Origin of the sequence: Paenibacillus sp. FSL M7-0656 (genome assembly GCF_038003225.1) — a bacterium.
Taxonomy (GTDB): domain Bacteria; phylum Bacillota; class Bacilli; order Paenibacillales; family Paenibacillaceae; genus Paenibacillus; species Paenibacillus amylolyticus.
Genome location: NZ_JBBOOT010000001.1, coordinates 2,076,171 through 2,191,513 on the forward strand (window position 1 = coordinate 2,076,171; position 115,343 = coordinate 2,191,513).

A 115,343-nucleotide genomic window follows, 5' to 3' on the forward strand; every position below is an offset into this window, starting at 1 on the left:
AAAGAAAACCTCCGGGTTTACCGGAGGTTTTCTTTTAGCTTCTGTTCAAAAAGTTTTCAAACTTACAGGTTTACTACCGAAATGACGTTGCGAACCGAATCAGCCGATTTATCCAACCCTGCTTTTTCTTCCGCAGTCAGGTCAAGTTCGAATATTTTCTCAATGCCGTTCCCACCCAAAATGGTTGGTACACCGAGGAACAGATCATTATAGCCATATTCACCTTCAAGATAAGCGATCACTGGAATGATACGTTTCTTGTCCTTCAAAATCGCTTCGGTCATCTGAACAAGCGAAGCTGCTGGTGCATAATAGGCACTGCCGTTACCCAGCAAATTCACAATCTCGCCTCCGCCAACACGTGTGCGTTGAACAATGGACTCAATGCGGTCTGCCGGAATCAACGTATCGATCGGAATACCACCTACACTCGAATAACGAACGAGTGGCACCATGTCGTCTCCGTGGCCGCCAAGAACGAATCCACGAACATCTTCAACAGATACATTCAACTCTTGCGCAATGAAGGTACAATAACGTGCTGTATCCAGAACACCTGACTGACCGATAACACGGTTTTTAGGAAAACCAAGGGTCTGATAAGCTGCATAAGTCATCGCATCCACCGGGTTGCTTAGAATAATGACGATGGAATCAGGGCAATATTTTTTCACATTTTCACAAACGGACTTCACGATACCCGCATTCGTATTGACCAGATCGTCGCGGCTCATACCCGGTTTACGGGCGATACCAGCGGTGATGATTACAATCTCAGAACCTGCAGTATCTTCGTAGTTGGAAGTACCGACGATATGACTGTCAAATCCTTGAACAGGACTTGCTTCCATCATATCGAGTGCTTTCCCCTTCGTCGGGTTCTCCAGTTGAGGAATATCAACCAGCACAACATCCCCGAGTTCTTTTTGGGCAAGCATTAATGCGGTCGTAGCACCGGTAAAACCGGCGCCGACTACTGTGATTTTTTTGCGCTGAATAGTCAAGATTCACATCTCCCCTTACAGGTTTTTAATGATTTGATCCGCGAATTCAGAACATTTCACTTCAGTAGCGCCGTCCATCAGACGTGCAAAGTCATACGTTACTGTTTTATTGTTAATGGATGTTTCCATACCTTTGTAGATCAGGTTAGCTGCTTCTTGCCATCCCAAGTGCTCAAGCAACATTACTCCGGACAGAATAACGGAACCAGGGTTCACGACATCTTTGTCCGCGTATTTAGGTGCAGTACCGTGAGTTGCTTCGAAGATAGCATGTCCTGTTACGTAGTTGATGTTCGCTCCAGGAGCGATACCAATTCCGCCAACTTGCGCTGCAAGTGCATCGGACAGATAGTCACCGTTCAGGTTCAATGTTGCGATAACATCAAATTCGCCTGGACGAGTCAATACTTGTTGCAGAGCGATATCGGCAATCGCATCTTTTACGATGATTTTACCAGCATCTTCAGCAGCTTTTTGTGCTGCATTCGCTGCATCTGTACCTTCGTTTTCTTTGATGATGTCATATTGTGCCCATGTGAATACTTTGTCAGCGAACTCTTCTTCAGCCACTTCATATCCCCAGTTTTTGAAGGCACCTTCTGTGAATTTCATGATATTACCTTTGTGTACCAATGTAACCGTCTTACGGTTATGGTCAATTGCGTACTGCACTGCTGCACGTACCAGACGTTTCGAACCTTCGGAAGAAACTGGTTTGATACCAATACCGGAAGTCTCAGGGAAACGGATTTTGTTAGCACCCATCTCCTGTTGCAGGAACTGGATCACTTTTTTCACTTCTTCAGAACCTTCAGCATACTCGATTCCTGCATAGATATCTTCCGTATTCTCACGGAAAATGACCATGTCTACCAACTCAGGACGTTTAACCGGAGAAGGTACACCGTCGAAATAACGAACAGGACGCAAGCAAGTGTACAGGTCAAGCTCTTGACGCAGGGCAACGTTCAGGGAACGGATACCGCCACCGATTGGCGTAGTCAATGGTCCTTTGATCGCTACGATATACTCACGAATGGCTTCCAGTGTATCATTCGGCAACCACTCACCGTATGTATCGAATGCTTTTTGTCCAGCAAACACTTCATACCATGCGATTTTTTTGTTGCCATCATAAGCTTTTTCAACAGCTGCATCCAATACACGTTTGGAAGCTTTCCAGATATCACGGCCTGTACCGTCACCTTCGATAAATGGAATGATTGGATTACTAGGTACTTGAAGTGTACCGTTATCAATTTGGATTTTTTCGCCTTCAGTTGGGTGAGCAAATTTTTCTAATTTCATAGTTAAAATTCCTCCTAGGTTTCGTATATGCAGTATTCATCATACCACTAGTCTTGTTGAGAGAAGGGTCCTGAGAGCTTAAGCCAGTAAAGCCTCTGCTTTCCAACCCTTCACCTCGTCCATATTATTATACTGTTTTTGCGGCTATTAGCGAAGTTCAATAGAAACGTATTTCTGTTCTGTAGGACCAGTGTACTCCGCACGTGGACGAATGATGCGATTGTCCGCAAGCTGTTCCAAAATATGCGCAGTCCATCCAGACACCCGGCTGATGGCAAAGATCGGAGTGAACAATTCCTGTTCGATCTCCAGTTGGGTATATACAGAAGCAGAATAGAAGTCTACGTTAGGCTTCAGTCCTTTTTGTCCTGTTACCAGTTCCTCGATCTTCACAGACATATCATACAAACGCGTATCATTGTTCATCTCGCCAAGTTCCTTGGACATCTTCTGTAGATGTTTGGCGCGTGGATCACCGTTTTTGTACACCCGATGTCCAAAACCCATGATCTTTTCACGATTATTCAGTTTTTCCTGAATTGCCGCTTCAAGACGATCAGGCGTACCGATCTCATTCAACATTTTCATAACGGCTTCATTAGCACCGCCATGCAGTGGTCCCTTCAGTGCGCCAATGGCGGAAGTTACACCGGAATAGATATCCGACAGCGTAGCAACCGTTACACGGGCTGCAAATGTCGAAGCGTTTAACTCGTGATCCGCATGCAGGACAAGGGCTTGATCCAATGCTTTCACTGCGGTCTCGGATGGTTCTTCACCAGTCATCATATATAAAAAGTTCTCTGCGATGGAAGCGCCTTCTTTTGGTGCCACAGGTTCTTTGCCCTGACGGATACGGGCGATGGCTGACACAATCGTTGGCAACTGTGCTTGCAACTTAACCGCTTTGTTCTCATTCGCTTCCGTTGTCATCTCATCCGCTTGCTCGTCGTACAGTGCAAGTGCAGAGACAGCGGAACGAAGTGCTGCCATGGTACTGACGTTTTTCGGATACAATTGGATTTGTGCAATCAACTCGCTCGGAATCGGCGCGTAATCGCTCAGGCTTTTACGAAGGGATTTCAGTTCATCCGTTGTTGGCAATTTACCAAACCACAACAAATAGGCAACTTCTTCAAAGCTGGCATGTTCAGCCAAATCGTCGATATCGTAACCACGGTATGTGAGCACACCGTCTACAATAGAACTGATCGAAGAGGTTGTCGCAACGATGCCTTCCAGACCTTTGGTAGCTGTCATATTACATCTCTCCTTTAATAAGCGAAATCAGGAACCATTCCAGAGTGTCATATAAGTGCCAAAATGCACCTATTCTCTTTTTGTAAACATTTTCATTTTAAAATTAACAAATATTTCAAACTACGGTTTTCCTATCTGTCAATCGGTATTTACTTATAACATCATACTGGATTTTGTCGTTTATGTGAACATGATGAGAGTTCATTCGCACATCAAACTTCTTTATCGGTCCGATAAAGCATTTTTGAAAGCCTTTACAAAAACAAGGTTGACATTTAATGTTTTTTAACCAATCCTGTCGTATGAGAACTTTCTATTGCTATATTCTGTAATACTAAGGCATACTCTAGGCAAAAGAAAGAATCCCGTAGATCTTGTTCAAAAATCCGCTTTTGAACAAGATCTGGTAACATCCCGGCGTTTCAAAACCTTGTAAATGCTCTATATTAATTAAGATAGCCATCTATTTCTAATACTGCTTCATGGATCATACATAGGTCGGCTTAATTGAAATAAGGAGAGTTGATGCTTGGATAGAATAATAATGAAACGCCTGCTCCGTGGCTTATGGGTTATCATTGCGGCCGTTCTGATCGCCGTTGCCATATACTTGCTGTTCCCGCTTTTGTACCCTTTTGCGATTGCTTGGATTATCGCCTATGCCATGAATCCTTTAGTGAAACTGCTTCAGCATCGAGCACGATTCCCGCGCTGGCTGGCTGTGACTCTTTCATTGATCCTTTATTTTGGAGCCATTGCGGTGGTGCTGTCTGCGGCGATTACCCGCATGGTAAAAGAAGTCATTTCACTTACGACAAGCTTTGATCTTCATGTTGATGAAATCAAGGACACGTTTGTGCGCTGGACCCAGAATGACACCATTCAAAGTTTGACTGCGCAGATCAATGAATTTTACAAGGAAAATCCCAACTACCAGGAAACCATCAACAGCAATATTAGTAAAACAACTGAAACGGTAGGTACAGCCGTCACAGATCTGGTCACCGGATTTTTCAACATGATTCTGAGTCTGCTGACTTCCCTGCCGAACATGGGCGCGGTATTAATCGTTGTTCTGTTGTCTACATTCTTCATTAGCAAAAGCTGGACCAGGCACAACATCACCGTATCGGGATGGGTACCCTCTTCCATTCGCAAGCCGATATCCGACATCTGGACCGACCTTAAGAAGGCACTGTTCGGATACGCAAGAGCACAATTGATCATGATCTCGATTACAGCACTATTCGTCATGATTGGACTGCTTATATTGCAAGTCAATTCAGCCTTCACCATCGCTCTGATGATTGGTTTGGTCGATCTGCTTCCTTATCTGGGTGTTGGCCTTATCATGGTGCCTTGGGCAGCGTACCTCTTTATGAATGGGGATCTGTATCTGGGCATTGGGATTAGTATTATCTATTTGATCTTATTGATCGCCCGTCAGATTATTGAACCGAAGGTACTTGCAAGCAGTGTAGGGCTCGACCCACTCGCCACGCTGGTTGGCATGTTTGTGGGTTTGAAGTTGTTCGGTGTTCTGGGCTTGATTATTGGCCCTGTCAGTCTCGTGATTCTCGATGCGTTCAATCGGGCTAACGTATTACGCGACCTCAGAACGTATATCATCAACGGACGTGTCCGATGAGGCATGACCTTATGAGCACCCAGGAAAATAGAAAAAGGCTTCGTTCAACAGAAATCATCTGCTGAGCGGAGCCTTTTCCATTTTGCATAACAACTGGTGTTTCATTTCGGACGACGATAAAACGTAATTTTGCCACTTTTCATTTTTTTCTCCAGCCACCCCAGGAAGAACAGACGGTACACCGGACGTGTTAATGGAAATACCAGTGTGAACCCGATCAGATCCGTCACAAAGCCTGGAATCAAAAGCAAGAAACCACCGACAAAAATAAAAAGACCATCGACCATTTTTCTTCCAGGTACCTTGCCACGCTCCATCTCGGATTTGGCGTCCACAAGTACTTTTCGCCCTTCAAACTGCAACATTGCTATACCAATCAAGGACGTGAGAATCATGAGAAGCAATGTCTTTCCGGCTCCGATCCAGTCACTCATCAGAACAAAACCAAATAATTCAATCACCGGAATGATTAAGAGTAAAGCCCACATCCATTTTCGCATTGACGTATTACCCCTTTCCCGAAAGCCACACCTTTTCAAGCGCGCTGTATAACTCAGAGGCTGCCTTATCCAGCCGAACTGGCTTCCAGTCCCCATTCACCCATACATGCTGTGTAGAACCTGTAACTAGCCGTTCACCGGGGAGTGATTCATCAGTTGACCATACCCGTTCTCCAATCGCCATATGCTCATCAGGTTCTTCAGACATGCGTCTTACGTCATACTCATAATTCAGTCGCAGACCACTAAATGCAGCAATACGGGTGAAAATGATAATCTCATTATCATATCGGGCAGGCTTGTGATACTTCACATCCAGTCCGGTTACGGGAAGCAGTAACCCCTGTTCCTCCATTTTACGATATGTATACCCCATTTGGCGAATCATCTCAGTTCGACCGATTTCAAACCAATTCAAATAGTTCGCGTGGTAGACCACGCCCATCTGGTCACTTTCTTGATAGCGTACACGAAGACGTGCCGCATACCAGTTACCATTGCTCTGTTCTCGCACGTTATCGGCCTCCTTCGCTCTATCATTCATACGTGTTACCTCGTTGTAAAGTGTCAATAAGATGGAAAAAAAGCAACGGGACAATAAAGCCCCATTGCTTCTTTCCTGTTGCTTCTCCATCCAAGACGCTATTAAGCGTTGTTTGGAATTTGGCTTACTTTAATCAGGTTGGTAGAACCGGAACGACCCAAAGGTACACCTGCTGTGATCACAACCAGGTCTCCTTCTTTAACAAGTCCGGATTTTACGCCGCCTTCAATTGCATTCTCGAACAAAGCATCCGTGGAATCAACCAGTCTTCCTTTGACAGGAGTTACACCCCAAGCCAGAGCCAAACGACGGGAAGTTCTGTCTTCCGTTGTCACAGCGATGATTGGAGATTCTGGACGATACTTGGAAATCATGCGTGCAGTATGTCCTGATTCAGTCGAAGTAATGATCGCTTTTGCGTTCAAATCTTGAGCTTGAAGAGCAACCGATTGGCTGATTGCTTCTGTAACTGTTGTTTGTTGAGCAACACGTTGTTTCAGGTACAACTCTTGGTATGGCAGAGCAGATTCTGCTTTTTCAGCAATACGGGACATGGTCAGAACAGATTCAACTGGGTATTTACCCGCAGCTGTCTCACCGGACAACATGATTGCGTCCGTACCGTCGAAGATCGCATTCGCCACGTCACTTGCTTCCGCACGTGTTGGACGCGGGTTACGCTGCATGGAATCCAGCATTTGTGTAGCTGTGATAACCGGTTTACCTGCAACGTTACATTTTTGGATCATGCGTTTTTGTACCAATGGTACTTCTTCCGCAGGAATCTCAACACCCAGGTCTCCACGAGCAACCATCAGGCCGTCAGACACTTCAAGGATTTCGTCGAGGTTATCGACACCTTGTTGGTTTTCGATTTTGGAGATGATTTGGATATGTCCAGCATTGTGTTTTTCAAGCAATTCACGAATCTCAAGTACGTCACTTGCTTTACGTACAAAAGAAGCCGCGATGAAATCGACACCTTGTTCGATACCAAATACGATATCGTTAGCGTCTTTTTCGGTGATACCCGGTAGAGAAATGGCAACGCCCGGAACGTTAACACCTTTTTTGCTTTTGATCGATCCGCCGTTAACGATACGGCATTTGATCTCGGTGCCTTGCACTTCCACCACAGTCAGTCCGATCAGACCGTCGTCGATCAGAATTGTAGATCCCGGTTCAACATCATTCGGAAGATCTGTATACGTAATGGAAAGACGTTCTTTGGTTCCCAGAATTTCTTCTGTTGTCAAAGTGATGTACTCGTCTTGAACCAATTCGATCGGTTCAACTTCGAGTTTACCTGTCCGAATTTCCGGTCCTTTGGTGTCCAGCAGGATCGCTACTGTTTTGTTCAATTCTTCGCATGCTTGGCGAATCGCAATGATCCGTCCGCCGTGCTCATCGAAATCACCGTGGGAGAAGTTCAGACGGGCCACATTCATACCGGCCATAATCAATTTTTTGGTGTTCTCCAGAGATTCACTGGATGGACCGATGGTACATACAATTTTCGTTTTACGCATTTTGGGTTTCCTCCGATTTTAAAGGTATTACTCTTTATCTATTTTTCTTTTTCCAACTATTAAATTTACTATACTTTTGCTCATTTGTATAGGAAATTCGTCACATTATTCAGCATTTCCCGACAAATTACTCGCAACATCGACTTTTACAAGCTCTTGAGGGGCTTCAATGGATGCTTGAGGTTCAAACGTGACCGATCCAATTTTACGGAATTTCTCATAACGATCCTGTTTCAGTTGATCCCCGCTCCAACCCTTCATATCGTCGAGATGACGGACCAACGCTTCACTGATGAAAGCAGCAGACGCTTCATAATCCCGATGAGCACCGCCGCGTGGCTCAGGGACAATCTCTTCAATGACTTCCATCTCCAGCAGGTCTTTGGCTGTTATTTTCATTGCTTCAGCCGCCTGATCTGCCTTGGATGCATCCTTCCAGAGAATCGAAGCAGCGCCGTTCGGAGAGATTGCAGAATAGATCGCATGTTCCAGCATCAACACACGATTACCCACAGCCATAGCGAGGGCACCGCCGCTTCCACCTTCGCCGATGACCACAACAATAACAGGAACCGATAGCTTCGCCATTTCCATCAGGTTGCGAGCAATCGCTTCCGATTGACCTCTCTCTTCTGCAGTATTACCCGGATACGCCCCTTTAGTATCAATAAACGTAATAATAGGACGGCCAAATTTGTTCGCTTGTTTCATCAGACGCAGTCCTTTTCGGAAACCTTCTGGATGAGCGCTACCGAAAAAGCGGGCGATATTATCCTTCGTGTCTTTCCCCCGCTGTTGTCCGATTACCGTTACTGTCTTTCCATTCAACTTGGCAAGTCCGCCAACAACCGCAAGATCGTCTCCGAACATGCGATCACCGTGCAGCTCAATGAAGTCTGTAAATATCAGCTGGATCAGATCCAGCGCCGTTGGGCGCTGCTGATGACGGGCCAGATGCATCTTCTGAGCTGCTGTTATGCCAGTGTAGATCTCTTCTTCAAGTCTATGGTAACGTTCTTCCAGGCGGGCAATCTCGTCCGTGAAGTCGATCCCTTTTTCCTGTCCAAACTGTACGAGTTCATCAATCTTTTTGCGCATCTCAACCAGAGGCGCTTCATATGGCAACTCACCCGCCATTTAGACCCCTCCTTTTTCACTATGCATATCCAGAAGCTTGCCAAGAGTGGCCCGAAGCTCTTTCCGGTGCACAACCATGTCCAACTGACCATGTTGCATATTAAATTCAGCCGTCTGGAAATCATCAGGTAACTTCTGACGGATCGTCTGTTCGATAACGATTCTGCCGGCAAAACCAAATACAGCGCCAGGTTCGGCAATGTTAATATCGCCCAAGCTCGCAAAACTTGCCGAGACTCCACCTGTCGTTGGGTCCGTAATGACCGAAATGTACAGCCCGCCCTGTTCATCTAAACGGGATAAAGCTGCGCTTGTTTTAGCCATTTGCATGAGGCTAAGAATACTCTCTTGCATCCGGGCACCACCTGATGTTGAGAAAATAATCAATGGTAACCGTTTCTCTGTGGCATGCTCAATGGCACGGGTAATTTTCTCCCCTACAACAGAACCCATGCTGCCTGTGAAGAAATCAAAGCTCATGACAGCAACAACTACAGGCAGGCCATCAATGGTTCCTTCCCCTGTAATTACCGCTTCCTTCAGGCCCGATTTCAGACGCTGTTGTTCCAATTTGTTGCTATATCCAGGAAAGCCAAGTGGATCAACCGATATCATATCAGCATCAAACTCAACAAATCCTTGATCATCAAGTACCATAGCAATGCGCTCCATAGCGTTAAGACGCATATGGTAACCGCAGGCAGGACATACTTTCAGATTTTTCTCCAATTCCTTGCTATATTGAATGGTGCCGCATTTGCTGCACTTGTTCATAAGCCCTTCAGGTATTTCACGTTTTGGGCGTTCTAGGACTTCCTGGCCTTCGCCGGGAAGTGCACGCTCGGAAGGTATGGTAGCGTACTTCCGTTTCTTCTGGAATATATCTTTGAACACAACTACACCTCTCCAGCCGTTGATTTGATGGCCGCAACCTGCAGAGCGCTGCTTGTGGCAGCTTCATCCGCGTGTTACGGTAAACCGCTTACGACCCACACGCTGCCATGGGCCTTGTCCAGCATTCACAACAAAAAAATCCGCCGGTACAGGGCAAGGATCACCGGCTTCTGTCAGCACGATTGATGTTACCTGCAAAAACCGAAAGATTGTTGCGCCGATGTTTGAATCTATCTTGGTAGGGTCTCCGGGAGCAACCAGGTCGGTCCTTGTCCTAACAAAAAAAGAAGGAAGGACAGCAGCATACAATACATGCAAGTCGATTCCTCTCTCCGCTTACGCGATTAGTCCCTTATGTACCGATGGTACTTCTTCATCTGCCAAGGCACGTTGATGTCGAACAAATCAGGAATGCAGAATGGAATTCAACACTTCCTGGACCTCTTCCAATTCCCCAGAAGGGACGCGAATCTCAAATTGCTGCTTGGATAAACTGATGGGACGGGTCTGTACCAGAAAACCTTCTTCCGAAAGCTTGGTCTTGATCTTGTCCGCAACCTTTGCTGTCGGTGCAATGTAAATCACCGTCCACATGCCTTGTCCGCCCCCTAAGCTAATGTTCAGAGCCCGTATATTGGACTAATGATAACATACCTCACTTTTTTTCTGCAAGAAAGGGTTCGGGACCTTTGGGGAGAATTTGGGATCATGAGGGACATTAGTCCCCCACGAATAACTCATATGGTTGACGAAATCTTCTTGTTCATACCTCTTCCATAAGCAGCCGCAAGCTTATCAGGGCAGCGTCAGCCGCCCTTGAAGACCTTCATATGAGCCATTAGATTGACCATAACACACAAGCATGGGAATACAGGGGGTTAAAGGTCTGAGGGGTATTTTTTGGCTTTAATATTTTTGTGTGCAATCCGGGCAGAAGCCGCAGCAGCCACCCCTGCGACCAGATCATCCAAAAAGACATGAATGGCTGTTGTGTGTTCGTTCAAATCATGAATTACACCTATTTTTTCTTTATCCAGGTAACCAAAGCTGGTTAAACCAATCATACCATACACATGAGTAATGCCGAGGGCCAGAGTCTCGTCCACTCCATACAGGGATTCATCCGCTTCCATAATAGCCTGTAACGGTTGGGGCAAGAGTTTTTTCTCCGCAAGTTCGTCGAGAGCAATACCCGTATAGAGCGTATATTGCACCTCTCGTTTCTGCAGAACGGATTTCACGCTGGTTACACAGTCGTCCAAGGTCAGTTCGGGGTGGTACCCTTTTTGCAGACGGTATACAATTGCTGCGATTGCATCAATCCGTACACCCCGCCGGGCCAGCATGGCTTCTACGATTTCATATGACATATCTCGACCTCCCGCATCAATCCCCCGAGGACCACGAGGTCCTTCGGTGTTCTCAAGTGTATGCAGCAACCTGTTAAAATGTTCATAAAATGTGCGGATGGTTAAGACCAGTCGCAGCCTAAACCTGTTTCAGGATTGTACATTCCGCTCTGGTCTGTAGCTGGCCTATAACAAGTCTGCAATTTGTTTGTTTAAACCCTGTCGTCAGGGAACCGAGCTCGCACCAAAATAATCAAAAAAAACCTGTTCAGCATTGAGCCAAACAGGTTTCATACTATGGATAAGTGCTATCACTTACGGGACAGCCTCTTATTTAATTTTGACCGTGCCTTCACCCAGCATTTTCTCCATCTCGGAGAACAAGGTTGGTGATGGCTTAATCCGGTAGGCATCACTCAGCGCAAGCAGCTTCTGCTGTTGCTCATAGAAGAGCACTGTCGCCACAGGTCCGGGATGCTCCTGAAGCAACTGCTTCAGACGTGCCAGAAGCTCCGGCTTCTCCGCATGCGGGGCAATCTTCACGAACACCCGCTGCTCCACAGCCCGCGGTTCACGGCTCTGCTCCGGGCTGCCTGCCGCCTCAGCGGCACCGCCAGGCCGGGAAGCCGCCGCATCGCTGCGCGTCGCTGCCGAGCCTTGGCTCCCGCTGCTACGCACAGCGGAAGCATCCCCGCCTGCGCTACTGCGCTGCGCTTCGGCTCCTGCGCCCGCTGGTCGCCGCGGCGAAGCCGCCTGCGCCGGACGCGAAGAGCTGCCGCTGCCGGGCTTGACGCGCCGGTCACGGTTGCGCAGCTGCTGCTCCAGTGCCGCCGGTGACAACGGCACCACTTCCTCAGCCAGCAGCTTAAACCCTTCGTCCTGTTGCTGCACTTTGGCACGCACGACGAGCAGTTCACCTTTCCCGACATGTTGCTGGCTACGCCGCCATACCTCTGGAAAGAGAACCACTTCACAGCGTTCAATCTGGTCTTCCAGCTCCATGAACGCCATAGCCTTGCCCTGTTTCGTCGTGATCGACTTCACAGACACAACCATACCCGCGGCGACGGTCATCGTGTCGTCTGCCGCCTCGGTCAGCTCCATGATCCGGTCAGCCCCACTCGATTCCAGCACATCTTCATAGTCATCCAGAGGATGCCCAGAGAGATACAAACCTAACAACTCTCGCTCTAGCTCCAGTTGCTGCCCTGAGGAATACGGAGGAATTTCCGGATATTCAATCTCCCAGTTTGGCGTCTCAACAAAGTCGAACAATTGAATCTGCAGATCCTCACGTTCCTTGCGCCATTTCAACGCTGCTTCAACAGTCTCATCCAGCATCGCCAGCAATTGGGCCCGGTGCCCAGGTAATGTGTCAAAAGCTCCGGCCTGGATCAGCGATTCAATCACACGTTTGTTGCATACACGCAAATCCACACGACGACAAAAATCGAGCAAACTGTCGAACGGTCTCTCCTGCCTTACGATCATAATGCTTTCCATTGCCTGGGTACCGACATTTTTCACAGCGGCCAGACCAAATCGTATTGCACCCGTTAATTTTTCCTCATCCGAATTATCATTAGACACTGCAACGTTCTTCTCCACAGAGGACAGCTCCTCTTGCTCCGCGCGCGAGGAAGACGCCTCTTGTCCTTCGTCATTACCATTATCCATTGAAGAAACCGTCACCAATCCCGGTTCCTTCCGGTTGTCGGATGCCTCAGGCATGGTTGTCGCTGCCTGCCACTCATATCCACCACCGTCCTCTTCCGGTCCAGGACCGGGATCATCCGGTAGAGGTGCTTCACCATATTCGGTTTGTCCCGAATGCCCATCATGCTCATGAACTCGATCTTCCCTGAAGGAACTCCCGTTACCATTCGTGGCATGTTCTTCGGCAGGGCTTCCGGGGTTACTCTCTGCATCTGCTCCCGCAGTCTGCTGTGATGCATTGCTCTGATCCCCGGCTCCTGCGCTGCCGGACGGCACAAATACAGGTGTAAACAGAATACCGCTCTCATTCACATCCGGCGGAAGCACCTCCATGTCCATACGCCGACATTCCACCACGTACTCTGCCACTTTCCGATGACTGCCCATTACGGCTGTTAACATGGATGCCATAAAATGAACCGGATAATGCGCCTTCAGATAAGCCGTCTGGAACGCAAGCACACCATATGCCGCGGCATGAGCACGCGGGAAGCCATAGTTTGCAAACTTGACGATCATATCATAGACCAGGTCTGCCTCTTCTTCGCTATACCCTTGTTTCAGGCTGCCTTGTACAAAGTGTCCACGCTCCAGATCCAGCACTTCCCGTTTCTTCTTGGAGACCGCTCTGCGGAGCAAATCTGCCTCACCCAGCGAGAAACCCGCCATCCGGGAGGCTATCTGCATGATCTGTTCCTGATACACGATGATCCCGTACGTATCTTTCAGGATAGGCTCCAGATCCACATGGGGGTAACCCACTTCAATCTGTCCATGCTTGCCCTGAATGTATTTGGATATGAACTCCATCGGACCCGGACGGTACAAGGCAAGTACAGAGATTACATCTTCAAAACTACTTGGCTTCATCTCTTTCAGCACACGGCGTACCCCGGCAGATTCCAGTTGGAATATGCCCATCGTGTCCCCTCGCCCAAGCATCTCGTACGTTAACGGATCATCATCGGGGATAAGGCGGAAATCCGGAATTTCTCCATGTTCCCCAATCCAGCGTACACACCGCTCAATGATTGAGAGGGTACGCAAACCAAGAAAGTCCATCTTAAGCAGCCCAATAGACTCCAGGTTTTCCATGGAATACTGGGTTAACGCTGTCCCTTCACTGCCCTCCTGAAGTGGCACCGCATCGGTCAGCGGGTCACGGGAGATAACCACTCCCGCAGCATGGGTCGAAGCATGACGTGGCATGCCCTCGACCTTCATCGCCATATCCAACAGCTCACGTGTCTTAGGCTTCGTTTCATACAGCGCCTTCAGCTCAGGTGTAGCTTCCATAGCCCGCTCGATGTTAATACCAAGTTGCGCCGGAATCAGCTTTGCAGCCTTGTCCACTTCGCCATAAGGCACATTCAGGGCCCGCCCAACATCACGTACGGCTGCACGGGCAGCCATCGTTCCAAACGTAATGATCTGGGCGACATGGGCTTTGCCATATTTATGCGCGACATAATCAATGACCTCATCCCGCCGCTCATCGCTGAAGTCAATATCAATATCCGGCATAGAGATCCGCTCGGGATTTAGGAATCGTTCGAAGAGCAGGTTGTATTTCATCGGATCAACATCGGTAATATGCAAAGTGTACGCTACCAGACTACCTGCCGAGGAGCCCCGGCCCGGTCCAGTAACAATGCCTTGTTTATGCGCATAGGCGATAAAATCCCAAACAATCAGGAAATAATCCGAGAATCCCATGCTGTCGATTATACCCAGCTCATACGCCAATCGTTGTTCGAGTTCGGATCGAAGCTCTGCATCTGTCCAACGTGTGGACTGCGCATAACGCTCCTTCATTCCTTCTTCGCACAGCTGACGCAGATACACCGAAGGGCTGAGTCCTTCAGGAAGCGGTCTGTATTCCGGCAAAATCGATTTGCCGAATTCCAGCTTCAACTCACAGGAATCCGCAATGCGGACGGTGTTTGCCAGAGCTTCCGGTACATGAGGAAACAAACGAGCCATCTCTTCTTCACTTTTCAGATAGAGCTGATTGGTTCCAATTCGGAGCCGAGCCTCATCATCCACGGTCTTGCCTGTTCCGATACAGATCAGTACATCCTGAAGCTCCGCGTCCTCTTCGGACAGATAATGTGCATCATTGGTGGCTACAAGCGGAATCTCCAGCTCGGCAGCCAGTTTGATCAACTGCGGATTCACCCTTTTTTGCTCCGACAGCCCGTGATCCTGAAGTTCCAGATAGAAGTCGTCACCAAAAATATTTTTGTAGCGTAACGCCGCACGTCTCGCCTCTTCTTCTCGTCCATGCAGTAAATGTTGTGGTACTTCACCACCAAGACACGCACTTAGACAGATAATGCCCTCGTGATGGGCAGCCAGACTTTCCATATCTACACGGGGTTTGTAATGAAAGCCTTCGAGATGTCCAATCGAGCACAATTTCATCAGATTACGGTAACCCGTCATATTTTTGGCTAACAAAATCAAATGATGAATCGGTTGATCCTTGCGGCTTCCCCGCTCTTTGCGGGACCCTGCTGTCATGTATGCCTCGCACCCTATAATTGGCTTGATGCCTCGTTCAACGCAGGCTTTATAGAAAGGAATTGCACCATACATCACGCCATGGTCGGTCAGCGCAAGTGTCGTCATTCCCAGATCTGCAGCCTTATTCACGAGATCCGGAATACGCGCAGCGCCGTCCAGCAAACTGTATTCGCTGTGAACGTGCAAATGCACAAAAGAACTCATGTTTTTTTCTTCCTTTCCCCACTAAAGACATTCCATTGAAAATCTATAAATAAAAGACGTATGCTAAACTTTGCAAAAACGTGTGACTGGGAACAAAAAAAAGAGAGGTAACAGATATATCATAATATCTGTACGTCTCTTTTTACAAGTCTGTGTAACCTTCTTATCCCTCTTCATGACGAATCCAGGTAATGAGTTGCTCTGCCGGTTTTCTGCTTACAGGTCGTGAAACAGCATCTTCTCGAAGGTACCCAAGATGAAGTGTCCCCACCAACCGTTCGCCGGAATTCAGGCCTATTTTCGCGGCAAACGTATCCTCCCGGTTGTATTCGTTTGTTTTCCATACCAGTCCGATGCGTTCTTCCCAGGCGAGCAATTGCAAATTCTGAATCAGCCCAGCAGCTGCGAGCAAAGCCTCTTCATTTTTCCAACGATCCGTACCCTGTCGAACCACAACGCACACATGCACTGGCGTGTCTTCACAATAGTCCTTCGCTGCACTCTGCCCAAACTGTTCGAGTTCTTGTGGTGTATATGTCGATAGCACAGCATTGCTGAACATTTTACGACCCTCGTTCATAAAAACGATAAAGCGCCATGGTTCTTGTTTGGAATGATACGGAGCCCACACCGCAGCCTCAAGCAATTCAAGCAGCTTATCCTCAGATACGGGTCTGTTGCTGAATGACCGTACTGTTCTTCGCTCACGAATAACGCGCTCCACCGAATTAGATTGTGTATTCTTCATCTTAGTGATTTCTCTCCCTAATTACAGAAACAATATCCTCGACTGCATTCAAAGTAGCGACGGATGAGTACCCAAAGTTCATCCACTCCTTGTCCCCAACCAGATATACCTGATCTTCCTTGACTGCCTTCATTCCTTTCCAGATGTTACTCTCTTTCATTTCATCGTATAATTTCTGGGCATTCGTGTTGTCATCGCCACCATCAATTTGGAGAATGATGTGATCAGCCTGATATTCGGTAAGCAGTTCCAGCGAGACCGGCACACTCCCTTCATTTTTAGGATAGGCTGCTACCGTTTTCAATCCAAGCTCTTTATGAATCACCATACCTCTGTTGGACAGTTCACCCATAACATAGCTTTCTTTGGGCATGATTCTTAAGTAAATAAACGTCTCGTCTCCTACAAGAGCTTTTAGCTCATCGCGAGCAGTCGCAATTTTCTTATCATAATCCTGTATAGCCTGCTCCGCTTCCTTCTGCTTGCCCAGCGCCTCACCCATATCCTTCAATTCATCCCGCCAATTGTCCCTATCGGGAAGAAGAACTGTTTTGGCAATCTTGGCGTACTGGTCATATAATTTCTCATCCCGCCATTTCGGCGCGATAATGATATCCGGATCGGTTGCGAGAATGCCCTCCATGTTGGAACCATTACCTAACTTAGGCACGCTGTCGAATTTGCCTTCCAAATAATCCGGATAATCCGAATGATAGTTCTCTGCAGCCACAGGAGTCACACCAAGAACATACAAAAAATCAGGATATGTCACCGAAGTCGCAACCACGCGCTGTGCTTGTGTCTGAGGTTCGGTTCCCGCATTGGGTTCCGCCTTCTCTCCATTCGTCCCCGCGCAAGCTGTAGCCAGTAGCAAGGTAAGGATCATTCCTAATCCAAACCATTTGTTCGAATGTTTCATCTGTTTATCCCCTTCGGTGTTTAAATAATAACGATTCTCATTCTCATTATATACACACCCAGATATTAATGAATGGATATTTGGGCGTCCCGATTTGGATTTTTGCGAAGTCGGCAAGTTCAGGTCATACGTCTTATCAGTCTCTTCCTCTTCAAAAGATCTAACATCTCATGAATGGCATATTGAGTGGCAAGTGGGGAAAACGAGAAATTATACCACTCCGTATTGCTAAGCACATACACCTGATGATTCTGCACAGCCAGAAGCCGATCCCACATCGGGTGATCATAAAGATGAAGCCGGGCATCTACCCCATCCTCCATCTGAAGCAGAATATGATCAGGCTGAATTTCAGCGAGATGTTCAACGGCAACCAGCGTTCCCTCCCCAGAAAAAAGAGATGCCTTGGGCATGTTCAAATCCAGCTCCCGGTACAGCATACTCCCCCTTGAAGACTGTTCCCCATAAAGCGTTATTCCCTCACGGGTCAGACGAATGTAGACGATAGTCTCATCAGGAATAAGCGTCTGTAACTGTTCTCTTGCCTGGTACAGCCCCTCATCAAAATTGCTGATCACTTGCAGCGCCTGTTTGCTTTTTCCTAATAATTCTCCCAGATCTCTTAGTTCCTCTCTCCAGTTGCTGCGCTCAGGCAGAAGCACCGTTGTTGCAATTCGGTTAAGTTGCTCATAATTCATGCTGTCCTGCCATGCGGACGCAATGATCAGATCGGGTTTCATCCTCCGAATCTCTTCCAGGTTGAGTACATGACTTCTCTCCCACTTGCGAACTTGCTTGAACGATTCTTTCAGGTAATGCGGAAATTCACAAAACGGCGCTTGGGCAGCTATTGGAGTCATCCCAAGTGTATATAACAGCTCAGGTGCAGTCATCGTGGTTCCTAAATATCGACGATTATGCAGATACAGACGGGGGGAACGTCCTACTTTTTGCTTGAATCTTCGGCTGAAATAATGCTCATCTTCATAACCGACCTTACGGGCAATCTCATAGACACTGTCTCCAGTAAGATTCAATAACTCCTTGGCCCGTTTCATGCGTAATTCGGTGATATAATCACTTGGATTTTGATTCGTGATTTCCCTGAACCTTACGGTGTACCATTTGCGGCTGACATTAGCCATCTGCGCCAGTTGCTGGACAGTGACAGGTTCGTCGTAATGTTCATCTAGGTAGTCAATCGTTCTTTGTACAGCCTGATCGGGCTGTTGCGAGTGAACTTCGGGTTCAGCATCCCTTCTTATATGCTCGACCAATTTACATATCCATTGTTGAAAAAGAAGATGACACCACATCGGATCATGCAAGTCAGTATGTTGAAATGCCTCCACGATCTTCTTAATATCCTCCACAGCAGCATGTTGAAGAGCAACGAAGCTGCTTGGCTCAAGCTCGTGATCGTCCTCATCATTCTGCTTGTCCCATGGGTCTTCCGTGGGCGCCAGCTCCTGCGTCAGCCGAACCCTATGACATTGAATGATATAACAGACCAGTGGAGTTGAACCCCGGTTGACCAGAAAGGTCGACTGCCCTTTTTCGATTAGAAACAAGTCATGGGGACGAATGGAGTGGATGCCCTCTTCCAGTTCAACCTCTCCATCGCCGCTAACTCCAAGAACCAACTCCACGCCAGACACGGCAGCAGACCTCACAGCTACACCTGTGCCGAAGTTATACTTTTCCCCTGCGAGCAAGCTGACCTGCACGGCATCTTTCAGCACCATGGTCCAGTCTCTGAATAACAATCCGTATTTCGTCTCCAAGTTCATATCTTTATCTCCCCTGCCAGACTGTGAGTAACTTTAATCGCTCGATACATTTTTATCGACATTCTATCATAACGTTTGGGGGCACGCCCATACAATAGAAGTACAAGCCGCTCCCCCTGTGACAGACCGAAGACAGGAGGTGTGCTGCTAGGTCTGAAAGGGGTGTTGCCAGTGAGCACATTTTTGTCCAAAGCCATTCTTGATTTCTTTATTGCGTTTGGAATCGTGCTGGGCGGCGCGATGATCGGAGGTATTGGAGCAGTGATCTCTCTTCAGCCTCCGACACAGACGATGCTCGATATTTCTGGAAAAATAAAGATATGGGCACTCGCAGCCGCTGTTGGCGGCACAATAGATCCCATGCGTGTCATCGAGAGCAATTTTCTGGATGGTAACCTGTCTCCGGCGGTCAAACAAATCCTGTATCTGATCTCTGCTTTTATGGGCGCGCATATGGGAACCGAGTTAGTGAAATGGGTGTGCGGCGGAGGCCGGAGCTAATATGAGACAGGAACAGCGTTCATGAGAGTTCCGCCATTTTCTCGTTACCGCCCGCTGATGCGAATGACCGCTGTGTTTGTTCTGGGAATGATCGCTGGATGTGTCGTCTACAACGGCGTATTTCACCTGAGTTACAATGCGTTGTGGCTGAACAATCAGGAGCTGCAGCTTCAGCTGCATCAGAATGAGGAGGATATCAAAACGCTGAAAAAATACAGTAAACGCCAAACCGTTATCAAGGAAATCAAAGTCCGTGCAGAAGAATCGGATAAGGGGCCAGACGAGGCTTCTCTGAAAGTGATGTTACAGAAGCTCGGAGACGAACTTGAGGTGCTTCGGGGCAGAGATGTATTCAACATCGATGAGTATAGCAAAATGACGCGAATCATGCTGAATCAGAAAGTGTACTCAGTCAGGGAAAAGGAATACACCGTTCAGGTCAAAACGATGCTGGTTATGGAAGGCGTACTGCAAGTTTGGGTACAGATTCGCATGCACGTTCCTGCGTAACAGCAAAAAACTGCCCTTGTCTGCATCTCTCCATGGTACAATAAGGGCAGTAAATGCTTTCCAGAAAAGGAGCTGCGTCTTTGTGTTCATTGATGTACTCAAATATGCTCTAATCGCCATCTTTGCTGTTGCCATGGTTTTTGCAGCGTTGAACAGTATTCGTTCACACAGAAGTTCGGATGCTGCCAGCGCCGGTCTGTACCGTTCGTGGACAAATATCTGGATGGGTGGCATGCTTGTTGTTCTTGCCCTGATCCTGATGTTTGTCTTCACGGGCTCCACTTTATCTGTGATTGTGGAAGCGCTATTTCTGATTATGGGTGCGTACAATGTATTTGCCGGAATACGTAACCGCAGTTATTATGCGCGGCTTCAACAACGGTCCAGTAATGGATCAGGTAAAACCTCCGGACAATCTGCATGATTCGTTGAAGCTCTATCGTTGTGACTGCAAAAAGAGAGTACTTCCCCTTCATTAAGCGAAGCCAGAACCGCGCGACAGCGCAACCCGGCAGAGCTTCTTGATCAGGGAGTACTCTCTTTGTCTATACCCGAGGCAACGTACCCTGCTAGGCATGGTCAATCGACTGCAATGTCATTACCGCTTTGCATACCACACTGCCTTCACGGGTAACCACAATGTCCATTTTGCACGTTCGACGACTGGTTTCCAGAATTAACGGTCGAACCAGGATCTGATCCTCAATCTGTACCGGTCGAACAAAATAAGTTGTTACATTATCCACCACATGGTCGTTCCCTGTAACATCCCACGCTGCCCGCCGGCCAGCCTGTGTCATCACATTCAACAGAACACCTTCGGAGATCGTACCCAGATCCGTTGCCATCTGAGGAATGATGAATCCGTGAAATAACAATTCGTTCTGTTCACCACGCTCCTCGGCAAACCCGTTCCAGATCAGATGATCAAACGTCTCTCCCAGTTGTGGCTGCTTCTGTGCATCCCGCATGGCCTGAAGCACTTCCTTGCGTGTGACGGACGCAATCAGTTTGCGATTCCGATCCACGATTGGCAGAAAATCGATGCCTTCCCAGGTCATAATCTGGGCAGCAGAAGCAAGAGATGTCTGCAATGAAGCCGTAATCGGGCGGCGTATCACACATTTCTCAATACTTTGATCTTCTTTCAGCTCACTGACATCCTTCAGACTCACAATCCCGATGACCCGGTTCCATTCATCCACGACCGGGAAGCGATGTTCACCCGTCTCTGAAACCAACATATGAAAATCTGCGGCTGAACTGGTCACCTTCAGCACCTGCAAGCGAGGTTTCTGACCAATGATATCCTCAACAAGCATAATTTTTTTCTTAATCAGCCGGTCGAAGATCGCACGGTTAATCATTGAAGCTACCGTGAATGTATCATGTCTGGATGAAATAATCGGTAGCCCAAGCTCGTCAGCCATAATTCTTACTTCACGACTTGTCCCAAAACCACCCGTAATCAACACGCCCGCTCCCTGTTCGAGGGCAAGCGAGTGAGCATCTTCACGGTTACCTACAATCAGCAGACTCCCAGCGTCAATATAACGGGCCATTGCCTGTTCCTTCATCGCGCCAATCACATACTTGTGCAGCGGTTTGGCGAGACCTTCGTTACCCCCCAGCACATGGCCCTCCACAATGGTCACAACATCAGCAAAGGTCAACTGTTCCGACATGCCCCGAGGTCTCTTCTCGATCCGCACCGTTCCAATTCGTTCCTTGGTCACGACCAGCCCGAAGTTCTCCGCCTCTTTCACCGCACGATACGCTGTCCCTTCACTTACACCCAGCTCCCGCGCAAGTCCACGTACTGATATTTTGCTGCCAACCTTCAGTTGTTCAATATGTTGAAGTAACTGTTCATGCTTCGTGACGTTCTCTTCCTGTCCGTCCAACTGTACCACCCCCGAAGATGCATCTGTACTATACTGTATCTATTATAACACGGCTTTAGGAAAATAACCCCACCCCTACCCATTCTCACAGGCAAGTTCGCCATCTGAATTTAATCATCCCATTAACCTCTAATTCTGTATGTACCAAAAAAGACCGGGGCCCCTTTGTACCAAGGGATTCCGGTCTTCCATGTTGGATCTCATACTGTACCTTATACAGACTCGCTCCGCTCCTGCTTGTCCAGCAGTTTCATCTCCCACTGCCGCAGCTTCGCCCGGCGAACGGCTTCCAGTGCACGCTTCTTCTCTTCATCCACACCGAGAATAAAATGCAGATGTGCACCAACGATTAATAAGGAGAACAGCACCCATACGATGCCAAAAATATTAACCCAGTCCATTCCTCCAGCAAAGGAAATCCGCGGCAGTGCAATGACCAGCATCGACAACGCAATAAGCAGATAGATCACATGTTTTGCTTTTTTCAACCTCTTCACCATTCACAGCTCCTTCGTTCTTGATCGACTCTATATGTCTAGTCTATGAACGATAAGGAGCTAATATGAAAGGTTCAGATAAAAAAACAAGACAACCTTTTAGTACGTGTTCAAAAAGATCAGTTTTCAGTACCGAGAAGATGGAATGAAGCTAGGCATCCTTCGTAATCAAAAGTGGACTTTTTGAACTACCTTTTTACGCTTCAGCGCCACCGTACAGATGACCCAGGCTGTCAGCAATAATTTTATTCACGTCTTCAATGATGACACTGAGGCGACGCTCCGCATCAAACAAACGACGGATGTTCAGATTCAAACTCAGTACTTCAAACAGCTTCTCCATTTTCTCCATCTCATCCGGAGCTGGCATATCCCCGCTCATCATACGTTGTTGCAATTCCATTTGTTGATCACGGAAGTTATCCAGCATTGCTTTTGCATCCGGATCAGCTTCAATCAGCTTCATCGCGGAAGTAATCTCTTCCACCTCGCTGCTTTCTCTCAGTGCTTTGGCCAAATCATTGGCTTTGTCATAAATGTTCACTATTATTCCTCCTCAGATTGGTTTGTTCATCCGTGTTAATACACGCTTTTCTCTCCTGTCAAACAAGGGCGCTCTGAAACAGGCCATCCATAACCTGCCTCGAAATCAAATGCATTTAATCCATATGGGTCAATCACCAAGGGTTATATGTCCTCATATGATGAAGCACATGCCATGTTCAGATGCCGTTCAACTTCGAGATCAGACATCAAGTTGCCGCCCGGAAGGAGATCCGTGATGTCCACTAAAAAAGTAACGATTCAGGTTACCGGCTCGGGCATCCTGCAGGACGACGTCATCATGCTGGGCGAAGGGGTGCTTAAGGCGCTTAAAATCCCTTCAGGAAGGCCGCTTCAGTTGCAATTTGGCTCTTTCCGCCGCGAAGTCACTGTTATTCCGGTACCAAGGTATGACGGGCTGCGCATCAATCAGACAGTTGCCAGCAAGACCGGTCTCGTTCCACGTTCGGTCCTGAGGGTATCCTATCGTTCAGCCAGCCGTACGCTTCGCCTTGGACCCTACATCAGTGTACTGGTTAGCCAGGATTATCCCGATCAGCCCGATCGGCCCTTTGGCTCCATCACGATGTTCTGTCAAGAACTGGTGAACGCCTGCCGTAAGCAAGGCGCCTATGTATCCTTTTTCACACCGGAGGATATTGGAGCGGTAACGGGTTATATGAAAGGCTGGGTGTATGATGACGGCTGGAAAAAGACTGTTCTGCCTGTAGCAGACGTCGTCAATAACCGGCTAACGTCCCGCAAGCTTGAGAACAAACCTAGCGTACAGCATTTTATGAAAGAAGTAAAATCGCTCTACGGCACGCAAACCTTCAATGAAAAGTTTCTGGACAAAAACGAAGTGTTTGACGCACTCAAGTCCATTTCAACGCTTAAACGAGTTCTTCCCGAGTCTCATTTGCTCAAGACGTCTGCCATGCTCAAGACGATGTGCAACCGACATCCGGTTGTATTTCTGAAGCCCGTACGCGGTTCTTTGGGTAAAGGGATCATCCGGGTCTCACGTCAGATTGACGGAAGCTTCCTGACTCTGGCGACTGGCGTCGGGGGCACCCGGAAACAAACGTATACTTCTCTGGATAAACTGTATGCCAGTATGTCGGGGAAAATGAAAACAACGCGTTATCAGATCCAACAAGGGCTGACTCTCATTGACAACAGTGGCAGACCCGTGGATTTCCGTGCGCTCGTGCAAAAGAACCGTACAGGTAAATGGAGTGTAACCTCCATCGTCGCCCGGATTGCGGGCGGGAGTCACTACGTATCCAATCTGGCACGGGGTGGAAGTCTCAGCACCGTCAAGGATGCTGTTGCCAAAACACAGTTGTCTGGATCAGCCAAAGCTTCCGCATATGCAGGATTGCACACCGCAGCACTGGATATCGCTAAAGGGATCGAGAGTGCCATCCCTGCTCATTTTGGTGAACTTGGTATTGATCTGGCCTTGGACACCACTGGGCGCGTATGGCTGCTCGAAGTCAACTCCAAACCATCCAAGAATGATAATACACCACTGAGTGAGAGCAAGATCCGCCCTTCCGTCAAAGCCATGCTTGAATATTCTACGTACCTGGCGGGTTTTTGAAAAGTTATTCCCTATTGGAAACAAATCTGATAGAGGAGAGGTGTAGCGTAATGTTTCCAACATCTCAGACCAAGACACTGGCCATTCTGGTACGTGCAACCGAAGGCTCACCTCCCTTTACGGATGAACTTTTCTGCCGTCGTCTCAGTTTGGGGAGCATGAAATACGCCCTTCAGATTATTGTGATCCCGATATCGAATGATGCAGTCCATCTCCCTCTTCAATGGGGATATGTCTATCATCAAGGGAAGTGGAATTCGGTACCTGTTCCTGCAGTCGATCTCATTATGGATCGTTGTCTTCGCCCTATCTCCAGGTACGTCAGACAACAGCTTAAGGAATGGATACCAACCAACGGCACAGATCAACACCGTTATTGGTCTGCTTCCCTTCCAGGAAAATGGGAGGTACATCGTGTGTTGTCCCGAAATCCTGAATTGAGGTCACAACTTGCTCCCACAACCCGGATCGGATCGCATATTCCTTGGGAAACATGGCTGGACCGTTGGCCCAAAGGACTGTTCTTCAAACCGGTATCCGGGACTCATGGCAAAAATACCTTTCGCCTGTCTCGGGGAACGACTCCATCAACATGGATCGTGGAGGGGCGTAACGAGGACAATGAAACCTTTTTTCTTACATTCAACCATACCCAGGCTGTTTCTTCCTGGCTAGCATTACATCAGGCTGAACGTAAGATGATCGTGCAGCCATATCTGGAGCTTAGCCATCATGGAAGAGCATTCGACATACGGGCTCTAATGCAAAAGAATGGGCAAGGTCGCTGGACGCTTACCGGATGTATGGTACGGGAAGGACCCGAAGGTTCACTCACGTCCAATCTTCACGGTGGGGGGAAAGCATATCCTGCCCACGCATATCTGCTCCAGCGATATGGAACGAACCGCACGGAAACTCTGCTGAAGAGCATCCGGCAGACTGCTACGCTTATCCCCACCCTGCTGGAAAGCCGTTTCGGCAGGTTAGCCGAATTGGGGCTTGATTTCGGAGCAGATGCAGAGGGCCAACTCTGGCTAATTGAAGTCAACTCCAAACCAGGCCGCACCTCATTTGCAGAAGCGGGCGACCGACGCATGCATACCCTGACTTATACCCGGCCGCTTGCCTATGCCCGTTATCTGTTGCAACAACATGTTCTCACGGACGTCTTTCGTCCAATGAAATTGCCGAATACATCCAGCAAAGCTGGCCTGAAACCCATCCCGATTCACGGCGGCTGAGGCCCGCAGCGCCCGCTTGCCATGGAGCCCAAGGATCTTTTCAGGATAGGAGGATAAATCATGAGTTTGACCTTTTGCAATCTGCATTTCACCAAGCAACCGGATAAAGTGGTTTATGTATCCAACGCTTTAATGAAGAGCCTCAACCTGTCCGGCAAAAAAACGGTGCACCTTCGCTTCGGGCGTGACCGGGTACCTGCAACGATCAAACCAATCAAAAAAGCAGGTAAACATCTGTATCTCGCTTCAGGTATCCGTAATATGATGAACGTTCCCAAACGGGGCAGTATTTATCTCCGGAATTTGCAAAATGATGAGGTCCAGTTAGGTCCACTGATCGGCGTACTCTCTGATGGGCCTGCGACGAGCACGAATCCATTCGGTTCCCGTACTGGTTTCATCAAACAGTTACTCCGTGAAGGCAGCCGTAAATCCTACATTTACGCTTTTACTCCTCGGGATATCAATTGGCAGAATGAGACGGTATCGGGTTTTTTCCTGAATGATAACGGAAGCTTTACCCGCAGAACCGTACCTCTGCCCGATGTTGTCTACAACCGGTTACCAAGCCGTCGTTCAGACTTCTCACCAGCCATCAACCAGCTGCGGGAACGATTTGTTCGCCGAAAAATTCCGTTCTTCAACTGGAGCTTCTTCAACAAATCGGATATCTATACGTTGCTGGAGAACGAGCCGGCAGCAGGACGGTATATCCCTGAATCGATTACCAATCCTTCCGTTGAACAGATGAAGGAAATGTTGGAACGCCATCAGTTCGTCTACTATAAGCCTACTGCAGGAAGTCTGGGGAACGGGATCTACCGCCTGACTTATTCGCCCAAACGTGGATATTTCGCACGTTATCGCAAAAAAGGCGGTAATGCACTCCTGCGTTTTGGGTCCTTCAACAGTCTGATGCGCATGCTTCAGGGAAGACATGGTAAACAGTTACGCGGATATGTAGTTCAGCAGGGAATACGCCTAATTGAGATTGATGAATGTCCAATTGATTTCCGTTTTCACATGCACAAAAATGGTAACAATCAATGGGTTGTTGTCGGAATTGGAGCCAAAAAGGCAGGACGTGGCAGCGTCACAACACACATCAAAAATGGCGGCTCCCTAATGACTCCTGAGCAGGCGCTCAGTCGCAACTTCGGCGATCGTGCGGGAGAAGTTCTTCAGCATGCCAAATCCGTCGCTATTACACTGGCCCAGGCGATTGAAACCCAGCACCAGCATCTGATTGGTGAGATTGGCTTTGATCTGGGCATTGATCAGGAGGAACATGTATGGATGTTCGAAGCGAACGCCAAACCCGGGCGCTCCATTTTCCGTCACCCTTCACTCCGGGTGGAGGGCAAATCGTCGGTGGAGCACATCTTGGAACACTGCCTGTATTTGAGCAAGTTCCGGAAGAAGGAAGAGATTTGATGACCCTTCATGATGATTTCAAACCTGTCATTGCTGTTTTGACCATGCATGATAAACAGCGTATGTTCAGGGGAAATCATCAAAATTTTCAGGATATCTTACAGACAGGCGAGAGCATGGGATACGTGGTGTACATTGTAACTGTACGGGACCTGAACGTGAGTGGCCCCACCGTGAAAGGATATACGTACAACAAGGGGAGTGGAAAGTGGGTTTCACAACCTTTCCCCCTTCCCCATGTTCTGTACAATCGTATTCCCAACCGGGAAGACGAAGGAAAACCTTCCGTGCAGCGTAAAATTGACGAATGCATGCAATCAGGAATCGAACTGTATAACCCATTCTTTTTCAACAAATGGGATCTGTTCGAATGGCTCAGGAAATCCAAATCGACTCAGCAACTGATCCCTTATACTCGGCGGATGAGAAGTGCTTCTTCTCTGGGTGCCGTTCTACGGGCGTATCCCTATCTGTACCTTAAGCCCGAGAGCGGCAAAGCTGGCAAAGGAATCATGATGCTTAAATTTCAGGAAAAAGAACGGCTTCCCTATCGTCTCAAAATACAAACCACACGTAGAAGCACGACCTATAAAGCATCTACACTTGCCAAGTTATGGGCACGAATTCGCAAAGAAACCGGACATACGCCCTATATCATGCAACAAGGCATTGAACTGGCATCCTCTCGTAAACGCCCCTTCGATTTGCGTGTTCTTGTACAAAAGAACACCAAGGGCCAATGGAGCGTAACCGGTGTAGGAGCGAGACTTGCTGGCTCCCGTAGCATTACAACTCATGTGCCGCGCGGTGGGAGCGTAGAAGACCCTGAGAAGCTGCTGACCGAGCTTTTTGGCGAAGAAATGTCAACAACCCTGATGAAACGTGTGAAATCCACTTCATTAATGATCGCAAGACAGGTAGAACGGGGATCAGGTTACACGCTCGGAGAAATGTCCATGGATCTGGGCATTGATGACCTGGGGGAACTCTGGTTCTTCGAAGCCAATGCAAAGCCCATGAAGTTTGATGAACCACAGATCAGACGGCGGTCATTGGAACGTATTTTTCACTACAGCGCTTATCTTGCCCGTCAGTCCAAACGATGATAGACAGGAATACTGCAAAAAGAAGGTGATTGTTTGTGTCCTCACCTGTTCTGGGCATTATGACGTTGTACTTAAATGAACATCGCGCTCTTGAAGAACGAAGCGTTTATCGCAGAATGATTCTTGAAGGGCGCAAGCGGGGACTCGATATCTATGTATTCACACCAGCCGACGTACACCCCGGCGGCAAACAAATTGAAGCCATGGTTTTTCATGAAGGAAAAGGCTGGTCCAGGGAGTGGCGATCATTCCCGGACCTGATCTTTGATCGTTGCCGGATTCAGCGTAACCGAAGGTTCCAGCAATTGCTTGCTTTTCGTGAGAAATATGGGCATCTGCTCTTTCTGAACAGGCCACTGCGCAATAAATGGACCATCCACCAGACCCTTTTGCAAAAAGCCAACTTTCGTGAACACCTGCCGGAAACCGCTCTATTTCAGGATATGTCCGATGTAAACCGGATGCTTAAAGTTTCTTCTCTGGTCTATCTCAAACCCATTAATGGCACAGGCGGACGTGGTATTCTGCGCATTGAACGCAGCAGTAGCGAGGCTAATACAGTGCTTGTTCAAGGGCGAGATCAGAAGCGTCGTATCATCACTCCACGTAAAGTTCATTTATCACGACTTGGCGCGTTGCTCCAGCACTGGAACATGAAAGACAAGTATCTTGTACAAAAGGGCATTCAACTTCAGCTTCCGAATGGACGTGTGCATGATTATCGCATGCTCGTTCAGAAGAACGGAGAAGGACAATGGGAGCTTACTGGATGTGCTGGACGCATGGGTGCAGAAAAAAGCGTAACCTCCAATCTGCATGGCGGCGGTCAGGCAATAGCGATGGACCGACTCATGAAGCAATGGATCGAAGATGACGACCTCCGGTCAGAAATTAACACAACTGCAGAGAAATTCGGCATTGATGTTGCTTCGTTTCTGGAAGATACGTATGGGGACCTGTGTGAGTTGGCACTGGATTTGGCGATTGACAGAAGCGGGCGTATCTACCTGCTTGAAGTTAATCCCAAACCTGCACGTGAAGTATTCGCTCGCATCGGGGAGCGGGATATCTATTATAAAGCCATCACTCAGCCGCTGGAGTATGCCTTATGGGTATATCGCAACCGACCTCCCGGAACGGCCAGAAAGCCAGCCATTCCCAGGCCCGTTACGCAAAAATCACCCAGAGTAAAAAGAAAAAGGAAAGTCAAGTGAGTGAAGAAAAAGCAGGAGTCTATGTTCGCCAAGTGCGAGCATCTGCTCCTGCTTCACTGTTTTTATTTCTGTTCTTTCGACCATTGCAGCGTGTCGTTGTCAATCACAATATACCCTTTTTCCTCACCTTGCACATAAGATAATGCCAATCTCATCAGGTCAGGTTCCAGTTGGCATGTGGTTACACGTGTAACTTGGTCTGTATGATCCGCGGGGAGGCACAACGTCAGAATACCCACTTTACCCGAGAAATCAGTCTTGCCCTGGATGACCGATGTTTCCGACTTGGAACCATACACCTCAGATACCCAGCCGGGCTGCTCCGTCAACGCGAAGGCTCCCTTCCCGATGCCTGCCGTAACCCATTGCATCGTCAGCGTTATGGAAGATGCCTCATAGCTCATATCCGCCGTCATTTCTCCAGCTTCATTCATTCTCAACGCAATATCCGCTTGCGGATGCAGGTGAAAACGTTGCTCCAGAGTATGCTCTGCTTCTGCCTCCAGCCAATCCACAATTAATAGTATAGGGATCTCCACCCCTGCCAGCATCCACCGACGATGTGTAACTGGATCTGGCAAATGTGTATATCCATCCTGTGAAGCATCAATGAAGTGATAGCTGTCATTGCTCTCCCAACGTAGCGTTGTGGCCTGAGCCTCCGGTTCACCCCATTGCTGTGTGGAGAGATAAGGTGTCTGATCCAGACCATCCACCGTGACGGTATTGTGCGCCCGCGTACTTTTGAAATACCGACGCCATTTCCCTTCTTCATACGTATAACGTCCGGTGTCCGTGAAGAAAAGCTGGTTCTTCCACATCCACTCCACATTCAGCGCATCCGCATGTCCGTGTGCTCCGCCCATGGCAGCCGCATCAAAAAAAAGATATTGATACTTGTCCCTCATGACATAATATCCTGTCTGCGGAAAGGCTCGGCTCGACAACACCGGAGAAGAAGAAGCCTGTAGTCTGAGGCATCGCTCATATTTTTCTACACCCAGCAACCAGAGACACTCCGAGCTATCCGTTCCGCGAGCCATCAAATCATCATCGTCCAGGATCGCTCCAAGCAGGGTCAGTCGTTGTCGTCCATCGCCAACCCAATCCGAATCACCAATACCGGTAGACTGATGATCTGGTCGGATCAGCGCCTCAGTAAATGCGGCCATTTGGCGTAGACAGCGGGCATACCATGCCGAGAAAGGATGTCCTGAAATCTCACCCAATCGATAAGGGGTGCCAAACATTTCGATGCTGGCATTGTGGTAATGTGTTGTCAGTTCAACCTGTATCCCTTCTTCACCCAACTGATGCAACAAACACAGCTCAAGACGTTCCATCGCCACTTGACGCCAGTATGGACTTCGCGGGTGCTGGTGGTAGAACGTAGCGATCATGAACAACCCTTGCATATGCATAATGGCATGATTTATTTCCGTGCTGCCGAGGTAACGGGTCAAAAACTCGGCGTGCTCGTCCAGACCTTGTCGAAACTCCGCCTGAAAGCCTTCGTCTATCAGTGAACTCGCTTCCATATATTTATATGCCGATATCCAGGACTGCACACGTAGTCCCGTCTCCAGCAGGCGCCACGGACCGGGTTTTTGAAAGAACACAGCCTCGTCGTAAAACAGATTTACAGGTACCGGGTTTTGCTGTCTCCAGCTACGGAAGTGGTCAATAAATGCTGTTACATATAGCGGATTGCCCTTCATCAGATACGCCTTGCCCAGATCGAGCATATGCCAGTGTCGATTGATGCCCCATGTGAACTCCAGATCATTGGTCGGGTTGTGAAGCCAGTCCACGGGTGTCCCCATCGGAATCCAGCGATTCAGATCGTTGGTATAAGGAACGATAAATTCATTCAGGATGGCACGATTGGCAATCGTGAGCGAATTTCGGGCTTCTTCCGGAAAATGTTTTTCATAATATTGGGCAGCCCGTTGCAGGTCTGTTGCCGAAAGGTAAAAATCGCTCATTGGGACGCCTCAAGAAAATCCTGACGGAACGGCGTAAACACATCCAGAATGACGGAGTCCTCCAGTGCCTTAACCCCATGCGGGACGTTAAAACCGGCATAAAAGCTGTCCCCTGCTTTTAAGATGCGAGTTTCTTCACCGACCTGAACCTCAAAGCTACCTTTGACGATATAGCTGACCTGCTCGTGCGCATCATGGGAGTGAACTTCTCCAATACCACCTTTAGCAAAGGTAACCTCCACCATCATTAATGTACCGCCCATACCCAAGATCTTGCGGGAACTCGTTTCGTTCACGATATGTGCATCAATAGACGCATGATTAATAATCATATTGCTTTTCCCCTTTCCTTGTGAATAAGCGACCGAAGTAGTTAAACCACGGCCGCTATGAACGTTTATTAGTCTTCTGTGGACAATTTACCCTGAAGCTTGGAAGAATCAAACGAAGGATCAGCAGTTATGTTGGTCAGCCCTGCCGCTTTGGTTTTCTCCAGAGCTGCATTGTACCTTGTATCCAGATCCTTGATCACAGCATCGAGATCGCCACCCGTGAATACAAAGATTGAAAAAGCCTCACCCCATTTGTTGCCTTCCAGTGAACTCTCGGTCACCACACTTGGATTTGCCGGGAAAATGGCATCATATCGTTTGGGCAGGAAACCTTCAATGCCCGGAATGCTTGGTTTTTTGTCAGAGCTTAGTACAGCAGGAATCAGTGAGATTCCGTATCCCTTTTCGTAATACTCACTCTGAAGATCTGTGCTGTACACATACTCCATAAACTTCCATGCCGCTTCCTTGTTGGCAGAATCTGCATTGATGCCGATGTAGGAGCCCCCGATGACTTGTGAAGCGCCCTTAATCGTTCCATCATTTGTTGGCACAGGAGCCGCTGCCCAATTTTCTTTTGTAGGAAACTGATCTTTATATACACCTGGTTCACCGGAGTGGTTAATGTACATTCCGATTTTGCCTTGAGCAAACTGGGCTCTGAGTGGATCGATATCCAGACTTTCAACCCCTGGCAGCATGCTGCCATCCTGATTCATCTGACGAAGCGCCATTGCGATATCCTTGTACATCCCAAAATCAAATTGACCAGTCTTGTAGTTGTAACCATCAATACCAACATTATTGCTTGCACCTGCAATCGTATTGGCTGCTCTCCAGAAACCGCTGCTGCTCTTGAATGGGCTGGCAAAGCCATAGATGCCTTCACTTTTACCAACTTCGGTAATTTTTTTGGCATCCGCAACCATCTCAGCCAACGTTTTTGGTGGACTCTCGATCCCTGCCTTTTTGAAAATATCTTTGTTATACACAAGCCGCCAGACCTGCCCTGTATTGGGGAGGGAATATATTTTTCCATCAATCGTGTTTTTATTTTCAATCAAGCTGTCTTTAAATACAGCCTTCATCTCATCACTCATGTATCCATCGATCGGGGCGAGATACCCCTTCTGATAATACGTCTGAAAATCATTAACTTGTAGCACATCGGGTGCCTGCTTGCTGGCAAAAGCAATATCGACCGCCTGTGGATAGTTGTCCCCCATCACGGTCATCTCCACTTCAATGTTGTCCTTGTTCGTCTGGTTGAACTCATCGATCTTCGATTTCATAAAATCAGCATCATGGCGGTCCGGTGTCCAATATATGATTTTGGTTTTCCCTCCGGCATTCTCCCCGCTGGTCCCCGATTCGCTATTTGCCGAAGTACCACTGTCAGCAGAACAACCTGCCAAACTTAGCGCCAGCAATGCACTTAGCGTAGTCACCATCCACTTTTTAACCATTGATATGCCCCCTTATGCTTGTCTGGACAACCTGTTTGAGTTATCCGTTAACGTAATGATAATCGCTACGCTTTCATGGAGGTGAGGGACATTCTAACTTTGCATGGTGGGAAAAATGACGATCCGTATCTGTTTTCAGTTCTCATACATTTGCCGGAAGCAGGTTGGCGTCATGCCGCAATATTTCTTGAACAAACCGCTGAAATAAGGCCTGTCCTCATAACCCAGCCTCTGGCAGATCTCTTGCACCTGTACACCTGCAACCAGCAACTCTTTTGCCTTTTCCATCCTCATCTTAGTAATATATTGAATCGGCGTTATTCCCGTTTCCTTTTTGAAGGCATTGGCAAAGTAACTCGGACTTAAATGTACGGATTGGGCACAGGCATGCAACGTCAGATTTTCTGCAAGATTCAAACTGATATATTCCTGCGCCTTGCTAATCGCCTGTTTGACATCGGTGAGTCGTTTTTTGTCCATAATCTCGCAACCCATACTGCTAAAATGTTTGATATATCCCCTCCAGCCCTCAAACGTCAAGGAACGCATCGCCTCAAGCACTGTCAGGTCGGCCTCCAGACGCAAGCGTTCCTCTGCTGTAATCTCATCACAAAAGGCACGGTAGATGGCAAAAGCCAGTCCAGACAGCAAACGAATCATCGTGAGTGGCTCGGGAAAACCTTCGGAAACCTGCCATTCTTCGAGAATTTCATCAATGATGCGGTGACAGGTGCTCTCATTACCACATTTCAGGGCATAAAAAAGCTCTTTCTCCTTCTCCAGAGGATATATCGGAGCCACACATGCCTGATTCTCCAGTTCAGCATACTGGAGGATGCAATTTCCTTCACTGTAAAAACGATAGGATATCGCCTGATCTGCATGTGCGTAGGACGTCCAGATTTCCTGTGGTCTGTGGGCAATCGTACCAACACCAATCGAGACTGTTTTTTTGCTGAATCGCTCCACATTTTGGCGGCATTGCTCCAGTAGCTCGGAGACGTAGATCTGGCTTGGTGTGTTAAATATGGCTGCAAGCCGGTATCGGTTTTCCCGCAAAACAACGCCCTTGGTATAACGATTTATGGTTTCCCCCACAATATTTTGGACCGCAAAAGGAACGATTTCGGCATCCAGATGCATCGTGTATCCATATCGCGTATAACCATCCACCTCGATGACCATGACGAGAAGATTGGAGGAATCGAGATCAATATGCAGCTCGTTCCAGCGACTTTCATTCAGGAAACCCCCGATTTCATGACGCAACAAGCCCAGGAGATAACTGTGACGCTCGTACTGGTTGCTGCTCTCCACCTTCTGCTCCAACTGTTCCAACTGTTTGCACTGTGCCTGTTCTTCCTTAATCACCTGTCTTACCTTCAACACCGCACCGAGTATTTCTTCAGGGGTAAACGGTTTGAGTAAATAATCGGATGCACCCATCTTGATGGCTTCCTGTGCATATTGGAAATCCGAATAACCACTGATGAAAATAAATCTGGCTCGCAGTCCGGCATCCAATGCCCGCTTCATTAGCTCCAGCCCGCTCAACTTGGGCATCCTGATATCACTAATCACGATGTCGGGTTGCTGCTCCAGCAACAAGGACCAACCGCGCTCTCCATTACTCGCCGTGCCTACAATCCGAACCTGATGATCTTCCCACGGAATAGTTGAAGATATGCCCTTTACAACTGCCTGGATATCATCCATAACACACATCGTCAATTGGCCCATACTGCCCCTCCTCAGGTGATCGGAATCGTGATAACAACCGTTGTTCCCACATCTGTACTGCTATGAAATACAATTGAGGCCACATCCCCATAGTGCAGGCTTAATCTGCCCTGGAGATTGGATAGGGCATAACCTTTGCGTCCCCCGTCAGGAACATCCTCAGCATAGATGCTGGCTACATCCATCCCACATCCATTGTCAGCCACCTCCAGCCGTAGTGTGTCACCCTGACGATCAATGCGGATCAGGATAACGCCCAAATCTTCTTTGTCCTTGAATCCATGCAGGATGGAATTCTCCACCAAGGGCTGGAGTAATATTTTTAAAATATCAACAGCGTAACAAGAGGGGTCCCCCACTTCAATCCGATAAACGAACAGATCCTCGTAACATTTTTGCTGAAGCTGCATGTATTGTTCGACATGTTTGATCTCCTGCTCCACACTGGTGATGTCTTTCCCATCATTCAGTCCCAGACGGAATAATAAGGATAAGGAGACAATCATCTCACTTACATCCTTCTTCTCTCCGCTCTCACTTTTCCAGAACATCGTATTAAGCGTATTGTAGAGGAAATGAGGATCAACCTGCGCCTGAAGCGCCTTGACTTCAAACCGCCGTTTGTCTTGCTCCGTTGTCCGTATTTCTTCAAACAGAATCTGAATCTGATCCAACATCCGATTGAAACGATGCCCTACAGCGCTAACTTCATCGTCATACTTGCTGCGAAACCGTACATCCAGGTCATTGGACTCCACCTCAACCATCAGGCGTCGCAGTTTGTTAAGTGGCTTCAGCAGAGCGGAGGCCACCAGGCTGGACAACCCGAGTGCAAGCAAAATGCAAAACAACATGATCAGGATAATCAGCCAGCGTATCTTTTGGAGGGGGGACAACAAGTCAGCCTTGGACTGTACACTTACCATGACCCAATCCTCGTTCATCGACAATGCCGAATAGTTAACAAGCATGTCCTCCCCCTGATCGTTCCTGTAGGTAAAATCCCCAGCATCGCCACGGCTAAACTGTTGGGTAAAGTCAGGCTCCATAATGAAATCGTAATTTCGGGACCTGGGCCGAATGACTTCATTTCCGTTTTTGTGCAACAAAAACAGTTGAATCTGGTTATTCATGAGATCCTGCGTCAGAATGTCTCGCATCGCCTCTTCCTTCATATTGACGACCATGTATACATTCGAATAGGTATGATTATCGATCACAATGGGTTTGAGCAACAGAGATAACACATTTCCTTGGGACTGGAATAACTGACTCTGATGTGAACCAAACCACATCGTATTCCAGCCTTGCAGCTTCACGTAGCGTCCGTATTCCTTGTTGAATGAGTTATTGTGATTCGGAAAATCTTTGGTCGAGAAAAAATCACCGATGGGTGTTGTCAGATATGCGGTATCAATCAGCGGCTCTACGAGCTTCAATTGAGCAAACGATGTTTGCAGCAGCGAGAGATTCTGATAATAATGAGATGTGTTATTTTTTCCCACGTCCTTCATGACCTGGGTGAACGTTTCATTGAGCATAAAAGAAAAAGAGGATACAACAATGTGCCTCAGATGTTCATCCATAACCTGCACTGATTTGTTCAGAATGCTTTGTTTCAGTTCAAGTGCATTCTGCTCAATGCTTCGTGCAGCAAAGAGATAAGAGCATATCCCGGTCACACTGATGCACAAGACAACGAGAAAAATGTACAGCAGCTGTATTCTTTTTTTCAGGGACATTTTATAAAAGTTGAATATCATCGGCGCTCGCTCCTTGAACACGGCTTGGCCCGTCCGCTGTGAATTAAAATGAGTATAGCACAGTGGAATAACCCGTAAAACCGTTTCCATGATTGTGCTCACGCCTATCCTTTCACAGCTCCCAAGGTCACCTGCATGAATGATTTGTTGGCAAAAATATAAACGATGAGCAGCGGCAAAATGGACAGACAGGCTCCGGCCATCATCAGTTGGACCTCAGCCGCAGCTCCGATGCCATATCGCAGATTAGCCAACCCAACCGGCAAAGTCTGCAAGTCCGGATTGCTCATAGTGAACACAAAAGGAAGAATATATTCATTCCATGAACTCTGAAATACACCCAGACCTGCAACGGCGAGTCCGGGGCGCAGGAGTGGAAGAATAATTCGCCAGTATATGGTGAAGAAATTACAGCCATCAATCATCGCCGCTTCATCCAGTTCGCGCGGAATGCTCTTGAAGAAACCAATCAGAATAAAGTATGTGGCAGCGTGTGCGCTGATCAGTATAATAATAACGCCCCACAACGTGGTATTCAGCCCCAGCTTGACCATGAGGTCAAATTGCGGACGCAGCACAACCGCGCCTATGGAAATAAACAGAGTAGATGCCATGAGCAGGGTGTACCCCTTTTTCCCTTTGAAATTCACTCGATCCACAGCGTAGGCAGACATCGAAGCTACCAGCAGTGTGCCAACTGTTGTACTGATGCTAACAAACACGCTGTTCATCGTAAAACCCGAAAAATTGGCGCTTTTCCAAGCCTGAGCATAGTTGGAGAACTGCCAAATCTTCGGCCAGATGGTAGCTCCTCCGGTCAATTCCTGGTTTGTTTTGAAGGAACCGAGCAATACAAGTATGATGGGGAACAGCGACAGCAGAGCGATTGCGATCAAAAACAACCAAAGTACCGTTCGTTTGGTCCAGCGAATGAGTTGGGGAGACCCTGAGGGCGCAAGTACGTTTTGAGTCATCATCGTTTCCTCCTGATTCATTTTATACGTGTTCAAAAAGTTTGTTTTCAGTTTAATAGACATCATTGAGCTTTTTGGATATACGGAAATAAATGAGCGTCACAGCCCCTACGATGAGAGCCGTTGTGAAACCAACTGCACTGCCATAACCGAGCTGCTGGAGTGATTGTGTGTCAGCCGACACGGGAAACAACAGTTTGAACAAATACAGATACATCACCTCTGTTTTGCCATACGGCCCCCCTTCGGTCAGCACCATAATACTCTCGTAACCTTTCAGCGCCGTGGTAATTGCCAGCATGATGATCATCTGCAAGACAGGACCCAGCAACGGAATCGTTACATTTCGCAGTTTCTGAAACTCACTCGCTCCATCCAGCGATGCCGCCTCATATAGCTCTTCAGGAATGCTCTGAAGACCCGCAATGAACAACAACATATAGTTGCCCACAGCCCCCCAGATGGCGATGATGATGGTTGTTAACATGGCATGTTCAGCCCCCAGCCAGCTAATGGATTCGGAGATCACATGATACTTAAGCAACAATTGATTCAATATTCCGTTATAAGAGTTGAAAATAATAAAAAATACAATCGCCATGACCGAAGCGCTAAAAATAGTGGGAAGATAATAGATCGCCCTAAAGAGGGATCGCCCTCTCCATTTGCGATTCAGAATAATCGCCAAAGTTAACGACAGTGGAATCGTAACGACGAGTTTGCCCAGGGCATACACACCCGTGTTGCCTACTGAATCCCAGAATTGGCCGTCACGCAAAATTCGTCCAAAATTATCAAGTCCGATGAAGACAGGCGTCCCGATGCCTTGATAATCATAGAACATGTAACGCAGCGCCCATAACAGCGGATAGATCCCGAATACAACAGTTAAAAAAAGACTTGGAAAGATGAACATATAGGCATGTATTTTGGATGGTTTCACCAGAATCGGACCCCCTATAGCTTTTGAATGAAGTATAGAGGGAATATGGAGGAAAGCGGGATAGGGAAATCAACTTTCTACAGGGGAGAATGTGACTGCATGATCATACAAAAAAACCTGTATTCAACGAATTTCCGTTGAGTCTACAGGTTCATATCATGTGGTTCGTAATCTTAAATCTCAGGATACGTATACGGCGTAGAGGCTACTCTGCTTCATCATACAGACGCAGCAGTTCTGTAAAATCAGAGATGAGCACATCTGAGCCTGCAAGCTCCTCATCACGACCAAACCCGGCATAGGCACAGCCGATGACCGCCTGACCGTTCATTTTACCCGCTTCCACATCAGAAGAGCGATCCCCTACCATCCATGCGTCCTGAATACGATGTTTCTCAAGCAGGATCTGCACCAGATTAATCTTGGAAGGAGTCTTGTACTGGCCTGCACTGTATACCCCTTCAAAGAAAGGCATAATCTCGTGTGCAAACGCCACACCCTTCACATAGTCCTCCAGCCCGTTACTTGCGACAAAAAGACGCACTCCTTGTTGTTTTAATGATTGCAGTGTTTCTTTCACCCCAGGATACAATTGAGAACTTCCTTGATCAAGCCCCTCAATCTCCAGTTGAAGCAACAGTTCGTCTGCACGGCGATGTGCCGCTTCCGACGCCTCAGGCATAACCACTTTCCATATATCTTCGAGCAACATGCCCAAACTTCCCAGCATCCGTTCCTCGGGTGGAGTTTCTCCTTCAAAGTGCCCTTCGGCACGCAATGTATCAAATAGTTGCTGGTAAGCTGGCAACAACAGGGTCTCTGTCTGGAACAGCGTACCATCCATGTCAAAAATCATCGCTTCCGGTTTGAGCAATACCTTCTCTTTATTCATGTCCAATGTTCCTTTCGGATTGGGATATTGTATATGTAATTGGAATCGTTCCCTTCCCATGATAAACATAACGTTTGAACGTGTAAACCAACGATTGTAAAACATCATCAACCCCAACCTTATACAGCATTAACCAAACGTTATATTATAGTTAAACAAACTATATACAAAAGAAGTTTCTTTACGTATAATACTAAAAAATAGTTCTTTAGACACCTAATCTAAAGACCTACAATTATCACATTTCCGGTTTTTTCGACAACTACATATACCCCATAGAGAGGAATAACAAACATGAAAAAGCGAAAGACCTTTAAGATTTTTTATAAGATCGGATTAGGATATTTACTCGTACTGGCTGTACTGGCTGGTTGCATCCTGCTGATTCAGAACAGAACAAGTCAGCTCCAACGGGAACTGGATTTTCTGGTCGATCACGATATGAGGGTACATGCCCTCACCTATGAACTCGAAAGAAACATGGTAGATATGGAAACAGGTCAACGCGGATACATCATCACGGGTCAGGACAACTATCTCGATCCCTACACCCAAGGAAAAGAGCAACTTATTACACTCAGAGATGAACTTGCTTCTTTAATTTCGGATAATCCGGCTCAACTTGCACTTTTGGAAGACATACATACTAATATGGAGAACTGGGTCCAGGTCGCTGGTGAACCTATGGTCGCCCTTCGCCAAGCCAATAATACACAGGCCATTCGAGATTTTTTCGCAGATGATCCAGGTAAAAGAGACATGGACCAGATTCGGACTGCTCTCGATACGTTTCGAACCAACGAGCATACGTTAACCGATAACCGTGCAAAAGCACTGAAGCAAAAAAACACAATACTGAACTTGGAACTGTATGGGGCACTTATCGTTGTGGCCATTATCTCGTTCATCACTGCTTTGGTCCTGTCACGTGCCATTGTTAGAAACATTCGTACCGTAAAGCAGGCATTAAATGACATCGGTTCTTCCAATGGCGACCTGACACTGAGAATCGCTACGCCAATGAAAGACGAAACTCGTGAACTCGCGGAGGCGGCCAATACAATGCTCACTGGTTTGCAGCAAATGATGCTGGACGTTCAGAGCAATGCCATGATTCTGAGCACAGCTTCGGATCGATTGGATAAAGGGGTGGCCGATAGCCATCTTGCAGGAAAAGAAGTTGCCACTGCCATGGAACGTGTCGCTGAAGGCGCTGATGAACAGGTTGCTCTTACGCAAACCATGGTAGCTGCGATGCAGCAATCCCTCAACGGGCTTAATCGTGTCGCCTCCTCGGCAAGTGATGTGGCAGGCCGTGCAGTTCGTACCGAATCCATTGCTGTGGATGGGCAACAGCGCATTGATAATGCTGTAGGTAAAATGAGTTCCATTGAGCAATCCTTCCTCTCTGTACAGGAAGCCATTAATGAAATTTCGAAGATGTCTGATCAAGTGATCAACATTGCAGATTCAATGTCGGGTATTGCGAGACAAACCAATCTGCTTGCACTTAACGCCGGAATCGAAGCTGCCCGCGCTGGGGATAATGGACGTGGCTTCGCTGTCGTTGCCGCGGAAATCCGTAATCTTGCAGACCAAAGTGCAACATCAGCCAAAGAGATTACAAGTATATTGGAAACCGTGGTAGCAGGTGTTCAAAGTACGGTGCAAGTGGTTGATGAGAGCACTCTACATGTGAATGAAGGATTGCGGACCATTGAGGATGCAGGTAATGCTTTTTCAACCATTACTCAGCATATTCATAACCTCAGTGGTGAAGTTCTAGAGGTATCTGCTGTTGTCGAGGAGTTAACTTCCGGTAGTGAGGCTGTGATGAAGTCCATTAATGAAGTATCGGCTGTTGTGGAAGACACTGCATCAGCCACGGAAGAAGTATCTGCGATGACGGAGGAACAACTTGCTTCTCTGCAGGAAATGTCTGACACGTCCAAGCAGTTGAATGAAATGTCCGATGCACTTGATCAGCTGGTTAAGCGATTCAAGCTTAAGTAAAACTCTTGCTGATACGGCTGAGTTGAAAGAAAAAGATGATTTCTGTATTTACAGAAATCATCTTTTTTCATTCCATTTCAGAAGCATATAGAAACACCCTCAGAGTGAACGCTCCTCAACTCCAAGGGCGTATTTGAAGAGGAATGCTCGTTATTTTTATTTTTGCAAAACAAGAAAATCATTAAGCTTGTTATTCGTGGCTGAATCTGCAGGCTTCGTAATCCACTCGGATAACAACCCCTGTAAAGTTTCTACCTCTGACACAGTCAACTTATGCTGGTAGCGTGGATAATCTCTAAAAAATCGTTCAAGATTCATAGAAACATTGCGTACTAACGGCTGCTCACGGTAATAGGTTGTACCTGTAGCTACCGCATTTAATTTGGAAGCTTCCGCTTGATACTGGTATATTTCTTCCTCCAAACCCCGTTCAGCATTTTTTCGCAATTGATCCTGAATATTCTCCGCATACGTTGTGAAAGATTGATTCATTTTGTCCTGAAGTCGATCATATTGAGTGTTCGAATTCCAGAGCATATAGGTTACAGCCAGATTGGAGAGAATGAGTAGGATGATGATATAGAAAGGCCATTTTTTTGCCCCCATCTGCTTCACTCCCTTGAAAGTATATTATTTATATTGTAGTTGAGCGAAACTATCCACTTCTGAAAACTTATCTTGTTGATTTAATGACAAAGAACCTCCTATTGGAATGGAAACGCTAATGGAGTTAGTCACATTATTTAGTTTCGCAACGCTTCCAGTACCAATTGTGCCTGATACCCATCGTTAAAATCATATATCTTAGCTGGTTTGCCTTGTATACGGGCAATGACATGTTTAAGAACCGGCAATTCACTGGCGGATTCAAGCACTTCCACTGGAGAAAGTGGCTGTCCCACCAGGCCCGTCTTCAATTCTTCCCAATTTTCCAAGGCAATCGTGCCCTTCGCACCGTACACCACCATGGATACACGTTCTTCCCCGGCAAATTGAGAGATGCCGTTCAGCTGAATTCGAGTCCCGTCTTCCAGTTCCATTGCAGCCTGTACTTCTAGTTCACAGTCACCATTCTCAGGATATTGAACCTGAGTGCTAACAACCCGGATGGCACCAAACACTTTTTGAATCATATGAATCCAGTGAATCCCCACTTCAAGAATAAATCCACCCTGTTCCCGGCTCATAATCCATGCATTCTGTTGCCATGATCGTGGCCACTGCGGGAATTGCAAAATGAGATCTATTTTGCGAATTGTCCCCACTGTACCCTGCTCAATCATCTCTTGCAACTTCAGCACGGAAGGTTCATGCGGCATCGAGAAATGGATGGCATGAACAACGCCCGCCTGCTCTGCTGCATCCAGCATCTTTTTGGCTTCTTCTACACTATTGGCAAGTGGTTTCTCACAGAATACATGAATTTTGCGCTCCAGCGCTTCCATGACAACCGGATAATGAAATTTCGGAGGAACTGCAATATACAGCAGATCAATCTGATGTTCATTCATCAATTGCTTGTAATCCGTATATGTCCTAACTCCCCGATGAGAAGCTGCAAAAGACGCCAAACCTTCCTCATTCGCATCACACACCGCTACAATCTCAATCTCCGTGTCCATCTTGGTATTCTCGATTAGATGAACCATATGTAGTCCCATTTTACCCAGCCCAATCAGAGCCATCTTGATGACTGTCATTCCATCCCCTCCCAATTCCTTTCCAGTATAGCAGAAAGCAAAGAATTGCGAATGCGATGCATTGATACGAAAAAAAATAAACCTCTAGCTTTCAAGTCGCTATTAGAGGCTGAAATTCATCATTTACAGTCATTTTTTTACATTATTTGTAACTTCGTTGTGATTGGGTAATTCGTTGCAGGGATATATAACCAATTATTTTTACTTTATCCAGCAATACTTAAAGCGTTACCAACTTAAGAATCAGGAATTTAGACTCACAAAAACAGGTTGACAAAAAACCACAAAAAAAGATACTCTTCCTAATAACAATGAATATTTCCTCTTACAACCTTAGACTGTAACTTGCATTCAATAAATGGAATATGCGTATGGTTCTAATAACCTATTTCATGAAGCGAGGTGTCCCGCATGAGAACAGTTGCGGACTATTTGGCAGAAACTCTGCGTAATCTAGGCGTTACTCATGTCTTTGGTATTATTGGTAAATCCATCTGTCCTGCTGTACTGAAAATGGTGGATTACGGATTAGAGTTCATTCCAGGCCGTCATGAATCCAGCTCAGGTTTTGCCGCATCCGGTTATGCATTACAGACAGGTAAACTCGGCGTTGCCTTTGCCACATCCGGTCCAGGCGGAACCAATTTGCTTACTGCAGCAGCCCATGCAAAGGCCAACAATCTGCCTGTACTGTTTATTACGGGTCATCAATCCATTCAGGAACTGGGGCTACCCCAGTGTCAGGATTCCTCTTCCTATCTGGCTGATCTGGCTGAAATGTTCAGGCCTGCTACGCTATTCAGCAAACTGGTTGAGCGTGGAGATCACTTCGGAACACTGTTGAATCATGCCCTTTCCATTGCACTCGGCCCTAATAAAGGCCCTGTTCACCTCTGTATTCCTTTTGACGTACAGACCGAATTGTTATCCCAATGCCGGATTGTCATTCCCGAACCGGAACCTCTGCTTAGCGTATCTAATCTGAATCGCATTTTTCCTCTCATTCAACAATCCAATCGCCCTTTAATTATTGCTGGTAAAGGTGTAAGTCGCGCCAGAGCCCATGATGAATTGCTTCAATTGGCCGAATCGTTCAACATTCCCGTCATTACTACTCCTGGTGGAAAAGGAGCGATTGCGTGGGACCATCCCCTGTACCATGGACCTTGTGGTGTTGGAGGTTTCCCACATGCAGACGACATGTTGAACCAAAGTGACCTTTATATCGTACTCGGTTCACGTCTAAGTGACATGACCCTCTGCAATCTGAAGCCTGAACATCACCCGGCACACCTCATTCAATTTGACGCTGATCCTACATTTGTAGGCAAGATTCTGAGCGCTCAAACCTTACATATCACCGGTGATTTGAAGGACAACCTGCAATATTTGCTGGGCACATTAGAAGACCTCCCTACTCCTGTGAGAACCACGGCACCGATGGATTACACTGTCCCTTTACCAGATCTCCCCCAACTGTCTCTGGCTTCTGTACTAGACGGAATGAGCGATCTGCTTCCGTACGATCACAAGCTCTTTGTTGATGATGGCAGCCATGGATTTCATGCGGTTCAGCGATATAAAGTCAAGAAACCAGGCAGCTTTGTGTTTGACGCGTACTTTGCCTGCATGGGGAACGCCATTGGTATGGCGATAGGTGCAAAAGCCGCTTCACCCGGAGAGACCATTGTATGCATCACCGGTGACGGATGTTTCATGATGCTTGGGACGGAGATCAATACTGCGGTATGCAACAATCTGAACGTCATTTTCATTGTCGTTAACAACAAACAACTGGACATGGCACTCAAAGGAATGGAAAAAACAACAGGCAGAATTGATGGCACATTATATGAAGTTCCTATGGATGCTGCCAAATTCGCCGAATCTCTCGGTGCGGTTGCGTTTCGAGCAGAGACTCTTGCTGAATTCTCATCTGCGCTGAACACAGCACAGACGTTGAATCAGGTAACTGTTATTGAGCTTCTGACCGATCGAGATGAAATTCCACCCACAGCTCACCGCACCGTAACTTTGAATTAGGAGGAGCATATCATGAGTGAACATGTAGCTCAGGGACTAGACCGTTTCGCGAAACTATCTGGTGAGTACGGCGCAAGAGCTCTCGCACCCATCAAAGAACATTTTCCCGAATTGTCGGAATTTATTATGGGGACGGCGTACGGGGATATCTTTCAGCGCACCACGATTACGGATCAATGGAAGGAAGTTGCTATCATCTCTTCGTTGATCACCCAAGGACAGTATGAACAATTGGGCGTACATTACACGATGGCTCTGAGTGTCGGGGTAACTGTAGATCAGCTCAAGGGAATATTGCTACATCTGGCGCCATGTGTGGGTGCTCCACGCATTATAAGTGCATTTAATATTTTGCTTGCCACCTTGGACGAAATACAGTAATTCACTTTTCTACATTTTTATACATGATTCGACTTTTTTATTGATCTTTTTACATTCCTACCTTTATAATATGGTTAAATTATCCTTCGAACCAACTCTCATCTTAGAAGCTTTCAGCAGAGGCCCTATGGGGCTGTGTATCCACTAACAGGATAGCCTTAACTCATTTAAAGGAGAGAGATCAAACATGGGAAATTTCATTCTGAAGACTGACGTTCCAAACAAGGTGTTAAACATTGAACTGGAGGGTTCTTTCTCTCAAGAAGACGGTTTGCGTTCCATCTCGGCCTATCAGGATACGATCGCTTCTATTAACACCAAGGAGTATGACCTGAACATCGATTGCAAAAAGTTGAATGTTACTGCTCCGGAGATTGTTCCTCTTCTGGAAGGCTGCCTTCAATTGTTCAAAAAAGATGAATATAAAAAAGTCGTGTTGACCCTCGAGAACAACGCGATTCTAAAAATGCAATTGTCCCGGCTCGGCCGATCAGTCGGTCTGGACAATCTCGAAATCATATCTACCGTTACCACTTAATAAACCAGGCGGACAAGCTGTGAATTCACCCTTCCGCTCAAGAGGAGAATGAAGATGGCCGGAATTCGTATTGTAGATATCGATATCTATCATCCAGCAACCAAGGTGCACAATGATTTTTATATTGAACATTTTGATGCAAGAGGTGTAGATATTCGTGGATTGTTACAGGCACTTGGTCGTGATACACGTTATAAAATTGACAACGATGACGAAAATTCACTAAGCATGGCCTATGAGGCAGCCAGTAACCTACTGGAGAAAACCGGACTCACCGGTGCAGATATTGATCTGATTGCTTATGCAAGCCAAACGCCAGAATACATCTTTCCTACGAATTCCCTGATGATCCATCGCCTGATTAACGGAGCTTCTCACACGATCTGTATTGACAGCAACGCCAACTGCGCGGGTATGACTGCTGCTTTCGAACAAGTTAGCCGGCAGATGCTGGGCAATCCTCGAATTCGCCGCGCATTAATCATCGGCTCTGATTACGTGGCTCCTCACGCCAGTCCCGATGATCCCGTATACTTCGCCAATTTCGGTGATGCAGCAGCGGCGGTTATTGTAGAGCGGGATGAACATGCTGTCGGTTTCATTGATTCAATCTATCAGACGGATACCTGCGTGTATGGTAATTCTCTTTTTCCTGCACAAGGCTTGGCAAAGCTGGGCAAAACGGGTGTAGATGCGGGTGCCTTTCATGTGAAATTCATCCCATTTGATGATTCCATCTGTGTGGATGCTGCTTCAGAGTCCATTCGTACCTTGCTGATACGTAACGAGATTGGACCAGACGAGATCAGAGCCGCCTGCTTCTCCCAGCTATCCATTAGTAACATTCGGGCTGTATCCGCGAACGTCGGCATTGGTGATGATATTGCCGTCTATATCGGAGATGAGTTCGGGTATACCTCAACCAGCAGTCCGTTCATCGCATTACATCGAGCGGTTACAACCGGTCAGATTCAGCGTGGTGACAAAGTGTTGTTCTGGACCGTTGGAGCCGGATGGCAAAATGTTGCCATGGTGGTTGAATATTAGGTATACACTTCAAAATCCAATAAAACCATCTCTGGTACCACTACTGGAGATGGTTTTTTGTTTCTTCATTTTCCACCTATAACGTTCATTGAAAATTTATTACCTTTTATTGTGAAAATAGTCACTTACATATTATTACACAAAAACTATGATTTAGAAGTAATTAAAACCCATAAAAGGAGATGTTTATGTTCAAATGCTATCTATTATCATGAGTTGCTGCTGCATTAAACGGAGTTAGAAATTGCATTGGTAATTATTCAACACACATTCCATTTAAGAGAGGGAGTTTTTAGATTGAAGATAAGAAAATCGCTAACTTCTTTATTATCCTTAGCTTTGTTATTAACTCCATTAAATCTTGTATTCGCAGATGGTAATATGGACACGATCACCATGAACAATGAACTAAAAAAAAGGATCGAAGTCAACATCGATTCATCAATCACGGGAAATGAGCGAGAAGTAATTGCTGACGTGATGGCCCGGCTTGACGAAGAAGATCGAGGAAATGTCATCTATGTCGCAGAAGACGGTGCCATTTACTCTAACAAGACGGAACTCAAAGAGACGACAGAAGTATATGATCTGGTTGAGAACAACATCTATCAAAGTGCATCCGGAAAAGAACTTATCGGTCCTGGAATATCCACGAATGATTTTTCAGCATCTGCCGTTAAAGATGATACACAAATTTCGCCCACTGCCGAAGTGCCTAATCCAAGCGGAGGTTCCGGTCCTTATCGAAGAGTTTTCTCAAATAATGGATATAACTGGTTAAGTACTTATGTAACCATTCCAGGTGCCCCATACGTAAAAGGTAATGTTTCGACGGATGTTCCTTATGTATACCTGGGAGGCTGGGGATCTAACGGAAATGGGATAGATGCAGGTTTGCAATACAGCACAGCGTTTGATAACTGGTCACCTACGACGTTGGCCAACGGAGCCATGGTACCTAGCAATACGCGCTATCGATCAGGTCAGGATATTTATATGAAATTTTATGTGACGAATCCCAATGAATGTACGTTGGCTGTATCAGGAATCACGACAACTGGCGAACAACTAACAACGACGATTGTAAGAAGCGGAGTAAGCGGCTGGGATAAAAGCGGTATAGGGATGAGAGTAAAACGAATGACCACCATTGGTCAAAAACCCGAGAACATGAACACAGGTTCAACCATTAAAAATGTTCGCTGGCATGATATCACTGTAGGCTATTATTCAGGAAGCAATCTTATATATAACAGTTGGGGCAGTGGACAAACCGGAGGATATCACTCTGTGCCTTCCAATAAAGTAAGTGTTAATTATATAAGCCCTGGTGAAGAAACCGTCAGCATTCAACTTTAGTATCCGTTAATCTGAAAGAGAAGCTCTAAAGTGAAAAGTAGCAGTTCCATCCACAGTATGATAACTAACCAACACCAGTTTACTTTAAAATTAATTATTTAATAATACTATCTTTTCAAAGCAAAAAGCAGCCCTATTGGACTGCTTTTTGCTTTATACCAAATGTTCAGAAAATCTTCTTTGTCTCCCGATCGTCTTTCAGGATCTCTACAGCCTCCCGAAAACGCAAGGAATGCACAATCTCGCGTTCCCTTAGAAACTTCAGACTATCCTGCAGATCCACGTCATCGGTCAGGTCGATCAACCATTGATATGTAGCCCGGGCTTTCTCTTCTGCTGCAATGTCCTCGTAAAGGTCCGCAATTGGATCACCCTTTGCAGCAATGTAGGCAGCTGTAAAGGGAACACCGGAGGAATTGGTATAAAACAAGGCAGAATCGCGTTGAGCATAGTTCGGCCCAAGTCCCGCTTCTTCCAGTTGATCCACCGACGCGTCCTTGGTCAACTTGTAGATCATGGTCGCAATCATCTCCAGATGAGAAAATTCCTCTGTAGCAATATCCGTCAGCAGACCGATAATCTTGTCTGGAATCGTATAACGCTGATTCAGATATCGAAGGGCAGCGGCCAACTCCCCATCGGCACCGCCATATTGTTCCATCAGCAATTTCGCCATACGAGGATCACATTTACTAACCCTTACGGGATATTGCAGTTTTTTCTCATACACCCACATGTAAGACGCCTCCCTCTACGTTATTAAAATACAGCCCTTCTTCTAACCCTCGGGCTTCCTGTCCCTAAAGTCCTGCAAGGAAGCCTGAGGCGATGTGTCACACTTGCCATGGCCAGGGCGTCTGAGACCATTCCCACGGATACTTGGAGAAAGCATGACCAAAGTTCATCAGTGGTCCATACAATTGTTGAAACTCCTGCGCCACCCGCGTACGTTCTTGCGTGAATTTGTTATATTGCTCTATGCTTTGATAATCCCCAGGATGGGTGTCCAGGTACAGATTCAGCTCCACTAATACAAAATCCAGAGCCTGAAGCTCCTCCAGCAGTTCATAGTATTGGGTATCGCACGCTTTTGCTCCTTCAGGTTCCATCCACTTCCACCTTCCTTCCCTTCGATCTAGCTGGTGTATAAGGGCTGTATAATGCAGGCCATAAGGTTCCCAATCTCAACGCTTCCGCCGGGCTGTACTGCGGCCAGCCCATGGGCTGAAATGGAATAAATAACTGCGGAGGTACCAGATACGTCCGAATTGCTACTGGCGGACAAGGATCAAACGGCCCCACAAAAGGGGCGTAAGCACGAAGCTGCGGATCTTTCACAAAACAACGCCTCCTTATTACATCGTTGGTGCATATAGAATAACACTGAGTTCTTTCCCGCTTCCCGTCTCTATATCCATATGACGCTGTCCCCGAAGTTAATCCGAAATTCGTTTCAACTATGTGCAGAATTTCTCCAAATTCTTCTTTAAAATAAAAAAAGACCCTCGGTTTGTTACCCGTTCAGGTAACTTCCGAAGGTCTCTATCCTTGCAGATTTCCGTAATCTGCGTCATGACTCGCTCTTGTTCATCTCATCTTGCTCCTGCAAAGATAACTATTCTGCTGGATTTTCTTCCGAATTCATGTCTTGAGGGACAGATTGCTTGTACACTCGAACCCGGGTAATTCGCAAGCGAGTCGATTCTTCCACTTCAAAAACGTACCCATTCAGCTCCTGCGTTTTCCCCTTGGTTGGATTGCCCCCAAGCTCTTTAAACAACCATCCACCGATAGTATCCACTTCTTCATCCTCGATGATGGCTCCGGTCCACTTATGAACTTCTTCAATAAGCGAACGACCATCAATGGAAAATGAATCTCCACTGCGTTCCATATGCGGACGCTCATCCTCAAACTCGTCATACAAGTCTCCAACGATCTCTTCCAGAATTTCTTCCGCAGTCAGCAATCCAGCTGTGCCACCATATTCATCCACAACCAGCGTCATCTGTGAATGTTTCTTCTGCATGAGACGCAGCACATGGCTGATTTCCATCGATTCAGGAACGTTTAAGATTGGACGAACAAGTGAAGCCAGATCATGTTGTTGCTCCGGTTTAGCCAGCAACAGATCGGTGATGTGTATAAATCCAATGATCTCATCCTTGTCTTCTACTGCTACGGGATACCGGGAATGTTTGGTTGCGTTAATGATCTCCAAGTTCTCTTCCAAAGACATATGCGTGTACAAACAATCCATGTCTGTACGTGGCAGCATCACTTCACGTGCCAGCATATCGGAGAAATCAAAGATGTTGTCCATCAGTTTGATCTCATCTTTATCGATGACACCACTTTTGGCACTCTGCTTCATCAAAATACGAAGTTCATCTTCCGAGTGAGCTTCGCCTTCACTGGCAGGTTCGATACCCGCTAGACGCAGCAATGCATTGGCCGATACATTCAGTACCCAGATGAACGGGAAGAAGATTTTGTAGAACAACAGCAAGGGCGCAGATAAAAACAATGCCACTCCGTCTGTTTTTTGAATTGCCAACGATTTAGGTGCAAGCTCACCCAGCACAATATGCAGAAACGTAATGATACAAAAACCGATAATGACCGACACGGTCGAAATAAGCCCTGTATCTCCTACACCAAGTTTAAACATGAGTGGCTCAACGAGCAATTCGGAGATGGCCGGTTCTCCCAGCCACCCGAGTCCAAGCGATGTCAGCGTAATCCCGAACTGAGTTGCCGATAGATAGGAATCCAGTTTACTATTCACCTTCAGTGCATAACCAGCCATACGATTTCCTTCACTCTGCAATTGAGTTAAGCGTGTCTGCCTTACTTTCACAAGGGAAAATTCCGCTGCGACAAATACGCCATTCAAAAATACGAGCAAAAAGACACAGACCAGATTAAATACCAGCTGCCCAAGATGAAATTCGGTATGAATATCCAAGTTGAAACTCCCCTTTTCTATCTATTTCAGGAATACACCTGGAATATCAACGTGTGATTGCCTTTCTCGATTTGAAATCCACACCCTTGTAATACATATCTGCCACCAGCAGGTTTGGTCCGCAACAGGATGCGATATCGCAATGGCAATTGACCGTTTGGTTCAACGGATGTTCAGCTGACCATTCATGGAACACATCATCCAGTTTACGATCACGAATGTTGCCAAACGCCGGGATGTCCGCAAAATCGGTCACATACACATTACCCGTGAACATGTTGACGTTAACGCGGTTGCGTCCGTCCGGATCATTACGTACCGTCACATTTGGTTCGCTGTATAAACGGTTGATCAGTTCCCGATCCTGCTCTGCTGCACTGCACGCGAAGAATGGCAGAGTACCGAAGAGCATCCACATATCTTTGTCACGTGCATCAAGCAAACGATGAATCGCTGCTCTCATATGGTCCAGTGATAACACGGGCAACGACGAAGCAAAGTTCGAATTATACATTGGATGCACTTCGTGACGAACACAGCCCATCTCACGAATCAATTGATGAATACCATCCAGCTTGTCGTGTGTACGGAAGTTAATCATGGACTCGGCAGAGATAAACATGCCTGCTTCACTTAATTTGCGGGAATTTTCAATCATTTTCTCATACATCTTCACCGCGACTTCACGTTTCACAGGTCTGCCACTATTCGCAAATCCGACTTGATGGAAATCGTCAGCATTCAGGTAGTTGAATGAGATATGCATAACGTCCAGATACGGCAAAAGTTGCTCATATCGGCTGATATCCAGCGTTAAATTCGAATTGATCTGGGAACGAATTCCACGTTCCTTGGCATATTTGAGCAGCGGGATGATCATCTCATCCACTGTTTTCTGGCTAAAGCTTGGCTCGCCACCCGTCAGACTAATCGTCTGCAGATGCTCCACTTCATCCAATCGTTTTAGCATCAGCGGTAATGGAAGAGCCGGCGCTTCACGCATCGTAAGCATATCTCCTACGGCACAGTGCTCACACCGCATGTTGCACAGATGTGTCACAGTCATTTCTACACTGGTCAACACATGGCGTCCATATGTACGCAGAGAGCCAATCGGATCCCACGGATCATTCGTTGGCGATAAAGGCATCGGTTGTACCGATCCTGAGTTTAGCATGGTCATTGTTCTTCACCTTATTCCTTTTATTAACCTAAAAAGTTTTATTTACATCATACCTTGTGTTTCTCTTTTTGGAGTTATCTTTTATCATAGCACAATTTTGAATGCTCCGGCATACGTAGACCCTGTCCATTACATGACAAAAAACACTCAGGTAACTCCGGGCCGAATCACGAAACGGCCCCGATATTACGACATGAGCGCTAATCATTTCTAAGCTTGTTCAGCTTTCCAACCGTTCACTTTGGTCAGATGAAGGTGTATCCTCCACACCCTCTACACCTGTGATCATCACAGACAGTGCTGTAGACAGGTTAATTTCGTAGGGCGAAGATAAGGCCTGGCCGTCGGCATCCTTGAGCACCCGGATAAGTGGACGTTGAGGAACACGTGGATGAATCGCTGCGACCACCCCAACCTCTCCCGTACTGAGCGTGACCGATAGACCCACGGGGTAGATCGCTACACAATCCCTGAATCTCTCCAGCATTCGTTGTTCATAAAGCGTTCCTGAGCCCGTATACAGCACCTCTACGGCCTGATGTGGCAGCAAGGCTTGCTTGTAGACTCGATTCGTTGTCATGGCATCATACGAATCAGCAAGAGCAATCCACTTGGCATACTCATGAATCTCTTTATCCTTCAGCCCAAAGGGATATCCGCTGCCATCAATTCGCTCATGGTGCTGCAATGCACAATGTGCAGATAGAAGCGGTATACCTGGTTCGTCTTTGAGAATACGATGTCCATATGTAGTGTGCTGCTGAATGATTTTAAATTCCTCGTCACTTAATCTGGAAGGCTTATGCAGAATTTCTGGTGCAATCTGTGTCTTGCCAATATCATGCAATAAGGCACCCAGACCAATCTCCATTAATTGCTGGCGTGTGTAACCCGAAGCGACACCAAGAACCAGTGTATACACACATACATTCAGCGAATGATTATACAGGTCAAAATCACTGGAGTTCATGTCCATCAGCATAATCATGGCTTCCTTTTGGCTGCCGATGTCCTCCAGAATGGTATTCATCACACCACTAAGCGCTTTACCGAAATGAGGAATCCGATTCTTCGTTTTCATTCCCGACATGCTCTGAAATTGCTGTTTGATCTCGACTAGTGCTTTCCTTCGGGTCTCTTCCTGCAACATTTCAGGAACGATGATGTCCTCTGTCGCAGCATCTTTAATATACACATAACCGACTCCGAGATCCTTAAGGCGTCCAATCAATCGACTGGTTAGCTCTACATCTTCACTAAGTAATACAAGGCCTTCTTCACTATAAATACGTTTCCCCAGCTTCATGCCAGGCTGCAATAAGTTTATATGTACTAAACGCACAGCCTATCCTCTCCCGCTCCGTAGATGTAATTACCACTAGCCGCCGCTTCAGCAGAAGGCAAGTACTTTAAATTTAGCTTTGATGCCAGCGGGCTCGCAGGCTGTCGTCCAGAGCCCCTGGTCGTTTTATTTCCGTTTCCAGCAAATCGCGTATGAATTCCGGAAGATGATAGAGCGTACGGGTTCCATGAGCAAGAGGAGGATACCCCACATTGAACGTAAACATGTCCAGTGTCCCAACGATATACTCACATTGTTCGTCCATAGGCTCCCCATTGATGGATATGGTCTGGATTTTCTCATAGGCTGGCGCATCTGGATTGTATTGAACTTCCATTCCGTCCATACATAACGTGCCTAGAATATGACCACGAAAACCAAATCCCACAATGGGCTTACCTGAAAACTCGTCCAACAAGGACTGCTCAAGTGCTTCACGAATATGACTTCCACTCAAGCATATTGTACAAGCATTTATAGGAGATGGACATAGGGAATGCAACATTCCTTTTGTAATATTACCTTGTGGAAGATCTCCGAGAAGCTGACCTGCATTCACCAGAGACAGCTGTGCCCCCGTGAAATGACGAACAGCTTGTGCAAGCAAGGTAGCAAACGGGGATTCCCGGTCGTACGTGATGGGCAGCACCCGATCCGTTATCACTGCCGTCTGATTGAGTGTCCTTTCAGCCTCCGTACGATTCGTAGCGATTGCCAGCGCGACCTGATCATCTAGTAATATACTCTTGGCAGCCATACAACCGCTACTTACCAGTTGGAGAGGCTCTCCCACACTTGTTCGTTCCAGAACCACTTTCCCAAGCCATTGGCCAAATTTTCCAGCTGCACCCAACACGGTCTGGCCAATGACTAAGGGTTCTTCGAGAACATGATGGGTATGTCCACCGAGAATAACATCAATTCCCATAATCTGCTCTGCCAGTCTCCGATCCGTCGAAAGCCCCAGATGTGAAAGAATAACCACCACATCCACTTCATCACGTAATGCTTCCACTTGAGCTCTTAATGACTCCACAGGGTCCAGAACATCCCACCCGAGCAATTCGTAAAACGTGGTAAAAGGGGCCGTTGCCCCCAGCAGACCAACGCGAAATGGACCTTTCTCCACAATCAGAGAAGGTTTCATCCACACTGGCGCAAGTCCAGTATCTTGCTCCACAACATTGCTGCATACCACAGGACACAGAAGTCCAGCGTAGGACTGTGAGAGCTGATCTGGCGTAAAGGTTAGTCCTTCGTTGTTGCCGATTGTAATGGCATCGTAGCCCGTCAGGTTAATAACATCAACATTAGCCGTCCCCAGCGTCCCTTCTGTCTCAACGGCCATACGGTCCATATGATCGCCGATATCCAATACAAGGAAGTTGCCACCTTGGTCACGTTCCTCATTGATCATAGCGGCGATGGTGCTCATGGAGCCGAAGTGGCTATGAATGTCGTTGGTGTGCAGAATCGTTAACGTTTGGTTCTCCCTGGTGCTCATCACACCGCCTCCCCTGCTCTTCAATAAACGTTCATTCTTCTAATGGATAAGCATAACATTTTCCTCGTCGTTATGATATATTTATAGGGTTTAGAGATCAAAAAGAGGTGAGTCATATCCATGAAATTGACAATTCAACTATTTGCAGGCATTGCAGAACGTTTAAATACATCCCTTCTGGAGTTTGAGTACATTGGAGACATTCCAACCGCTGCCGATTTAAAAGAAAAACTGAGTCTGGCCTACCCAGAGGCAGCTTCTCAGATAAGGACATCCTTTTTGGCAGTTAACCAGCAGTACGCTCCTGCCGATACTATACTTAGCTCAGAAGATGAACTTGCGTTGATCCCTCCCGTCTCTGGAGGCGATGGTACGGATATATCCGATGAACAACTTCGCTCTACCGTTCCAGAGCATCGGACTGCAGATGGCTTATTTCTGATTACAGAGTCCACCTTGTCCGTGGAAGCAACAACGGCGCTAGTGATTACCCCGAATCACGGGGCAGCTCTTACTTTTGTAGGTACAACTCGTGAAATGACCGGTGAACAGCGCACCGTTCATCTTGAATACGAGGCCTATGTGCCGATGGCTCTTTCTCAGATGGCAGCCATTGGTGTGGAAATCTCCGATCGCTGGCCTGGTGTGTTATGTGCAATCAGTCACCGAATCGGTAAAGTAGATGTGGCAGAGATTAGTGTAGTCATTGCCGTTTCCTCGCCTCATCGCAACGACTGTTATGATGCAAGCCGTTACGCCATAGAGAGACTGAAACAGACCGTTCCGATCTGGAAAAAGGAAATTTGGGAAGATGGATCTGAATGGAAGGGACATCAATTAGGACCATGGAACCCCATGGAGAACTAAATAATGAGCCTTTACACCTTTTAGATAGAGTGGGTTAATAGTAAATAAGTCGTTGTCAACCCATTTTTTTCTTGTTATTATAATTATATGTGTCGATATTAGTCGAGAAAAGGTGGTTTATACGTGAGAGTGCATGTTACTGATCTTAAACCGGGTGACCTGTTAAAAAATGATGTATACAACAGTTCGGGTCTCCACATGCTGATGAAAGGTTCCACCCTCAGTGAAGATGACCTATCCAAACTGTTGCAACATGGAATCGAGTACGCAGATGTAGAACACACAACATCCGACCTACACTCTGATGCACAAACCTTACCTTCCGATCAATCCCGTCTGTTAACTAACTTGTTTAACGATACGATCAAAGGTACTGAATCTCTATTTCAACAAGCGATGGAGAAGGGTTTTATTGATGAGACACAGGTCGATGAGATTTTGTTTACCCTAACAGAACAGTTGGAAAAACAAAAAGATGTTGTCTCCTTGTTGCTTATGCTGGACGGGGATAGCGATTATACGTACAACCATTCATTGCAAGTCGGAATGCTCGCTTTTTATATCGCCGGCTGGATGGGTTACAACCCCGAGGAATGTCTAACGGTAGCCAAAGCAGGATATCTTCATGATATCGGCAAGTCCAAGATTCCTTCTGAGATTTTACATAAACCTGGTAAATTGACTACGGAAGAATTTGACGAAATGAAGAAACACACATTCTATGGGTACGATATCATTAAAGAATCCACGCAGGATGAAATTCTGGCAACGGTTGCACTTCAACATCATGAGCGCGAGGATGGAAGTGGTTATCCTCATGGACTGCGAGGAGACGAGATCCACCCCTATTCCCGTATAACTGCTGTAGCAGACGTTTACAGCGCCATGACGACCAATCGGGTGTACCAGACCAAACAGGAACTGATCTCTGTTCTGTGTGAACTGTACAGCCTCAGCTTTGGTCAGTTAAATGCTGAAGCAACACAAGAACTGATCAAGCACATGCTGCCTAATTTTATCGGTAAAAGGGTTCTGCTCACCACGGGTCAGACGGGACTCATTGTCATGAATAATCCTGCGGATTATTTCCGACCACTCGTTCAGACCTCTACGGCCTTTATCGATTTAGCGAAAGAAAGAGATATTGCTATCGTTGAGATTTATGTACAATAACTGTTCATTGTACACAGCATGTATACGAAGAACCCCATAGTAACTGAAATAACCAACTTATAGGTTGGCATATGACAAAAGGGAAGCCATAATCGGCTTCCCTTTTGTCTATTCCGATTCAATCATGTTGGATTACACGCAGAATGCTTTTGTGATGATAACCAACAGAATGAACAGTACCAAGATTGCACCAGTGTTTGTGAACATATTGTATCCACCAACGCCGCCTACTCCGCCTACATTGCCACCACAGCCATATCCTACTTCGCTCATGTGATTGCCTCCTCTTCATCAGGTATACCCTAACATATGACGTTTCCGTTGGAATGAACCGGGCGAACAGGCAACATTCGATAAATGGTTGTCTGTCTGCATCTACCTGAGTGGATCAGCCTTTTGTTACTCCCTGTCCTATGCAGGGATCTATATGTCGGAATCCGAATGAACTTGGATGCCTTTTTCCTTGCGGTACATGATAACAAGTAATCTCCAAAATTCATAACTGCCTTTGTCATTCATAATAAACGGTCGATAATAATCAAACGCTTGTTGCGCCCATGCGGGACAAGCCATATTGGAAAGTTGCTCCTGTTGCTGAATCCATCCCCCTTGAATCTCCAGCGTTTTCTGCATGGCTTCAAACATTTTCTTCTGCTCAGTCGTCATCGGCGGAGCCTCCTGTTCCTGAGATGCAGTTCCGTATTCGGCCTGTAGATACGCACCCGGTTCTGTCACACCATCTTCGCTGGCAGTATATCCGTAAGATGGCGCGCTGGTTTTCCGGATCTCATAATGTACATGCGGGCCGGTACTCTGACCCGTGCTTCCCTGATTACCGATAAGCTGGCCTCTCTTCACCCGCTGCCCAACGTTTACGGCAATCCGCGAAAGGTGAGCATAACAATGCAAGTAACCGCGATGATCTTGAAGGGCAACTGTAAGCCCATAACCGCCGAATCCGGAGCCTGTAACTCCTTCGGAAGCAAAACGTACCCTACCTTCCATAAAGGCATAGACGGGGCCATTCCAAGGCTCTGTCACGAGATCAATTCCGCGGTGAAATGTCTGTCCACCATGAATAGGATGAATTCGATAGCCGAATGAACTTGTAATCCGATATCCCTCGAAAGGGTTCACGCTCATACACTCACATCCTTTTCTATCATTAAATGCTTAAATCTATGAAATGGCTTGTGCTATTGGTCTTATTTTATTCCACAAAAATACCGCTCAGAATATCATTAGGGAAACCTTATGGTCTCTCTCCAACGTATATTCCAAGCGGCGCTGTGCTAATATGAACACTCTATGAGATGTATATATTATTATTTCATTTTAACCACTGCTCACTTCTAATTCAGAGGTCTGTATATGACGCCTAGCTGATCCAATTCCTGTCCTGCTCTTCCATAAAATCCGGCAATGTACCACCCCGCTGGTGCCTCAAGTTTGATTTGATCCGAGGTCTTTTGTCCGCCTTCAACTTTATTTCCAAGATTGGTGGACAACTCCACGTAAAAGATCCGTTTATCTCCATTACGTGTCCCCTGACCAATTGTAGCCTGAGTTAAGTACTCTCCGTCTGCCAGGTTCAGTGTGACAATGTTGGATTGACCACCATGTGCTAGGTTCGTTCCATCCCTGTACAACGTTGAAATGCCGTCTACACGGTTGCCCGAGTTAAGTACCACTGAACTAGGTCTGGACTCCGGAATATGATTTAGATCATTAAACCCACTTCCTCCAGATCCTCCGATTGTTGAACTTAGTTGGTACTGAGAAGATGTGCTATACACAAATTCCGCTGTAATCGGATAATGATCGGAGAGTTGCTTCCCACTCGGATCAACAAATGTTTGATTTTCTAACCGATAGCTCTGTGCATTAAGGGACAATGCTTTACTTCCGCGATACAAAATTTTGTCCACGATCTCATAGTTGGGTCCATTTAAATTGCTTGCATCCATAAGGGCTTCTCCATCAGCGGGAATACTCCCACCTCGAATCAAATCGATCCACGGGTCTCTTAAACCATTCTCAGACATGAGTAGCTCTATATTGTCATCGGCACGGGTGTACCGTGTATTGGTATCCCCAAATACGATAACTGCGTTCCCGTCCGAGTGCTCCTTTATGTAATTGGAGAGTTGTCTGATATTATCTCGTCTGGCATCAAGCGATTTATCATCGCTACCCGCGTCCGCATGCAAGTTGTACACGTCCACTTTCACCTGAGGTGTGATCTCATATGTAGCTGCTGTAAATCCTTTTGGAGTCAATTCATCACTTCCATTGTCAAAAAGACCAGATCGCTTATCCCAGGTAATACGTTTCAAGTCACGGAATGGATATTTGGACAGACTGTTCAACCCACTTCCAAAACCCGCAATTCCGCTTGTTGTCGTCAGATACGGCAGAGTGACTTGGGATATCAACTCATTATGATAATTAAAATCCTCTTGCACATTAATGATGTCATAGTCATTTAATTTTGGGGAAATCTGAACGGTGTACTCCTTGGGGTTGGAACTGGATACCAGCTCCGGAAGGCCACCTACATTGTAACTAAGTACGTTGAATGAACCCGATACCGATCCACCTTCTGCAGCACTCGCCGTTGATAAAAATAACGGAGAGCTCGTAAAGGCAACAACAGCAGACAATACCAAGGCTGCTCCTTTTTTAACTATACTTCTTCGCATCATACCCCTCCTCATATTAGAATCTAATCAAATATATGTAATATTTGTTAATGGTAGAATAACGCTGGTCTATTCATTTGTAAATATACAAATTGAACTAAAGAATATTTCCGCTTGCCACTCCGATAACAGAATAACCTTCTGATCACTGTTATCCCCAGATTTTTTGAATAAAAATACCCCCTAGAGAGACTTTTTAGAAAGTCTGTTCTAGAGGGTATTCGATCACATAAAACGATATCTACCGCTTAACATCAGCAACTAGCTTCAGCTTTACGGCTTCGAAAGGCGCTACATTGGATTAACCAATGGAACCTTCCATTTCGAACTTGATCAATCTATTCATCTCAACGGCGTATTCCATTGGCAATTCCTTCGTGAATGGCTCAATGAAGCCCATGATAATCATCTGTGTTGCTTCTGCATCAGTCAGACCACGGCTCATCAGGTAGAAGAGTTGATCCTCAGACACTTTGGATACTGTAGCTTCATGCTCCAGCATGATGTTATCATTCATGATTTCATTATAAGGAATTGTATCTGATGTGGACTCATTATCGAGAATGAGTGTATCACACTTGATGTTGGATTTCGCGCCCTCAGCTTGACGCCCAAAGGAAGCCAAACCACGGTAAGTTACTTTACCACCATGTTTACTGATGGATTTGGATACAATCGTAGATGTTGTATCTGGAGCCAAGTGGATCATTTTCGCACCTGCATCCTGATGCTGGTTTTTACCAGCTACAGCGATGGAGAGTACGGAACCTTTAGCTCCACGGCCTTTCAGTACAACCGCTGGATATTTCATCGTCAGTTTGGAACCGATGTTACCATCGACCCATTCCATCGTTGCATTTTCTTCAGCAACCGCACGTTTCGTAACGAGGTTGTAGATGTTTGGTGCCCAGTTTTGAATCGTTGTGTAACGAACACGAGCATTTTTCTTACAGATGATCTCAACAACCGCACTGTGCAGTGAGTTCGTGCTGTAGATTGGAGCTGTACATCCCTCTACATAGTGAACGAAGCTATCTTCGTCCGCAATGATGAGTGTACGCTCGAATTGTCCCATATTCTCGGAGTTAATCCGGAAGTAGGCTTGCAGAGGTACTTCACATTTAACGCCCTTAGGCACGTAGATGAAGCTTCCTCCGGACCATACCGCACTATTCAAAGCAGCAAATTTGTTATCTGCTGGTGGAATAACCGTTGCAAAATATTCACGCAGGATTTCGGGATGCTCTCTGAGAGCCGTGTCCGTATCCATGAAGATTACACCTTGGTCTTCCAATTCCTTTTGCATGTTGTGGTATACAACCTCGGACTCATACTGAGCCGATACACCTGCAAGGAACTTTTGCTCTGCTTCAGGGATACCCAATTTATCAAAGGTTTCCTTGATTTCGGAAGGAACTTCCTCCCATGTTTTACCTTGTTTCTCCGAAGCACGCACATAGTACTGAATTTCATTGAAATCCAATCCGTCTAGATCTCCGCCCCATTTTGGCATTGGCATCTTTTCGAATTGTTTCAAAGATTTCAAACGGAATTCCAACATCCATTCCGGTTCGTTCTTAATCTTGGAAATTTCGGTAACCACTTCTGCAGTCAGACCTTTACCGGTTTGAAAGATGGATTTGTGCTCGTCGCGAAAACCATATTTGTACTCTTCCATTTCTGGTGCTTTTTTAGCCATCTTGCTCTACCTCCCTATCGTTATTGTACTTTGTTCTCTTCGTCAATCCCTTTGCGTAATGCATTCCAGGCCAGAGTGGCACATTTGATGCGTGCAGGGAACTTGTTCACACCGGATAGGGCTTCGAGATCTTCATAATCGTCGAAATCGACTTCTTCACCTTTCATCAGTGAGGAAAAACGGTTAGCGATATCGAGTGCTTGTTCCATCGTTTTGCCTTTGACGGCCTCTGTCATCATCGATGCAGAGGACATGCTGATGGAGCAGCCTTCACCCGTATATTTGGCTTCCTGGACGATTCCGTCTTTCAGCAAAATTTGCAGTGAAATCCGGTCGCCGCACGTTGGATTGTTCAAATTCACCGTGACAGCGTCATTATCAAATGTTCCGCGGTTACGCGGGTTTTTGTAGTGGTCCATTATAACACGTCTGTACAGATCATCAAGTTGCATCGCCAAAATACTCCTTTGTCTGGATTAAGGCGCTGACAAGCCGATCTACATCTTGTTCGTTATTGTATAGATAGAAGCTGGCACGAGCTGTTGAGCTAACTTCAAGCCAGCGCATTAGCGGTTGACAGCAATGGTGTCCGGCACGAATGGCTACGCCACTCGCATCCAGCACAGTTGCCACATCATGCGGATGAACATCCCCCAGATTAAAGGTAACAACACCCACATGCCGCTTGGCTGGGCCATAGATGGTTAACCCATCGATCTCGGCCAGTCGTTCTGTTGCATAAGCTGCCAGCACACTCTCATGATGTGCGATCTCATCCATACCAATCTGCTCCAGAAAATCAATGGCAGCTCCCAACCCTACCGCACCTGCGATAATCGGGGTTCCACCTTCGAACTTCCAGGGAAGCTCTTTCCAGTTGGATTCGTACAGACCCACATCATCAATCATTTCACCACCGAACTCAATGGGTTCCATGGACTCCAGCAGCGCCTTTTTGCCGTAGAGTGCACCGATTCCGGTTGGTCCGCACATTTTATGACCGGATAATGCATAGAAATCACAGTCCAGATCCTGAACGTCCACCTTCATGTGAGGTGTGCTTTGTGCGCCATCAACAACGATGACAGCACCATTGCGGTGTGCAATTTCAGCAATTTGTTTCACAGGATGGATCAGACCCATAACATTGGATACATAAGCGATTGCTACAATTTTAGTATTGTTCGTAATCGTCTTCTCGACATCAGCCAATTCAATATGACCGTCAGGCTGAAGCGGAATGTATTTCAATGTTGCACCTGTCTCCTTGGCAACTTGCTGCCAAGGAATCAGGTTACTATGGTGCTCCATTTGCGTGATAACAATCTCATCGCCTTCTTTGCAATTGGCGCGGGCGTACGATGAAGCCACCAGGTTCAGGGCTGTCGTTGTCCCGCGGGTAAAGATAATCTCCTGTGTACGGCGGGCATTGATAAACTTGGCTACCTTCTCACGTGCGCCTTCGTAAGCGTCCGTTGCACGGCTTCCAAGGGTATGAACACCACGGTGTACGTTGGAGTTCTCATACTCATAATAATGTTTGACTGCTTCAATCACAGCATGAGGCTTCTGTGAAGTTGCAGCACTATCTAAATATACGAGCGGGTGTCCGTTAATTTCCTGGTGGAGGATCGGGAACTGCTCGCGAATGGACGGGTTCATTGTCCCAGCTTCTTCTCAATCAGGGACTGCAATTGGGTGCGCAGTGCTTCCAGAGGAATATCCGCCACCACCGGAGCCAGGAAGCCATAGATGATCAGGCGTTCGGCATCCGTACGGTTAATTCCGCGCGACATCAAGTAATGAATCTGCTCGGCATTGACTTGACCAACAGAAGCCGCGTGACCTGCTGTTACATCATCCTCGTCAATAAGAAGGATTGGGTTGGCGTCTCCACGTGCTTTAGGGCTCAGCATCAATACTTTCTCTGTCTGCTGTCCATCGGCTTTGGTAGCGCCTTTCTCAATCTTCGTGATTCCGTTAATGATTGCAGAAGCTTCTTCACGCATAACTGCACGTGTAATCATCTGGCTTGGTGTATTCTTGCCGAAGTGACGAGCTTCTGTGGTGTAGTTGATTTTCTGCGAACCGGAACCTACAGCGATGACTTTGGAATCAGAACTTGATCCATTGCCTTTCAGCACGGTCATCGTGTTGCTCGCTGTGTCGCCGTTGTTCATTTCGCCTACAATCCACTCGATGGAAGCATCATTCTCCAACACTGCACGACGGAATGAAACATCAGTTACATTTACACTCAGTTGATGAACCGATGCGAAACGTACTTTAGCACCGGACTTTGCGAATACTTCCACAACACCATTATGGAAAACAGGTGCGGACAATTCGCCAGATACATAGTTATCAACATAAGTTACTGAACTGTTTGCTTCTGCAACTACAAGCACGTGAGGTGCAAACGTTGCAGATGCGTCGTCCGTAAGCAACACTGCTTGCAGTGGTACTTCGATTTCGACATTTTTCGGAACATACAGGAAGACCCCGCCATTCCAAAGTGCTGCATGCAATGCAGCGAGGGAATGCTCATCCGCTTTCACTGCTGTGTTCAGATATTGTTTTACCAGATCGCCATGTTCGCGAACCGCTGTAGCCAGATCCGTGAAGATAACTCCTTTTGCTGCCAGATCAGCAGACACCTTGGAGTATACCGTACCGGAATTGCGCTGGATAACCAGACTGCCTTCAGCTTGATCCTGAACCAGATCTTTGATAGAAGCAGGTACTTCTGTCAAAGAAGAAATAGCTTCACTTGTTTTATATGTTCCGTACTCGCTGACATTCCAGCGTTCGATTTTTTGTTTTTCCAGTTTAGGAAGCGCAAGCCCGCTCGCAAGCTTTAAAGCTTCAAGCCGCTGTTCGGTCAACCAGCCGGGTTCATTGTTGCTTTCCGACAAGGCGCGAAGCGCTTCAGATTCAACCGGAAGAATTGTTTGTGTAGTCATTAATTAATCCTCCTCCGTTTTGTCTTTACGCTTCTTGGCCTACAGTTTCGTCTGTAATTCCCAGCTCTGCCTTTACCCAGTCATACCCTTCCGCTTCCAGACGGTGAGCCAATTCAGGTCCGCCGGATTTCACGATACGACCTTGCATCATTACGTGAACATAGTCAGGCGTAATGTAGTTCAACAGACGTTGGTAGTGAGTGATGATCAGGAAGCCACGGTCTTCGCTCTTCATAGCATTCACACCGTCAGCCACGATTTTCAAAGCATCGATGTCCAGACCGGAGTCAATTTCATCAAGTACTACGATTTTCGGATCAAGCAGCATCATTTGCAGAATCTCGTTACGTTTTTTCTCACCACCGGAGAAACCTTCATTCAGGTAACGGTGAGCAAACTCAGGGTTCATGTCGAGTTCTTTCATTTTACCTTCCATTTGACGAATGAACTTGATCAGGGAGATCTCGTTACCTTCGCCACGACGTGCGTTAATTGCACTACGCAAGAAGTCGGAGTTAGTAACACCTGCAATTTCACTTGGGTATTGCATAGCCAGGAAGAGACCTGCACGTGCGCGCTCATCTACAGCCATATCCAATACATCTTCACCATCAAGTGTAATTTTACCTTCTGTTACTTCATATTTAGGGTGACCCATCAATGCAGAAGCCAGAGTGGATTTACCTGTTCCGTTTGGTCCCATGATTGCGTGGATTTCTCCACCTTTCATTTCCAGGTTGATGCCTTTCAGGATTTCCTTACCTTCGATCGTCGCTTTCAGACCTTCAATGACGAAATTCGTAGCCATGTGTATTGTTTCCCTCCATTGATTAAATTGATGTTAGTTGTCGAAAACGAAAAAGCGCCTATTATATCTGAACAGGGCTTCCCCTGAATTTCTCCTGTACTCGATTCTTAAAGCAAGAACACTTTAGAATAATTCTAAACTGATTCTCAATGATAATCAAGTCATTTCCTAAGAACCTTTGTCCCTTGCATGAAACCTTATTCTTTCTGATTCTATAGTAAAAGACAAATTGAATCAAATCAGAAAACATCTTAAGCACAAATGCACAGTGAGAAAAATCACAGCAATTCAAGCTTTTATGCCATCTGCTGTACACTAATCTAAAAAAAGGACTCATCCATATTATGGACAAGTCCCTCCGTTAAATAATGTTACCATTACAATTTGAGCATCTCGTTAATCTTCTGTACCTGTTCGTCAAAATCCGCAACGTCCACCACCGGCGTCATTTCGCGCGGCACCGGACCATTCGGAATAGAAATCCATGAACGGCAACCATTATATTCAGGCAGTACGGGGATTTCCATCGGTTCTTTCAAAAGGTACACACGTAAAATCAATACATGGAGCGGATCTTTACGTTTCCATTTCAAACGGTCTTCGGCAAAATCCGCTGTCCACATATGAAAGTCAAGAAGTCGATCCAGCATCTCCTGATCTCGTATCTCCAGATCCTGCGTTACTTCGGCATATGCAGTAATACGGATTGTCGAAGCTTCGGGCACCCATTCGGCCAGTGATTCTTCAACATAGGATTGATCCGAGGACTTAATCAGTTCTTTACGCTGATGTTCATAAGTCGGATACAGATAAAACGCTGGACTTTTCAGCTCAAAATGTCGGGTTTCCTCTACAATCCCGCCTTTGCGCATCACCATAATCTGGCGACCCGTTTCCAGTGCTTTGATTGCAGAAGCCCATTCTTTTAAAGCCGGTATCGTTGGTTCTAACATAAGCGGTCCCCTCCCCTATCGTTCTTGTCAGCAGTATAGACGCTCAGGGCGTTTCTGACAACATGATCCGGGCTCAGAAAGCTTACGTAAGAGACCATTTGTATTAGGCAAAATCTTACCTATATTAACCCAGGAAAGAGCGAAGCATCCACATGTGTTTCTCCAGGTCAGCCTTGAAACCTGTCAGCATATCGGATGTTGGTTGATCTTCAGCTGCATCTGCAACTTCGATACCTTCCTGATATTCATTCGAAAGTGTAGCGAAGTCCTCGATCAGGTTTTGCACCATTGTTTTTGCGTCTTCTCCGCCTGCTGCTTCCTGGATAGAGGAAAGCTCCAAATACTCTTTCATTGTAGCCGCCGGGCTACCTTTCAGCGTAAGGATACGCTCTGCGATTTCATCCATTTGTACTGTAACTTCGTTGTAGAACTCTTCGAATTTCACATGCAACGTGAAGAAGTTAGGTCCTTTAACGTACCAGTGATAGTTATGGATTTTAACATACAATACGTTCAGGTTAGCTACCTGACGATTAAGTACTTGTTCCACCGATTTTGCTTGATCTGTTTTGTTTTTTGTAGCCATATTAATCCCATCCTTTATTTAAAATTAGTCTGTCATGCCATGATAAGCAGGTTGTCCCGCAATGCATAACAGAGAGTTAATAATGTGTCACCACATGTAGTGGAGAGGCTTGTTAACGGCGTTTCTCTCAACCGTCCGGCCTATTTGTTTTTACCCTTGAACCGGAAGTTCGAATCAGGATCGACTTGACTTGTCTCAAAAAAAAGTTCAAAAACCGCGTTATTTCCGATATACTGACATATACCAAGCAAAGAAGTGGGTTTTCCTGTTTCTTCATATATATGGAGGTGGCACCTTTGTCCCAATATCGCCCGTTTACCCCCCAGGATGCAATTGAACTGGCCAAAACATTACCGGGTCCATTTGCGGCAGATGCGAATCTGGATTGTCACGAGATCGGCGATGGCAATCTGAATTTGGTATTCCACATCACGGATCAGAACTCCGATAAAAGTATCATTATCAAACAGGCGCTTCCTTATGCGAAAGTGGTTGGAGAATCATGGCCGCTCTCTCTGGTACGTGCCCGCATTGAACGTGAGATTCTGCAGGAAGAGTATCGTCTGTGTCCAGGGATGGTACCCGAAGTGTATCATTACGATGATGACCTCGCGTTAACGGTTATGGAAGATCTGAGTGATCATGTGATCATGCGTAAAGGCCTGATCGAAGGTGTTTCCTATCCTCTTTTTGCACAGCATATCGGGGAATTCATGGCAAGAACGTTGTTCTTCACATCAGACTTGGGCATGGATCAGCAATTGAAGAAGGAACAACAGGGCAGATTCATTAATCCGGACCAATGCAAAATAACGGAGGATCTGATCTTTGATGAACCCTACCGGATCGCTGAGAAAAATAATTATGATGTTTCCATTGAGGACGAGGCTGAAGCCCTCCGCACAGATGGAGAACTTCACCTTGAAGTGGCCTTACTGCGGGAAAAATTCCTAACACATGGGCAGGCATTGCTTCATGGAGATCTGCATACAGGCAGTATTTTTGTTACACCTGAATCAACCAAGGTCATCGATCCCGAATTTGCATATTACGGCCCCATGGGATTTGATGTCGGTGCAGTCCTTGCGAACCTGCTCTTGAATTACGCATCCCTGCCAGGATGGATTCAGGATGAGACTGCTTTGCGTGAGCGTGAGACGCTTTTGCTGAATATGGTTCGTGATGTATGGACTGAATTCGAATCTCGTTTCCGTGCCCTCTGGGTTAATGACCTCGTTGATCCGATGGCAAAAACGCCAGGGTATCAGGATCTATATGTGCAACAATTGTTCAGAGATTCCATTGGCTTCGCAGGTGCCAAAATGGTTCGTCGTATCGTGGGACTCGCTCACGTGGCGGATATAGATACCATTCCAAATGCGACTGAACGTGAACATGCTCAGCGTAAATCATTGGCCATTGGTAAAGCATTGATCAAGAACAATCGTCGCTTGAATACCATCGGCGAAGTACTGGATATTGTATCCACAGCTGTTACTACTACTAAGGTTTAACATAAGGAACGGAGGAACCACCCATGACAACCCCTGAATATCAGCCTCTGTCCTCTCTCATCTGGAAAAAGGACAAGCTTGAAATGCTTGACCAGCGTCTGCTGCCCGAAACGATCCTCATGTTGAAATTGTATACACCCGAGGAAGTATGGGAATCCATCCACTCCATGAAAGTGCGCGGTGCTCCGGCGATTGGTATTGCTGCTGCATTTGGTGTTGTATTGGGTGCCAAATCATATGACGGAACAACCGTTCAAGGTTGGTTGGATCACGTAAAATCCATATGTGCTCATCTGGCTACTTCCCGACCAACAGCGGTGAACCTTTTCTGGGCACTGGATCGCATGATGCAAAAAGCAAATGAGGTCGTTGAATCCGGCCTGAGCCTGGATGAGGGCAATGATGCTCTTGAAGTAGAAGCTCTGTTGATTCAGAAAGAAGACGAAGAAGTATGCCGCATGATCGGTGAGAATGCACTGCCATTGTTCGAAGATGGTATGGGTGTACTCACTCACTGTAATGCAGGTGGACTGGCTACTGCGAAATATGGTACGGCAACTGCTCCAATGTATCTCGCACAGGAACGTGGCATTCACCTGAAGGTATTTGCAGACGAAACTCGTCCCGTACTTCAAGGTGCACGCCTGACTGCATTTGAGTTACAGCAAGCCGGCATTGACGTTACGCTGCTCTGTGATAACATGGCAGGCATGGTGATGTCCAAAGGCTGGATTCAAGCCGTTATCGTCGGAACTGATCGTGTTGCTGCGAATGGCGATGTAGCTAACAAAATCGGAACATACAGCGTGGCTGTGCTTGCCAAAGCTCACAATATTCCGTTCTATGTAGCCAGCCCATTGTCGACCATCGACTTGTCCACTCCATCCGGGGACCTGATTCCGATTGAAGAACGCGCTGCGGAAGAAGTGACCGAAGGATTTGGTAAACGTACAGCACCGCAAGGTGTTAAAGTATACAATCCAGCATTTGACGTAACGCCTAACGAATATGTAACAGCTATTATCACGGAAAAAGGCGTTGTTCGCGCACCTTTCCAAGAAAATCTGGCTGCCTTGTTCGCGAAGGAAGAAGCTTAATTTAATAGAAAGCGTTCGTGTGTATAGAGGTGGGAGCTACGATGTGCCAGGCTCTGTATTACGGCGTTAAATAAGGGCTTCCCATAGGGAGCCCTTTTGTTAGTGCTTAGATCATTTTCAACAAAGCCTCTACACCCGTCATGCCAACCGTAATGCCCATGGCCTCGGCTTCTGTTGTCACCGACTCCATAGGTGCATGCAACAATTGCTCCAGTGTACGCACACCAACCGCCCGAGCTGCAATAATTTTGCGATCCCCGAGCTTCTCATTAAGTAATCCCACGTCGAGTGCTCCGCACATGATATATCCTTTGGATGTGTTAATGGTCAGCAACGTTGTTTTGGGCAGCTTGACTTCTACCCCAACTAATACATGTTCTCCAACTACAATAGGCTCCATCGTCACCATAATTTCCCGATCCACCTCCTCTTCCACAGGTCACGATAATTGTATGCCTCATTCTGGATTGTCGTGTGGACACCTGCCGTGGTTGAGAAAATGTAGGTACTTACAGTTCAGACAGTGTTTGTCATGATACATTATAGAAGAATATGGAGGAATTGATATTTTGACTGCCAAGTATTACCTAAAAGTGGGAATGAGCATGATTATCGGACTATAAAATGGCTCAAAATGAATGGGGAAATTTCATAGGGAAATATCCAAACTTTAAAGAAACAGTGAACCGGCGAGATCTGTATCCTCCATTTGAGAGAGCGGTGCCTTTCATGAAAAACTCCTGAAGCAAGCCATTCAGATTTTCATTGGAAGCCCGCGGCCAGAGGACTAGGAGGAAGCAAAATAAACCCTGAGGTTTAACTGTAACCTCTGAATAATAAGACTTGATATCGTACAGCATGATCAATCATTTTTTGATGATAGTATAAATTTAAATTATACAAGGGGAGCACTCCCCCCTTGCGCATCACCATACCAAAAATTTTAACTATGATTAATACTTCACCCAACCATTGGTGGCATTCATATTTTTTTTAGTAGAAGTTGTATAGTAATACTTATTAGACGGTGTTGAAGCTTTAATGTTAATTCCTAATGTATCACTAACAAAACCTAAAGATGCGGTTGCTCGCATAGTCCAAGTCCCTGTGGCATTAAAGTATCCCTCTGAAATGTACCCCGGACTATTATTTGATGTCTCACTTAGAGTGAATCCTGGATTCCGATTTAGATGTCCTTGGATTACTTGAAGAGGCTTAACAGCTGCATTTCCATTGTGCTCCCAACTAACTGTCAAAGTTATTGTGGATGTATCTACACCAAATATGCTCAATTTCTCTGACCTGCTCACCGATGCCGCTTGATTAGCTCTAGCCGCAAAAGCGCCAGCTGATAATTGATTTGCTTGAACTTGATCAGTAGAACTGGACTCTATTTCAATTGGTATTTCTTGATTAGAGCTTTTATACGATGAAGTTTCGTTACCAGACAACATTTCGCTCATTGCATTTACATATTCTTCTGAAAAAATAAAACTTAAGAAAGCTTTTTGTTTAGTTGTGGGTAAACTATTAAACTGCTCTAATGTCTGAGTAGCTCCAGTATCCCCATCATTAATAAGTTGTATCAAATACTCTGTATATTTCTCAGGTGTATATACTTCAGGTTCAGGAGTATCTTTCGCAGATGCCATGGATGCAAATATCGTTGTTACTAGAATTAGTGCAAGAGCACTCTTTGAGAATTTCCTTAACATTGAATCATTTCCTCCCATTTGGTTAATATATTAGTATTGGCATGGTGATTTATATACGTTACCATTAATTGGGTGATTTGAAACATTTATACTAAATTATCATCAAGAAGGTGGAGGATAATATGAAAAAATATACCCTACTATGGGCCGTTCTTGCTGTCATAGTAATACTAGCAATTATGTACATCTTTACTGATATAGCTTGAAAAAGAGATCATTGAATTTATTTCTCTCAAATGTCCTCCTCACACTTTCAAGGACATTTATAAAAAGGATAATTGCAGTTGATTTATTTATTAAAAAAATGATTCCTGTGGTTATACCCATAGTAAGCTCAACTCGGATTTAAAAGTATACATTCGTTGTTACTTTTGAGTCCGATTACTTTCAGGTAGATTTCATAAAGTTAACAAAAGAATACCTGTTCTCAGATTAACACTAGAGTTTCAATATTTATATAAGACGAATCTCGTTGGTTAAGATTGTCGTGAGATAATTAAAGTTCTCCGTCACAATGACGGTGACTAGCACCTATATTAAAAATTGAAAGAGGTCGTTTTTAAGCAAAAACATAAACTTAATCTGCAATTATGCAGTAAACTTAGTAGTCCTATACTCGGTTTAATTTAACAGGTAGTATGTTGAACATACATGCTTTTTAGGTACACTAATCATATTTGAGCCGTGAAAACTGTATGTCATTGTGTCCAGCCTACCTTAAAACATTTGCTCATCATTCTTTAATCGTCTTATCTCCATTAACTCTCTTCTAATCCCCAGTACACGTCTATGAAGTACACTTCGATCTATTGATTCAGCTACCGACTTTTTGAACTGGACATCCATATCACTTAATTGCTCCTGAGCTAGTTTCTTTTTATGTATTGGTTTAACTAGAACTTTTGTAGTTTCAGGCTTGATAGGCTTCAATCTTTTCTGCTTCATAATCTGTTCAAATACACTGTCCCCTTGATGCATGGTCTTCATTCCTTAATGTGTGATGAACACATTGTATCATAACGAGAAGACGACTGTTACACAATAAAGTACAGATGCTTAGGGATGGACATGAGCCTAAACGTAAAAAAAAAGAGGGCCAACGCCCTCTTTGATGATGTACTCATTTTATAAAATGTAAAAATACGCTTGATTTCCTGGACTCTTCACAATTACTGTGGTCACTAAATCACCGGCATCCCGTTTACGGATACTTGTGATCGAATCTAACTCTACATTCGCAATAACTCTTGGTAAGACATACGCGGCCAGATCAGGCTTGGAAATTGTCACTTCAGTAGCCATATCGACAATCTGTCTCACATCTACTGTAGACTGCATATCCTTCCAATCTCGCACCTGAAGATAGCTATCCAAGTATTCTCTTTCCTTGATACTAATGTGTGCATCCAAAACATCCATATACTTGACCTCAATGCTGGAAAGCACATCAGGTCTTGAAATATATAATTGCCCAAGCTGTTCTTCCAAATAAGGAATCTCAAGACTGCCTGCCCTCTCATCATGATCTAATGCTCTGACTTGAAGAACACTATTCAGATCAGGGTTATTAACCCTAATCTCCGAAATCACAGTCGAATCACCGTCGTACATGACCGTAAGCAAAGACCCCAACGTTGAAGTTGCTTTTATATAATTGGAGACTTCCAATGAAGCATGAAGATCAGGTATGGATACAATTAAACTCGTATCCCGTCCATCATCGAGCAGCTGTGATATCGTTAACGTACTGACTAGAGACATTTGTCTATCTACCGTAATGACTGAAGGCAAGTCAGGATGAGACACTGCGATTTCTACAGTTTTTTCGTCGTCTAGACCTGTTCTAACGGCAAGATTACCGTCTGTATCCTTAGTTGTTCGTATAGCAGTAATGAACTGCGCATGAAGCTCGGGCTTAGAAATAGAAACCCATGTTTCCTTCTCTTCTGTCCTACTTTCAGCAATAGAAATGTTCGAACCTAGTTCTGCATCTATACGTTTAGCTATTGTCAGATCTACATCCAGGTACGGACGGCTGACCGCGATTACTTGAGGTATATCATGATGCATGTGATCCTCATAACGGTGGACGTACAACTGAGATTTGAGCCAGTCCAGCCCAATATCACTGTGTACAACTAACGTTGAAGCTATGTCCTTGTGACCTGCACCATAAATAAAAATTTCACTTTCGATTTCGGTTCGACCAATGGAATAGATTTGAGAAGTGATATATTTGATCTGCAAAACAGGTGGTTTGGAAGATTCACGAGTGTTGAAATATATCGGCGTGTTACCGCTAGACTGAATAATCATTCCAACATTCGAAAGAATACCTTCTCTCCACATTCGAAGCAATGCCATCATATCAAACTCAACATAACGTTCAGTCGTATCCAGGATATAACTGGACGATAAGAGCTGAATGGACTGAGGTCTGTTCGCATACGTAATCCCGTACTCACGCCACAACGTATCAGGCTGATGCAGCTCAATGTGTGCTCCAGGTGCCAGGGTTCCTGTGTAATATAACCTCAATTTAGCGTCTTCCAGATATAACAGATCAGGTATTCTAGTATCCAAATCACCGAAATGTATAAACGATTCGAATTGCTCTATCTCGTCTCTACCGATCATCATACGCTGTGTATCACCAAAGTTGAGCGTCTGCAGGTGAGTTTGGCTTCGTGTGGTCGCATCAGCAACAGGCTTAAGATTAACAGTTACACGCGGTGCTTCCAGTAATTCATATTTGCCGTGTGCACGGTTATGTGGGCGAACGTACAACATGCCTTCAAGATCAACTTTGGATGCCGCTTGAATGGTTGCGCCCAGATCTCCTTGCGACCTGTACATCACCGATAGCGAATTGCTCAATTCCTGTGACCGTCTGACACGTACGGATACACTAGAGACGATCTCGGACACTTTTCTTGTAGCAGCTATTAGGGTTGAAGACAGTTCTTCATCCACCTGATTGTACAGAATATACTTTGCTGTAAAACGATTTTCCGGACTTTTAATATGTATATAACTATCTAATAGAGTCTCCCCGTTATTAATTCCACTCACTTCCTGTCTCATTGTATTGAGAGCTACACCCGGTCTGCTGTGACCTTCATTTCAAAATTGCCATTAGGATTCGGCTTGGCATGAATATCCGTTGCGATACGAATATAAAAATCGATGCTATCCTCCGGTTGAATCAGACCATAGGTCAGATAATCGATCGGAAGAAACGGGTCGGCCTGTCTGGATAATTGGACTTCAACACCATCCGTTTCGAATTTCTTATCCATCTCCAGGTAAACATGATCCACAGCATAACCAAGCAAGTTTTTGATTCTGACTTTCTTTGTTAACGTCGTCTGTCCGGCAATGATCACCCCATAATCAAGTTTTTTCAAAATACCACCAAAGGTATCTGAAAGAAAATCTCCAGACTCGTCCATAAACATTAATCCTGAATACGATCCGATAAACTTGATTTCCCGTGAGTCTACGGCACCCCAATAATCCTGAAATTCAACCTTCAAGGTATTCTCTACGCCAAAATTAACATTTCTCTCGTCAATATTGAGTTCAATATTGAATGGTGAAGCTGCTAGTCGCGTAAAATTGCCATCCGCCGGATAATACGTTTTACCGTTCAACAACACGCGGTACTTAACCTTGCCCTGATCTGTATCATCCAGCACACCTGTAAGTTTGTTACCAGAGAAGGTCAGGTCGATTGTGGCTGTGGTGTTTAACAGTTGCAGTGACATATCTCTAAACTCCACTGCATGTCGCGGTGCATCAACGACCATCTTCACTTCGTCAAGCGAATAGCTGTTTTCATAGTGCTTACTGCTATCGAAGTAGTAGGCAATTCGAGTTAAAGCTATTAGATCCTTTTCAGGGATGGCGTTGAGTGTGTCCAGGTTCATTCCTTTTCTTTTGAATAACGTTGTATCCTGGATATCCAGATCAAGCCACTTGTTGAAACGGTATGTCTTCCATGTGAGCCCTGAGTCGAACGAAGCAGCCATTCTTAATATACCTTCCGGACTGTTCTCCGTTACTTTCGTAGCGACAACCTTTTTCACGTCTCCATATAACGCTATGTCTGTTGGTTGCACAATTAATTGTTCAAACGGTAGCGCGTCATACGTTAGCATCATGTCCCGATTTCCGGCAATTACCTCTTCATCATTCGTCCACGTAACCACGTCAAAATCTCCCTCAAGTTCATCCAATGGGGAGTAGTTAGCCGTGATATTTAGTTCCGCTGAAGTTTTGGATGGATCGTCCGTGTAGTATAGAACATCCACACTATCGCCCAACTCGTCGTAGAGGGTAAACGGTTCGGTTTCGATTGTAATGGTCGATTCGGTTTGGTTCGGGTCATCAGTGTATTCGATGATTTTGATCTCTTTGTCTTCCCATTCTTCGGCTAGGGTGAAGGGATCAGTTTCGATTGTTACCACCGATTCTGTTGCATTGGGATCGTCTGTATAATAAAGTACTTCAATATCCTTGTCTGCCCACTCCTCTTCGAGAGTAAAAGGTTCGGTTTCGATGTTAAAGGATGCATTCGAAACTCTTGAATCTGTTGTGTAATAACAAAATTCTATTTCGCCTACCAACTTCATCCACATGTCTTCTGGAATAGTAGTGATATCATCTATCCCGAATTCTTTATAATCATTTTCCGTTGGAATAGTATTCATCAGAGTTGCCCAGTTCGTACCATTGATATATTTATATTGATCGGCATGGAAGACTAGCGTTTTGTACAAGCCAGTAGCACCGAATTCACCAGAACTATCAATATCAATAGCATCTATCCAAATATTTGCGTTTTGATTATTTTTAATTTCAACAGTGTGAACTTTATTAATCAAACCTAGCTTTTCATAAGTAAGAACTTGATAAACTAATCCAGCATTCTGAGTGGTTTTTTCAACTACTCCATCTATGATAACACTAATATCACTACTCCCAGTTGTATACTGAGCACCAATCAATCTAATTTTAGTACCCTTAAAGGTGAATCTAACTGTACTATCATTAGTCGATGCTAACATTGCTGTGCCGTTATATAAGTCACTAGATGCCGGTTTTGACCAGCTACTTCCAGTGTAGACAATTAGCTCATGTCGATCATCGATTCTCTGCCAACCCGATTCTGGCGACTGCAGGGGTTGTCCTATTGTAGCCATTCTCTCAACACTCCTTTCTAAATTTAAATCAAACAATCATTTCACATAGTTATGTGATTGATACTTTCTTGATTGGTATTTTCGAGGTGTCTATTTTTTGCTTAAACACTTTGCCTGAACCAAGTGTTTCAGGTGAAATATTTATAACACTGACTGAGCCAGTATCTGCAAACAAATCAATATTATCTCCTTTTTCCATTCCATATCTAACAAACATTTCTTCGGATGTAGAAGGGAGTTTGATATATTTTGGTACAATTATTTCAAACATTTTCAACTCATTAATATCTGTATAATTTTGAAATCCATTATTAGCTGTCCAATTCAAACGATACATCTTGAATTTCATGTATTGGATAAGTTCATCTAATAGATATATCTTATCGGTATATTGAGTTGTCCAAGTCTGATTGCTCTGCGTATCCAGCATAAACCAATTAGTTCCATCATTCGAACCTTCGAACGTCCAATTCTTTGGCATTTTATTTAGATGATCTGAAGCACTTGATCTAACTACATATTTATACAAGGAGATAGCTTCAGGAAATTCATATCCTAGATATCCAACTCCGGCACTGCCACTGAGTGAAGCATATCCTTCTACATCATCAATTCCATTGAATGCTTTCCATGGTGCATAAGATGCGTTATAAATACTTTTAGCAAAAGCCCTGCCAGATGGTGCTGTATCAGAAGTCATTTTTGGTATAGATGTTTCATTACTTTTTATTCCACAAAAGACAGAAAATGTTTCTGCGCCAGATGAAATTAAGAATTTATGTTCTGGAAGCATTTCCATCATCTTTATCTTACGCACTTGAAGAAATGTACCTGTAGCCGATTTAGTAATATCGAACTTATAGTATCTGTAACTTTTAGGATTTTCAATAATAAAAGTCTTAGTCACTATGGTATCTGGTGCAGTTCCACTATCCAATACAGTTGCAAGTACTTCTTGTTCGCCAGAAAAAAGTCCTGTATTACTACCTTGCACTGTCCATGTTTTCGGAAAATAGCTCCCACTCTCAATTTCATATTTTCCGATCTTCCTTTGTTTGCCCAACTCAATAATAATAACACCATTATCTCTTCCAGATGTAGAGTTGTTGGGATACCATCCATTGCCTGAAGACGCAAGTATTCTCCAACCTTCAAATCCAGAAACGTATGGTGTTGCTGTTATTGATACACCATCTACAGGACTTGCAGACGTAAAAATTGGAAGAATATCGTTACTGTATTTCGCCATTTAAACATCCCCTTTCAAAACAAATAAAACACATCATGTAGATGTGTTCATGAAATTTAGCCAAATATAATCTTGCTTGCTTGATGCTTCTCCCTGTCGATTGGTTGTCTGAAGAGTTTGCCTGATCCTAGCGGAATTGAATCTTCTTTAATATGTTGTTTAACGTTCAATTCTTCAACTGTATCAATTTGAAATCCTTTATCTATACCATTTTGAATATAGCTGTCCTCGCTAGAAGGACATTCTAACAGAATAGAAGGCATCAATCCATAAAACTGAACAGAGAAAATGCTCACCCAAGCATTTCCACTAGTCGCTAATGTCGCTTCTAGTTTGTAATAGCTATAAAGCTTATCATTCTGTATATCAAACGCCTGTGTTGTTGAAGTATTCGATACTAATGACGTTTTGGTGTCAAGGGTATCCCAAGTAGTACCATTATTAGATGCCATGAATTTAAATGTTCTTAGACCAGCTAAAAAAGAATATCTTTTTACACACACAGGATCATTGAATCTGAAGCCTACATAAATTGGTTTTGACGAGTCTGGTGTGAAGTTAGTGCCATAAGCGGTAGTATCATCATTATCAAAAGCCTTCCAAGTGTAACCTGTTGAATAACTTGCTGATCCAATAACGCTACCAACCCCATCATCATACGCATCCATCAATGGAATTAAGGGCTTGCCGACCACTTTGTACAATGAATATGTCTTATCTTCAGATGAAATCAAGAATTTACTGACAGGCTCCTTATATGCTTTCAGAGTTGCACTTGAATCAATATCTACAGCATCAAACCTAAAGGTGAAAGCTTGCTTTGTTATCAGTTTAACAAAATGTTCGCCTTCACCGATATTTAACTTCTCAAATACTAGCACACGATATCCATTTGCAGAATTTATAGAGAACGCGGTAGTAAAACTGTCAACAAATTTTCCATCAATCCAAACCTCGATGCTATTTGAAAAACTAGTCCATGTCTGACATATAATCCTCAATTTATTTCCAGTCATATTAAATCTAACTTCTGAGTTTGATGTTAAGGTTGACATTGTAGTAGTGTTGTAATCTTGTGTTCCACCAGCCGAGTTTGACCATGTGCCATTTACAAAGCTAAATCTTGAGTCGTTATCATCATACCTATTCCATCCTGACTCGGGATTTACTAGGGGTTGTTTTAATACAGCCATTCATACATCTCCTTTCAAAATAAAATAGAGTCACCATAATATAGATGTGTTCCTCATAAATTTAGCCAAGCGTAATTTTATCCACTCGGCGTTTTGACAAATCAATTGAGTGTTGATAAGTTTTTCCTGAAGTTAAAGTATTGATGTTAAATTCGACTAAAGTTTTCTTAGAAAATGTCTTCGTTAAATTTAAATCTGTTGTAATGCCGTGATCAATAAATATTTTTTCATTTGGAGCATTTTTATTAATAACCTTATAAGATTCTGCACCTTTAGAAGCGATCATATTAAACTCTGGCAGTGCTTTTCTTCCAACTCCATCATCAGTTTGAGTTATTTCGATTTTATAATATTGATGAGAAGCGTTTACCTTTAACTTGAATTCTTTTACTTCATTTGCTAACCAATTAGTTACACCTGTTTGAGTGTCTAAGAGTTCCCAACTTATCCCGTCTGATCCTCCATATAAATTCCAATCTTTCGGTGCAAGTGCAAGATCGTTTACGCCAGTTATAAACCCTGTGATTCGATATGAATAAGGAGTGTCTATATTATTTGGCATATGAATAACAACCCAAGCGTTTGTATTTATAGGTGTATTCGATAAGTAGATAGGACTATTTCTATCAAATGCTTGCCAAGCCGGACGCGATGTCCACTGATCGCTAGTCAATGTAATTCCATTGCTAGTATTAGACGACATTTGCGGTATCATTAAATTTCCAGAAGACACTTTTGATACATATGAACTTATTTTATCACCAGATGAAAGTAAGATTTTAACCACATTCAAGCCATTATAAGGTTGAAACCCACTCGGAACAGCATAAAGGAATGGCGAAGCACCGAAATTAAATGTCATTGTTTTAGTGTCAGTGATATACGAACTGAACGTTGCAAACACTTCGCCTAATTGTTTTAAGTCGGTATGAGATGCCCCCATGCTGACACCGTTTTTATAAAAACTTATAGTCCCACTATCAATATCTAGAGCTATACCTATTACATCTCCAGCTACAGATGACAACCCATATGTTACATATGCTGGCAACTTATATCCATTAGCTCCATAATATGCTCTCCAATTCGCGTTGTTTGGGACTAATGAATCAATAGGGTATGATTTATTTGAAACTCCTAACATATAGTTATTATTACCAGCATCAAACTTAACTTCCCAGTACCATTTCCCAGATGTTTTTCCGTGTGTAGCGCGTACACTTGTTGTCTGAGTATTAGTGACTGTTAAATTCCCATTTTTCAAAACGTTCCCTGCGCCCATATCATTAGGGTTCAATGTAGTTATAACTTTTGGCAAAATCAAACATCTCCTTTCTTATGAAATCATTATTTTAAAAACAAAAAGAAGTAGAGCATCCAAGCTCTACTTCACACTTACACTTGTTATTTCAAAGTACTTCTTCAGATTAATACTTCCTTTAAATAACTTGCCTGATCCTAGCGATCCATTGGCAGTCATGATCTGAACGAAAACTTCGTTTTTTCTATCTAATACAGATAGATCATTCATTCCGTCATTAATAAAAGTGTCTTCTGGTGGTAAAGTTGCTGAAATTGTATTCCATCCCACTGCTCCACCTTTTGGTGTTTTCTCAAACATTTTCAACTCTGCAATTACTGTTACTGTTGCATTTCCCTGATTGGCGCTCACGTTTACTCTATAACAGGTGTAAGAATCTGAATTATTAAACCTATACTCTTCTATCGATCCTCTGGCTAATGTCGTATTGTTAGTCTGTGTATCCAAGACAATCCAATTAACTCCATCATTACTGCCTTCAAATGTCCATGATTTTGGTGGTTCACCAGTAACGTAATAGGTTCCATTAGTCCTCATAGCAAGAGAATATTTGTATATAATCTTCTTAGTTGGGAATTGATATTGCAACCAACTTATAGGCGTTAGAGAAGCCCATCCATATCGTTCATCCTGTATTCCATTGAATGCTTGGTATGCATCAAAGCTTGCACTGTTAATGCTACTTGCACTCGCGATACCTGATGGAGTGGTGTTAGAAGTCATAACTGGTATCACGTTATCTTTAGATTCGATAAATTCTTTAGGTACATATTTCTTAAACGCTCCATCATGTTTAATGAACGATCTGTTCATTGGAAGAATTTCAATCTCAATTAATGGTCTGAATCCAGATGTGCTATTGGTTGAATTGGTTGCTATGCCAACATAACCAGAAACAGGATTATTTCCTCTTTGAGATCGAGATCCAGACGCACTACTTGTAGATGAGTAAGACGATATACCACTCCAATTCCACACATTGTTGTCACCAGCAATGATCGTTCCATTCAGTGTTGAGTTAACAATATATTTATCCCATTCATTATCCTTATCCGTTGTATTAATACCGCCTGTGAGTAGTCTTAGTTTGAAAATATGATTATTGTCTATTTTCTCTGAATAACTTAACTCAAGGTTTAGCCTTGCCGCATTGCTACCTGACACTTGTGCAGTCTTCATTATCTTGTAATATCTGTATTCTACGGGTTCGTCAAAGTAAAATGTCGCTTGTTCTGAGTTACTCCAAGTGGATTTTTGGCAACTTTTTATTGGAGTATAATCGATATTATTATCACTTCCGTATACATCAATCACTGAAGCCATATTCGCTCCATAATAAGCAGTTACTTTTATTTCTCCAAACTTCACTCTTCGCTTGCAGTCTAATATTAAACCTGTACCTGCATAGGAACCCCAGAATCCGGCTGACGCAAAGGCTCTCCAAGGATCTTCATTAGTTAGAGAAGTTCCAACGCCAGTTACGTTATATACATCTGATGCTGAAGTTATAAATGGTGTCTTGTTGTGAGTCTTATAAATAGTTGTTGATTCGACCCCAAAAACATAACCGTCCTTGTTAATCGAGTCCCAAGATATAGTATTCTGTATATTTCTATCAGCAACTAGAAACTTTCTCTTGTTCCAGTCCTCAACCATAATCCAATAAAAATCTCCCATTGGAATAGAACTTCCTGAAGAACTTATAAGATCAAAAGTCTCTTCTCCAAGCCTACTAAATACTCCAGCACTATTTCTAGCCGCAATGTAATGACATCTGATTCGCTTGCCAATCTCTAGTTCTGCAATGCTTGTCACTTCATCTGGATGAAACATTCGTCCATCAAGGTCAATGTCTACAGCATCTATTCTGATGTTTTTGGCTTCAAAAGAATATATTTCAATTGTATGAAGAGAATCTTCAAGCCCCGTTTTCTCGAAAACAAGAACTTGATTTATAGCCGAACTACTATAAAAAGAAACATCATAGGGAGTACCGTCAATAGATATTTTTCCAATAGTGGTTGAGTCTGAATGAGTCATAGTTATCAGCCTGAGTTTAGTGCCTTTAAATGTAAAGGTAGCTTTCTTGTTAACTGTATTATTGGAAGCACTGAATGAATTGTTATAGGAGCCAGTTTGTCCCGAAGGGTATCTTAACCATCCATCATATATTATCTCTGAACTTGAATCATCATACCTCTTCCATCCATCTTCGGGGGAGGTTAGAGCATGTCCATAAAGATATCCTGACTCATCAATATCTATAGCATCCATGATGAAGTTAGTACGATTATGCCCTATCGTAATTGTAACTGTGTGAAATCCAAGAGGTAAGTTCGTTTTTTCATAGACAATTGCATTTAATACAGCAGTTCCCGATTTATATGTATTAAATGATTCCGTTACACCATCTACAGTAATCGTATTATCCGAATGTCTATCTTGTGCAATGTCAGAGATGACCCTAATTTTAGTTCCATAAAAAGAAAATGCCACATAATTGTTGTCTGCCGCTCTGGTCGTTACATTTACACTACCATTATAGTAATTCGTGCTGGTTACCTTGTACCAACTGCCCGTATACTTTAAACCTATATGTGTATCATCATAACGTCTCCATCCTACCTCTGGTTCTTTTAGCTGATCTCCTACAGTTGCCATATATTACACCTCCCTATATTCAAATACTGGACGAAAGCCCACTGCTACATTAGAGTAGTTAGAAGCTGTACTCCAAAGTCTATCTTTACTGTTTGTTGTATTCTCAGAACGAACTGTTCTGCCACCTGTTGTCCAACCTCCGGGTACTGTTCCAGATAGAGATATTGTCGTTTCTTTACACCATGTCATGCACTTAAAGTTCCATACATCATTTAATGATTTTCCAGAAAAAATCTTATTCTTTGGGAAATTAACAACATATGTATCCCACTCATTTATCGTAGGCCAAGCCCCATACCCTGTATTTGTGGTAGTTAAAACTTTATTTCCACTCGCATCAGCATATGCAACACCCCCGCTTGGACAACGAACAACACCTGATGTTTCACTTATAATGCGTGGCGAACCTTCGACAAACTTATTGGAATTTAACCAATCCCATGTTGTCGTATTACTTACAACTCTATCTGCTATAAGTAATCCTTTGTCCACTTTGACGGCATACCAGAAATATTTCAAAGGCATACTGGCTAATGGATTTCCTGTTAGTGGAATTTCTGTATACCCCGTCGTACTTCCTCCGAAAATATATCCAGTTATTGTATTGTCGTACTTCCAGACAATATAGTCTCCGATCTCCATCTCAAAAAGCTTTTCTCTTAACTGCCCTGTAGTCGCTGGAACTGCCATAAAATCACCCCTTACTCACTCTGATTCCATCTACTTTTTGAAATTTCGTATTTTCAACCTTCTGACGTAATACCATCCCTGTTGGAGTGTCCGATGCTCGTTCCATATTCAATTGATATATTTTCTTTAAGCCTAGTGAACCAGATTCACTTTCAATAAAGGGATTACTGTATTTCCCCTTCTGATTAAATTCGTCTATGTAGAAATTCGAATATTCTTTCTCAGCAACAATCTCAATTTTCACCTTCATATACTTTGCAGGAGCTTTAGTAGCAGTCACATCTGCTAAAATTTCCTCATACGCCCCCCACTCAAACCCATCCTCAGATGTACTCCAGTAGATCTTGTATGCTGCGCCACCCGCAATATCTACGCTTGCAGCCACACCTTTAAATGAAGCAATCTTATCCTGAATCCGGATGGGAGTGGACTCCCAAGACCCATTAGCTGGATAGATTGAATTCCCATCCGCATCCTGGCTCAACTCTCTTAATTTCAATTTCTGATCCTGAAATATCATATCTTGAAAAACACCTATGGATAGATCTATATCCAGTGCTATTTCTTGAATCGCCATACTCTCACCACCTATCTCATCTCAAAATCCAACTCAACGAATGTCCCAGTTTATGATCCCTGCATGATTTGCCTTCAGAGGGGCTACGATTTGATCTATGACAAAGCCATTTTTACGAATAACTAATTGCCCAGGCAGGTCCTGATCTGAGGTGATTTTAATTTGGAGAAACGCAGTTTCTTTCAACGGCAGGGAACACACACATTGAAAGTTAATCTGCACATCGTTCAAATTCATCATTTTTTTGTACCCGAAGTTAAAACATTCAATCGTATTATGGAAAGCCCCCGAACTCCCCGGACCTGAGTGTCCACTCATATTCACATCTGAAGAAACATTCTTGAATTGAATGATGTCACTGTATAGAAAGGTCCTACCCGTTAGCGGGTATTCTTGTTCTTCACATACGTATGATATAGAGTACCTATCTGCATTAATATGAAATACACCGTTGGCAACGTTGTGATACACGTGAGATCCTTGCCCGATCAATCCAAAAGAGACCAACTTTTCCTTGTTAATTTTATAAAAACTGTTTGATTGTTGTGTCTGCAAATCGAATTCGCTTAAATAAGTACCATCATAGTAATCAGCAATCCATACATAAGCTTGAGATACAGGTGAGCGCGTAAATTGTGTATTACCTAGAATCACAGGACTTCCCCCTTTTAATAAAAAGGACAGGCTGCAATAGCCTGTCCCATAACTGTTTCTTTTTTACACGTAACGGTAGGAGATACGTTTCTTGAACTGTTGCTTGCCACTTTTCGCGTTCAGCGGCACTACACATTGAATGGATAGCGTTACATAGTTACCAGCCGCATCTTGAGGATTTCCATTGTTACTAACGCCCAGGATTTCTTTCGGTCCCGGTGCAAATGGTGTTGCATAAGCAGTTCCTGTATGATCTTTGGTTGTCTTGCCTGTTGTTCCGATCGGTTTGGAAAAATCCCTGCCAATACGTGAACTTTCCTCTTCCAGGTCTGTCTCCCCCAAGGAATCAACCTGAACGTGGAACCAGTTATTCTTCACCACTTCTACATCATGAGCCTCCGTGTCACCAGTACCACCAGTCATATCTCGCGTTGTAATCGTGCAATCTTCCATTTTAGATACGTCCGAAGCACCATTTTTATTGTTCCATACATTGAAAATAAAAATATCACTTTTGCTATCCGCATCAATAACCTTGTAGTCAAAAGGGGTAATAATCTCATTACTATGTGTAGCATCCATCCATGAAATAATCGGTTGTGTCATTATAATCCATCTCCTTTTTATGTTCTGATCGTTAATTGAATCGTAAGATGTTGAATGTTTGAACCGGCTTCGATGATGTTGATTCTGAAGATATCTCCAGCCTCCACTTTTTTGATCTCAAATGTAGCCTTACCGTCATCTTGATGTTGAAATCCTTCAAATTTCAGTGGACTCCCCATCACATCCTGCCAGTGAATGAGATCCTTGGATCGTTCAATTCTTATTTCAGTCGCGGTATCTCCAGAAACTCCACAGTAGCCCTTTACATGTAAAATCTCGCCATCGAATGGAAAGGGGGCTAAAATCCCCAGTACTTCCGGGTACACCCGTGATTCTTTGCAAAAGACTATAACCCGATCCTGTACTTCCAACGGAATCTCATTTAATTTCAGGTGTTCAGCTGTACTCATGAGCCCATCCATATCGGAATTAACCACCTGAAGGTTTTGACCAAATACATCAATCTCTACCCATGTCTGTCCATCAAAACGATATCTTTTACCATCCTTATACGTCTGCACCGTCCAGCCTATTTCAGGAGAAGGGTATTGCATACTTAACTCCTCAAAATCAGCAACCGGACTCTGGTACACAAGTCGAGTCGTCTGATAAGCCTCTTTTGCTTTTCCGGCAGCCTGTAAGGCTTCGCCAGCAGCCTCCAGTGCCCGCTTGATAGCGAGTTCAGTTTCGCCAGGATCTCCTGGCTGCCCCGGACCGCTATGTTTCACCGCTTCTCTAATTAAAGACTCTACATGTGCTAAAGTTATCCCATTTGACATAATTCACCTACCTAAGCGTTATGTAGCGTATTTTCTTTATAAGACGGCTTCCAAGTTGATACCTCCCCCTTAACTAGGAAACCTGTCCCTGGCTTATCATTAAAGAAATTCTTGAACAACCATGCAAAGCATTGCTGTGTCTGGCTTTAGAGAGGTTTTCTAATGAGACTAATGCCAGCTTTTTTGCACTCCTTGCAGTATTTCATTCGGTTCGATTTTGCCAGCATCCGTTTTCCGCATACAGTACAATTTTTAATATTTTCTCCTTTCCAGCGAGAGTACTCCAACACAAAGTCATCGAAGCGAACTAACTGGAAGGCAACCTTACCATGCTCCGCAGCAAACAAAACCTGTACGTTAGTCGAATCGACGCGTTGACTTTCTTTGAGATACCCTAACTGAATAAGTTTGTGCACCAATAACCCCTGATCTTTTTTGCTTACGGCCATTTGACTATCACCGTAGATTTCTTTCCATTCATGATTAATCCAGTACGTATCATTTTCATTGATTCGATTATTAATCTTGCTGTAGACCAGTAAAACAAAGGCCAATTTCTCGAGTCGTTTACTTTTAAGTTGTTTGATCTTTTGAAGTTCTTTGTGCGTTACAGGTACATGATCAATCTCGATTAGCGTGCTCTTGCTTGCCTCCTCCCTTATCTTGATATACTTCTGAGACTGCTTAATGATACGATTGAGAAATGTATCCCACTGGACAGCATTGTAGTCTGGATAATACTTGGTCATAAACTGATTTAACAACGCATATGCATCTTCGGCGTTCTTCCCTTGTTGAAGCCCGTATTTAGCTAAACAAATCAACGTTTTGGTTGGCTTCTTATCCATTTTCCCATGTGCAATTGCTTGCTCGGCATGATGACGTTCATTCAGAATGATTTTCAAGGGCGCTACTCCTTCACATGCATTTGGGTCATTTTAAAGGTTTTTCCCGCGTACTCAATATCGCCGTCCCGGTCTCTAACCGGATAATGAATGATGTGATCATTGCTGAGCAATAGATTGCGAATAATCTGATCTCCTGACACATCCCATACAAATTGCTTTGATTTCTCCGCATTTCGATAACACATGTCCACAATCATATTGCACAGATCTTCTTCGTTATTACAGATCTCCAGCGCCTGCTCCTTAAAGCGTGAAACAAACAACTGCCATCGGGCAGATCTTTCTTCCTTTTTCACCTTACTCTTGCGCAAGTTAGTCATATAGCTACGTAGCTCTTCGTTATGCATCTGATATAAACGTTGAATCTCTTTGTAACGAGCTTGTGAGTATTTTTTGGTACTCATCAATATCGTATGATCAAATGGACTCTCGGACTGTTTTAGCTTTAACTTGTTGAACTCATCTTCCACTTGATGGCATAACCGGTTCATCACAGATGGTGCCGTGGATACAGGCATTCTCTGTTCATACTGTGCCAGGAACTGTTCCTGATCCGGAGATAGCTCCTTCTTCGAATACAACTCATCCACAGTCATGCCAAATAACTGCAAGCACTTCTGACTCGTTTTTTCTACATAGGTGGTATATTCTTTCTTCTGTTCCGGGTCATTGTATATGAAAAAATAAGGTTTCTTGTGTGCTACCATTTTCAAGGCAGACTCGTCCGTTACCGCAGCGCGAATATCATACCAGTGCTTCGGCATTTTTTTACATTCAATACCTTTGGCCTGATCAATGGCATTTTGTTGATAATGCTGACCACATTGAATTCGGTACATCATTTCCTGATATTCTGCACTATGCTCCTCATAATTGGCTAATACATCAAACATCGATGTGATTTTGTTCGTTGTAAAACCGATCAGATCACCGAAGCTGTCTTTGTTGGCCTGAACCAGATCCTTTTCATCCGGAATTTTTTGGGCTGAGGTTTTCTGCACACATACAATCGCATCAAGCTCCTGAATAGCCCCAAGAATTGTGTGGTTATCTGTAGTTAAGACCTGATCACTATCCATATCTGCACCATTTAAGGAATGTGTCGTCGTATCCCATGAATTCAAGAGCGTGACCGTGTTCATATAGCGATACCAATGCTGCATCTCGTCTGTATTTTGAAAACGAAGCACCTTGATATTGTTGTGACAAGTCATCGGAGCTCTGAAGCAAGCTACACGGTCCACGTGGCGTTCATTCCAATAGCTGGAGTAGAACTCACCTGAACTCAGCAATCCTGTTAAAGGCAAGCCAAATATGCTCTGACACAATGTATAGGGATCGCCAGATATAATGCTGAAATTGCCTTTCACTCGTAGAACTCCGATCTTGGCTTCATTCATTCGCTTACGTATTAAGGTATGAATTTTGTTGCGCACAAAAGGATCATCTATAAGTCGCGGGTCTACCGTCAGCCCTTTGATATAATCATCTGGACTATTTCTATAATCGTTCTCATGGATGTGAATTCCTTTGAGAAATAACAGTGCCTTGCGATAGTCTTCACCTAGCACATCTTTAATCGAGTCTACTGTGGGACGAATAAGTTCACCAATCTCGTTATCATCCAATTGGAGTGACTGAATAAACTGGTAATTTAAATGACGCTCATCCTCCAGTTCTTCGGGTGTAACCTTCGTTACGCTGAACGTGTAGCCATAATAACCGCAACATAACAGGTAATCGTCGATACTGTTGTATGAGCTCCATAGTTTGAGCATGGACGTTGTGATGATCAGGTCTACCTCTCGAATATCCACAGGATTACCCCAGGCATCGTCCACCATATCATTGCCTGCAACTCGATCTGCAAATTCGTGATAATCAAATGTAAAGACCATCCCTTTACAGAAGCTATTACGAATACAGAAGCCACTCGGGATATATGCATGTCCCAGCTCGGTTGCCCATCGTTCACTAAGTGCAGGAGAGATAAGACCGAACCCATCACTCATATTCATCTGAATAGGCTCATTTTTCCTACTCTCTATGCGAGGGTATTCTGTCTCGGTATCATCAATCTGAATTATGTCTGCACCAAATTCAGTTATACAATCATGAACAACCAATACCCGCTCGGGATGTGACACAGGCGTGCTTGTACTGCAAGCCAAGGCCTTATACGCCTCCAGTTTGGCAGGAACCAGCTCTTTATTGGGATCTCTGCCGTTATTCAATCTTTTCTCTAACAGCGGATGAATATCCTCACTCACATAAATGACCGTCGAACTTTTGGCTCCACCTGTCGTAGCCAATAACCGCTTGTATTTCTTGCCGTTGATGGAGAAAGCTTTCGATGAATTCAGCCGATCATAGTCTTTATTATTTTCAATGACCACCAGCAAGTAATCATCGGCAAATTTCAGGTTTTTCAGTTCTTCATGCAATTTCTTCATTGTTCTTTTATGTTCAGCATTGGTTTTCAAGGCTTTTAATCGCTCTATTTCCAGCTTGATTCTAGCCAGATCTTGTTCCCTCTCTTTGTAGCCTCGAATACGATCGATAAAACGAAACACCTGATGGTTTCCAATAGATGCCACTTCTCCATTTACTGTCGCTTCTTGATAAGTAAGATGCAGATCATAATCCGCTTTTCTAATTCTGGAAGATGTAATTTTATAAACGTATCTCAATCGATCCTGATATGCATTGCCCATTCCCGATTCCCCCTGTTGCTTCCTGTCCTGATTAAATAAATTATAGAGTAGACCCGCACGACTGGCGCAGGCAAACAGGACGATCAGGGGATGAAAAAAGAAGAATATTTGTTCTATTCTGGGGAGAAATTAAGGGGCACTCCGGGACTAGATTCATTTCGAATCGGCATATTTCTGCGTCTCTAGCACTATGATAATTTCCTTTTTAATGATATAGTGAATTGAAGCGTTTTTTTGAGCTGACATAATTTTTAACGGGGCTGGGATGAATGAAAGAAACCTTATCCAATCAAGAGGACATCGGCTTTTTATTTAATGTCGATATACTTATTAAGAGCCGCTCAAATGCATTGGCACTGCAGTCCCTGTTGGAGTTCATAAACAATGAAGAACAAATTGCGGACTTTCGGATTCAATCCGGCATAGAGCTAGGCAAAATTATTGAAGCGACACTTCAGTCCAAGAAGGACTCTTTCGTCACACTTCACAACGAACGCAAAAAAGCCAACGCAGCACAGAAGGCGTCCACTGCAGCTCAGACACCTGCCTCACCTGCTCCAGTCAAAACACAGAATCTACAGGAACAACCGGTTAGCGAGAAAAAGCCTGCCACCCAAACATCCAATGTATCCGATGGAAACTCGTTTGATGCGTGGATTGACACGCTCATCAAAGAGAATAAACTCACCCGTATTGTTGTCAATAACAAGAACGGTAAACATCAGAGCATTCCTTGCCGTATTCTGAATTTTGATCGTGATACCAGTATTGTGAGCATCTACCATGTCGATGAAAAACAGGTGTATACGTTCCGAACCAATGAAATCGATGAGTTCCTGTAACTAACTTCATCGGATTAAAACAAAAAGCAACTTGCGTTAGAATGACGGTACATTCTAACGCAAGTTGCTTTTTTAGTTCTATAGTTCATGTAGGATTGAACCCTCCGAGATTTGTTTGGACCGATCAGGAGCGATCCTTACCTCGCTGCCATACATCTAATGCCAATAACAACCATCCGGCAATGAAGGCTACCCCGCCAATCGGTGTGATGGCACCCAGAATCTTGATGCCAGAAATACTAAGCACATACAAGCTGCCCGAGAACACAATAATTCCGATAAACAACAGACGCGCTGCCCACTTCAGTTTTGTCGATGCTCCAAGTTGACCAGCCGTCAAACCAATAATGAGCAAAGCCAATGCATGAATCATGTGATATTGTACACCTGTCTCATATGTAGCTATGGCCGCCGGCCCAATCGTATCCTTGAGCATGTGAGCACCAAACGCACCAATCGCCACCGACAGCATGGTCATTACAGCTCCAAGCATCATCCATCTTCGTTGCATATAAGTTCTCTCCCTTAATTCAACTACACTTCACACCTATTATTGTAGCGAATCCACTCCTTCTTTACCAGTCGGGACAGAGCTTCAAAGATCATATGTCTGTTTATACTTACTAATCCTATTCCTACCCTAAATATCGTAATATATCGTAGAAAACTGGCGTAAATCCTTGATTTTTATCGACAATTATGGAAAAGTAAACAGGTATGTAATCGTTGTATTTTAAGTGCAAGTTCAAAAAGATTGGTTTTCAGTACCGAGAAGATGGGATGAAGCTAGAAATGGAGTAGCGGAGCGTAGGGAAAACTACGTGAGCAACGGACATTTCGGGTGAATCCCATATTCGATGATGATGATGCCGTTAGGCATCTTTCGTAATCAAAAGCGGACTTTTTGAACAACCTCTAAAAGGAGAATCATTACTCATCGATTAGGTTGATAACACTCAGTACGATGATTAAGGGAGGCAAGTCAACATTATGGATAATCGCGATTCCTATAATTCAGGTTATAACAACACGGATCAGAATCCTGGCCATGCAGATCCATACAATAACAATGGGTATGAAGCATACCCGCCAGATGATGAAAGGCAACCAATGATACCACTGAAACATTCCGGACCTGGGATCGCCAGCTTTGTCATTGGGTTGGTTGCAATCTTGGGTTATATTCTGATATTCTTTATTGCCACCATGGCTGTAAACGAGTCCATCGGAGTTCTCACCCCGTTGCAGACAGAAGAGATCGCCTTGCATCCAGCAGTGGTTCTGGCTTCATTAGCCATTCTGGTCTGCCTGATTCTCAATCTGGCCGGAGGCATCGTCGGAATTATTGGTCTTGTCCTCAAGAATCGAAAGAAAGTTTTTGCCATTATCGGAACCATATTAAATGGGATTATGATTCTGTTATTCGTTGGACTTATTTTGGTAGGCATGACGCTGATGTAACGCTTTGCATCAGCGTCATGTTTCCTTATAATTAAAATGAATGGGTTTACACATAAGTACAATCTATATTTTTTGCCAAAATCATTGTTTTCAAAGGAGATTGACATGTCACGAATCAAAATTTTTGCGGACAGCACAAGTGATCTAGCTCCAGAATGGATCCAGCAGCACGATATCGGTATCATCCCCTTATATGTCGTGTTCGGTGAAGAATCACTGAAAGACGGTGCTGAGATTAAGCCTGAACAGCTATATGAACGTGTTAGCCAAGATGGGCGTCTTCCCAAAACAGCTGCACCTTCCCCCGCTGATTTCATAACGGCATTTCAACCTTACATAGATCAAGGGGATGAGATTTTATATATCAGCTTATCTTCTGAACTTTCCTCTACCTATCAAAATGCACGACTAGCGAGTTCCGAGTTCCCGGAAGGTCGAATATCGGTCATTGACTCACAGAATCTCTCATCAGGAATTGCACTGATGGTGATGAAAGCTGTTCATGCTGCTGATAAAGGACAAAACCTGACTCAGATTACACACCTGATTGAGGCGATGAAATCAAATGTACGCACGGAGTTTGTTATCGATACACTAGAGTATCTGCATAAAGGCGGACGCTGTTCGGGCATGCAGAACCTGATTGGAAGCCTGTTGAAGATTCGTCCTGTCATCCGGGTAACAGATGGCAAGATGGCACCTGCCTATAAAGTGCGCGGCAAACGGGAGAAAGCTCTGGAACAAATGCTGAATAATACGCTCAGCCAGAAAGATCAGATCGATCCAGACCTGCTGATTGTTGTGCACACCATGGCTGAAGAGGATGCGCTTGACTTGCAGAAGTCTTTGCAGGAACATACGGGTGCCCGAGTTGAACTAACCACTGCTGGTTGTGTAGTATGCAGTCATTGCGGCCCGAAAACGATTGGAATCATCTATAATACTGTTTTATAGTATTACACGTTACATCGTATCGTATTACCCAATCCTTTCTTCTAGATCTGTATGTGGTACATCCAATACTTGGACTGGCATACCGTTATAACTAAAAAGGGCATTCCGAGCTTAATCGCTCAGGATGCCCTTTAATATTTTTGCTAAACTTTTGAATGACCTACACTTGGTCCATTGCTCATTATGATAATGGATCAATAACTTTTGGTCCGCAGATCATCCAGACTTTTGAATGCGTATCCTTGCTTGCGGGCCTCATCAATAATGGAACCAAGAGCCTCCGTGTTATCTTTGGATACTGAATGAAGCAAAATGACAGCGCCCGGATGGAGTTGTTTCAACACCTGTTGATGAGCATATTGTGCGCCACGCTGCACATTGGTATCCCAATCTTTATAAGCAACAGACCAGAACACATTCACATACCCTTGGGCATGACTCTCTGCAAGCGTACGATTGTTAAAAATTCCTCTCGGTGGCCGTAAAAAGGTCGCTTGTTGACCGGTCAGCCGATTGACCTCCGTCTTGACCTTCTCAAGTTCCTCTCTAAGCTTTTCATTGGAGATGCGGGTCATATCCGGATGACTCCATGAATGATTACCGACAATATGACCTTCAGCCGCCATACGTTTGACCAACTCAGGCTGATCTTTCAGATAATGACCTGTCACAAAGAAAGCCGCCGGCACCTTCTTGGTACGCAAAACATCCAGTATGGCAGGTGTGAATCCATTCTCATACCCGTTATCAAACGTGAGATACAATTCCTTCTGTTTTGTATCCCCCAGGAAAATGGCATCGTTATGTTGTAAGATTGATTTGAAGCCTTCCTGATCAATGGAGGGCAGTTGACCGTTTTGACTTTTTTTGAAGCCAAAGTGATACGCTCCGGTAACCGGTGATGCTTCAGTCTGTGCCGGTACCATACTGATGGATAACAGTCCCAACAGTATATATAGAACCATTCGCTTCATTCTATCCGCTCCTGTTCCTGAAAAATTCGGTTAGTCGTTTGCACACACGAACACCTTCAGGTAATATGCCACAGGAACGGCTAATGTATGTAAATCATTAACGATCGAAACGTTTATTTTCAGGTTGTGGCGGAGATTGATGGAACAATTCAAGTAAGGTCTGAGGTTTGCCACTGGAAGCAAGCCATTCCCTCACGGTCTGTATGGCACGGGTCTGTCCATCTCCCCGATCACGCCATGTAAGCAACTCGATAACTTTGATAATCAAGGCCGACATATTGTGATTATCCAGTTCGGACCGCTCTGCCCTCAGCTTGTGATACAAAGCCTCCTGCTCCCAATCCAGTAGAATCTCATCACCGATGGTTGGCTTCAAAAGTGTATACGCTCTGTCACAACCTTTACAACGAACCGTGCTGACCTGTTCATCTATAAATTCCGCTCGGATATCCTGCTCGCAATCCGGGCATTTGAACCCAACTTGTATGTTTTGAATGTTTTTGTTCATGACATTGTTCCTCCTGCTATGTGAGCATTTTGCATCATTCGATTCAAAATACTCCTTGGATATATGCATAATGCTTATGTATGTACTACATCTATACCCGATATTTTGTCGATTCACGCTTATTTTGAAGAAATCTGTAAGGTGCTATAATCTTGTAAATATGTTAAAATATTATACATATCATGGTAGGGAAAAGGCGGGATACTCATGTCGAAGGAAGAGCGCAACATAACCTGGCAATCATCCAGCATCAACAGGCAAGACCGGGAGAAGCATAATGGGCACCATAGTCGTGCCATATGGTTTACCGGGTTATCAGGTGCAGGAAAGTCATCCCTTGCATTTGCCCTGGAGCAGTATCTCTACGATCAAGGCGTACGCTGTTATGTTCTGGACGGGGATAATGTACGTCATGGACTGAACCGTGATCTCGGTTTTACAGCAGGGGATCGTCAAGAAAATCTGCGGCGAATTGGTGAAGTATCAAAGTTAATGGTAGACGCCGGGTTGTTTGTACTTTCGGCTTTTATCTCTCCTCATGAACAGGATCGGGAGATGGTTAGACAGTTATTTGAACCAGATGATTTCATTGAAATCTATGTGCGCTGTTCAATTCAAGAATGTGAGCGTCGTGATCCCAAGGGTCTATACAAAAAAGCACGCAATGGTGACATCCCGCATTTCACAGGCATTTCCGCCCCCTATGATGTACCCAAATCTCCTTCATTTATCATCGATACAGAGCAATGGTCCATTGAGGAAGCCGTGCAAGAGATCGTACAGCATTTGGAGCAGATCGGTGCTCTTCAACTGCCGCTTCCTACGAAAACAGCCCTCGTTCATTAATTCTTGCTCATTATACTAACTACTTACATGAAAGGCGCACCAATCGTGGCGCGCCTCTTTACGTGAACCCATTGCTGGTTATACCATAGATAAATGAATAAAGAGAAAAAGATACACACTCTATCATCACGTTTGAACGTCTTCTGATGTCCACTCACTCACTTACTGCCCCACAACACCCGCTTGCATGTTCAAAAGTTTGCTGAACGTCCCTACCGGATCAGTAGATAACTGCTGGTACCCGCCCTCTTGAATCACCCGACCTTCATCAAGTACAATTACACGATCTGCCGTCCGAATCGTGGACAATCGGTGTGCAATCACGATAATGGTCACATGTCCTTTTAACCGTTCCAGCGCCTCATGAATGTACTGTTCATTCTCACTGTCCAGCGCACTCGTTGCTTCATCCAGTACCAATACAGAAGGATTACGCAGCATAGCCCGGGCAAGCACCAATCGCTGACGTTCACCCCCGGATAGACGAATACCCCGATCACCAATAATCGTATCCAGACCCTGAGGCAACTTCCGTACAAATGCTGCAGAGGAGGAAAATTGCAAAGCCTGCCACATCTGTTCTTCACTTGCATTTGGATCAACCAGACGCAGATTCTCACGAATACTTGTGTGAAACAGGAATGGATCTTGGGAGACATATCCGATTGAACTTCGCCAGCTCAATAATCGTTCTTCTGACAGAGGAACACCGTCAATCAAAATACGACCAGTTTCAGGCCTCACAAGGCCCATAATCAGATCTATCAGCGTGCTTTTGCCTGCTCCGGATTTCCCCACAATTGCGGTCATACCCCTTGCTGGAATCGAAGCTTGCACATTTCTCAATGAGTAAGCATCACTTCCCTCATAGCGATAGCAGACATCCTCACAGGTGATAGATCCCTTCAGTTCCATAGGTTGAATCCCATCAGTTCCAACGTCTCCTGCCGAAGCAATCTCTTCACTAATCTCACGACTCTTCGCCGTCTGCGCTTGTAATTCTCTGACTACCCGAAATGCAGGCAGCATGGAGCTGATGTACTCCAGATTGGACTGAATTGCCGTAAACCTTGGCCATAAGCGGGAAAAGATTAGGATGATGAGCAGCAGACTTGCGGGTGGCACCGTCATTACACGGAGAGAAAGATAGATGAATGCCGCAATAATGATTGCCGCGGACATCCGGTGAATCAGCTGTGTTCCACTGTTCAATTGGCTAAACTGAATGACATTGCGTTCTATCTGTCTGCACATGCGCTCAAACCAGTTCATGTGTGAGCGCTCAAGCATGTTACTCTTAATATCCTTAATGCCGTTGAAATGCTCGGTAATGCCGTTATAATAACTTTGCGAGAATTCAGAGGTCTGATCCCCGATCTGCTTGGCCCGCTTGACGAATTTTCTCAAGACAAAAAATAATAACAATCCACAGACCAGCACAAGTGCCGTCAGCTTGGCGGATAACCAGAAAGCAAGACCGATCTGAATGCCCGTAAAGATCAGAGAGGCTGCCATTTGCAGCATAATGCTCGTACCCTGGCTCACACGTGCAAGTTCAGTCGTTAATATATGGTTAAAATCGGATTTTCGTTTTTGGAGAAAAAATGACCATTGCGCCATAATAATAGCACCATAGGTTTCCATGCGCAGCGTTCGTACAAATTGCTGTTGGATTCGAGTATTACGGATCGTCTGGAGACGCTGCATCCAGGCCTGTCCGGAGACAATCAACACAAAGGTGAACAATACGAGTAACAATTGGCTATTTTCAGAAAAACGATTCAACACGTCGCCAAGCCAGGGAATGTTTAAGCCTGTGGAGCCCATCTCAAATATGCCAATCAGACTCAGCATCGGAACAAGCATGTAGATACCGATCCCTTCCATGAGACTGATACAGATCATCCCTAGCAGATTCCAATATAAAATGGGCCCCGTGACATGATGCAACTTTCGCATGAAATACCTTAATTCCGAGATCATACTTTACCCCTTTCCGTCACCGTATACCTTTTAATTCGCCGCCAGAACCAGAGAAACGGACGTAACGGAAAGTACAGAAAAAACAAAGAACGCGGAAGCGGCAGTTGATCCACATCCCATGTACTTGGATATAAACGTTCAATAAAGAAAAACCATTTCTGTTTTGTACTTCGAAGTTTAAACAAATACGATTGATAAGACTTCATATCAGCCGGACTTTCCAGCATGTCGTTCATGAACTTTGCGCCTTCGTTGGCTAATCGCTTGCCTGTACGGTCACTCAAGGACATCAAGGACCTGTACTCTACATCCAGCGGCGTATTCAGTAGCTCCGAGGCCAGATAAAGAGCCTGTGAACCAATGGATAAACGTCCCTCCGCTTTCAGACGTCTCTCTAATTTCTTCACATCAAGTGGCATGCTGCGGATCATCTGGTCGATATCCAGTAACCAGCGCAGTCTGAACCAGCCGTGTCGTGCACCATGAGTTACGAGATAGGCCCATAGGTCTTCTTGTTCGAGCATACGGACAGGTGTCTGTGTGTATGAACTGAACCGGCTGCGTTTCCACAGCAATTCAAAATCGGTTTCTTTGCCCGAATCCGGGTTCAAGCGCCAATGGATCTCCACTTGAGTCCTTTTGACCGGATGGGTGTAACAGATATGATGTTCCCGCCATTTCCAGCTGCGCACCGTAGGTGCCCGCTCCCCTTCCTTGGATATATATCCGAGGGTAGCCAGAATGCCTTCAGCCGCTTCCACATCATCAAACGGAATCAGGATATCCAGGTCTTTGGAGGTTCGCATCGATACATCGCCATAGAGATCATGGGCGAGCGCTGGCCCCTTTAGTGTAATATTGCGGATACCACATTCACGAAAAGCTCCACACACCTGCTCCATCTCAGCTGTCAGATGTAACATGCGAAACGTATTGACCGTATATTGTTGTCTCAGACTCTCCATAACATCTGCAGGAATGATTGCAGAGCTTAATTCTTTCATTTTCACATAAAGGACAGAGTATAAGCGGTGATGATAGACAAGCCGCAGAAAAAGCTGCCAATCGGTTCCTTGCAAACCCTCCTTGAGTTCTTCAGGGGATAGAGCCGTCAGATCACCTCTAATCATGCTCAAAATCAGCTTAAGCTCCTTCGGAAACCCTGATGAATAGAGTTCACTTTCATGTATCATAGACAATCTCCCCAGATCCCTTCTCCGGACACCGTTTGCCAAACACACCGACAACCGTATATTGGTCCATAGTATCAGCTCCGGTCACGATCAATTTACCACTTCGCAGCCAGGCATGAGCCATCATATGTCCTTGCTTATTCCGTGCAGTCCCCATGTATAACGTACTCTCTATCTTGCGTCGCTCAAGCATCTTCATCCCGGCAATCGCCATTACAAGGCAGCGGCTTTCCCATAACGTATATTTGCTGGCGAGCGAAATTGCTTTGGAAATATTCCGTATAGTGATGACCTCCCTGCGTTCGAGTCCTGTCATCGGTGTTTCTACCATAGGCGTACCCAGCCCTGGCGCGATTTTAGCGAATGGCATAGCCTTCTGTATGCGTGCCCAGCCAAGGAGGATATAGGCCTCCCAAACCAGTCGACGCATCGACCGCGGGAGCGAGAGATAAGCCTTTATTTTTCGCAACATCATTCTACACTCCGCGAGTAACGTCGATTAAACCTTCACGGGACAGATGTTCCAGGAATTGTACTACCTGCTCACGACATACATCTGGCTCAATCTCATACTCCGCAGCAAGTACCTCAACAACTTCACCCAGCGTGCGTTCTTCTGCGATCAGATCCCAGATTCGTCCACCGGTACTCCCGAGATTATAGTATTTTCCAGAGCTAATGCTCATCATGACTTTCTCACTGCCCATATCACTGACCAGATTGCCTTCCTTCCGGGTTACCCGGTCTTCCACATTCATCGGCGTAGTCGCTGTCATTGTCCTGTATGCACTCCTTTACGTATATGATCTGTGATCCGATTCACCATCTCAAATGCTGTAAACTCAGCACCCGTTCTGACCAATCTGCCAATCTCCACACTTGCTGAAAGTCTTGAAGCCGTCTCAAACAACCATTGTGCCAGTCCCTGTCTTGCAACGAGTCCACCACGGAACGTATGCGAGCATAACAGATGCAGTCGTTCCAGCCCCGTCACTTCCACCAGTTGAACAGATGTATGGTTTGCCTCCGGTTGTGGAGCAAGTTCAAATATTCCACCTAGTGGTACGGCCATCTCATGAAAATAGTGCTGAACAGGTATCGCATACTTTGTAATCTCTGCGTGAACCGTTGCATAATCCTGTTCCTTCATGCCGAAGCCGTCCAGACTGGGTTGCCATAACTTCTGTTGCGGGTAACCAGGTGATACAATAGCTCTTCCTCCGGCATCCCAGGTCAGTGCAACAACATCATCGGTGAGAAGTGGATATCCGCGTGATGCCAGTGCGGCCGACAGTGTCGATTTGCCTGCTCCCGAATGTCCGACAAATGCGTAAGCCCAGCCATCAATAACCACTGCACTGCCATGCAATGGAAGGATGCTACGCTGCATCATAATGACCGCCATACAGGTGCCCAGGATGAATAATCTGACCTTCTTCTCATCCGCTCCTGGCTGAGGGGATACAACAATGCGCTTTCCTTGTTCCATTAGAAACAGACCTGTATCTTCGATTTTGAAAAAAAGACTGCCCTCTCGTGCCACAAAGTTGTCGTTGCCTACATCCCAACCCTCCCACAATAGGGTCAGATCTGAAGACTCGATGTGCACATCCACGACATCAAAATCAGTCTCTGCATCCTTGGGTGCGATCTGTAGTTCAGGCATTCGAATTTGACTCGACCAGCGCAGACCATACGCCACATAATGCACAGGCAACAATGAACGACGCCTCCTTCGTAATAAAATGTAAAAAAAAGCCCTTATATTCATGTTGCTCAATATAAGGGCGGAGGCGAAAAGCTGGATTTGTTGCATTTCCGCCCTTTAAGTATGATGACACTTCATAAAACTAAACAACTTAGGAAGTTGGATCGTACAGATCCGCATCGTGAACCGTGATCCAGTCAATTTGTCTGTAGCCAGTACCGGCCATTGTTTGATTGACTTCCAACACTTCAAGAGCTGGTGCTTGCCATTCCTTTTTTTCCATTTGCATCGTATTCACCTCCTTTTCGCACTTCTAAGTATGATGGCATATGGTAAAGCTTTCTAACTAGTTCCGTAGAGATCCGCATCGTGAACCGTAACCCAGTCGATATGTTTGTAACCTGTGCCCGCCATTGTTTGGTTGACTTCCAATATTTCCAGTGCTGGTTCTTGCCATTCCTTTTTTTCCCTTTGCATCGTATTCACCTCCTATCATGAGTCAAATGTAAGAAAAATCCGGGCCCACAGTTCACCGGGCTATATCAGAATTTCCGAATGAACCGATAGACAATCAGACTATGCATCATCAATCGCAGATCTGGATGCGAAGCAAGTTCAGGTCTTGGACTCGGGAAATTGGCCAGGGCAGACTTGATACGCTCCGTGTTTAATATGCCAGCGACCTTGCTGTCAGAACACAAAGCACGTAACTCGGCGGTAAAAGCATCCCAATTCGGAATGATGCGATGTAACCAATCTGCAGGCTGCACACCCCGTACCCGCTGATTCAGTCTGACCTTGTCAGGCAATTCCGGTGAAGTAGCCCGGCGAATCAATGAACGATCCGTCCCTTGTTTCACATATTGTTCAATCGGAACGGACAGACAGAACCGGATGACTCTGGCATCACTTGTCGGATCACGTTCCCAAGCGCGGTAACGCAGAGAACATTTCGTAGCTACAGCACCGTTTTTGTTGGCGATGGCCAGGTTATTAAATTTCTCGGCACGTACTTTGAGTGCATCAGCCTGGGCACCGCCCTGCAGAACAATAATGGATTTGAGTCTTTCCAGTACACCCGTTCTCTGCGCAAAGTCAGGATGGATCAATTGTACGGATGCGGCCTGGCTGGCTCCTTTGGACTGAGCCTTGAACCAATCCGGATATGCCTTTTTCCCGGTGATCTTGGCTATACGTGAGAAAGGCATGCCCGTTCGTTCACTATACTGCTGCATCTCACGGAACCAGCGGTACCAGCGGCCACTTTTCAGTAGACTGGCGTAATAATCCAGAGCCGGTCCCCAGGAGATGGTGAAATTACCACGTGCCCCTGTGAGCAGGATGCCTGCATCTTGCTGGCTCGCTTTTTCATAGAATCCGCGAATCCAGAATGAATTTTCAAAGTATTTATAGGGCATTTCCATAATGTCGAGCCAGGTATCTACTTCACTGAGTGGACTTCTGCCTTCAAAATCGAGGTAGTTCTCTGTGATATTGCCGACATGATTAATCGTGGAACGTATGAAGGGCCGTTCGTCTGCGAGCAACGTTTTCGACGTATAATCTGTGAAATCGGGTACGGGAACATAACTATAGGCCTGCAGCCGTTTGCCCTGACTTCTCAGTGTTCCGGAAGCAAAACCAACCACGGCTCCCGAGTCCAGTCCGCCACTTAATGCAGCAGCCACCTGTCTGTGCGTTCGCAATCGTGATCCAACCGCCTGCCCAAAGACCTCCCGAAACGCTTCTACATACTCGCCATCGGATTTAAGCCTTAGAGGTTCCACTTCATTCCAGCGATGATATTGCTTCAGCTCCAGTCTCCCATCCCGGAAGACAAGTGTATGTGCAGAAGGCAGCTGGCTTATTCCCCGATATACAGTTGAATTGATATCTGCTGAATCATGCATGTCAGGAATGGCAAGGAATTCGGACAGCCAGGTCTCATCAAGTTCTTTATGTACCCCTTCAAGCCCGAGCAACGGATTCATCAGTGTGCAGAAAGCAAAACGTGAACCATCATGTCGGTAATAAAAAGCTCTCATGCCTGTAATGTCTCTCGCTGCATACAGTTTTCGATTCCGCTCATCCCATATCGCGAATACAAAATCCCCCAGCAATCGGACGGCTACATCGTCTCCCCAGCGCTGATAGGCACGCAAGATCAATTCACTATCCGCCAACATAGCCAGTTCAGCTCTAGATATTTGTAATTGATCTGCCAGTTGTTCCCGGTTATCCAGAATGGCATCTGCCGTGATGGTCAGACCACTTTCCTCATCATATAAAGGCAACTTCTCGCTAACCGATTCCGGTGTAATCCATTGGGCATGACAGCTGAGGAACGCCTCATTGCCTTTCCATACTCCTGTTGTATCCGCAGGGACATGCCCCAGGCTTGCGTACAGACGCCAGCTGTCTTCCCATAGCGCCTGCTGACCATCGTTGTGAACAATTCCTGCTATGGCGCTCATGACTTGCCTCCCCGTAGAATCTTGCGCTGTGAAGCCCATGCGCTGATCTGATGACCAAATGGTACCCATGATTTGATACGCTGTATTTTGCTTTGAGCAGAAGCCAGCTGGACTTTCAAGCGTTCTCGCTCACTGTAACCCCGTTCCAGACGATGATCTGCTGCACGTAATGCGGCTTGCAGCTGTCTGATCGTTACCAGTGCAGCTAGCGTCGGGTCTGTCTTTTCCGGTTCTTCGACAACTGGGTCATTAAGATTCCCAACCGGATCATGAACGACAGAATCTGCCGGTTGCATTCGGTATTGTGGTTGCCACTGGCAACCGGTCGCTGCTGTCAACTGATGCGTGATTCGGTCAATGACCTCCTGATCCGGACTTGCATCATAATGTACACCCGTCCATTGTTCGGCTTCTGCGAGCTGTTCACTGTATCCCATCTGGTGGAACAGATCTGCCCCCATCACACGGCAATACAGTTCAACTTCCTGTGGTTCTAATATGTTTTTCCAGTTGTTAACAGAACCCTGATGTGCCTCTTGATGCGAAGAGAGGAAAGGATCACCCACGCCCATACTGTAGAACATGTCAGACTTGGCACTGTCCAGAAACTGTCCATATTGCTCCATTCCCTGTTCATATCGAATTCCCAGAAACGCGCATAGTTTCTCAAGTTCTTCCTGAGGATTGGAAACCAATCGTTCATATTGCAATTCATACGCATTGGAGTGGGGTTTGGCAAAATAATCATTCAAGCGGAGCATCCCAAGTGTGAGATCTACGGATTTCATATTTAATTTGGGGCTCTGCAGACTATGAATCAGGTCGAATCCTTCTCCTGTGTGGCGGTTTACCTTTTTGAATGATGCAGCTACGGCCAGAGGATTACGCTGGAGATGAATACGCTTGGACTGAGGGAACAGACGATCCAGCCATTCCAGCATGTAATAGTACCGTGGAGATTTATCAACGATGAAGTCTGCTCCGCTCCCCTCCAGGAATCCATTGTAGATTTCAAGAGCAAAACTTCTGCACGCCTTTTCGAAGACATCCTCAGATACCATGGCATTGTAGAACTGGCGCATGATGGAGCTGCCACCGTAAGCACGTGAATCAGCCTTGGGTAAATCGACAAGATTCATCAGAAACCACATTTCCTGGGTGGCAAATATACGACTATGATTTTGCAGCATTACGGTGGATAAGGAACTACCACTGCGGGGAACACATAGTAAGAAAACAAGTCCGTTACCTTGAGCATCGATCAATGGCAGCCTCTCCTCTGTTCATTAGTATAAATGTGTAGCTGGGATAGACCAGACTCTACCTTTGTGTTTGGCAAAACGAGTAATATGCACGCTATAGGTCAGCATTTTGCAATATTCCGTCGGAAGTTCACCCGGGAATGAAGCAAAACACATGATTACATTCGACAACTCTCGGATACAATATGTATTTATAGTTTTACTCTATGATACAAAATGTATCATGTCAATCTTTTATTTTCACCTTTTCATAAATTGATACTCTTTCACTGTATTCTGCTGTCTGTCATTTAAGCACTTATTCATGGATCAATTATGTTCTGATTGCACAAACGCGAATAAGCTCCAGACATGTTCTGTGAGGAACAATGCCTGAAGCCATACGTAATCCGTTGAGAAACTTAATATGAAAACGGATGAACAACCATCAGGTAAATCTTACATCTGAACTTTTCCCAGTAGCTCCAACGCTCCCATTTCGCTCTTCTTCCTGATCTGCCCGTGTAGCATCCTGCATCCCCTTCTGTACCTTCACGGTTAACAATACAGCAATGCCCGCGACGAAAAAGAAGATGAGCGACAGAATACCCCAACGTGTGGAACCAGTGATCTGCCCAACATAACCAAACACAAATGGACCAAAGATCGAAGAGAATTTGCCTGTAATATTCACAAAACCAAAATACTCTCCTGTTCTGCCTGCTGGCATCAGATTGCTAAACAGGGAACGCGCTGTGGATTGACTCACACCCTGCACGACACCAACCAGCCCGGCGAGCACATAGAAGTGGATCGCTTGTGTCATGAAATAACCGAGAATCACAATACATATATAGACCGATAAGCTAACGATTAATACCTGCTTTGCTCCCCAACGCTGTGCCCATGCTCCCAGTAACAATGTACACGGGAACCCGATGAACTGGGTTAACAGTAGCGCGAGCATCAGGTCGGCTGTGCCTATGCCTATACTTGTCCCATAGATCGTAGCCATTAGAATGATGGTATTAATGCCGTCATTAAAAAACCAGAAAGCCACCAACATGCGGATTAACTGGGGAAAACGCCGCATCTGACGAAAGGTTTGCCGCAGTCTGCGCACGCCCACCGCAACGTACCCTGTCCACGTTCCGGGCAGATCCGGTGATGCAGGCCGTCTCGGAGCATGGCGGAAGATCGGTATCGAGAACAGCAACCACCACAACGAGACGGAGATAAAAGCAAGTCTTGTGCCTGCCAGTGTACTGCTCATCCCGAACCAGCCCGGTTGCTGAATCATCAGCAGGTTCACTGCAAGCAACAAGCCTCCTCCAATATAACCATAGGCATAACCTTTGGAGGATATCATGTCCCTTCGTTCCACGGGTACGAGATCCGGCAGCATTGCATCGTAAAAGGTGTTACCACCCGCAAAACCGATTGTAGATATGACCAGCAACGCGGAAGCAAGGAACCAGTCCCCTTCACCGATTGCGCTGAATCCCAATGTAGCAAGGACGCCTATAATTGCAAATACACGCAGGAAGTCGCCCTTCCGTCCTGACAAATCAGCTAGCGTGCCTAGCAACGGTGTTAGCAGAGCTACGCACAACATGCCAATGGAGTGTGTATAGGCCAGGTAGGAGGCGGCGGTATCCGTATCCAGCGTTGCTGCAGCCACCGATGCATAGAATACAGGCAGTACTGCGGCCAGCACAGTTGTTGCATAAGCCGAGTTGGCCCAATCATACATAATCCAAGCCTTGATCGCCTTTTTATTCACATAAATCCTTCCTTTACATGCATTTATTAAATGATCGATGTCTTTCTCCTATTGTAAAGGAAGGATATCACACTTGTTCACTATTTCTGTAAAATATGGTGCAGTTCTGTTCTTACGACTCACCTTACCTCTGAGGTGAACTTGCGTAATTGTATCATTTTATATCCACTCTCATCACATATCGTCCTCGCCCGTGAATATACTTAATTACCGACAGGCCAAACTGTGCCGCGTAATCAATGGGGGGTGCCTACATGTCAAATTCACACCAGCCTTACTCGTTCGTTGTGTCGAAGGAAGATTGGTCGCTTCACCGCAAAGGGTACCAGGACCAACAGCGCCATCAGCAAAAGGTGAAAGATGTCATCAAGCAGAATCTGCCTGATCTGATTACGGAAGAAAACATCATCATGTCTGATGGAAAACAAATCATCAAGGTACCAATCCGCAGTCTGGATGAGTACCGTTTTGTGTATAACTACCAGAAGCAAAAACATGTCGGTCAAGGAGACGGTGACAGTCAGGTCGGAGACGTCATCGGTCGGGATCCCTCTGCTTCGCAGAAACCCGGCAAAGGTGAAAAAGCTGGTGATCAGCCTGGTCATGATATTGTGGAAGCCGAAGTGAGTATTGAGGAATTGGAAGATATGCTCTTCGCTGAGCTGGAATTACCCGATCTGAAGCAGAAAGATAAAGACCTGATTGAGACACATACGGTAGTTTTCAACGATATTCGCAAAAAAGGCATGCAGTCCAATATTGACAAGAAACGTACCATTCTGGAGAATCTGCGTCGCAATGCAACGACTGGTACGCCAGGCATCCATCACATCAGTCCGGATGACCTGCGCTACAAGACATGGGAAGACAAAATCATTCCACAATCCAATGCCGTTATTATTGCCATGATGGATACATCCGGGTCCATGGGTTCGTTTGAGAAATACTGCGCGCGCAGCTTTTTCTTCTGGATGACCCGTTTTCTACGCCGTCAGTATGAGAAAGTTGAGATTGTTTTCCTCGCCCATCATACGGAAGCCAAGGAAGTAACCGAAGAAGAGTTCTTTACCCGTGGCGAGAGCGGAGGCACCATCTGCTCCTCTGTATATATGAAGGCACTGGATATTATTGACAGTCGTTATCCACCTTCAAGCTACAACATCTACCCTTTTCACTTCTCTGACGGGGATAATCTGACCTCGGATAACGAACGGTGTGTGAAGCTGATCGGTGAGTTAATGAAGCGTAGCAATATGTTTGGATACGGCGAAGTGAATCAGTACAACCGCAGTAGCACACTGATGTCGGCTTATCGTCATATCAAGATGGATCAGTTCATGTATTATGTGATCAAAGAAAAAGGCGAAGTGTACAAAGCTTTGCGCAGCTTTTTCCAGAAACGGGAAGGAGGCAGCGTTAGATGACAGATGAGATCCGCGACCTAGAATACGCTATTGCCGAGATTATGGAGATTGCCAATGGTTTTGGTCTGGACTATTACCCCATGCGGTACGAAATCTGCCCATCGGATATTATTTATACATTTGGAGCCTACGGCATGCCGACCAGATTCAGCCACTGGAGCTTTGGCAAAACATTTCATAAGATGAAAATGCAATACGATTTTGGACTCAGCAAAATTTATGAGCTTGTCATCAACTCCAACCCTTGTTATGCCTTCCTGCTGGATGGCAATTCCCTGATTCAGAACAAATTGATCGTAGCCCACGTATTGGCACACTGCGATTTTTTCAAAAACAATGCCCGCTTCTCCAAATCCAACCGTAATATGGTCGAAAGCATGGCTGCTACGGCGGATCGGATCAGCAATTATGAGATGGAATACGGAACGGAAGCGGTTGAAGCATTTATCGATGCCGTGATCGCAATTCAGGAACATGTGGACCCACAGCTGATTAAACCCCGCCATTTGGACAAACAACGTTACATGGAGATGAAAATGCGGGAGCAGCGCGGTGAGAAAAAACCACGGCCGGAAGGCCGCTATGATGATCTGTGGTCACTTGATGACGTGCAGACCGAAGAAGCACCCGTCGAAGGTATTCAAGTCCATCACTTTCCGCCTGAACCGGAGAAGGATGTCATGTGGTTTATTCAGGAATTCTCCGAAGTGTTGACCGACTGGCAACGGGATATCATGAGTATGATGCGTGAGGAGATGTTATATTTCTGGCCACAGATGGAAACCAAAATCATGAACGAAGGCTGGGCATCCTACTGGCATCAACGCATTATCCGTGAGCTCGATCTGAACAGTGAGGATACGATCGAATTTGCGAAGCTCAACTCCTCCGTGGTGCAGCCATCCAAACAAAGTCTGAATCCATATTATTTGGGACTGAAGATCTTTGAGGATATTGAACGGCGCTGGGATAACCCAACCCGTGAAGAACAGGAACGTTGGGGCCGCAAACCAGGGCAAGGTCGTGCCAAAATGTTCGAGGTGCGTGAATTCGATTCCGATACCTCCTTTATCCGCAATTACATGACCAAGCAATTAACCGAGGATCTGGACCTCTACGTATTTGAGAAAAAAGGCCCGGACTGGAAAATCACCGACAAGTCCTGGGAGAACATACGGGATCAGCTCGTATTTTCACGTGTCAACGGGGGCTCCCCTTACTTGGTCGTGCAAGATGCTGATTATCTGCGGACAGGGGAACTCGTGCTGAAACATCAATATGAAGGCATCGAGCTGGATTTGAAATATATGGAACGCACTCTGCCTTATCTGTATCGCCTCTGGGGACGTACGGTACATGTGGAGACACGTGTCGAGGATAAACCGATCTGGTTTACGTATGATGGCAAGAAGCACCACCGCAAGTTTATGTAAGGTTTTCGATTATCATTATTGGAAACGAAAAGATAAATGCTCTTATCATGAGTGAGATTAATGATTAATAAAAGATAAGACATAAAAAGCGGCAAGTTCCCGACATACACGGGAACTTGCCGCTTGGCATACATAAAATTAGGATGGTGCCGGTGGTGTACTATTACCCTGCAATCGCAGCGGCACAAAAAAATCATGCTCCACTTCACTTGCCGGCAGTGGCCGACTGAAATAATATCCCTGAATCTCGCGGCAATCATTCTGCATCAGAATATCCAGTTGGCCTTTCGTCTCAATGCCTTCAGCAATGACTTCCATCTTGAGATTCTGTGCCATCGATATAATGGTCGCCACAATGGCTTGATCGCTGTGACTCTCTGTAATGTCCGTCACAAACGAACGATCAATCTTGAGCTTGTGAATCGGGAAATGCTTCAGATAACTGAGTGAGCTGTATCCCGTACCGAAATCATCCAGGCTGATCTTCACACCCAGGGCTGTCAGTTCATTAAGAATCGCCGTGGATACGGCTGCATCCATCATCATGCTCTCTGTTATTTCCAGTTCCAGATATCGAGCATCCAGCCCTGTCTCCAAGAGTGCATTCTTGACCTGTTCTACCAAGTTGGATTGGTGGAACTGCTGGCTGGACAAGTTAACCGATACCGGAATGAGTGGTCCGCCACTGGCATGCCAGAGTTTCATCTGCCTGCATGCTTCCCGCAGCGTCCAATTGCCAATCTCATAGATCATGCCTGTCTCTTCTGCAAGCGGGATAAACACATTGGGTGCGAGCAGACCTTTGAGTGGATGGTTCCAACGTATAAGAGCCTCCACACCAATCATGCGGCTATCCTCGGTACGAATCTGTGGTTGATAGTACAGGACCATCTCATCGCGTTCCAACGCTTTACGAAGATAACCCTCCAGCTCAATACGTTCATATAGTTCCGAATCCAGTTGGGCCGTGTAGAATTGGAAACCATTTTTGCCGTTTTTCTTCACTTCATACATGGCGGAGTCCGCATGTTTCAGCAAAGCATCCACACCCACTCCATGATCCGGATACATCGCAATTCCAATGCTGGCGGTTACGTAAAAGTCATTCTCCTTCAGTCGATAAGGTAACTGAATGGCTTCAACAATCTGTTTTGCAAGTTCTGCCACTCTTACTTCTGTCGCTTGATCCTGGGTCACAACGAGTGTGAACTCGTCCCCGCCCATCCGGGCCAGCATGACATTCTCCATAGCCAAGGGATCAGAAGCTTCTATGGCTTTCATGATCCGGTTGCTCACTTCTCTTAGAAATACATCTCCAATGGAATGTCCCAGCGAGTCATTAATCATCTTGAAACGATCTATATCCATCACCATAACGGCAAAAGAGTTCCCTTTTTCTGCTGAATCGTTAATCGTACAAGCCAGCACATCATCCAACTTGCGCCGATTGGGCAGCCCCGTCAACGGATCATGCAAAGCTTGGTGACGAATCTTCTCCTGAGCCTGTTTCTCCTCCGTTACGTCTTTGATCAAAATGTGACTTCCCACATGTCTGCCATCAATGACAACAGGAACTACAACAATACTAAGGTCCAGAAGTTCACCCTGCACATCTCTCATTTTGGCCATGTAGTGCGCCTGCTCCAGCCCATGATCATCCCAATCGATGGAATCAAATTCACTTATCCACTCTATATCGATTTGCTGAGCGATCTCATCAATGGAACGATCCATGACCTCTTTTTCAGGATATCCAGTGATTGTTGTTACAGCAGCATTAATCCCTTTAACAATACCTTCCTTGTTCACTGAAATAATAGCATCCGAATGGTTATGATACAGGGCCTGATACCATTGCTCATTCTCATGAATCCGTCGATCTTTCTGTGACATTCGCTGATTGATAAATATGCCAAACAACGTCAAACCCAAAGCAATAAATGTGCCCGATGCGATCAAGTAGGCGAGAATACCTGGCTCAATCTGCATACCTGAACTTACCATCGAGCCATGTGAATGATGGAAATGTGCCGCTGACATCCCGGTATAATGCATGCCAGAGATTCCAATACCCATAATGAGACCGCTGCCCATCTTGTAAACCCAAGTATGTCTTGATTGATGATAACGGAAGAAAAACATGAGCCACAATGCCGCAAATGAAGCAAGCGCTGCAATCAGAATAGATAACACCACTCTGCCTGGTTCATACGTAACCGGAATTGACATCGCTGCCATTCCCACATAATGCATCGAGCTGATCCCTGCCGTCATCAGTACTCCAGCAATCATGAGCTTGCTTATCCTGCCCGATTGTCTACCCGCAATGTTCAAGGCCACCCCCGATGCGACAATAGCAAGTAGAACAGATAAAACAACCTTACCGGTGGAATAGGAGACTTGCGTAGGCAGAACAAAAGCCAGCATACCTACGAAATGCATGGACCAGATTCCTAGCCCCATCGATACTGCACCGCAGGTAAGCCATACATTCCTCGCCATCCCGTTAGCCTGACTTACACGGCCTGCAAGGTCAAGGGCAGCGTATGAAGCTAACGATGCAATAATATAGGATAAAATAACAAGTTCTAAGTTGTACGTGCCATGTAGGTGCTCCACTCACTCTGTCCTTTCAACCGGGAAATGCCTTGTATGTATGCAAAAATGTAAAAAAGAAGCGAGTGCGCTGTCTGGATGACAGGCACTCCCTCCGCATCATTTGACTCGTGACAACAGACTTAGTTGAAGCCGTTGTCATACATTGGAACCCGTTTATATGAATGTATATAGTCTAAACGTCCCAGCCTTTAAAATCAACACTTATTTCCAGATATACAATGTTGAATAGCTAACATTCTTATATTCTAATTCACAACTAAATATTCTATTTACGAGTCAGTAACAGACTGCCAAAGCCGGAAGTATCTTGATAAGAATTACCTGATGAATCACTCCAGATGGACACACTGCTTCGCTTGCCATCCCCAGCGCCATCATCATTAACTTGAAGGTCAAACCCAATCCATCTTTGCCCTTCAGCACGAACGCTGTCTAGTGGGATTGCCACTTCAACTGTATACCCTCCGCTTGTTAATCGAGTAGCTGATTTGAAACTTTCTTTCCGTGCATTTCCACCAAAAGAAGCCTCATTATCAAAATTGACCCGGTACTGGGCGTCATCCTCCTGATAGAATGTTGTCTGATCTTTGCTCGGGTCGATAAAAATCTCGATTGAATCCTGCTCATGTGCATTAGAACTTAATTTGCTTCGCAAAGGATCTTTCACATCTGCCAATACGTACAGGTATTTCTCATCCCATAACAGCTGTGCAGTCGCCGTTGCACCGGCGTTTCCGACTACCCAGACATCCGTTTTAACAGATGCAGCCTTTTTCCAGACGTTATCCTTTTTTGCATCAATGACAGGTTTGCCATAAGTGACCTTGGTTTGTTTCAAAACAGAACCGAGCTTCAGTTTGCCCCGGTTGGCTGGTTTGTCCGGCTGTTGATTGGAAATATCATTCCAAACAATGGTCGCTGTCTTTCCAGCAGCATATTCATCCGTAATCCGAAAATCCAGAGACAAGACCTGGCCTTCGGTAAGTAAAGCAGCTGACATAGGCAGTGATGCGTATACAACATACCCGGTTTTTGTCTCCTGTACGTTGTAAGTATTTTTATCTTTGCCTTTACCGCCATCCCGTTTAAATGTATATTGACCATTTGCAGACGGCGGATTTTTCTTCTTGGCAGACAGATCAGCTTCAGAAGTTGCAGCGCCTGTCCCCTTGACTTCTTCCGCGAGGAAAACCTGCACCTGATCCCCTTTGCGACGTGTGGTATCCTTCACTTCCACTCGTAAATTGACCTTTTTGGCATCCCACATCATACGAGCCTCACCCGTAACCGCAGATGTACCATCTGCCAGATGATTAATTTCGAGTCCTTTCACAGCACCCCAAAGAATATCTTCCTGTCCTTTGTGATTCGGGAAAGAAGGGCTGGCCTTCAATGCTGTCCATTCATTGCGATAGATCGGAAGAGTCGTAGGGTCCACCAGTGCCCAAAATGCCGGCTTTGCTTTTAATTTACGATCAAATAACAATGGTGCATCTTTGCGTCCTTTGACTGGATGATTGTCAAGCCATGTACCATCATCCGCAAGTCCCCATACTGTAACACTGTCCATTACGCCGCGTTTTCCCAATTCGTCGAACAGGTCGAATAGCTCACGATAACGATAGGCTTGTTGCAGCATTAATTCATCTGTTACAGGCATCTCCAACTCGGAATTACTTGAATAGATCGAAACGTCCAGCTCTGTAACCTGTACATTTACACCAAGAGCGATCACTTTCTCAAAAGCCTCACGAATGAGCTTTACATCCGGTCCGTACATGGATACATGCATCTGGAATCCAACCGCATCAATCGGTGTTCCTTTGGCAAGCAGCTTCTCTACAAGCTTCACCATATCATTCACCTTGTTTCCATTGCCCTCCATTCCATAGTCATTAATCACCAGTACAGCATCGGGGTCAGCCTCACGTGCATAACGGAAAGCCAGCTCAATGTAATCACTGTCATCTCCGTCGCCATCTACATCCCCAATAATATCTCTCCACTTGGAATTACTGGCCTCATTCCGCAAGCCGCCTCCGTCTGAGATGACTTCATTGACGACATCCCATGTATGAACCTTTCCTTTGTACCGGGTCACGATGGTTTGAATATGGGTTTTCATCCGTGCAAGCAACTGTTCCCGCGTGGCAGGTTTCGATGCATCATTCGGATCTGTAAAGAACCAATTCGGCACCTGACTATGCCATAACAGCGTATGACCTCTGATTTCCATGTCATTTGCTTCGGCAAACTTCACCAGGCGATCTGTCTCTGACCAGACAAACTCTCCTTCCTTGGGCTGCATCGCATCCATTTTCATAAAATTGTCCGCTGTAATACTATTAAAGTGTTTCGTCAACAACTGGGAATGCTGGTTTTCCGCGTCTAGTGCAGACTGGTTGATGGCAGCTCCCATTGCGTAATTTTGTCCCACGATATCGACCAGATTCGGAATATCCTTCTCAATTTCAATTTTCTGAGCAGCCGTAATCAGAACATCATCCACGTAAAATGAAATCGTATCTGCCGGCGTCACTTCCTCTGACGTCTTCCATGGTGTCTCCACATACATGCGGAATCCGGTGATGCCACTATTTTCTTCGGGAATCACCACATCGGCCTCGACTTTTTTCCACTGTCCTTTGTTCAAGGTAGCGGAGGCAAAGGTAGCATATTCAAGACTCGAAGCGTCCTTATTGTATTCTTTCTCGAGTGCACCGTTAAGGACCTGACTGTCCGGCCCTTCATCGTACATGGCCCAAAATGAAATATGAACTGTGCTACCCTTCTGTACATGATCCAGCACTTCAACTAAGGGTCCATGGAACGTTTCGGTACGTGAAGAGGTTCTCAGGCTGCGTGTACTGTCATGACCTACTTGCGTTACGATATCAAGCTTTTCACTTGCACGTGGACGCCATTGTCCCAACACACCATCTTCAAAATCAGCCTTGAACAGTACTTCATCATCGCCAGTCTTAACGTCCGCTGCCGAAGCACGTGCCCCTCCGGTTCCCACACTTGGGAACAAACTGAAGATCAATACAGCCGACAAGCACAAGCTCCACCATTTTCTCAAATGCATCCGATCTCCTCCTTGGTTCGTTGTTTGTGAAGAATAACCTTTGCTCTGCCATGTGCCAGCCCTTTACAAGATCGTTATACAGGATGGATAGATGCAAATGGACAGAAAATTGTAAGCACTTTCATTATACGATTGCCAGTAAACTTTGTTTACCCGTTAAACTATAGGACTTGTACCACTCCCTAATCCATATGTTTCCAAATGAGATAAAGGACGACAAAAAGCACAGCTTATTAGCTGTGCTTCGTGTAAACATCTTTACTATTTACGTTTTTAAGCTTTTAAAGGTGCTGTCGTCTGACGGATGACCAGATTGGAAGGTTCCGTCACCACAGGGGGAGAATAAGATGGATTCTCAATCATGGCAATCAGAT

The 115,343-nt window shown here is 45.3% G+C and carries 102 protein-coding genes (1 of these 102 only partly in view); 25 read left to right on the plus strand and 77 right to left on the minus strand.

Annotated features, from left to right (window positions below; translation table 11 throughout):
* Positions 1-62: 62 nt before the first annotated feature.
* The 3 genes from mdh to citZ all read right to left on the minus strand — a co-directional run bounded on the left by mdh (position 63) and on the right by citZ (position 3,572).
* A complete protein-coding gene (mdh, locus tag MHI01_RS08930; RefSeq protein ID WP_036609827.1) occupies positions 63-1,004 on the minus strand; it encodes a malate dehydrogenase in 942 nt (313 codons plus the stop codon).
* 15 nt (positions 1,005-1,019) lie between these two features.
* Positions 1,020-2,312 (minus strand): NADP-dependent isocitrate dehydrogenase, encoded by a 1,293-nt coding sequence (icd, locus tag MHI01_RS08935; protein ID WP_036609828.1) that lies wholly within the window; start codon positions 2,310-2,312, stop codon positions 1,020-1,022.
* A gap of 147 nt (positions 2,313-2,459) precedes the next feature.
* Positions 2,460-3,572, minus strand: a complete 1,113-nt coding sequence (gene citZ, locus MHI01_RS08940) for a citrate synthase (RefSeq protein ID WP_340982962.1) — start codon at positions 3,570-3,572, stop codon at positions 2,460-2,462.
* A gap of 529 nt (positions 3,573-4,101) precedes the next feature.
* Here citZ and ytvI point away from each other — a divergent pair.
* Positions 4,102-5,220, plus strand: coding sequence for a sporulation integral membrane protein YtvI (gene ytvI, locus MHI01_RS08945; protein WP_036609832.1), 1,119 nt, complete (start codon positions 4,102-4,104; stop codon positions 5,218-5,220).
* A 101-nt stretch (positions 5,221-5,321) separates the two neighbouring features.
* Here ytvI and MHI01_RS08950 read toward each other — a convergent pair whose 3' ends face one another.
* The 12 genes from MHI01_RS08950 to MHI01_RS09005 all read right to left on the minus strand — a co-directional run bounded on the left by MHI01_RS08950 (position 5,322) and on the right by MHI01_RS09005 (position 19,076).
* Positions 5,322-5,720, minus strand: coding sequence for an FxsA family protein (locus tag MHI01_RS08950; RefSeq protein ID WP_036669966.1), 399 nt, complete (start codon positions 5,718-5,720; stop codon positions 5,322-5,324).
* 7 nt (positions 5,721-5,727) lie between these two features.
* Complete coding sequence (locus MHI01_RS08955) at positions 5,728-6,264, minus strand: acyl-CoA thioesterase (RefSeq protein ID WP_340982963.1); 537 nt, start codon at positions 6,262-6,264, stop codon at positions 5,728-5,730.
* A gap of 101 nt (positions 6,265-6,365) precedes the next feature.
* A complete protein-coding gene (gene pyk / locus MHI01_RS08960; protein WP_017689492.1) occupies positions 6,366-7,793 on the minus strand; it encodes a pyruvate kinase in 1,428 nt (475 codons plus the stop codon).
* A gap of 105 nt (positions 7,794-7,898) precedes the next feature.
* Entirely contained in the window at positions 7,899-8,930 is a 1,032-nt protein-coding gene (locus MHI01_RS08965; RefSeq protein WP_036609840.1) for an acetyl-CoA carboxylase carboxyltransferase subunit alpha, read from the minus strand.
* Positions 8,931-9,824, minus strand: coding sequence for an acetyl-CoA carboxylase, carboxyltransferase subunit beta (gene accD, locus MHI01_RS08970; RefSeq protein ID WP_036609844.1), 894 nt, complete (start codon positions 9,822-9,824; stop codon positions 8,931-8,933). It lies immediately after the preceding gene.
* Between the two features lie 63 nt (positions 9,825-9,887).
* Positions 9,888-10,022 (minus strand): hypothetical protein, encoded by a 135-nt coding sequence (locus MHI01_RS08975; RefSeq protein ID WP_255319678.1) that lies wholly within the window; start codon positions 10,020-10,022, stop codon positions 9,888-9,890.
* Positions 10,023-10,229: 207 nt separating this feature from the next.
* A complete protein-coding gene (locus tag MHI01_RS08980; RefSeq protein ID WP_017689496.1) occupies positions 10,230-10,418 on the minus strand; it encodes a hypothetical protein in 189 nt (62 codons plus the stop codon).
* Positions 10,419-10,702: 284 nt separating this feature from the next.
* Positions 10,703-11,194 (minus strand): phosphatidylglycerophosphatase A family protein, encoded by a 492-nt coding sequence (locus MHI01_RS08985; protein WP_036609851.1) that lies wholly within the window; start codon positions 11,192-11,194, stop codon positions 10,703-10,705.
* Positions 11,195-11,503: 309 nt separating this feature from the next.
* A complete protein-coding gene (locus tag MHI01_RS08990; RefSeq protein WP_340982964.1) occupies positions 11,504-15,619 on the minus strand; it encodes a DNA polymerase III subunit alpha in 4,116 nt (1,371 codons plus the stop codon).
* Positions 15,620-15,782: 163 nt separating this feature from the next.
* Complete coding sequence (locus tag MHI01_RS08995; protein ID WP_076252315.1) at positions 15,783-16,367, minus strand: nitroreductase family protein; 585 nt, start codon at positions 16,365-16,367, stop codon at positions 15,783-15,785.
* 1 nt (position 16,368) lies between these two features.
* A complete protein-coding gene (locus MHI01_RS09000; RefSeq protein WP_338708291.1) occupies positions 16,369-17,286 on the minus strand; it encodes an iron-siderophore ABC transporter substrate-binding protein in 918 nt (305 codons plus the stop codon).
* Between the two features lie 119 nt (positions 17,287-17,405).
* Entirely contained in the window at positions 17,406-19,076 is a 1,671-nt protein-coding gene (locus MHI01_RS09005) for an AraC family transcriptional regulator (protein ID WP_340982965.1), read from the minus strand.
* Between the two features lie 171 nt (positions 19,077-19,247).
* Between MHI01_RS09005 and MHI01_RS09010 the strand changes: the two genes are divergently transcribed.
* From MHI01_RS09010 to MHI01_RS09020, 3 genes are all read left to right on the plus strand, one after another.
* Positions 19,248-19,577: a YtrH family sporulation protein gene (locus MHI01_RS09010; protein ID WP_026081169.1), complete on the plus strand. Its 330-nt coding sequence runs from the start codon at positions 19,248-19,250 to the stop codon at positions 19,575-19,577.
* A 21-nt stretch (positions 19,578-19,598) separates the two neighbouring features.
* Entirely contained in the window at positions 19,599-20,087 is a 489-nt protein-coding gene (locus MHI01_RS09015) for a hypothetical protein (RefSeq protein WP_036609856.1), read from the plus strand.
* A gap of 82 nt (positions 20,088-20,169) precedes the next feature.
* On the plus strand, positions 20,170-20,511 hold the full coding sequence (locus MHI01_RS09020) for a YtpI family protein (RefSeq protein ID WP_017689501.1): 342 nt from the start codon (positions 20,170-20,172) through the stop codon (positions 20,509-20,511).
* A gap of 145 nt (positions 20,512-20,656) precedes the next feature.
* Here MHI01_RS09020 and MHI01_RS09025 read toward each other — a convergent pair whose 3' ends face one another.
* From MHI01_RS09025 to MHI01_RS09035, 3 genes are all read right to left on the minus strand, one after another.
* The gene (locus tag MHI01_RS09025; RefSeq protein WP_036609860.1) at positions 20,657-21,991 is read right to left on the minus strand and encodes a DRTGG domain-containing protein; all 1,335 of its coding nucleotides are present in this window, start codon (positions 21,989-21,991) and stop codon (positions 20,657-20,659) included.
* A 212-nt stretch (positions 21,992-22,203) separates the two neighbouring features.
* A complete protein-coding gene (locus MHI01_RS09030; protein WP_085981456.1) occupies positions 22,204-22,488 on the minus strand; it encodes a hypothetical protein in 285 nt (94 codons plus the stop codon).
* 196 nt (positions 22,489-22,684) lie between these two features.
* The gene (locus tag MHI01_RS09035; RefSeq protein ID WP_036609862.1) at positions 22,685-23,032 is read right to left on the minus strand and encodes a YlbF family regulator; all 348 of its coding nucleotides are present in this window, start codon (positions 23,030-23,032) and stop codon (positions 22,685-22,687) included.
* 237 nt (positions 23,033-23,269) lie between these two features.
* Here MHI01_RS09035 and MHI01_RS09040 point away from each other — a divergent pair, with 237 nt between their 5' ends.
* From MHI01_RS09040 to MHI01_RS09060, 5 genes are read left to right on the plus strand one after another with little or no spacing between them, the layout of a single operon-like run.
* The gene (locus MHI01_RS09040) at positions 23,270-24,637 is read left to right on the plus strand and encodes a YheC/YheD family endospore coat-associated protein (protein ID WP_036609865.1); all 1,368 of its coding nucleotides are present in this window, start codon (positions 23,270-23,272) and stop codon (positions 24,635-24,637) included.
* Positions 24,638-24,687: 50 nt separating this feature from the next.
* Positions 24,688-25,878, plus strand: a complete 1,191-nt coding sequence (locus MHI01_RS09045) for a YheC/YheD family endospore coat-associated protein (protein ID WP_340982966.1) — start codon at positions 24,688-24,690, stop codon at positions 25,876-25,878.
* A gap of 60 nt (positions 25,879-25,938) precedes the next feature.
* The gene (locus MHI01_RS09050; RefSeq protein ID WP_036609869.1) at positions 25,939-27,312 is read left to right on the plus strand and encodes a YheC/YheD family endospore coat-associated protein; all 1,374 of its coding nucleotides are present in this window, start codon (positions 25,939-25,941) and stop codon (positions 27,310-27,312) included.
* On the plus strand, positions 27,312-28,418 hold the full coding sequence (locus MHI01_RS09055; protein WP_036669946.1) for a YheC/YheD family endospore coat-associated protein: 1,107 nt from the start codon (positions 27,312-27,314) through the stop codon (positions 28,416-28,418). The genes MHI01_RS09050 and MHI01_RS09055 overlap by 1 nt, the downstream gene beginning before the upstream one ends.
* A 35-nt stretch (positions 28,419-28,453) precedes the next feature.
* Complete coding sequence (locus MHI01_RS09060) at positions 28,454-29,632, plus strand: YheC/YheD family endospore coat-associated protein (RefSeq protein ID WP_053061509.1); 1,179 nt, start codon at positions 28,454-28,456, stop codon at positions 29,630-29,632.
* A gap of 62 nt (positions 29,633-29,694) precedes the next feature.
* On the opposite strand, the gene MHI01_RS09065 is transcribed toward MHI01_RS09060, so the two are convergent.
* From MHI01_RS09065 to MHI01_RS09100, 8 genes are all read right to left on the minus strand, one after another.
* Entirely contained in the window at positions 29,695-31,617 is a 1,923-nt protein-coding gene (locus MHI01_RS09065; RefSeq protein WP_127544309.1) for an alginate lyase family protein, read from the minus strand.
* A complete protein-coding gene (locus MHI01_RS09070) occupies positions 31,614-31,949 on the minus strand; it encodes a cupin domain-containing protein (RefSeq protein ID WP_036669940.1) in 336 nt (111 codons plus the stop codon). The genes MHI01_RS09065 and MHI01_RS09070 overlap by 4 nt, the downstream gene beginning before the upstream one ends.
* 68 nt (positions 31,950-32,017) lie before the next feature.
* A complete protein-coding gene (locus MHI01_RS09075; protein ID WP_127544311.1) occupies positions 32,018-33,415 on the minus strand; it encodes an ABC transporter substrate-binding protein in 1,398 nt (465 codons plus the stop codon).
* A gap of 135 nt (positions 33,416-33,550) precedes the next feature.
* Complete coding sequence (locus MHI01_RS09080) at positions 33,551-35,155, minus strand: helix-turn-helix domain-containing protein (RefSeq protein WP_127544313.1); 1,605 nt, start codon at positions 35,153-35,155, stop codon at positions 33,551-33,553.
* An 11-nt stretch (positions 35,156-35,166) separates the two neighbouring features.
* A complete protein-coding gene (locus tag MHI01_RS09085) occupies positions 35,167-37,008 on the minus strand; it encodes a sensor histidine kinase (RefSeq protein ID WP_340982967.1) in 1,842 nt (613 codons plus the stop codon).
* A 14-nt stretch (positions 37,009-37,022) separates the two neighbouring features.
* Positions 37,023-37,892 carry a carbohydrate ABC transporter permease gene (locus MHI01_RS09090; RefSeq protein ID WP_101313340.1) on the minus strand — a complete coding sequence of 290 codons (870 nt, stop codon included), beginning with the start codon at positions 37,890-37,892 and terminating at the stop codon, positions 37,023-37,025.
* 52 nt (positions 37,893-37,944) lie between these two features.
* A complete protein-coding gene (locus MHI01_RS09095) occupies positions 37,945-38,835 on the minus strand; it encodes a carbohydrate ABC transporter permease (protein WP_091014599.1) in 891 nt (296 codons plus the stop codon).
* Between the two features lie 205 nt (positions 38,836-39,040).
* The gene (locus MHI01_RS09100) at positions 39,041-39,727 is read right to left on the minus strand and encodes an HAD family hydrolase (RefSeq protein ID WP_076252725.1); all 687 of its coding nucleotides are present in this window, start codon (positions 39,725-39,727) and stop codon (positions 39,041-39,043) included.
* Between the two features lie 294 nt (positions 39,728-40,021).
* Here MHI01_RS09100 and MHI01_RS09105 point away from each other — a divergent pair, with 294 nt between their 5' ends.
* Entirely contained in the window at positions 40,022-41,740 is a 1,719-nt protein-coding gene (locus MHI01_RS09105; protein ID WP_340982968.1) for a methyl-accepting chemotaxis protein, read from the plus strand.
* A gap of 156 nt (positions 41,741-41,896) precedes the next feature.
* Here the strand turns inward: MHI01_RS09105 and MHI01_RS09110 are convergent, their stop codons facing one another.
* Both MHI01_RS09110 and MHI01_RS09115 read right to left on the minus strand, forming a co-directional pair.
* Positions 41,897-42,346 carry a hypothetical protein gene (locus tag MHI01_RS09110; RefSeq protein WP_340982969.1) on the minus strand — a complete coding sequence of 150 codons (450 nt, stop codon included), beginning with the start codon at positions 42,344-42,346 and terminating at the stop codon, positions 41,897-41,899.
* A gap of 137 nt (positions 42,347-42,483) precedes the next feature.
* Positions 42,484-43,440, minus strand: coding sequence for a Gfo/Idh/MocA family protein (locus MHI01_RS09115; RefSeq protein WP_340982970.1), 957 nt, complete (start codon positions 43,438-43,440; stop codon positions 42,484-42,486).
* A gap of 411 nt (positions 43,441-43,851) precedes the next feature.
* Between MHI01_RS09115 and MHI01_RS09120 the strand changes: the two genes are divergently transcribed.
* From MHI01_RS09120 to MHI01_RS09140, 5 genes are all read left to right on the plus strand, one after another.
* Complete coding sequence (locus MHI01_RS09120; protein WP_340982971.1) at positions 43,852-45,483, plus strand: thiamine pyrophosphate-binding protein; 1,632 nt, start codon at positions 43,852-43,854, stop codon at positions 45,481-45,483.
* A gap of 12 nt (positions 45,484-45,495) precedes the next feature.
* Positions 45,496-45,864: a carboxymuconolactone decarboxylase family protein gene (locus tag MHI01_RS09125; protein WP_017689521.1), complete on the plus strand. Its 369-nt coding sequence runs from the start codon at positions 45,496-45,498 to the stop codon at positions 45,862-45,864.
* Positions 45,865-46,051: 187 nt separating this feature from the next.
* Positions 46,052-46,402 carry a hypothetical protein gene (locus MHI01_RS09130; protein WP_036609902.1) on the plus strand — a complete coding sequence of 117 codons (351 nt, stop codon included), beginning with the start codon at positions 46,052-46,054 and terminating at the stop codon, positions 46,400-46,402.
* Between the two features lie 54 nt (positions 46,403-46,456).
* A complete protein-coding gene (locus tag MHI01_RS09135) occupies positions 46,457-47,449 on the plus strand; it encodes a 3-oxoacyl-[acyl-carrier-protein] synthase III C-terminal domain-containing protein (RefSeq protein WP_076252338.1) in 993 nt (330 codons plus the stop codon).
* A gap of 297 nt (positions 47,450-47,746) precedes the next feature.
* Entirely contained in the window at positions 47,747-48,808 is a 1,062-nt protein-coding gene (locus MHI01_RS09140; protein ID WP_127544323.1) for a YrpD family protein, read from the plus strand.
* 166 nt (positions 48,809-48,974) lie between these two features.
* Here MHI01_RS09140 and MHI01_RS09145 read toward each other — a convergent pair whose 3' ends face one another.
* The 7 genes from MHI01_RS09145 to MHI01_RS09175 all read right to left on the minus strand — a co-directional run bounded on the left by MHI01_RS09145 (position 48,975) and on the right by MHI01_RS09175 (position 55,805).
* Positions 48,975-49,544, minus strand: a complete 570-nt coding sequence (locus MHI01_RS09145) for a manganese catalase family protein (protein ID WP_036669914.1) — start codon at positions 49,542-49,544, stop codon at positions 48,975-48,977.
* A gap of 97 nt (positions 49,545-49,641) precedes the next feature.
* Entirely contained in the window at positions 49,642-49,917 is a 276-nt protein-coding gene (locus tag MHI01_RS09150; protein ID WP_036669913.1) for a spore coat protein CotJB, read from the minus strand.
* Positions 49,907-50,146, minus strand: a complete 240-nt coding sequence (locus tag MHI01_RS09155) for a spore coat associated protein CotJA (RefSeq protein ID WP_036609912.1) — start codon at positions 50,144-50,146, stop codon at positions 49,907-49,909. The genes MHI01_RS09150 and MHI01_RS09155 overlap by 11 nt, the downstream gene beginning before the upstream one ends.
* A 277-nt stretch (positions 50,147-50,423) precedes the next feature.
* Positions 50,424-51,776, minus strand: a complete 1,353-nt coding sequence (locus MHI01_RS09160) for a hemolysin family protein (RefSeq protein WP_340982972.1) — start codon at positions 51,774-51,776, stop codon at positions 50,424-50,426.
* Between the two features lie 46 nt (positions 51,777-51,822).
* A complete protein-coding gene (gene yfkAB / locus MHI01_RS09165) occupies positions 51,823-52,959 on the minus strand; it encodes a radical SAM/CxCxxxxC motif protein YfkAB (RefSeq protein ID WP_155985059.1) in 1,137 nt (378 codons plus the stop codon).
* A 220-nt stretch (positions 52,960-53,179) separates the two neighbouring features.
* Positions 53,180-54,301: an HD-GYP domain-containing protein gene (locus tag MHI01_RS09170; protein ID WP_282322082.1), complete on the minus strand. Its 1,122-nt coding sequence runs from the start codon at positions 54,299-54,301 to the stop codon at positions 53,180-53,182.
* 73 nt (positions 54,302-54,374) lie between these two features.
* Positions 54,375-55,805: a bifunctional metallophosphatase/5'-nucleotidase gene (locus tag MHI01_RS09175; protein WP_282322083.1), complete on the minus strand. Its 1,431-nt coding sequence runs from the start codon at positions 55,803-55,805 to the stop codon at positions 54,375-54,377.
* Between the two features lie 120 nt (positions 55,806-55,925).
* Here MHI01_RS09175 and MHI01_RS09180 point away from each other — a divergent pair, with 120 nt between their 5' ends.
* On the plus strand, positions 55,926-56,672 hold the full coding sequence (locus tag MHI01_RS09180; protein WP_076318353.1) for a molybdenum cofactor biosynthesis protein: 747 nt from the start codon (positions 55,926-55,928) through the stop codon (positions 56,670-56,672).
* A 123-nt stretch (positions 56,673-56,795) separates the two neighbouring features.
* Positions 56,796-57,845 carry an HD-GYP domain-containing protein gene (locus MHI01_RS09185; protein WP_076318352.1) on the plus strand — a complete coding sequence of 350 codons (1,050 nt, stop codon included), beginning with the start codon at positions 56,796-56,798 and terminating at the stop codon, positions 57,843-57,845.
* A gap of 132 nt (positions 57,846-57,977) precedes the next feature.
* On the opposite strand, the gene MHI01_RS09190 is transcribed toward MHI01_RS09185, so the two are convergent.
* From MHI01_RS09190 to MHI01_RS09235, 10 genes are all read right to left on the minus strand, one after another.
* Positions 57,978-58,118, minus strand: coding sequence for a hypothetical protein (locus MHI01_RS09190; RefSeq protein WP_017689533.1), 141 nt, complete (start codon positions 58,116-58,118; stop codon positions 57,978-57,980).
* A gap of 150 nt (positions 58,119-58,268) precedes the next feature.
* On the minus strand, positions 58,269-58,988 hold the full coding sequence (locus MHI01_RS09195; RefSeq protein ID WP_340982973.1) for a M23 family metallopeptidase: 720 nt from the start codon (positions 58,986-58,988) through the stop codon (positions 58,269-58,271).
* 209 nt (positions 58,989-59,197) lie between these two features.
* The gene (locus tag MHI01_RS09200) at positions 59,198-60,547 is read right to left on the minus strand and encodes a jacalin-like lectin (RefSeq protein WP_340982974.1); all 1,350 of its coding nucleotides are present in this window, start codon (positions 60,545-60,547) and stop codon (positions 59,198-59,200) included.
* A 301-nt stretch (positions 60,548-60,848) separates the two neighbouring features.
* Positions 60,849-62,246, minus strand: coding sequence for a Fe-S cluster assembly protein SufB (sufB, locus tag MHI01_RS09205; RefSeq protein WP_036669904.1), 1,398 nt, complete (start codon positions 62,244-62,246; stop codon positions 60,849-60,851).
* Between the two features lie 20 nt (positions 62,247-62,266).
* On the minus strand, positions 62,267-62,698 hold the full coding sequence (gene sufU / locus MHI01_RS09210) for a Fe-S cluster assembly sulfur transfer protein SufU (protein WP_017689537.1): 432 nt from the start codon (positions 62,696-62,698) through the stop codon (positions 62,267-62,269).
* Complete coding sequence (locus MHI01_RS09215) at positions 62,688-63,908, minus strand: cysteine desulfurase (protein ID WP_017689538.1); 1,221 nt, start codon at positions 63,906-63,908, stop codon at positions 62,688-62,690. Before MHI01_RS09215 ends, sufU begins: the two co-directional genes overlap by 11 nt.
* Entirely contained in the window at positions 63,905-65,209 is a 1,305-nt protein-coding gene (gene sufD, locus MHI01_RS09220) for a Fe-S cluster assembly protein SufD (RefSeq protein WP_036609929.1), read from the minus strand. The genes MHI01_RS09215 and sufD overlap by 4 nt, the downstream gene beginning before the upstream one ends.
* Positions 65,210-65,234: 25 nt before the next feature.
* Positions 65,235-66,017: a Fe-S cluster assembly ATPase SufC gene (gene sufC / locus MHI01_RS09225; protein ID WP_127544331.1), complete on the minus strand. Its 783-nt coding sequence runs from the start codon at positions 66,015-66,017 to the stop codon at positions 65,235-65,237.
* Between the two features lie 377 nt (positions 66,018-66,394).
* Complete coding sequence (locus tag MHI01_RS09230) at positions 66,395-66,970, minus strand: DUF1802 family protein (protein WP_017689541.1); 576 nt, start codon at positions 66,968-66,970, stop codon at positions 66,395-66,397.
* A gap of 124 nt (positions 66,971-67,094) precedes the next feature.
* Positions 67,095-67,556, minus strand: a complete 462-nt coding sequence (locus MHI01_RS09235; protein WP_017689542.1) for a Dps family protein — start codon at positions 67,554-67,556, stop codon at positions 67,095-67,097.
* A gap of 296 nt (positions 67,557-67,852) precedes the next feature.
* On the opposite strand from MHI01_RS09235, the gene mtnK reads away from it, so the two are divergent.
* Positions 67,853-69,070, plus strand: a complete 1,218-nt coding sequence (gene mtnK / locus MHI01_RS09240; protein WP_036609933.1) for an S-methyl-5-thioribose kinase — start codon at positions 67,853-67,855, stop codon at positions 69,068-69,070.
* 23 nt (positions 69,071-69,093) lie between these two features.
* A complete protein-coding gene (gene mtnA / locus MHI01_RS09245) occupies positions 69,094-70,167 on the plus strand; it encodes an S-methyl-5-thioribose-1-phosphate isomerase (RefSeq protein WP_036609936.1) in 1,074 nt (357 codons plus the stop codon).
* Positions 70,168-70,273: 106 nt separating this feature from the next.
* On the opposite strand, the gene MHI01_RS09250 is transcribed toward mtnA, so the two are convergent.
* The 16 genes from MHI01_RS09250 to MHI01_RS09325 all read right to left on the minus strand — a co-directional run bounded on the left by MHI01_RS09250 (position 70,274) and on the right by MHI01_RS09325 (position 90,438).
* Entirely contained in the window at positions 70,274-70,576 is a 303-nt protein-coding gene (locus MHI01_RS09250; protein ID WP_017689545.1) for a YunC family protein, read from the minus strand.
* Positions 70,577-71,120: 544 nt separating this feature from the next.
* Positions 71,121-71,882: a hypothetical protein gene (locus MHI01_RS09255; RefSeq protein ID WP_340982975.1), complete on the minus strand. Its 762-nt coding sequence runs from the start codon at positions 71,880-71,882 to the stop codon at positions 71,121-71,123.
* A 717-nt stretch (positions 71,883-72,599) separates the two neighbouring features.
* Complete coding sequence (locus tag MHI01_RS09260; protein ID WP_164783120.1) at positions 72,600-72,869, minus strand: hypothetical protein; 270 nt, start codon at positions 72,867-72,869, stop codon at positions 72,600-72,602.
* Positions 72,870-73,007: 138 nt separating this feature from the next.
* Positions 73,008-74,966, minus strand: a complete 1,959-nt coding sequence (locus MHI01_RS09265; protein WP_340982976.1) for a CBM96 family carbohydrate-binding protein — start codon at positions 74,964-74,966, stop codon at positions 73,008-73,010.
* Between the two features lie 11 nt (positions 74,967-74,977).
* Positions 74,978-77,086, minus strand: a complete 2,109-nt coding sequence (locus tag MHI01_RS09270; protein ID WP_340982977.1) for a hypothetical protein — start codon at positions 77,084-77,086, stop codon at positions 74,978-74,980.
* A gap of 49 nt (positions 77,087-77,135) precedes the next feature.
* Complete coding sequence (locus MHI01_RS09275) at positions 77,136-78,335, minus strand: hypothetical protein (protein WP_282322090.1); 1,200 nt, start codon at positions 78,333-78,335, stop codon at positions 77,136-77,138.
* 56 nt (positions 78,336-78,391) lie between these two features.
* Positions 78,392-79,528, minus strand: coding sequence for a hypothetical protein (locus MHI01_RS09280; RefSeq protein WP_340982978.1), 1,137 nt, complete (start codon positions 79,526-79,528; stop codon positions 78,392-78,394).
* A gap of 61 nt (positions 79,529-79,589) precedes the next feature.
* Positions 79,590-80,846 (minus strand): SPRY domain-containing protein, encoded by a 1,257-nt coding sequence (locus MHI01_RS09285; protein ID WP_282322092.1) that lies wholly within the window; start codon positions 80,844-80,846, stop codon positions 79,590-79,592.
* Between the two features lie 66 nt (positions 80,847-80,912).
* Positions 80,913-83,510 carry a hypothetical protein gene (locus MHI01_RS09290; protein WP_282322093.1) on the minus strand — a complete coding sequence of 866 codons (2,598 nt, stop codon included), beginning with the start codon at positions 83,508-83,510 and terminating at the stop codon, positions 80,913-80,915.
* Between the two features lie 3 nt (positions 83,511-83,513).
* Complete coding sequence (locus MHI01_RS09295; RefSeq protein WP_282322094.1) at positions 83,514-84,200, minus strand: hypothetical protein; 687 nt, start codon at positions 84,198-84,200, stop codon at positions 83,514-83,516.
* A gap of 4 nt (positions 84,201-84,204) precedes the next feature.
* Positions 84,205-84,777 (minus strand): hypothetical protein, encoded by a 573-nt coding sequence (locus MHI01_RS09300; protein ID WP_340982979.1) that lies wholly within the window; start codon positions 84,775-84,777, stop codon positions 84,205-84,207.
* A gap of 33 nt (positions 84,778-84,810) precedes the next feature.
* Positions 84,811-85,431 carry a hypothetical protein gene (locus tag MHI01_RS09305; RefSeq protein WP_282322096.1) on the minus strand — a complete coding sequence of 207 codons (621 nt, stop codon included), beginning with the start codon at positions 85,429-85,431 and terminating at the stop codon, positions 84,811-84,813.
* Positions 85,432-85,494: 63 nt separating this feature from the next.
* Positions 85,495-86,037: a hypothetical protein gene (locus MHI01_RS09310; RefSeq protein ID WP_340026902.1), complete on the minus strand. Its 543-nt coding sequence runs from the start codon at positions 86,035-86,037 to the stop codon at positions 85,495-85,497.
* A 17-nt stretch (positions 86,038-86,054) separates the two neighbouring features.
* Positions 86,055-86,816, minus strand: a complete 762-nt coding sequence (locus tag MHI01_RS09315) for a hypothetical protein (RefSeq protein WP_340982980.1) — start codon at positions 86,814-86,816, stop codon at positions 86,055-86,057.
* A gap of 146 nt (positions 86,817-86,962) precedes the next feature.
* Positions 86,963-87,721 carry a hypothetical protein gene (locus tag MHI01_RS09320; protein WP_340982981.1) on the minus strand — a complete coding sequence of 253 codons (759 nt, stop codon included), beginning with the start codon at positions 87,719-87,721 and terminating at the stop codon, positions 86,963-86,965.
* Between the two features lie 5 nt (positions 87,722-87,726).
* A complete protein-coding gene (locus tag MHI01_RS09325) occupies positions 87,727-90,438 on the minus strand; it encodes a hypothetical protein (RefSeq protein WP_340982982.1) in 2,712 nt (903 codons plus the stop codon).
* 269 nt (positions 90,439-90,707) lie between these two features.
* On the opposite strand from MHI01_RS09325, the gene MHI01_RS09330 reads away from it, so the two are divergent.
* Positions 90,708-91,280, plus strand: a complete 573-nt coding sequence (locus tag MHI01_RS09330; protein ID WP_076318334.1) for a hypothetical protein — start codon at positions 90,708-90,710, stop codon at positions 91,278-91,280.
* A gap of 124 nt (positions 91,281-91,404) precedes the next feature.
* Here the strand turns inward: MHI01_RS09330 and MHI01_RS09335 are convergent, their stop codons facing one another.
* Entirely contained in the window at positions 91,405-91,791 is a 387-nt protein-coding gene (locus tag MHI01_RS09335; RefSeq protein WP_017689551.1) for a DUF423 domain-containing protein, read from the minus strand.
* Between the two features lie 479 nt (positions 91,792-92,270).
* On the opposite strand from MHI01_RS09335, the gene MHI01_RS09340 reads away from it, so the two are divergent.
* Together MHI01_RS09340 and MHI01_RS09345 are read left to right on the plus strand one after the other, a co-directional pair.
* Positions 92,271-92,741, plus strand: a complete 471-nt coding sequence (locus tag MHI01_RS09340) for a hypothetical protein (protein ID WP_339198443.1) — start codon at positions 92,271-92,273, stop codon at positions 92,739-92,741.
* 105 nt (positions 92,742-92,846) lie between these two features.
* Complete coding sequence (locus MHI01_RS09345; RefSeq protein WP_100529478.1) at positions 92,847-93,695, plus strand: DegV family protein; 849 nt, start codon at positions 92,847-92,849, stop codon at positions 93,693-93,695.
* Positions 93,696-93,889: 194 nt separating this feature from the next.
* Here the strand turns inward: MHI01_RS09345 and pdaA are convergent, their stop codons facing one another.
* Together pdaA and MHI01_RS09355 are read right to left on the minus strand one after the other, a co-directional pair.
* Positions 93,890-94,669, minus strand: coding sequence for a delta-lactam-biosynthetic de-N-acetylase (gene pdaA, locus MHI01_RS09350; RefSeq protein WP_036669871.1), 780 nt, complete (start codon positions 94,667-94,669; stop codon positions 93,890-93,892).
* 97 nt (positions 94,670-94,766) lie between these two features.
* Complete coding sequence (locus tag MHI01_RS09355) at positions 94,767-95,177, minus strand: hypothetical protein (RefSeq protein WP_076209139.1); 411 nt, start codon at positions 95,175-95,177, stop codon at positions 94,767-94,769.
* Positions 95,178-95,384: 207 nt separating this feature from the next.
* Between MHI01_RS09355 and cysC the strand changes: the two genes are divergently transcribed.
* Positions 95,385-96,023 (plus strand): adenylyl-sulfate kinase, encoded by a 639-nt coding sequence (cysC, locus tag MHI01_RS09360; RefSeq protein WP_017689556.1) that lies wholly within the window; start codon positions 95,385-95,387, stop codon positions 96,021-96,023.
* 162 nt (positions 96,024-96,185) lie between these two features.
* Here cysC and MHI01_RS09365 read toward each other — a convergent pair whose 3' ends face one another.
* The 10 genes from MHI01_RS09365 to MHI01_RS09410 all read right to left on the minus strand — a co-directional run bounded on the left by MHI01_RS09365 (position 96,186) and on the right by MHI01_RS09410 (position 106,405).
* Positions 96,186-98,003, minus strand: a complete 1,818-nt coding sequence (locus MHI01_RS09365; protein WP_179087903.1) for an ABC transporter ATP-binding protein — start codon at positions 98,001-98,003, stop codon at positions 96,186-96,188.
* A complete protein-coding gene (locus tag MHI01_RS09370; RefSeq protein WP_340984840.1) occupies positions 98,003-99,136 on the minus strand; it encodes a nucleotidyltransferase domain-containing protein in 1,134 nt (377 codons plus the stop codon). The genes MHI01_RS09365 and MHI01_RS09370 overlap by 1 nt, the downstream gene beginning before the upstream one ends.
* Positions 99,137-99,188: 52 nt before the next feature.
* Positions 99,189-99,671 (minus strand): lasso peptide biosynthesis B2 protein, encoded by a 483-nt coding sequence (locus MHI01_RS09375; RefSeq protein WP_076252729.1) that lies wholly within the window; start codon positions 99,669-99,671, stop codon positions 99,189-99,191.
* Positions 99,672-99,675: 4 nt separating this feature from the next.
* Positions 99,676-99,975 (minus strand): lasso peptide biosynthesis PqqD family chaperone, encoded by a 300-nt coding sequence (locus MHI01_RS09380; RefSeq protein WP_017689560.1) that lies wholly within the window; start codon positions 99,973-99,975, stop codon positions 99,676-99,678.
* Complete coding sequence (locus MHI01_RS09385; protein ID WP_340982983.1) at positions 99,972-100,919, minus strand: aldolase; 948 nt, start codon at positions 100,917-100,919, stop codon at positions 99,972-99,974. The genes MHI01_RS09380 and MHI01_RS09385 overlap by 4 nt, the downstream gene beginning before the upstream one ends.
* A gap of 139 nt (positions 100,920-101,058) precedes the next feature.
* Entirely contained in the window at positions 101,059-101,196 is a 138-nt protein-coding gene (locus tag MHI01_RS09390) for a paeninodin family lasso peptide (RefSeq protein ID WP_174806426.1), read from the minus strand.
* A gap of 53 nt (positions 101,197-101,249) precedes the next feature.
* A complete protein-coding gene (locus MHI01_RS09395; protein WP_105598020.1) occupies positions 101,250-101,384 on the minus strand; it encodes a paeninodin family lasso peptide in 135 nt (44 codons plus the stop codon).
* Positions 101,385-101,449: 65 nt separating this feature from the next.
* Positions 101,450-103,381, minus strand: a complete 1,932-nt coding sequence (locus tag MHI01_RS09400) for an asparagine synthase-related protein (RefSeq protein ID WP_036609989.1) — start codon at positions 103,379-103,381, stop codon at positions 101,450-101,452.
* Complete coding sequence (locus MHI01_RS09405; protein WP_340982984.1) at positions 103,378-104,646, minus strand: sulfotransferase family protein; 1,269 nt, start codon at positions 104,644-104,646, stop codon at positions 103,378-103,380. Before MHI01_RS09405 ends, MHI01_RS09400 begins: the two co-directional genes overlap by 4 nt.
* A gap of 424 nt (positions 104,647-105,070) precedes the next feature.
* Positions 105,071-106,405: an MFS transporter gene (locus MHI01_RS09410; RefSeq protein ID WP_315373285.1), complete on the minus strand. Its 1,335-nt coding sequence runs from the start codon at positions 106,403-106,405 to the stop codon at positions 105,071-105,073.
* Positions 106,406-106,659: 254 nt separating this feature from the next.
* Here MHI01_RS09410 and yhbH point away from each other — a divergent pair, with 254 nt between their 5' ends.
* The gene (gene yhbH, locus MHI01_RS09415) at positions 106,660-107,829 is read left to right on the plus strand and encodes a sporulation protein YhbH (protein ID WP_036609998.1); all 1,170 of its coding nucleotides are present in this window, start codon (positions 106,660-106,662) and stop codon (positions 107,827-107,829) included.
* Positions 107,826-109,262: a SpoVR family protein gene (locus tag MHI01_RS09420; RefSeq protein WP_340982985.1), complete on the plus strand. Its 1,437-nt coding sequence runs from the start codon at positions 107,826-107,828 to the stop codon at positions 109,260-109,262. The genes yhbH and MHI01_RS09420 overlap by 4 nt, the downstream gene beginning before the upstream one ends.
* Positions 109,263-109,400: 138 nt before the next feature.
* Here the strand turns inward: MHI01_RS09420 and MHI01_RS09425 are convergent, their stop codons facing one another.
* From MHI01_RS09425 to MHI01_RS09435, 3 genes are all read right to left on the minus strand, one after another.
* The gene (locus MHI01_RS09425; RefSeq protein ID WP_340982986.1) at positions 109,401-111,881 is read right to left on the minus strand and encodes an EAL domain-containing protein; all 2,481 of its coding nucleotides are present in this window, start codon (positions 111,879-111,881) and stop codon (positions 109,401-109,403) included.
* Between the two features lie 265 nt (positions 111,882-112,146).
* Positions 112,147-114,969, minus strand: a complete 2,823-nt coding sequence (locus MHI01_RS09430; protein WP_127544385.1) for an endo-1,4-beta-xylanase — start codon at positions 114,967-114,969, stop codon at positions 112,147-112,149.
* A gap of 273 nt (positions 114,970-115,242) precedes the next feature.
* Positions 115,243-115,343 carry the 3' portion of a LacI family DNA-binding transcriptional regulator gene (locus MHI01_RS09435; RefSeq protein ID WP_017689571.1) on the minus strand. It continues 904 nt past the right edge of the window, so 101 of the gene's 1,005 nt are visible here — the last part of the coding sequence; its start codon lies beyond the right edge, outside the window — the gene reads right to left on this strand; the stop codon is at positions 115,243-115,245.

Coding starts and splice junctions, on each gene's coding strand:
- icd (WP_036609828.1), bottom strand. CDS start 2,312: ATGAAATTAGAAAAATTTGCTCACCCAACTGAAGGCGAAAAAATCCAA.
- citZ (WP_340982962.1), bottom strand. CDS start 3,572: ATGACAGCTACCAAAGGTCTGGAAGGCATCGTTGCGACAACCTCTTCG.
- MHI01_RS08950 (WP_036669966.1), bottom strand. CDS start 5,720: ATGCGAAAATGGATGTGGGCTTTACTCTTAATCATTCCGGTGATTGAA.
- MHI01_RS08955 (WP_340982963.1), bottom strand. CDS start 6,264: ATGAATGATAGAGCGAAGGAGGCCGATAACGTGCGAGAACAGAGCAAT.
- pyk (WP_017689492.1), bottom strand. CDS start 7,793: ATGCGTAAAACGAAAATTGTATGTACCATCGGTCCATCCAGTGAATCT.
- MHI01_RS08965 (WP_036609840.1), bottom strand. CDS start 8,930: ATGGCGGGTGAGTTGCCATATGAAGCGCCTCTGGTTGAGATGCGCAAA.
- MHI01_RS08980 (WP_017689496.1), bottom strand. CDS start 10,418: ATGTGGACGGTGATTTACATTGCACCGACAGCAAAGGTTGCGGACAAG.
- MHI01_RS08985 (WP_036609851.1), bottom strand. CDS start 11,194: ATGTCATATGAAATCGTAGAAGCCATGCTGGCCCGGCGGGGTGTACGG.
- MHI01_RS08990 (WP_340982964.1), bottom strand. CDS start 15,619: ATGAGTTCTTTTGTGCATTTGCACGTTCACAGCGAATACAGTTTGCTG.
- MHI01_RS08995 (WP_076252315.1), bottom strand. CDS start 16,367: ATGAAGAATACACAATCTAATTCGGTGGAGCGCGTTATTCGTGAGCGA.
- MHI01_RS09000 (WP_338708291.1), bottom strand. CDS start 17,286: ATGAAACATTCGAACAAATGGTTTGGATTAGGAATGATCCTTACCTTG.
- MHI01_RS09005 (WP_340982965.1), bottom strand. CDS start 19,076: ATGAACTTGGAGACGAAATACGGATTGTTATTCAGAGACTGGACCATG.
- MHI01_RS09015 (WP_036609856.1), top strand. CDS start 19,599: ATGAGAGTTCCGCCATTTTCTCGTTACCGCCCGCTGATGCGAATGACC.
- MHI01_RS09040 (WP_036609865.1), top strand. CDS start 23,270: ATGTCCACTAAAAAAGTAACGATTCAGGTTACCGGCTCGGGCATCCTG.
- MHI01_RS09045 (WP_340982966.1), top strand. CDS start 24,688: ATGTTTCCAACATCTCAGACCAAGACACTGGCCATTCTGGTACGTGCA.
- MHI01_RS09050 (WP_036609869.1), top strand. CDS start 25,939: ATGAGTTTGACCTTTTGCAATCTGCATTTCACCAAGCAACCGGATAAA.
- MHI01_RS09055 (WP_036669946.1), top strand. CDS start 27,312: ATGACCCTTCATGATGATTTCAAACCTGTCATTGCTGTTTTGACCATG.
- MHI01_RS09065 (WP_127544309.1), bottom strand. CDS start 31,617: ATGAGCGATTTTTACCTTTCGGCAACAGACCTGCAACGGGCTGCCCAA.
- MHI01_RS09070 (WP_036669940.1), bottom strand. CDS start 31,949: ATGATTATTAATCATGCGTCTATTGATGCACATATCGTGAACGAAACG.
- MHI01_RS09075 (WP_127544311.1), bottom strand. CDS start 33,415: ATGGTTAAAAAGTGGATGGTGACTACGCTAAGTGCATTGCTGGCGCTA.
- MHI01_RS09080 (WP_127544313.1), bottom strand. CDS start 35,155: ATGGGCCAATTGACGATGTGTGTTATGGATGATATCCAGGCAGTTGTA.
- MHI01_RS09085 (WP_340982967.1), bottom strand. CDS start 37,008: ATGGAAACGGTTTTACGGGTTATTCCACTGTGCTATACTCATTTTAAT.
- MHI01_RS09090 (WP_101313340.1), bottom strand. CDS start 37,892: ATGACTCAAAACGTACTTGCGCCCTCAGGGTCTCCCCAACTCATTCGC.
- MHI01_RS09100 (WP_076252725.1), bottom strand. CDS start 39,727: ATGAATAAAGAGAAGGTATTGCTCAAACCGGAAGCGATGATTTTTGAC.
- MHI01_RS09105 (WP_340982968.1), top strand. CDS start 40,022: ATGAAAAAGCGAAAGACCTTTAAGATTTTTTATAAGATCGGATTAGGA.
- MHI01_RS09110 (WP_340982969.1), bottom strand. CDS start 42,346: ATGGGGGCAAAAAAATGGCCTTTCTATATCATCATCCTACTCATTCTC.
- MHI01_RS09115 (WP_340982970.1), bottom strand. CDS start 43,440: ATGACAGTCATCAAGATGGCTCTGATTGGGCTGGGTAAAATGGGACTA.
- MHI01_RS09120 (WP_340982971.1), top strand. CDS start 43,852: ATGAGAACAGTTGCGGACTATTTGGCAGAAACTCTGCGTAATCTAGGC.
- MHI01_RS09125 (WP_017689521.1), top strand. CDS start 45,496: ATGAGTGAACATGTAGCTCAGGGACTAGACCGTTTCGCGAAACTATCT.
- MHI01_RS09130 (WP_036609902.1), top strand. CDS start 46,052: ATGGGAAATTTCATTCTGAAGACTGACGTTCCAAACAAGGTGTTAAAC.
- MHI01_RS09135 (WP_076252338.1), top strand. CDS start 46,457: ATGGCCGGAATTCGTATTGTAGATATCGATATCTATCATCCAGCAACC.
- MHI01_RS09145 (WP_036669914.1), bottom strand. CDS start 49,544: ATGTGGGTGTATGAGAAAAAACTGCAATATCCCGTAAGGGTTAGTAAA.
- MHI01_RS09150 (WP_036669913.1), bottom strand. CDS start 49,917: ATGGAACCTGAAGGAGCAAAAGCGTGCGATACCCAATACTATGAACTG.
- yfkAB (WP_155985059.1), bottom strand. CDS start 52,959: ATGACCATGCTAAACTCAGGATCGGTACAACCGATGCCTTTATCGCCA.
- MHI01_RS09175 (WP_282322083.1), bottom strand. CDS start 55,805: ATGAGCACCAGGGAGAACCAAACGTTAACGATTCTGCACACCAACGAC.
- MHI01_RS09180 (WP_076318353.1), top strand. CDS start 55,926: ATGAAATTGACAATTCAACTATTTGCAGGCATTGCAGAACGTTTAAAT.
- MHI01_RS09190 (WP_017689533.1), bottom strand. CDS start 58,118: ATGAGCGAAGTAGGATATGGCTGTGGTGGCAATGTAGGCGGAGTAGGC.
- MHI01_RS09195 (WP_340982973.1), bottom strand. CDS start 58,988: ATGAGCGTGAACCCTTTCGAGGGATATCGGATTACAAGTTCATTCGGC.
- MHI01_RS09200 (WP_340982974.1), bottom strand. CDS start 60,547: ATGCGAAGAAGTATAGTTAAAAAAGGAGCAGCCTTGGTATTGTCTGCT.
- sufB (WP_036669904.1), bottom strand. CDS start 62,246: ATGGCTAAAAAAGCACCAGAAATGGAAGAGTACAAATATGGTTTTCGC.
- sufU (WP_017689537.1), bottom strand. CDS start 62,698: ATGCAACTTGATGATCTGTACAGACGTGTTATAATGGACCACTACAAA.
- MHI01_RS09215 (WP_017689538.1), bottom strand. CDS start 63,908: ATGAACCCGTCCATTCGCGAGCAGTTCCCGATCCTCCACCAGGAAATT.
- sufD (WP_036609929.1), bottom strand. CDS start 65,209: ATGACTACACAAACAATTCTTCCGGTTGAATCTGAAGCGCTTCGCGCC.
- sufC (WP_127544331.1), bottom strand. CDS start 66,017: ATGGCTACGAATTTCGTCATTGAAGGTCTGAAAGCGACGATCGAAGGT.
- MHI01_RS09230 (WP_017689541.1), bottom strand. CDS start 66,970: ATGTTAGAACCAACGATACCGGCTTTAAAAGAATGGGCTTCTGCAATC.
- MHI01_RS09235 (WP_017689542.1), bottom strand. CDS start 67,556: ATGGCTACAAAAAACAAAACAGATCAAGCAAAATCGGTGGAACAAGTA.
- mtnA (WP_036609936.1), top strand. CDS start 69,094: ATGACAACCCCTGAATATCAGCCTCTGTCCTCTCTCATCTGGAAAAAG.
- MHI01_RS09250 (WP_017689545.1), bottom strand. CDS start 70,576: ATGGTGACGATGGAGCCTATTGTAGTTGGAGAACATGTATTAGTTGGG.
- MHI01_RS09255 (WP_340982975.1), bottom strand. CDS start 71,882: ATGTTAAGGAAATTCTCAAAGAGTGCTCTTGCACTAATTCTAGTAACA.
- MHI01_RS09260 (WP_164783120.1), bottom strand. CDS start 72,869: ATGAAGACCATGCATCAAGGGGACAGTGTATTTGAACAGATTATGAAG.
- MHI01_RS09265 (WP_340982976.1), bottom strand. CDS start 74,966: ATGAGACAGGAAGTGAGTGGAATTAATAACGGGGAGACTCTATTAGAT.
- MHI01_RS09270 (WP_340982977.1), bottom strand. CDS start 77,086: ATGGCTACAATAGGACAACCCCTGCAGTCGCCAGAATCGGGTTGGCAG.
- MHI01_RS09275 (WP_282322090.1), bottom strand. CDS start 78,335: ATGGCGAAATACAGTAACGATATTCTTCCAATTTTTACGTCTGCAAGT.
- MHI01_RS09280 (WP_340982978.1), bottom strand. CDS start 79,528: ATGGCTGTATTAAAACAACCCCTAGTAAATCCCGAGTCAGGATGGAAT.
- MHI01_RS09290 (WP_282322093.1), bottom strand. CDS start 83,510: ATGGCAACTGTAGGAGATCAGCTAAAAGAACCAGAGGTAGGATGGAGA.
- MHI01_RS09295 (WP_282322094.1), bottom strand. CDS start 84,200: ATGGCAGTTCCAGCGACTACAGGGCAGTTAAGAGAAAAGCTTTTTGAG.
- MHI01_RS09300 (WP_340982979.1), bottom strand. CDS start 84,777: ATGGCGATTCAAGAAATAGCACTGGATATAGATCTATCCATAGGTGTT.
- MHI01_RS09310 (WP_340026902.1), bottom strand. CDS start 86,037: ATGACACAACCGATTATTTCATGGATGGATGCTACACATAGTAATGAG.
- MHI01_RS09315 (WP_340982980.1), bottom strand. CDS start 86,816: ATGTCAAATGGGATAACTTTAGCACATGTAGAGTCTTTAATTAGAGAA.
- MHI01_RS09325 (WP_340982982.1), bottom strand. CDS start 90,438: ATGGGCAATGCATATCAGGATCGATTGAGATACGTTTATAAAATTACA.
- MHI01_RS09330 (WP_076318334.1), top strand. CDS start 90,708: ATGAAAGAAACCTTATCCAATCAAGAGGACATCGGCTTTTTATTTAAT.
- MHI01_RS09335 (WP_017689551.1), bottom strand. CDS start 91,791: ATGCAACGAAGATGGATGATGCTTGGAGCTGTAATGACCATGCTGTCG.
- MHI01_RS09340 (WP_339198443.1), top strand. CDS start 92,271: ATGGATAATCGCGATTCCTATAATTCAGGTTATAACAACACGGATCAG.
- MHI01_RS09345 (WP_100529478.1), top strand. CDS start 92,847: ATGTCACGAATCAAAATTTTTGCGGACAGCACAAGTGATCTAGCTCCA.
- pdaA (WP_036669871.1), bottom strand. CDS start 94,669: ATGAAGCGAATGGTTCTATATATACTGTTGGGACTGTTATCCATCAGT.
- MHI01_RS09355 (WP_076209139.1), bottom strand. CDS start 95,177: ATGAACAAAAACATTCAAAACATACAAGTTGGGTTCAAATGCCCGGAT.
- cysC (WP_017689556.1), top strand. CDS start 95,385: ATGTCGAAGGAAGAGCGCAACATAACCTGGCAATCATCCAGCATCAAC.
- MHI01_RS09370 (WP_340984840.1), bottom strand. CDS start 99,136: ATGATTAGAGGTGATCTGACGGCTCTATCCCCTGAAGAACTCAAGGAG.
- MHI01_RS09375 (WP_076252729.1), bottom strand. CDS start 99,671: ATGTTGCGAAAAATAAAGGCTTATCTCTCGCTCCCGCGGTCGATGCGT.
- MHI01_RS09380 (WP_017689560.1), bottom strand. CDS start 99,975: ATGACAGCGACTACGCCGATGAATGTGGAAGACCGGGTAACCCGGAAG.
- MHI01_RS09390 (WP_174806426.1), bottom strand. CDS start 101,196: ATGCAAATGGAAAAAAAGGAATGGCAAGCACCAGCTCTTGAAGTGTTG.
- MHI01_RS09395 (WP_105598020.1), bottom strand. CDS start 101,384: ATGCAAAGGGAAAAAAAGGAATGGCAAGAACCAGCACTGGAAATATTG.
- MHI01_RS09400 (WP_036609989.1), bottom strand. CDS start 103,381: ATGAGCGCCATAGCAGGAATTGTTCACAACGATGGTCAGCAGGCGCTA.
- yhbH (WP_036609998.1), top strand. CDS start 106,660: ATGTCAAATTCACACCAGCCTTACTCGTTCGTTGTGTCGAAGGAAGAT.
- MHI01_RS09420 (WP_340982985.1), top strand. CDS start 107,826: ATGACAGATGAGATCCGCGACCTAGAATACGCTATTGCCGAGATTATG.
- MHI01_RS09430 (WP_127544385.1), bottom strand. CDS start 114,969: ATGCATTTGAGAAAATGGTGGAGCTTGTGCTTGTCGGCTGTATTGATC.